Raw genomic sequence first — 115,343 nt, 5'->3', positions numbered from 1 at the left:
ACGGCAACATTCAGAGCCGTAGGTTCGAAGGTTTCATTCCCAGGGTTCATGAAGGTTTATGTGGAAGGCAACGATGATGGGACTACAGATGAAGATAAGTATTTACCGCCTCTTCAAGCGGGAGATGCTTTAAATAAGCAAGAGATCGAGCCGAAGCAGCATTTTACACAGCCGCCGCCGCGTTATACAGAAGCAAGGCTTGTAAAGACTCTTGAGGAATTAGGAATAGGACGCCCAAGTACGTATGCACCAACACTTGAAACTATTCAGAAGCGTGGTTATGTAGCTATTGAAGAGAAAAAATTCATGCCTACAGAGCTTGGAGAACTAGTCATCGAGCAGATGGAACAATTTTTTCCGGAAATATTGAACGTAGAGTTTACGGCGAATATGGAAGGGGATCTTGACCATGTGGAAGAAGGATCAGAAGATTGGGTAAAGGTTCTTTCCGAATTCTATGAGTCTTTCGAGAAGCGCTTAGTGTTTGCCGAAGAAGAGATGAAAGAAATTGAGATTGAAGATGAAGTCTCTGATGAGATCTGCGAGAAATGTGGTAAACCACTAGTATATAAATTAGGGCGTTTCGGGAAATTTCTAGCATGCTCTGGCTTTCCAGATTGCCGGAATACGAAGCCGATCATCAAAGATATCGGTGTAACTTGTCCTAAGTGTCATGAAGGTAAAGTTGTAGAGCGTCGTAGCAAAAAAGGACGTGTCTTCTATGGCTGCGATCAATATCCCGGCTGTGATTTCGTCTCTTGGGATAGACCTTCCACTAAGCCATGTCCATCTTGCGGGGCTTGGATGATTGAGAAACGCAATAAGCAAGGCACCAAGCTGCAATGTACGTCTTGTGATCATACAGAGGCAGTTTTAGACAACGAAGAAGAGTTAGCAGAATAATAGTCTCCACAGGAGGAAAGAAGACAGTGACAGATACAGCAAAGGTAACAGTAATTGGAGCAGGTCTAGCAGGAAGTGAAGCGGCCTGGCAAATAGCTTCTCAAGGCGTACCGGTAAGATTGTATGAAATGAGACCAGTGGTGAAGACACCGGCACACCACACGAATCAATTCGCAGAGCTAGTGTGCAGTAACTCTTTGCGTGCAAATGGTCTAGGCAATGCGGTAGGTGTATTAAAGGAAGAAATGCGACGTTTGAATTCCCTTGTATTAGGTGCAGCTGATCGCCACGCTGTACCTGCTGGCGGCGCACTTGCCGTAGATAGGGACGGTTTTTCGGGAGAAATTACGAGTACATTGCATAATCATCCGCTCGTGGAAGTCATAAATGAAGAACTTACGCATATACCGGAGGAAGGGATTGTTGTTATTGCAACAGGTCCGCTTACCTCACCCGCTTTATCTGCAGAAATTAAGGGACTGTTAGGTGAAGAGTATTTCTATTTTTATGATGCTGCTGCACCGATTGTTGAGAAAGACAGTATTGATATGAATAAAGTATATCTGGCTTCCCGTTATGACAAAGGAGAAGCGGCATATCTGAACTGTCCAATGACTGAAGAGGAGTTTGACGTGTTTTATGATGCGTTGATTTCTGCGGAGACGGCAGCGCTCAAGGATTTTGAGAAAGAGATATACTTCGAGGGCTGTATGCCTATTGAAATCATGATGAAGCGCGGTAAGCAAACAGCATTATTTGGACCGATGAAACCTGTAGGACTTATTAATCCGCACACAGGTAAGCTTCCATATGCGGTAGTTCAGCTTCGCCAGGATAACGCTGCTGGAACGCTTTACAATCTTGTTGGCTTTCAAACGCATTTGAAATGGGGCGAACAGAAGCGTGTATTCTCGCTGATTCCGGGTCTTGAGAACGCTGAGTACGTTCGGTATGGCGTAATGCATAGAAATACCTTTATTAATTCCCCTAAACTCTTGCATCCTACTTATCAAATGAAGGGCAAGGAAAGGCTGTACTTTGCTGGACAGATGACAGGTGTAGAAGGTTATGTAGAATCAGCGGCCTCAGGCTTGATTGCCGGCATTAATGCTGCTAGAGCCGCACTCGGTCAAGAAGGACTGATCTTCCCTCAGGACACGGTGCTTGGCAGTATGCCTGCTTATATCACTTCTGCTGATCCGGAGCATTTTCAGCCTATGAATGCCAATTTTGGCCTTTTGCCGAAGGTAGAGAAGAAAATCCGTAATAAAAAAGAAAAGAATGAGATGCTAGCGCATCGTGCACTTGACAGTCTTGCCGAGTATGCTAATCGTACGGGCATCGCTTATACTGAGCCGGAGGCTGTCGATAACGAAAGTCCATCATCTTAAGGAGGTAACTACAATCATGGTACCCAGCTTTCATGCGACTACAATTTGTGCTGTAAGACATAACGGACAGGCAGCTATAGCAGGTGATGGTCAGGTTACATTCGGAGAGAGTGTAATTATGAAGACGACGGCTAGAAAAGTTCGTCGCTTATACCGGGGACAAGTAATAGCGGGGTTTGCAGGTTCTGTGGCGGATGCGATCACCTTGTTCGAAAAATTTGAAGGCAAGCTGGAGGAGCATCATGGAAACCTGCAGCGCGCAGCCGTAGAATTAGCGAAAGACTGGCGTCAAGATCGTATTCTTCGAAAACTTGAGGCATTGATGATTGTTATGGACAAGGAAGGCATGCTATTGATCTCCGGAAACGGTGAAATTATCGAGCCGGATGATGATGTGCTTGCTATTGGTTCAGGTGGTAATTTTGCACTTGCTTCCGGTCGTGCGCTTAAACGTCATGCTCCAGCACTTGCTGCTGCGGATATAGCTCGAGAGGCTCTTCAGATTGCATCTGAAATATGTGTGTACACTAACTCCAATATTATTGTTGAGCAATTATAGGCTCAGTGCCATAGAGACAAGGAGGAATTCACGATGGTGAATCAATCGCTAACACCCCGTCAAATTGTAGCCGAATTGGATAAATATATTGTAGGTCAGAAACAAGCTAAGAAATCGGTAGCTGTCGCGCTTCGTAATCGTTATCGGCGCAGTCTACTCGCTGAGGAACTGCGTGATGAAGTTGTTCCTAAGAACATCTTGATGATCGGACCTACTGGTGTAGGGAAAACCGAGATTGCCCGGCGTCTTGCTAAGCTTGTTAATGCTCCGTTCATCAAGGTGGAGGCAACCAAATTCACAGAGGTGGGTTATGTAGGGCGAGATGTGGAGTCTATGGTACGTGATCTGGTAGAGACCTCTATTCGTATGGTGAAGCTAGAACGTACGGAAAAGGTCAAGGACCGTGCAGAAGAACTGGCTAACGAGCGGATTGTCTCTATTTTAGTGCCTTCGTCTTCAAAAAATAAATCTCAGAAGAATCCTTTTGAGATGATTTTTGGCGGGAACTCTTCGCAAGAGGATTCTAAAGAAGATTCCGAACCGGATGGAAGCTTAAGTGAACGCCGTCGCGGGGTTAGATTTAAGCTGCTAGCTGGTCAATTGGAAGACGATATCATTGAAATAGACGTTGAGGATACAGCGCCATCTATGCTGGATATGTTTGCAGGGCAAGGGAACGACCAGATGGGGATGAATATGCAAGAAATGTTTGGTAGTTTACTTCCGAAGCGGACGAAGAAGCGCAAGCTTCCTATCCGTGAGGCTCGTAAAGTACTGATTCAGGATGAAGCGACCAAACTGATTGATATGGACGATGTTATTCAGGAATCTGTGACACGCGCTGAACAATCGGGTATTATTTTTATCGATGAGATTGATAAGGTTGCAAGTCAAGGCAAGGGTTCCGGTCCCGATGTATCACGTGAGGGTGTGCAAAGAGATATTCTTCCAATTGTAGAGGGTTCTACAATCATGACAAAATACGGTCCTGTAAAGACGGATTATGTGCTCTTCATGGCTGCCGGGGCATTTCATGTTGCTAAACCTTCTGATTTGATTCCTGAGCTTCAGGGTCGTTTTCCGATCCGCGTAGAACTGAGCAGTCTGACGCTGGAGGATTTTGTATCCATTTTAACAGAGCCAGAGAATGCTTTGACAAAACAATATGTTAATTTGTTAAAGACTGAGGACATTGAAGTGGAGTTCCAGAAGGATGCTATTTATGAAATCGCCAAAATAGCGGCTTCAGTGAACCAAAATATGGAGAACATAGGTGCTCGGCGACTTCATACCATTTTGGAGAAGTTATTAGAGGATTTATCGTTTGAAGCACCAGAGTTGACTTTGGACACAATGGTAATTACACCTGAGTATGTGCGTGAGAAATTGGCAAGTATTGCACAGGATCGTGATTTAAGTCAGTATATTCTCTAAAGCGACAAAATTTATTCATTGGAATTTGGGCATAAGGAATTAGAAAATTACAATATAGTGTCAGTTATAGGGAAAAAAATGTAAAAATATGCAATTAAAAAGATATTATTGAATGAAAAAAGGAATAAAATAGCAATAAAGTGCTTAAAGCCCTGTCTTTTTTTAAAAGATAGGGCTTATTTCTTATTGTAATAATATACAAATTAAATGAAAATCAATGTATGTGAAAATACTAATAAGTTATACTTTGCGACAAGGTTCGACGTGAAAGCTGATAAATAGAGGACTTTTATACTTTATTTGTCGAAATTAAGCAGGTTTTTTGAGGAAAGTTGTGGAATTCATTTCATTATGATAGCTTTGAAAGGAGGAATTATCTTGGGATTGCTGAATAGTGTCAGTTTTCAACGATTGCAGGGAGGCATTGATGCTGCCTATAAACGACAAAATGTTCTAGCAAATAACGTGGCTAACGAAGATACGCCAAATTTCAAACGTTCTGATGTTTCATTCGAAAGTTTCCTTCAGCAACAGGAAAGTGGAATAAAACCTACACTTAACGCGAAGGTAACGGACTCCCGACATTTTCAATTTGGTACCAACACCATTGTACCGGCTGCTGTCGTTAGTACGGATGAGACTACCTCTATGAATAATAACGAGAACAATGTGGATGTAGAACGAGAAATGGCGTTAAGCGCTGAGAACCAACTCAGGTATAGTTCTTATGTCGAACAGATTAACAGTCAGATTTCGATGATGCGAGCTGTAATTCAAGGAGGATAAGATTGCATGAACTTTGGGAGTAGTTTTGGAATAAGTGCATCAGCGTTAACAGCTCAACGATTACGGATGGACGTAATCTCCTCCAACGTGGCCAATGCGGAAACTACCAGAGCATCGGTGGTTGATGGCAAAGCCGTTCCTTACCGGCGTAAGCTTGTTGTTATGGAGGCTACAGAAAGTAATAAGTTCTCGAATATACTAAATTCGAAAATGAACGGTAGTAGCAGTGAAGGCGTAAAGGTTCAATCCATTATAGAAGATGATTCTCCGTTAAAGCCGGTATACAATCCAAGTCATCCTGATGCGGATGCCGAAGGTTATGTTTATATGCCAAATGTGGATATTACCAAAGAAATGGTAGATATGTTATCTGCATCACGTTCATATGAAGCCAATGTAACGATGCTGAATGCATCTAAAGCTATGGTAAGTAAAGCGCTAGAAATTGGTCGCTAAACGTAATTCACAAGGAACGCTTCCAAAGTGAGTTTTGTACGAAGTGAATTTAGGAAGCATAGGCTTACAAAACTTTTAGGAGGGAAACAGTTGATACAGAATATCACTAATGGAGTTCAAGCTGTACAGCAGCTTGCCATGAAACCAACATCTACCGAAGCTTCGTCCACTCCTGCTAATTCTATGGAGAGCTTTGGTTCTTATCTTGAGAATGCACTCAATCAAGTAGCAGATCAGGAACAACAAGCAAAGGATATGAGTAATAAATTTGTATTGGGAGAAGTGAATATAGACGAAGTAATGATTTCTTCCCAACAGGCTTTACTGAGTTTGCAGTTGACTACACAAGTCCGGAACAAAGTGATTGAAGCCTATCAAGAAATTATGAGAACTCAAATTTAATTAAATCCTAGCTTAGTTCCGGATGGGGTGACACTGTGAATGAAAGATTTGCCCAATATCGGGAGAAGGTTACCCTGTATTGGAACAGATTTAGTGGTAAACAGAAGATTTTATTCTTTTCAACATTGTTTATCATTCTAATAATAATCGTAGTATTAACCATGCAGCTTTCAAAGACAGAATATGAAGTGGCGTTTCAAGATTTGGACAGCACAGATTCAGCGGGAGTAATGAACTACTTGGATACAGCAGGTGTTTCATACCGATTAAGCCAAGATGGAAAGAGCATCTCAGTGCCAAGCACAGAAGCGGCTCGAATAAAGGTGGATATCGGTTCTCAGGGGATTGTTCAGGGGGGCTCTATCGGTTATAAGGTCTTTAATGAAAATTCGTCAATGATAGGAACGACAGATAGTGAGTTTAATGTGAAGTATAATAATGCATTAAACGGTGAAGTAGAACAGCTAATGAGACGCATGCAAGGAATTAAGGATGCTAAAGTACTGATTAATCTGCCTAAAGAGACAGTATTTGCATCTCAGGCGGATCAAGAACAAGCATCTGCATCCGTTGTGCTTTCATTTAATCCGGGATTCAGACCCAGTCAAGATAATATCGATGGGTATTTCAACCTTGTAAAGACTGCGGTTCCAAATCTACCAATTGATAACATTACGATTGCTAATAATGAAGTTGAGTTAATGCCAACGGCCAAAGGTGGACAAGCAGGAGTTTCTAACCAGGTCGAAGAGAACTTCGCTCTACAGAAGAAATTCGAAGAAGAAGTCAAGAAAGATGTGAAACAATTCCTTAGCACTCTTACGGGTCCAGATAAAGTTGATGTACTTGTATTTTCGAAGCTGAACTTTGACAAGGAAAACCGGAAGGAAAATCTTGTAACCCCTGTGGATACAGAGAACATGAAGGGGATTGAGATCAGTTCACAAATTATCAGTAATTCGTATTCGGGTCAGGGAAATACAACTGGCGGAGTGGCAGGCACTGGTTCACAAGATGTAACGGGCTACCCTTCACAAGCCGGCACGGATACTTCTACTTCAGAGGAATCTTCTGAGACGAGGAACTATGAAGTTAACCGAATTACAAAGGATGTTATTGCTAGTCCCTTTACTGTAAAAGATTTAACCATAAATGTTGCGGTTGAACCACCTACAGGACAAAATACTTTGGATGCTGCTACATCGGCAGCGATTCAAAACATTTTGGTAAATATTGTTCGTGCTTCTCTTGCAGATTCAGGTACTACATATACAGACGCTGATTTAACCAAAAAGGTTTCGGTGTATTCTCAACAATTTGGTGGTAATGCTGCTAATACCGCACCAGGTGGTCTTGCCACATGGATGTTATGGGCTATCGGAGCAGCTGCATTACTGGTTGGAGCAGGTGGAGGATATCTAATCTATCGGAGTCGTAAGAAGACTGTGGAAGAGGAAGATGAAGACATTCCATTGCAGGTTCCTACCGAATTTCCATCTATTAATTTGGAAAGTGTGACGAATGACAGTCAAGTTCGTAAGCAATTGGAAAGTTTGGCGAAGAAGAAGCCAGACGAATTCGTGAATTTGCTGCGTACATGGCTTGCAGACGAACAGAGGTGAACTAATGGCAAAGGCTAGTCAGCAGGGGCTTAGTGGTCGTCAAAAGGCCGCGATCCTGCTTATCACACTAGGGCCCGAGGTATCGGCGCAAATATTCAAACATTTAAGAGACGAGGAGATTGAACAACTCACTCTTGAAATCGCCAATGTCCGTAAAGTGGACAGCAGTGAGAAAGAGTCAATCATGTCTGAGTTTCATCAGATATGCCTCGCTCAGGAATATATTTCACAAGGCGGTATTAACTACGCCAAAGAGATTTTGGAGAAAGCACTTGGCTCAGCAAAAGCGATGGAGGTCATTAACCGTCTAACTGCAACTTTACAGGTAAGACCCTTCGATTTTGCACGCAAAGCTGATCCAAATCAGATCTTGAACTTTATCCAGAATGAGAATGTTCAGACTATCGCACTTGTATTGTCTTATCTGCAATTCGAACAAGCAGCAGCCATTCTCTCCTCGTTACCTCAAGAGAAGCAGGCAGAGGTAGCTAGAAGAATTGCTGTAATGGACAGCACCTCTCCAGAGGTCATTACACAAATTGAACGAGTGCTGGAGCAGAAGCTTTCTGCTACTGTAACTCAGGATTATACAAATGCTGGCGGTATCGAATCAATCGTACAAATCTTGAATGGAGTTGACCGGGGGACAGAGCGCACAATTCTGGATTCTCTCGAAATTCAAGATCCAGAGCTCGCCGAGGAAATCAAGAAGCGGATGTTCGTATTCGAGGATATCGTCAATGTGGACAATCGTTCGATTCAGCGTATTATTCGTGATATTGATAATGCGGACCTGCAGCTTGCCCTTAAGGTTGCAAGCGAAGAAGTACGAGATGTCATTTTCCGGAATATGTCCAAACGTATGGCAGAGACATTCCGAGAAGAAATGGAGTACATGGGCCCGGTGCGGTTGCGTGATGTAGAAGAAGCACAAACGCGCATTGTAGGTACGATTCGCAGACTCGAAGAGTCTGGAGAAATTATCATCGCTCGTGGCGGAGGAGATGACATCATTGTCTAAGCTGATTAAGCATTCTCAGTATGTTCCAGTTGATGTACTGAAAAGATTGGAGCAGGCCCGGCACTATGCGGGCCTAACTGAGGAGCCCGTTCCAGAGGAGGCTGTAAGCGAGACTCACTATCATGATCCCGCTCGTGAAGAGGCAGAAGTAGCACGTAAGCAAATGCTTAAAGACGCCCAAGAATTTGCTGAAGAGCAGGTTCGAAATGCCTCTCTAGAAGCGGAACAGATTGTTGAATCCTCAAAAGCGGAGGCTGAAGAGTGGTGGAAGAAGCGGCGTGAGCAGGATGAACATCTGGTAGAGGCTGTCAAAGCCGAGGCTTATCAGCTAGGGTATCAGGAGGGTGTCTCTCAAGCTGAACAAGAGATGAAGCTCAAGGTTGCAGCGATGATGGATGAAGCACGTGCTGTTTTAGCTGAGGCATATAAGGCAAGAGATGTCATTATTCAGGAAGCTGAACCTTTCTTAGTAGAGTTAAGCTGTGATATTGCCGAGAAAATTGTGGACAAGCAGTTAACGGTAGAGCCGCAGTTTGCAATGGATTTGATTCGGAAGAATCTGGCTCGTAAACGTGAACAGGGGTTGATCTCGCTGTGCGTATCACCTGCGCAGTTCGCTTTCGTAAACGCAGCAAGGGAAGAACTGTCATTAGCGGTTGACTCACAGGCTGAATTACAGATCTTGCCTGACTCGACTGTGAAAGATCAAGGTTGTGTAATCCGCTCTTCCTTTGGCAGCATAGATGCCCGAATTGATACTCAGCTTACAGAAATCAAGAAAGAGCTGGTTAGAATCGCGCTGGACACCGATGAGCAGAGAAATGGGGAAGAAGATGCTTGATAGTAACCGTTATAAGGAGCAACTTCGTAATCTCGATCCGGTGAGGATCAATGGGAAAGTGACGCAGGTTATCGGTCTTATGGTTGAATCGGAAGGACCTGATGCTAGCATTGGAGATGTCTGCTACATCTATCCTTCTAAAGGAAATAAGCCGCTGCAAGCTGAAGTCGTTGGTTTCCGTGACAACAAGGTGCTATTAATGCCACTTGGAGAACTGCAAGCTATTGGACCTGGCTGTGATGTAGTGGGTACTGGCAAGCCGCTTAGTGTGCAAGTGGGTTCAGAATTGTTGGGCAAGGTACTGGATGGACTTGGACAACCGCTTGATGGTTCTCTAATCCCAGCTCGAATGCCACATAGTTCTACCTTTAACATTCCGTCCAATCCACTCAATAGACCACGAGTCCAAGAACCTATTAGCATCGGAGTAAGAGCGATAGATGGCTTGCTAACGATCGGTAAAGGTCAGCGGGTGGGGATTTTCGCTGGTTCAGGGGTCGGCAAAAGTACGCTCATGGGAATGATTGCGCGTAATACATCGGCAGACGTAAATGTTATCGCTTTGATAGGAGAACGTGGCAGGGAAGTGCTGGATTTTATAGAACGCGATCTGGGACCTGAGGGTTTGCAGCGGTCAGTCGTTATCGTTGCTACATCTGATCAGCCTGCATTAATTCGAATTAAGGGAGCTCTTATTGCTACAACGATTGCTGAGTATTTTCGGGATCGAGGACTTAATGTGATGCTGATGATGGATTCGGTGACTAGGTATGCTATGGCTCAACGTGAAGTTGGACTTGCAGTAGGGGAACCGCCAGCTATGAGGGGTTACACACCATCGGTGTTTGCAAGCTTGCCCAAACTACTAGAACGTGCTGGAACTGGACCTACGGGGTCTATAACAGCCTTTTACACTGTACTGGTTGATGGCGATGACATGAATGAACCGATCGCTGATGCTGTTAGAGGGATACTCGATGGTCATATCGTCCTTAATCGAAGTATTGCGAACAAAGGACATTTTCCAGCAATAGATGTGCTTTCCAGCATTAGTCGTGTAATGAAGGATATTGCGCCAGAAGAACAGATCGCTGCAGCAGAGAATGTGAAGCGACTAATGGCTGTATACAAGGATTCAGAGGATTTAATTAATATCGGAGCGTATCAAAGAGGCTCGAATGCTCAAATCGATGAGTCGATGGAGTATATAGACAGTATATGGGAATTCACCAAACAAAGGGTGAATGAAAAAGTTACGCTGGCTGAAGTTCAACAGTCTTTAATTTCACACTTCTCGAGGAGTTGATTCAGTATTATGAGATTTCATTATACTTTTCAAAAAGTCGTTGACTTGAAGGGCAATGAGAAGACACAGGCAGAATGGATGCTCTCAAGCGCGCTTGGAGAATTGCAGGCACAAGAAAGAAGCCTGGATGAACTCACCTTTCAGCGGAGCGCTATCATGTTATCCTTACAAAATGCCGCAGAACAAAAGACACCTATGGCGAAGATTCGTGAAATGCAAGAGTATGTAGAATACCTGGATATATGCATTGCCCGTAAGCATACGGACATTAGAAGTGCACATCAGGAAGTCTTGAAGAAGCAAGACCAGTTAAGCACAAAGGTATTAGACGAAAAAGTATGGTTAAAGGCAAAAGATAAGGCTGAGACACAGTTTCAGCAAAGTATGATTTTACGGGAACAAAACGAACTGGATGAGATGGCAACCGTCCGCTTCGCGATGAAATCCCTCTAACCCGGGAGGTTTCCGCTAGTGGCTAACAATGATATGGAACTTGAAAATGAAGGGTCAGCGGGGAAATTTGAGCGGTTCTTATTTTTAATGATACCGATTATCTTCACGCTAGTACTGCTTGGAGTACTGTTGACGCTTTTTAATATGGACATTCGTAATAATGTGCTTGAGGTTGCGAATAAAATTCCTATCCTGGAAAAATGGGTTCCTGATCCGCCTGGAGATCCTTCTAAACCGAAGGAAGAAAGCAAAAAGCAGGAAGTGAGCTCAGCGACTACGATTAAGGAGCTTAAAGCTCAGCTCGCCCAACAGGAAGAGAACCTGAAGAAGGTTACAGATGAAAAAACAGCCCAGGATACCAAGGTTCAGGCGCTAGAGTCGCAGATCGATGGAATGAAGACAGAAGCTGCTGCAGCAGCTGAGGTAAACGCGGGGGAAACAGAAGACCCATATCAAAAGCAGGTTGCTGATCTGGCAAAGCTCTACGCGGGTATGAAAGCTTCCAAAGCTGCGCCGATTATGGAAAATTTGACTACAGAAGAAATGGTGCAAATATTCAGCGTAATGAATAAAGCAAGTAAGACTGCGATTCTGGAAAAAATGGATCCTCAAAAAGCGGCCGATGTCACGATTAAGTTGAAAGAAACAACCTCTTCGAGTGATATGGCTATTGCCGCTCTTCAATCTAGATTGAAAAAAGAAGCAGGCACTGCTCCAACGACTAAAACTAGTACAAATCTGGATAAGGAAAAGTTGAACCAAACCTTTAGTTCAATGACGCCTGCCAATGCAGCTTCTCTACTAGGAGAAATGTACAAGATTAGTCCTGATAAAGTAGTAACGATTATGAATACCGTAAGTGATAGTGTTCGTTCTTCGATTTTGGGGGAAATGACTAAAAATGATAGTGCACAAACTGCGAAGATTGTTAATCGTTTGATGGGCGCTAAATAAATATTGAAAGGAGGTGAAAATAACATGAGTTTAGTTGTTCAATCGCTTGTGAGTGCAAATACAACTGCTGCAAGTGGTAGCTCATCAACATCTACTGGAACATCAACTGCTGTACCTTTCGCTCAGACATTAGTGCAAACAATGGGAGGAACTACAGCGAACAACACAACGGTGCCCACTGATCCTTTACTGGGAAACATAGCCTCTTTATTGCAAGGTCTTCTAAAGGAAGTTCAAACGACTGGAGAAGATCAAGGGGGACAAGATACTCAGAATTCTGATCTCATCGAGAAGCTTACTGCTGATGTTGAAAATCTGGATGATACCATCCATAGCGATCCTGCTATTTTGGTAGCTTTGCAAGCTTGGCTACTTCAGGTCTCTGCTCTTCTATCAGGAAGTCAAGCGACAGAGGGCGATGCTGCATCAGAGACGGAGTCGGCAGGAAGTTTGTCACCGTTAGCACAGAATGCAGATACGCTGAGGTTTGCTGTTCAAGATGATTTGCAGAGTTTAGTTACTATGATTCAGGAAGCTGCAGTAAGTGGTAACGATGAAGTTGCAAGTAAGGGAGTAAGTCTGTTAAATAACTTCACGGCACTGCTAGAACAGACCTCGGCTAACAGTAATAAGGGTAAGGGGAAGGTCTCCAGTTTGAATGATAGTTCTGGTGTATCTGTACAACAACCTATTGTATCTGAAAGCAACGGTAAAACAGTGGACAAGACCATTCAAAATCTAAGTAACCGTGCTGTAGAAGCTGCTGTAAGTAAGAATGAGGGAGTCCTAACTTCGACTGTGACCTCAGGGACTATTCAAGATTCTGAAGCAGAGCCTGCGAATACTCCAGTGATGAAGAGCAGTACAGCCGGAGAAACGAAGCTGGTCGAATCAGCACAAGACTCCACATCAGGGACTACCACCATTGAAGGGGATCATGAGGTTGTAACTGCCGGTCAACTAGCTCTTCGGGGAGGGATTACAGCTCCACTGAAGGCTGAGGTTCCAGTAGCACCTGTACCCGTTCATCAATTTGCACAGGAAATGACTGGTTTTATTACAGGTAAATTGGAGATTGTGCAAAAAGGCGGAGTAGCTGAGGCTACGATATCACTCTTTCCAGATAATCTCGGACAAGTAGATGTTAAGATTACTATGCAAAACGGCCATCTGGTTGCTCAGTTTATGACTGAACATTCTGGAGCAAAGGATATGTTGGAACAGCAAATGAACCAGCTTCGAGCGGCATTGCAGTCCCAGGGCCTCCAAGTAGAAAAGTTGGAAGTCACACAAAATAATACCCCTCTCAATTCACAATGGGGCCAAGAAGGACGCCAACCGGGTTCTGGAAGTGGCCAGCAGGGAAGACGCTCCAAAGAAAGTCGAGAGGAAGCTAATGATGCCCTTCTAGCCGCAGAGCTAAATGGTGAATGGAAAGATTGGGTTTCAAACGCAGGGCAAGAGAATGAGTCTCAAGGCAATTCATTTTCTGCCAAAGCTTAAAATTATCACAAGTGAAAGAGAGGTGAACGGTTATGACAACAACTCCTCCGGTTTCTACCAAAGACCAGTGGAATTATACAACTCCTGAATCTACTACAACTACAGGGAATTCTGTCTTGGGTAAGGATCAGTTTTTGAAAATATTGATCACCCAGCTGCAGAATCAAGATCCGATGCAGCCGATGCAAGATAAAGAATTTATTGCTCAAATGGCACAGTTTACATCTGTTGAGCAGCTGATGAATATCTCGACACAGCTTACATCCATGAATCAGTCTCTTGGCTCAGTATCCGGCTTGATTGGTAAAGATATCACATGGACGGATACCGCCACAAATCTACCTAAGACAGGGAATGTTGAATCAATCGTTGTCAGCAAGGGGATTCAATATGCGGTTGTGGGGAAAGACAGAATTGCTTTAACCGATATTACACAAATTCAGAATCCCTCAACAACAGAGAATGGTTCTGGCACAGATAGTAATACTCCGGAGAATAACGGAGGAAGCGGGGAGACAGTATGAGTGACAGGCTAACTATTGGCCAAATGTATCCTGCGTCCCTTCATTCCGCCACATTACAGCGATCTTCATTACCGAAGCAGACTGTGACTGGAGAAGCAACCTTTGAGAGTGTTCTGCAACAAAAGCTTCTAAAATTCAGCAATCATGCCGCTAAGCGACTTGAACAAAGAGGAATTGAGCTTGGAAGCAGACAACTGGATGAGATTTCTTCTGCTGTAGATAAAGCTGCTGCCAAAGGCAGTAAAGAATCCTTGATATTAATGAAGGACTTGGCATTTATCGTAAGTGTTCCAAATCGCACGGTTGTAACAGCTATGGATGGAAATTCGATAAAAGATAATGTATTTACACAAATAGACAGTGCCATTGTGATTTCATAAACGGCTGGTCCTAACGGAAAGCCGAGGTGGCCGCTGACCGACTGACGCGGTCCCAATCCACTTAGTAAGTTATTAGGACTCTATAATCTGGGAGGACAACAAACATGTTAAGATCTATGTATTCAGGGGTTTCAGGGATGAGAGGCTTTCAGACTAAGCTCGATGTAATCGGTAATAACATTGCCAATGTCAATACAATTGGCTTTAAATCCGGACGCGTTATGTTTAAGGACATTATGAGTCAAACGGTTTCTGGAGTAACAGCTCCAAGTGATGATGGCGCTGGTGGTGTGAATGCTAAACAAGTCGGACTGGGTGTAAGCATCGCTTCTATTGATACACTCCATTTGGCTGGTAGTGCTCAAACTACTAATAATCCGACAGATTTGCGTATTGACGGCGATGGTTTTTTCCTAGTGAAGCTATCAGAAGACCAAGAAACACCATTCTTGACTCGTGCAGGAGATTTCCACATTGATGCTGCGCGTAACCTTGTTACTTCTGACGGATTACATGTGCTAGATTCCGGAGGTGGACTGATTCAACTGGGTGATGATGTAACAGCATTCTCCATTTCCAATGATGGAACAATTGTTCAGACTATGGCAGATGGAACGACTGAAGCAGGTGTACAGATTGGAGTAGCCAAGGTTACTAATCCATCTGGTCTAGAGAAAATCGGTGGTAATCTGTACCGTATGACGCTTAATGCGAATGCAGAAGGCGAACTTGTACCGACTACAGCGAATAATACAGAAGATGGTACTGGGTCGATCATATCTGGTCAACTCGAAATGTCCAATGTGGATCTTACGAATGAATTTACAGAAATGATCGTATCGCAACGTGGATTCCAGGCGAACTCTCGTATCATTACGACTTCTGATGAAGTGCTGCAGGAAGTAGTTAACCTGAAGCGTTAATTTTATCAATAATTTAATATTTAATTAATGGTTAACGCGAAGTCGTGGGGGAGATACTCCTCCCCCTATTTTTGTTAGGAGGCCTGTTATGATATCGGTAACGAGATTAAATGGAACACCGATGTGGATCAATGCCCTACTGGTAGAAATGGTAGAAGAAAGCCCGGATACATATATTACGCTCGTAACCGGAAAAAGACTGATCGTGCTTGAAAAAGCGGATGAAGTTATTACGAAGATCCGGGATTATAACAGGGACATAGGCACATATGCTGCCACCATTAAAGTCCAGTCAATGGAGGAGCTAACATGAAGAAGATGCTGCCGTGGTTACTTACGATTTTGCTTGCGATTACACTTATTGTGATAGCCGCATTTTTATTAATGGACAAGATCTTTCCGAAAGATACGAATGATGTAAATGCTGCGGTACAAAGTGTGGAAACCAAACATTTAACTGCAGATGAAATCGTCGAACTAACGGCAGAGATCAAAGACATCAAAACAAATCTTGCTGATCCCGATTATATCGTTCAAATAGATTTCGCTTTCCAATTGAATTCTGCGAAATCAAAGGAAGCATTCGAGAAAATAAAAGAGATCAAAATCAAGCCGATTATTATCAAAACGCTTGCAGATACCAAACCTGAGGAGCTTAACGGAGCAAATGGCAAAGATCAGCTTAGCAGCAAGCTTGTTAATTTGATCAATAAGACATTGACCGAAGGCAAAATCACTCAGATCGAAGTCACCAAATACCTTTTGGCTTCTATGTAGCTTCAGGCCTGATAATTCTTTGATGGGGGGGTGATTGAATTGGTTGATGTACTATCACAAAACGAAATAGATGCTCTACTTGCTGCACTTTCTTCAGGTGAGATGGATGCCGATGAACTTAAAAAGGAAGAAACTCAGAAGAAGATCCGATCTTATGACTTTAAACGGGCTGTTCGCTTTTCTAAAGATCATATCCGTAGTCTTACAAGGATTCATGACAATTTCGCCCGCTATCTTACAACGTACTTTTCAGCCCAATTACGCACCTTTGTGCAGATTAATGTCGTTCAAGTAGAGCAGCTCCCTTATGATGAATTCATACGTTCCATTCCAAAAATGACAATACTGAACATTTTTGAAGCTGAACCTTTAGAAGGTCGAATGGTAATGGAGGTTCATCCAAACATTGCTTTCGCTATGCTGGACAGATTGCTGGGAGGTTTTGGGACAGCGCCTTCTAAAATTAATGCTTTAACTGAGATTGAAACAACGATCATGGAGCGTATCTTCAGCAGATGCTTTGAGAGCTTGCAGGAAGCATGGAAGACTGTACTGGATATTCATCCGCGCATGGAAGCGCTCGAAACGAATCCGCAGTTCATGCAAATTGTATCGCCCAATGAGACCATTGCATTAATCTCGTTAAGCACCAAAATTGGAGATACAACAGGCATGATCAATCTTTGCATACCGCACGTCGTCCTGGAACCAATCATGTCTAGACTATCTGTTCACCAATGGTTTGTAACAGAGAAGAAGACGCGGGATGCAGATGAACTTGAAGCCATTAAGGCTAGAGTTCATAAGGCGAAATTGCCGATTGTCGCTGAACTTGGAGAATCACGTTTATCAATATCTGAGTTTCTTGGGCTTAGCGTCGGTGACGTGATCTCTCTTAACAGGAATGTAGATTCCGGACTCTCGATTAAGGTAGGGGAGAAGCTTAAGTTCATCGGAAGTCCTGGAATGGTGAAAGACCGGGTAGCCGTGCAAATAGACGAGATTGTCAGTGAAGGAGTTGAAGAATTTGACGAGTAAAGATTATTTATCCCAAGAAGAAATCGACGCCCTTCTGAGACAATCTGCGGAAGGCTCATTGGCTCCTACAGAGAAAACGGTAAATGACTATTTAACACCGTTTGAACAGGATGCTTTGGGTGAAATCGGTAATATAACATTCGGTAGTGCTGCAACAGCACTTTCCACTTTACTTGGGAAAAAGGTTGATATTACAACCCCTCAAGTTTCCATCATTACACGCGGGGAGTTTGAAGTGGCTTTTCCAAAACCACATGTAGCTGTACACGTGGAATATGTAGACGGATTTCAAGGTATTAATTCACTTGTAATTAAGATTAGAGATGCACAGGTCATCGCCGATTTAATGCTAGGCGGGGAAGGTGAACCCAAGGATGAAGAATTGAATGAAATTCACATTAGTGCTGTGCAGGAAGCTATGAACCAAATGATGGGTTCTTCTGCCACATCAATGTCTACCATTTTCAATCGCTTTGTTAATATTTCACCTCCCGGTATAGACATCCTGAATATGTCCAGCGGTGAAGGCGTAGGAAGCTTGCCGAATGACGAAACCTTAATTCGTATTTCGTTCCGTCTTAAAATAGGAGATTTAATAGACTCTACCATTATGCAGCTCTTACCTGTCCAGTTTGCTAAGGATATGGTAACGATGCTTCTGGGTGATGTAAGCCCTGCAGCACAGGAGGCTGCAGTTACGTCAACAGAGACTCCTGCTAAGCCAGCGCATGAGACGCCACCTGTGGCTCCTCCAGTGCAGCAGGCACCTTCACAGCCCGCAGGAGAAACGCCTCCGCCATATACACCGCAGGGGATGCCTGGTTATCCTGGAATGCCGGAAGGCGGATATTATTATCCTCCAGCAGGCATGCCGGCGTATGGCATGCCGGGGATGCCGCCATACGGAATGCCGCCACAAGGCATGCCTTATGGGCAGACACCACCGCTTAGTCCTGAAGCTAATCGCAATGTAAATGTACAGCCTGTACAATTTGCTAACCTTAACGGTGGAGCTTTTGGTCATATTGATGAAAATAATTTAAATTTATTGATGGACATACCGCTTAGAGTAACCGTAGAATTAGGAAGGACCCAGAAGCAGATAAAAGATATTTTGGAAATGTCTCAAGGCTCGATCATTGAGCTGGACAAGCTCGCCGGTGAGCCTGTAGATATTTTGGTTAACAACAAGCTTATTGCCAAAGGCGAAGTCGTAGTTATCGACGAAAACTTCGGTGTACGCGTTACGGATATCGTCAGCCAGTGGGACCGAATTCAGAAATTACAATAAGCATACTTAGGGAGGATTTTGTAAAAATGGCTAACCGAATTCTAATCGTGGACGATGCAGCATTTATGAGAATGATGATCCGTGACATTTTGTCGAAAAACGGATTTGAAGTAGTGGGCGAAGCTCAGGACGGTTCTCAAGCTATAGAGAAATTTAAAGAACTGCGTCCGGACCTCATCACGATGGATATTACTATGCCTGAGATGGACGGAATCGCCGCCCTGAAAGAAATCAAGAAAGTAGATCCGGCTGCTAAGGTTATCATGTGTTCAGCCATGGGCCAGCAGGCTATGGTTATCGATGCTATTCAAGCGGGAGCAAAAGACTTTATTGTGAAGCCTTTCCAAGCAGACCGTGTTATCGAAGCTATCAACAAAACGTTGGGTGTGTAGGAAAGAGACATGCCCGTCAATTCAGAACCGCTCGGTAGCAATAACACCCTGCTGAATTTGCTTAACGTTATTATTGTCCTTGCGGTAATCATTGTACTTATTGTGCTGCTGATCCGTTTTCTTGGACGTCGTAATCAGACCTTTATGAGCGGGCGTTCCATTCGGACGCTTGGTGCTGTAGGGTTGGGACCTAACAAGTCGATGCAGGTTATTGAACTGGGAAGCAGCCTTTACTTAATCGGGATTGGTGAGAACATATCCATCTTGGATAAAGTCACTGATCCAGATGAGGTGGCTTTGATCATTGCAGCATTTGAGGATCAATCCTCTAACCAGAATAATTTTCTCGCACCGCTTATTGCCAAGGTTAAGGTTAAGCTGCGTGGGGAGGTTCCATCAGAGGAAATCGAGCTTAGTGAAACATCATCTTTTTACGAGACACTGCAATCCAAGCTTCGTTCTGCACCAGAGCGTAAAGAGAAAATGGAAGAGTTGTTCCGGGATGATGCTACTAAGGATGAGTCGAGGAATTTATGAAAAAAAAGCTAATTCTTGCTATTCTGCTGTTCGGGTTCATTAGTATAGTTATGATGCGGCCGATACATGCTGATCCTATACCTAATGTTAATATTCAGGTCGGTAATGATGGTTCAAGTGGTGGTACCAGTTCCATATCAATTCTTCTTCTCGTTACGGTTCTGAGTATTGCTCCGGCGTTTCTAGTTCTTATGACCAGTTTTACTAGAATTGTAATCGTGCTCGGCTTTGTCAGAACCTCACTTGGTACTCAGTCCATGCCTCCGAATCAGGTGCTGGTAGGGCTTGCTCTATTTTTGACCCTGTTCGTTATGTCGCCAACTTTGGCACAAGTCAATGAAACGGCGTTACAGCCGTATTTGAAGGGGACAATTACACAGACTGAGGCTTTTGATAAAGCTGCTGATCCGATGAAAGAGTTTATGTTTAAACAGACCAATTCCAAAGACCTTTTGTTATTTATGAAGTATACCGGTTATACGGGATCGGCTAAACCTGCTACATACAGTGATATTCCACTGACGGTGATGGTGCCTGCTTTCGCAATTGGGGAATTGAAAAAAGCTTTTACAATGGGCTTCTTAATTTTCATTCCATTTTTGATTATTGATATTGTTGTGGCGAGTACGCTGATGGCCATGGGGATGATGATGCTTCCCCCGGTCATGATTTCATTACCTTTTAAAATAATGCTCTTTGTACTGGTAGACGGCTGGTACTTAGTCATTAAATCACTACTTCTTAGTTTTAACACCTGACCTTAAGAGGAGGCATGAGGATTGAGTACGGAGTTTATAATCGGTCTAGCAAGCCAAGCCGTATATTTAGTGCTGGAAGTCAGCGCTCCCATGCTGATTCTTGGTCTGGTGGTAGGGCTAATAATCAGTATTTTTCAAGCTACGACACAGATTCAGGAACAGACGCTAGCGTTTGTTCCCAAAATCGTCGCAGTACTGCTGGCTTTATTGCTATTTGGTCCGTGGATCATCACGAAGCTAATTGACTTTACTAGCCAAATTCTAGGAAATCTTTATATGTATATTGGTTAAGCAATGAACATGGATACCCTATTGCAAAGTTTACCCGTCTTTTTGCTTATTTTTTGTCGAATTACCGCTTTTTTTGTTGTCGTTCCAGTGTTTTCTTCTCAAGGGGTACCGACAACTTTTAAGATTGGCATTTCTTTTTTTGTAGCTTTGGTAGTCTTTAGTGCTAGTGGAACCGGAATTACGATTCCGCAGGATTTTAGTTATATTTTGCTGATTATGAGAGAGGTATTAATAGGTCTTTTACTAGGTTTCATTGGATATTTGATGTTTATGGCGATTCAGACAGCGGGTTCTTTTATTGATATTCAGATTGGCTTCGGTATCGCGAACGTCATTGATCCTATGACTGGAACGTCAGCACCTATTCTCGGTAATTTCAAATATATGATAGCCCTGCTAATGTTTCTGAGTATGAATGGACATCACCATTTGCTAGATGCCATTGTATACAGCTATAAATGGATTCCTATGAATAATGATTTATTTCTACGCATGGTAGATGGTAGTTTATCAGAGTTTCTGGTCCGAACATTTGCGCAGTCGTTTGTATTAGCTTTTCAAATGTCTGCACCATTAGTAACCGCACTGTTTCTGACTGATGTTGGCCTTGCCTTTTTGGCGAGAACGGCTCCGCAATATAATGTATTCGTTATAGGGGTTCCTCTCAAAATCATTATAGGTCTTGCACTTCTTTTAGTGCTGATGCCAGGTCTGGCTGTGCTGTTTCAGAATCTCTTCGAAATCATGTTCGAATCCATGGAGAATTTACTGGGTCTCATGGGGAAGAAGCCGTAGGTGACCGTAAGGGGAGAGTATTATGCCTAAGACGAAGCGTTATAGACTAGATCTTCAACTCTTCGCCGGTGAAAAGACGGAAAAAGCAACCCCGAAGAAACGGCAGGATGCTCGTAAAAAAGGCCAAGTAGCCAAAAGTGCTGAGCTGTCTGGTGCGGTTGTATTGTTAGCTGCGGTAGTTAGCTTGATGATGTTTGGCGGTTTTATGAAAGAGCGTTTTATGAAGCTATACACGGACGTATTTCAGAATCGAATGATGCTGGACGTTACGCCTGAGAATATAACGCTGCTATTTAATCAGTATGGCTTGCAAATCTTGATTTTGCTAGCTCCATTACTTGGAATTACGTTTGTTATGGCGCTTGTCTCCAACTTGGCGCAGGTAGGCTTTATGGCTACGGGAGAGGGGATTACTCCTAAATTCAGTAAGATTAATCCTATAAAAGGTTTCAAAAATATTTTCTCTATGCGTTCTTTTGTAGAATTCCTGAAATCAATATTCAAGCTTCTAATTATTTCTTATCTGGTATATAGCACATTATGGGGAGAAAAGAAGAACTTTGCATCCCTGTCGCATATCAGTGCGGAGGGGATTTTTAAGTTTGCGGCCAAGCTGACGATGAGTCTTGGTTTGAAAATCGGGGTTGCTCTGCTAGTTATGGCTTTTCTTGACTTTATGTATCAGAAGTACGAACACGAAAAGAGTCTGAAAATGTCTAAACAGGATATTAAGGATGAATACAAAAAAATGGAGGGTGACCCTCTAATCAAAGGCAAGATCAGGGAACGCCAACGTAGAATGGCCATGCAGCGCATGATGCAGGAGGTTCCTAACGCGGATGTAATTATTACAAATCCAACGCACTTTGCTGTTGCACTAAAGTATGACGGTTCCAAGATGGAAGCGCCTCAGATTATTGCAAAAGGGCAGGATTATGTAGCACTTCGTATTCGGGAGCTGGCTAAAGAACATGGCGTCGTGACTATGGAAAACAAACCGCTGGCACGGGCATTATTCCAAAGAGCAGAAATTGGAGATGTCGTTCCAAATGATCTGTTTCAGGCTGTGGCTGAAGTGCTGGCATATGTATATAAGCTAAAAGGTAAGAGGAAATAAGGCGGGGGGGTTAGGACATTGAAAGCTAAAGATTTAACAGTTTTGCTAGGCATCATCGGTATCGTGCTTATGATGATTCTGCCTATCCCGTCCTGGCTTTTGGACGTTTTGCTTGTCATTAATATCTCTATAGCATTAATTATCATATTAGTGGCTATGAACACAAAGAATGCACTCGAGTTTTCAATTTTCCCTTCATTATTGCTGGTTACGACATTGTTTCGTCTGTCACTAAACATTTCGACAACAAAACTGATCCTGACCTACGCAGATGCCGGTTCGGTGGTATCGACTTTCGGTAGCTGGATCGCCGGCGGACAAATTGCCGTTGGATTTATCGTGTTTCTAATTTTGGTAGTGGTTCAGTTTATTGTTATTACCAAAGGATCAGAGCGTGTAGCTGAGGTAGGGGCGAGATTTACCTTGGATGCGATGCCCGGCAAGCAGATGAGTATTGATGCCGATCTTAATGCAGGCATGATTAACGAAACTCAGGCACGTGAGCGGCGCCGCAATGTTGAGCGGGAAGCGGATTTTTTCGGAGCCATGGATGGTGCGAGTAAATTCGTTAAAGGAGACGCGATTGCGAGTATCATTATCCTGTTGATCAATCTTATTGGTGGATTTATTATCGGTATGGTTGTACACGGAATGGATTTTTCCACTGCGTTATCTACTTATTCCGTATTGACGATCGGGGACGGTCTAGTCAGCCAAATTCCTGCTTTGCTCATTTCGACTGCAGCGGGTCTTATCGTTACTAGAGCTTCATCGGAAGGAAATCTGGCAGAAGAACTAACTGGGCAATTGCTGTCCTATCCAAAGCTGTTATACATTGTTGCAGTTACTGTTGCTTTTCTAGGTCTCTTCACACCTATACATATGATTACTACGCTCCCTCTAGCAGGTTTGCTGGCTTTTGCAGCCTATAGTATGGGACAAAATTTAAATCGAAAACAGATTGCTGAAGAGCAGCTTGTTGAAGAGAAGCAGATTGAAGAGGTACGAAGTCCGGAAAGTGTAATCAATTTACTCTCTGTGGATCCAATTGAATTCGAGTTCGGTTATGGTCTTATACCTTTGGCAGATACAGGTCAGGGTGGCGATTTGCTAGATCGTATCATCATGATTCGACGGCAATGTGCCCTTGAAATGGGTCTTGTAGTGCCTGTTATTCGCATTCGCGACAATATTCAACTAAAACCGAATGAATATGTCATAAAAATTAAAGGAAATACTGTCGGCGGCGGTGAATTATTACTTAATCACTACTTGGCTATGAGTCCAGGTTATGATGATGAATCTATAAACGGTATTGAGACCATTGAACCATCGTTTGGACTTCCTGCGCTATGGATTGACGAGTCGGTTAAAGAGCGGGCTGAATTGTCCGGGTATACCGTCGTAGATCCACCATCCGTTGTTGCAACACATTTGACGGAGCTCATTAAGCGGCATGGACATGAACTGATAGGACGACAAGAAACTAAGATGCTGGTGGATAACCTAAGAGATAATTATCCAGTGCTTGTTGACGATCTAATTCCTTCCGTATTGGCGATTGGGGATGTGCAGAAGGTACTTGCCAAGTTGCTGCGCGAGAAGATATCGATCAGGGATTTGGTCACTATCTTTGAGACGTTAGCAGACTATGGGACGTACACCAAGGATCCTGATATTCTTACCGAATATGTTCGTCAGTCCTTGTCCAGACAGATTACTCAGCAATTCTCGCAAGTAGGAGAGACTCTGAAAGTTATCACGGTGGGACCTAATCTGGAGAAGAAAATTTCTGAGAGTGTACAGCAATCAGAACAGGGCAGTTATTTGGCACTGGATCCAGCTTCGACTCAAACGATCTATCAGCGGTTAAGCGAACAGATCAATCGACTGCTACAGTCTGGACAACAGCCCATTGTACTCACATCACCAACCATTCGTATGTATTTGCGACAGGTGATTGAACGGACAATGCAGGATATTCCTGTGCTGTCTTATAGCGAACTAGAGCCTAACATTGAAATACAGAGCGTCGGAGTGGTGAATTTATGAGAGTGAAGCGTTATGTTGTCGATACGATGCCTGACGCCATGCATTCCATTCGCAGTGAGCTTGGAAGCGAGGCCGTCATTTTAAGTACGAAAGAAATCAAGATTGGCGGATTTTTAGGATTGTTTAAAAAGAAAAAAATAGAGGTTGTAGCGGCTGTTGAAAAAGCTCAACAGGGGAGTATTCCTGAAAAGCCTGTCAAGCCTGCGATGAACATTCCGCGCAGCGCTGTCCCGCAGGCTTACCAAAAAGCATCATCTACAACATCTACAGCTACTGTTACGTTGGAAAAGCCCGAAGAACCTAGGTCCTTTGCTGAGATCGCCGCAGCCTTGTCCGAAGCAATTGATGTAGAGCAATCGACGATAAAGCATCCAGAGCCCTTACAAGAATCTCGGAATGTTAGCAAGGATCATCTCAAAGTGTCTGAAACAAATCAGGAGGATATGACATCTGTATCTGCACTTTATGAGTCTCTTGGTCTGGAACAGACACCCGCCGTTGCTTCGGCTATTGATAATGATGTCCTTCGTGAGATTAGAGATATGAAGCAGTGGATGGAACGAATCGCTAGACAATCTTCGGGGGCTAGGGAGTTGCCGGACAGTCTTCAGCAGCTTAGAGATCTTTTGATTGAGCAGGAGATGGATACTGTACTTGTTGAAGAATGGATTAGTAATATCTCAGAACGTTGGGCAGATGAAGGACGTACTTGGGGGCCAGAGAAATTTCAGGAGTCCTTGAAAGAACAACTCGATGGATTTCTGTCAGGTCGAATCGCTGATGGAATTGCACAGGATACCCAAATTGTATATATTGCAGGTCCCACCGGAGTAGGGAAAACAACTACTATAGCCAAGCTTGCGGCTGAACAGCTTTTCAAATACGGACGCAAGGTTGGTTTTATCACCTCTGATACGTATCGTATTTCAGCTGTGGAGCAGTTGCGTACATACGCATCTATTCTAAATGTTCCGTTAGAGGTGGTTCAGTCGCCAGGTGATTTACAAAGAGCACTTTTTCGATTAGAGAGTTGTGATCTTGTAATTATGGATACAGCTGGACGGAATTATCGCAATGATATGCTTGTAGCAGAACTGCAAAGCTTGTTAGCGAAGGAATTAAGAAGTGAGACCTATCTTGTGCTCAGCTTGACCTCGAAAAGCCGTGATATGAAATTGATTGCAGAGCATTTCGGCAGGTACAGGCTGGATAAAGTTATTTTTACCAAGCTAGATGAGACGGGAAGTTATGGACCACTCTTTAACGTCCTGAATGATTTCCCTCTCACATTATCTTATATGACCAATGGTCAAAATGTACCCGACGATTTATTGATGGCTTCCAAAGAACAACTTAGTGAAATGCTTCTTGGAACAGGTGAATCATGATGGATCAGGCACAATCCTTGAGACAGCTTGTATCCAGTCAGGAGCCGAAACTAGCTGAAAAAGGGGAAACATCCGCCCGTATCATTACTGTTTGTAGTGGTAAAGGTGGCGTAGGTAAATCGAATTTTACGCTTAATTTCGCTTTAACCTTAAAAGCAATGGGAAAGAGAGTATTGCTGTTCGATGCAGATATTGGCATGGCTAACATAGACGTGTTAATGGGCGTGTCGGCGAAGTATAACTTATATCATCTGTTAAAAAGAGAAGCGGATATTGAGCAGATCATTCAGTTAGGACCGAACGGCCTTCCTTTTATAGCTGGTGGATCGGGCATGGATGAGTTGTTCTCCCTTTCGGAATCGGATCTTAATTATTTCACAGCCCAGATAGCTCATATAGCGGACAGCATGGATTATATTTTGTTTGATACAGGTGCTGGATTATCTAAGGAAACGATGAAATTTATAACCTCTGCGGACGATTGCCTAGTAGTTACTACGCCAGAACCGACTGCTATTACAGACGCCTATGCTTTAATGAAGGTTGTGAATCGGACGCATCCGGAAGTTTCATTTAAACTGATCGTGAATCAAGCAGGTGATGAAAGAGAAGCGTCAGTGACAAGTGATAAGATTCGTATGGCTGCCAGTCGTTTTTTACAATTAGATGTTTCCTATCTTGGTCATATAAGCTCAGATGCCCATGTAGTGCAGGCCGTCAAAAGGCAAACGCCATTCTCATTGGCTTTTCCAAACAGCGTTGCTGCAAGAGATATACATCGGCTAGCCCTAAGTTATTTGACCATAGATGGTAAAAAGGATACAAAAGTTCAAGGTATTAAAGGCTTTATCCATAAATGGTTAAAGCGAAGTAAATAATTGTTCTGAATCTGGAACAGAGGTGGAAATGATATGAAGCCATATAAAGTTTTGGTTGTTGATGATTCTGCATTTATGCGCAAGATCATTTCCGATTTAATTGAAAATGACGCTGACTTTCAGGTGACGGCAACAGCCACAAACGGGCGTGAAGCTATCGAGAAAATTAACAAGCTGCGTCCGGATCTAGTTACCATGGATGTGGAAATGCCGGAGATGAACGGCCTGGAAGCGCTGAAAATAATAATGGCGTCAGATCCGCTGCCAGTGATTATGCTGTCAGGTATCAATGAAGAGGGTATGAAGGAAACCATTCTTGCACTGGAATGGGGCGCTTTTGATTTCATTCGTAAACCTTCGATATCAAACTCTCAGGATATAACGGGAGTAGGGGAATCCCTAAGAGAACAAATGAAAGAAGCTATGTTGGCTCGGGAGCAGCGAGAAGCGCGAGCATCTGCATTTAGGATGCCTGACATTGCACCTTTAGAGCCATTACTGCCGACTGCTACAAGATCGATACCAGACAAACCCAAGGCTACGCTTAAATCTTCTCTCAAAAATGAAGGGGTAAGGAAACCTCGGGGAAAACAGCCATTAGATAGTACTATCCCTAAAGTAGCAACTAAACCAATAATCTCTGCTAAAACACCGATATCTGAAAAGACCAAACCAAAGTCTAAAGTAGAGAATAAACCAACTCCCCGCAAACCGGTGATAGAATCTTTAGTGGAGGTATCCTCTGATCCTCCGGTACTTCCTCCGGATCGAATGGTTGGTAGCAAGAATTTGCAAAAATTAGTTGCTGTCGGTTGTTCTACAGGCGGCCCCCGTGCACTAAAGGTGCTTCTGGAGAAGATTCCCGCAGATTTTCCGGCTCCGATAGTCATTGTGCAGCATATGCCGCCTAACTTCACGAAATCACTGGCCCAGCGACTGAATACATTCAGTCAGCTAGAAGTGTTAGAGGCAGAGCAGGGGATGATATTACGAAAAGGGACTGCTTACATTGCGCCTGGAGGTTATCATTTACAAGTTACCCCATCAGCTAAAGGGCAATATGCAGTTGTACTCACGAAGGAGGAGGCACGAAATGGCCACCGACCTTCAGTGGATGTTTTATTCGAATCATTGCTTCCACTCACATCGCTAGATCGGCATGTGTTGCTGATGACAGGGATGGGCAGTGATGGTGCAAGGATGATGAAATCTCTCTATGACTCAGGCGTAACCTCAACTTCTGCTGAAAGTGAAGAGACCTGTGTCGTATACGGGATGCCGCGATCTGCGGTGGAATTGCAGTGCGTCAAATATGTACTACCTTTGCAAGAAATTGCTCCAAGGCTAGTGCAAGCCGTTAAATAACGGAAAAGCGAACTCGAAGGGGAGGTGCTCTACTATGGACATGAACCAATATTTATCCATGTTTATTGATGAGTCGAATGATCATCTGCAGTCATTGAACGAGAGCATGATGGGGTTAGAAGCGAATCCTGAGGATCTTAGTATCGTACAGGTAATATTCCGCTCTGCGCACACCTTAAAAGGTATGGCAGCAACTATGGGTTTTGAAGATTTGGCTTCACTTACACACCAAATGGAAAATGTGTTAGATCTTGTACGTAATAACAAGCTGCGCATGCAGGATTTTATTTTTGATACGTTATTCAAAAGTTTGGATGCCTTAGAGTCTATGGTTGAGGACATTACTGGCGGTGGCGAAGGTAAAGCAGATGTATCAGCCATTGTTTCATCCCTACAGGCTATTGTTCGAGGAGAGATTCCTGTTGAAGGCGGCGGAGCATCTGCTGCTGCAACTCCTACTGCACAAGCAGGTGAAACTCCGATTCATTTGGACGAGTTCCAATTTTCTGTTCTAGAGCAATCGATTCAGGAAGGGCATCATGCATTGTATGTGGACGTAACAATCCGTAAGGATTGTCAACTTAAGGCTGTCCGTGCATACATGGTGTTCGATCTACTCGAACGTTCGGGTGAAGTGGTTAAATCCTTCCCATCCGTTCAAGATATAGAACAAGAGAAATTTGACCAAAGCTTCTCACTCTATTACATAACCCAAAAAACCGCGGATCAAATTCAGGCGATGATTATGAATTTGTCTGAAATTGATAAAGTAACGGCAGTAGCACTAGATCAAGAATCCTTGAAAATGCTTGGTCAAGAATCTGCATCCGCTGTGTCAGAGGTGGCCGCAACAGCCGTCGAGGTGGAAGCAGCTCCTGCTCCAGTAGCATCGGCTAAACCATCACCTACCAAAGATGAAAGTAATAAGCCGGTAGCAGCCAAAACAGGAGGGGCACCTTCCCGTACAATTCGTGTAGATATCGAACGTTTAGACGTGCTCATGAATCTATTTAGTGAGCTTCTGATTGACCGAGTTCGTTTGGAGCAGCTGGCTTCAGAGGTCCAGAATAGTGATCTTACGGAAACCGTAGAGCATATGGGCAGAGTAAGTGGTGATCTACAGAATATCGTAATGAAGCTTCGAATGGTTCCAGTAGATACCGTATTTAACCGGTTCCCACGTATGGTTCGTGATCTAGCTAAGTCGCTGGACAAGAAAGTAGATCTAATCGTAACGGGTGCCGAAACTGAGCTTGACCGGACGGTAATCGATGAAATTGGTGATCCGCTAGTGCATTTATTGCGTAACGCGGTGGATCACGGGATTGAATCCATTGCTGACCGCATTGCTGCAGGTAAACCGGAGACTGGAACCGTTCATCTTCGAGCTTTCCACAGTGGAAATCATGTTTTCATTGAAATCGAGGAAGATGGAACAGGTATTTATCCAGAGAAGGTCCTGAAGTCTGCTGTGAAAAAAGGCGTGATTACGCAAGAGCAAGCAGCGAATATGACGGATGAGGAAGCTTATCAATTGTTATTTGCACCAGGTTTCAGTACAGCAGAAGTTATTTCTGATGTCTCTGGTCGTGGCGTAGGGCTGGATGTTGTAAAAGCTAAGATTTCTTCTCTGGGTGGTAATGTAACCATCTATTCTTCTCCAGGAAAAGGAACGAATTTCTCAGTTCAGCTGCCACTTACTTTATCCATTATTGCGGCCATGCTTATTCGATTAGGCTCTGAGAAGTATGCCATTCCATTATCCTCTATTGTGGAAACTGGAATCGTGAAGAACACTCAGATTCGTACGATTCATGGCAACAAAATGTTAGAATTCCGGAATTCTCATATTCCACTGGTTTCGCTTAGTCGTCTATTTTCGGTACCTGATTACGACGAAAGTACTGAAGAAGAGACAGAGATCGTAGTTGTTCGTAAGGGAGAACGTCTTGTGGCTTTAGCTGTACAGGATTTTATTGGTCAGAACGAAATAGTTATCAAGAATTTGGGTAAATATTTACCTGAAATTCAAGGGATATCTGGTGCAACGATACTTGGAGATGGTCAAGTAGCACTTATTATCGATCCGAACGCTTTTATTAAATAACTAGGATAGAACAGGGAGGTTCATTCCATGGCTGAAGATATTAAAGTGATAGTGTTCAAATTAGGCTCAGAGGAATACGGTATCGAAGTTGAGAAGGTACAGACTATTGAGCGTATGATGCCAATTACACGCGTACCTAAAACGTATTCTTTTATCAAAGGTGTAATTAATTTACGTGGAGTTGTTATTCCCGTGATTGACCTTCGGGGCCGCTTTGGGATTGAAGAGGCGGAGCACACGGATCAGACTCGTGTAATTATCGTATCTGTTAATGAAATGGAAGTAGGTTTCATTGTAGATTCAGCAAATGATGTAATAGATTTGAACAGAGATTCTATCGATACACCTCCAGATGTTGTTGGCGGCATCAAAGCAAAGTATTTAGATGGGGTGGCCAAGATAGGCGAAGAGCGCTTGCTGATCATGCTTAATTTGTCAGAAGTGCTTAACAAAGGCGAAATCGTTCAATTAGAAAGCCTAGAGGGCTAACCTGTGGAATTATTTAAGCACTATAAGGATTTCAAAATGGATGTGCTTAAGGAAGTCGGGAATATTGGAGCTGGAAATGCAGCCACCGCATTATCACAGCTTTTGAATAAGCCGATTGATATGGCAGTTCCCAAGGTACAGCTTCTCAACTTTGAAGAGATTACGGACAAAGTTGGTGGAGCTGAAGAATTTGTATATGCAGTTTTCTTACGTGTAGAGGGTGAAGCTCCGGGCAACCTGTTTTTTATTCTTTCACCGGAAGCGGCTTTGAACTTACTTAGTCGCATCGCAGGTATCGAGATTTTGAGTGACCAAGAGCTTGGAGAAATGGAGCTTTCTGCGCTGAGTGAAATTGGAAATATTTTGGCCGGGTCGTACCTATCTTCTCTTGCAGACTTCACCTCACTTTCTATGTATCCAACAGTTCCTGCACTTGCCATGGATATGGCTGGAGCCATCCTAAGCTACGGTTTGCTGCAATTTGGGCAAATGGGCGACGATGCATTGTTGATCGATACTACCTTTTTTGAGGGGAAAAACGAAATTGAAGGGCAATTTTTCCTTATTCCCGATCCGGAATCATTCCCGAAAATCTTCAAATCGCTAGGAGTCCCGTTTGAAAATGATTGAAGAACAAAGCATCATTAAAGTAGGGATGGCAGATCTTAACATTGGAAGCCAGGATAGTTTGATTCGTACAACGGGTCTTGGCTCCTGCGTAGGATTGACATTGTTTGACCCTGGTAAAAAACTCGCAGGTATGGCGCATGTAATGCTCCCTACTTCTGAGATTGCTAGGGAAGGGCAATTAAACATCGCTAAGTTTGCAGATACTGCAGTGCCGGAGCTCTTATCCCGTTTGTTGGAACTTGGTGCGGTTCGAAGTCGGATCGTGGCCAAGATGGCAGGAGGATCACAAATGTTTGCCTTTGCCGGGGGGAGCGACACCATGAGGATCGGGCCTCGTAATGTTGAATCTTGTAAACTTGCTCTTGAGCTCTTGAAAATTCCGTTAATTGCGGAAGATACGGGCGGTAATTATGGCCGTACGATAGAAATTGCCTGCAACACTGGTGTATTGTTCATCCGCAGTGTGCAAAAAGGCGCTAAGGAAATATAAATATGAAGATGATAGGAAACATTTTAATAAACTTGCTGTTTGGTTTGATAGGTTTTGTATTCACATTTTTTGTAACCTATAGTAATAATGTTCTCGGCACTAGTTTATTACGAAGCCTATTAGGATTTATCATATGGTTTCTGCTTGCATTCCTCCTAAGATGGGTATTGGGTTTTATTATGTATCAATCTTCGCCTCCAGTTGAACAGGATGTGGACGGAGAAGAACTTGGTGCGAAACTAGACATCAGTACCCCTGATGAGGATGAAGAGTTAATCAACCTGCTCAAACCGAAGCCAGGACAAGGAAGCGGGAACAGTGAGGGGTTCAAGCCTCTTACACCCCCAAAACTAGTCTCTATGAAAGATCCTGAAGAATTGGCCAAGGCCGTTCGTCACCTGAAAGAAGAATAAGCGAGCGCTGTGGCGGAATCGGTTATCTTAAAATATAAGGATATATAAGCTTCCACTATACATTATCCTTACATTTCTCGCTTAAACGCTGCCGTCCATACGAGGACACCGAAGGCGTTTATGCTTGTGACAAGGCAGGTTTCGCCGCGACAAGCTCTCTGACTAAACTTTGGGAAGGGTGAAAGCTATTGAACGAGCGTAAAGCTTCTCAATTGGAAACTGACGAGCTATGGGAACAGTGGAAAGAACACAATAACCCTGAAGCCAAAAAGAAGCTGATAGAGAGTTACCTCCATATTGTTGATTATGTATCCAGCCGTTTGGCTGTGGGATTACCCAAGAATGTTTCTAAAGATGATCTAGCGAGCAATGGAGTAATGGGACTAATTGATGCGATTGAAAAATTCGACTACAAACGAGGATTACAGTTTCAGACATATGCTTCCTGGCGAGTACGCGGTGCAATTTTAGATTCCTTACGCCAAAGTGATTGGGTTCCTAGATCTGTGCGAGAAAAAGCTAAAAAAATCGAGGACGCTTATCAGCAACTGGAACAGAAGTATCTAAGATCCGTTAGTGATGAGGAAATGAGTCTATACCTGGATATAAGTGTAACAGAATTTCAAAATATGTTGCAGGATGTGGCTGTTATGTCACTATGTTCACTAGAAGACCCGATCCGTGAAGAGGAATCAGAGACCCGAATGTCCATACTGGTGGACGATAAAGCTAAGAATCCGGATAGCAAGGTAAATGAGTTCTACTTACGCGAAGCGCTCACCAAAGGTATTGAGAAATTAACGGTGAAAGAACGGACCGTCGTGTCCCTTTTATATTATGAAGATTTATCATTGAGCGAAATCGCAGAGGTCATGTCATTATCTCCTTCACGGATTTCGCAGCTTCATTCCAAGGCCATTTTACGGCTGAGGGGAACGCTTGAGAAAAATCGCGATCTACTTATGCAGAACGATTAACCGTTAGCGGTGACAAGGGGGAGCAAAATTGATCGGTCAAAATGCTTTGGATCAGTACTTAAGTATTACTTTTTCGGATGACAAAGGGATCGCGTATTTGCAGTTCTCCAAAAAAGATGAGAAATTTTCCTGCTCACCTACAGAATTGGAAAGCTTCCTGAACAGTCACAATATTCGCTACGGGATCCAGCGAGATGTTGTTGAACGTATTTGTAGTCATCCGGAGGAGTTTTTTTGGAGCAAAGTCGCTATTGCTACGGGTGAACCAGCAGTTAATGGAGTCGACGGAAGTATAATGCTCACTGTTGATCTGGAAGAGGATCGCAAGCCGCTTGAAAAAGCGGATGGTAAGGTAGATTATAAGGATTTAGTTCGGCTTCGTAACGTGCTCAAAGGAAAATTGATCGCTAGAATTATCCCTGCTCAGCCTGGTAAACATGGAAAGACTGTAACTGGGGATCAGCTTGCTTTCAGAGCTGGAAAGGAAGCTCATTTTAAAGTCGGAAAGAATGTACTTGTTGATAACAATGGAACATCGATGTATGCCGCAATTGACGGTCTTGTTACTTTAACCGATAGCGGTAAAATCAATGTTTTTCCTGTATATGAAGTGAATGGTGATGTGGATTACAGTACTGGGAACATAGATTTTGTAGGTACTGTTGTTATTCGAGGAAACGTACTTTCCGGCTTTTCTGTAAAGTCAGCTGGTGATATTCGTGTAGTTGGTGGAGTAGAGGGAGCAGAATTAATCTCTGGTGGATCCATTGAAATCACGGGTGGAATTATCGGCTATAACAAAGGACATGTAACCGCTGGGAAGAATGTAAAGGTCTCATTCATTCAAGATGGCAATGTTACCGCTGGTGAAGATGTCATTGTATCCCAGAGTATTATGCATTCCAATATACGTGCGGGCAGGGATGTGCTTTGTAACGGTGCTAAGGGTTTAATCGTAGGCGGAACTGTTCAGTCCGGGGAAAGAGTTGTGGCACGCACAATAGGCAATACCATGTCCACAGCGACTGCGATTGAGGTAGGTGTAGTGCCTGAACTCAGAAATGAGATTAACGAACTACGTCAATCGCTACGACAGTTGCTTGAAAATGAGGACAAAACTTCTAAAGCGCTGTATCTCTTAAATCAACTGGCAACTAACGGTCAACTACCTGCGGATAAAGTGGCGCTTCGTGTTAAATTGAATGCTACTAAACAATCTCATCAACGTGAGGAAAAAAGAATTAAAGAACGCGTGCTGGAGATTGAAAGAATGCTAGAAGATACAGGTAGAGCTAGAGTTGAAGTGATCAAGACAATTTATGGTGGATCCAAGATTATGATCGGCAGATATACCCGATTTGTAAAGGACCCTACCGAACGAGTTGTGTTTGCCTATAGTGAAGGTGATATATCCTTAACGCCATACAATTAATTAGGCGGGCAGCATTAGCGGCCGGCCATTCTTGAAATTTAAGAAAGTATAGGTTTCACGTTATACATTATCCTTATATTTTTACGAGAAACGGTTATCGTCTCTAAAAGACGACAACATCGTTTCTTCTTATGAGAAGAGGGTTATGATGAGCCTAAAACCAGTGGAACTGCAAATTGCGCTACCTCGGACTACGGAGGCGGGGAAGATTCAGAATGAATCTCAGCAGCGCCCCGCGATTGATCAGCATCAACTGGCCGGACAAAATGTGAAGCAAAGCCAGGAAATGACCATGCGAAGCTCTGAGGTGGATGAATCCTCTGAACCCGCTTTGCGTGATGGCGGAGATAAAGGCAATCATCATTCCGGAGGGAATCCATCCTCTGAGAAACGTTCGAAGCCAGGAACTCGTGATGCGGAACATCCTTACAAAGGACAACGCATTGATCTGAGTCTTTAATCAGTAATTATAAATTATATTTGATTTGTAAAAGGAGATAAGGCACTTGCAACCATGGGTGTATATTGTGCTAGTAGGTGTCGCCGCTATTCTTTATGCCCTTCTACTTCCAGCACGTATGAAGGAAGGAAAAGCCGAACAGCAGAGCCTCAAAGAAACGGAGGCTGCGCTTGAGCTATATATGGCTGACATAGAGCGCGAGAATGAAGAGCTAGTACAGCTAGTCAGCAGTATTAAACAGCAATCTCAAACTAATCATAATGCAATGCAAGGGCAGATTAGCGATTTGCAGCTTCAATTAAAAGAATTACAGCAAAGCTCTGTACTACTAGAAGGCCGGGTAACTGACGAAGAAAAAAGGTTAAGAGAGTTGGAAGTTTCGGTTGAGAAGGGCTCGTATATTAAGGTTACGGCGAGCGGGGATCCGTCTGTCGGGGCTGAAATGAGTTCAAAACAATCCGAGGTGAAAGCAAAACCTATTAGTTCTATTAAATTGCGATATCCACGATTGTTTGAACTGCATGAGCAGGGGAAATCGATAGACTCCATTGCCAAGACGGCTGGACTTCAGCGGGGAGAAGTGCAACTGATTCTGCAACTCGCCAAACAGGAGGAATCGGTATGATGAAGAACCGTTCTTTTTTGTTTGGACTTGGCACAGGGCTAATAGCAGGAGCATTACTGCTTCAATTAATGATATCCGGCGGGGCAGCTCCACTGACCAAGGAACAAGTATTACAAGGAGCCGAGAAATTGAACTTGAAGGTTATCGACGCAGTTACTGAATCCCCTTCAGATGAGGCTTCTTTGGAAGAGGCTGATCAAGATCAGGAGAATGTCGGACTAACTGATGGAAGTCAGGAGAATGTGACACCTTCTGAGCCTGCAGTAGCGGCTTCTCCCGCTCCTGTAGTAACTCCTACAGTATCTGATAACCCCAATAAGGTTATCCCTCCACAAGAGCCATCTACCCCTAAAGAAGGTACTGTTGAGACGCCAGGGGTCACTACAGCACCGTCTGCTGTTACACCTGTTGAGCCTAAAGTCACTGCGAATACAGGGGTATTTGTTCGTATACCTTCAGGAAGCACACTAACAAAAACAGCAGAAATTTTGGAGAAGGCTGAGGTCATTAAGGATAAGGCTGATTTTCTTAAAGCCGCCAATCAACGCGGGATCAACAAGAAAATACAATCGGGTTCTTACAACTTTAATAAAGACGAGACTCTAGACTCTATATTAGAAAAATTAATTAGTTTTCAATGATCGTTGCATACACTAATAAAATATGGTATAGTAATTGACGGTGTTAAAACACACGCCGGTTGATTTCGACAAGGGGTGCTTTCTTCTGAAGAAAGTCTTGCTGAAAGATGACGCACGGCGGAGGAGACACACAATAAACCAAACTTAGGAGGTGTGTGAAGATGGCAGTAATCTCCATGAAACAGCTTCTAGAAGCTGGGGTACACTTCGGTCACCAGACTCGTCGTTGGAACCCAAAGATGGATCGTTATATCTTCACTGAAAGAAACGGAATTTACATTATTGACTTGCAAAAAACAGTCAAGAAGGTAGAAGAAGCTTACAACTTTGTAAAAAGCGTCGCTGGTGACAACGGCACAATCCTATTCGTAGGAACAAAGAAACAAGCACAAGATTCCGTAAAAGAAGAAGCAGAACGTTCAGGTATGTTCTTCATTAACCAACGTTGGTTGGGCGGAACTCTTACTAACTTCCAAACTATCCAAAAACGTATTGATCGTTTGAAGAAATTGGAATCTTGGGAAGAAGACGGTACTTTCGAAGTTCTACCTAAGAAAGAAGTTATCCTTCTTCGCAAAGAGAAAGATCGTCTTGAGAAATTCTTGGGCGGTATCAAGAACATGAAAGGTCTACCGAGCGCGTTGTTCATCATTGACCCGCGTAAAGAGCGTATCGCAGTTGCAGAAGCTCGCAAATTGGGTATTCCAATCGTAGCTATCGTTGATACTAACTGTGATCCAGACGAAATCGACTACGTAATTCCAGGTAACGACGACGCTATCCGCGCCGTGAAATTGTTGACTGGTAAAATGGCAGACGCTGTTGTTGAAGCTCACCAAGGCGAAGACACAACTACTGCTTAAGTAGCGACTAACACATACAAGAACTTAAATGAAAAGGGTGGTTGGCAGGTGGATAACCTCTCACTGCCCTTTTTTTAGGATAAAGGCCTTAAATAATGTAAGAAAACGACAATTACCTGGAGGGAATAAACAATGGCAGTTGATGCAAAAGCAGTAAAAGAACTTCGTGAAAGAACAGGCGCTGGTATGCTTGATTGTAAAAAAGCGCTTGAAGAAGCTAATAACGATATCACTAAAGCAGCAGAATTGCTTCGTGAAAAAGGTCTGTCCGCAGCAGCAAACAAAGCAGGACGTATTGCTACTGAAGGCGTTGTAGAATCTTACATCCACGCTGGCGGCCGTATTGGTGTACTTGTAGAAATCAACTGCGAAACTGACTTTGTTGGTAAAACAGATTCCTTTAAGGAATTTGCTCGCGATATCGCTATGCAAATCGCTGCAGCAAATCCGCGTTATGTTCGTCGTGAAGAAGTTCCACAAGAAGATGTAGAAAAAGAAAAAGAAATCCTGAAAGCTCAAGCTTTGAACGAAGGTAAGCCTGAGAAAATCATTGAAAAAATGGTTGAAGGACGTATTGGAAAATATTACGAAGAATATTGCTTGCTTGAGCAAACCTTCGTTAAAGACCCTGACAAAACAATCTCCCAATTGCTGAACGAAAAAATCAGCACTATCGGAGAAAACATCTCGATCCGTCGTTTTGCTCGTTTTGAACTAGGCGAAGGTTTGGAAAAGAAAGTTGATAACTTTGTTGAAGAAGTTATGGCACAAGTTAATAATTAATAACAGCTTCATCATAAATGTGAAGAATTGAATAAAGGCAAGCATCAGAAGAGCGGAACACGTACACGTAGTGTTCCGTCTTTTGCAGAAAGTGAGGGTATACATTTGGAACAGCCGGTATTTAAGAGAGTAGTCCTTAAGGTAAGTGGAGAGTCTTTGGCAGGACAAAACGGATATGGTATTGATGCCGACATGATTATTTCCATCGCTGAACAGATCAAGGAAGTTGTAGAGCTTGGCGTTCAGGTTGCGATTGTTTGTGGCGGAGGTAACATTTGGCGTGGGATCGCCGGCAGCGCAAGCGGCATCGATCGCGCTACTGCAGATTATATGGGCATGCTGGCAACAGTAATGAATTCACTTGCTCTGCAGGATGCATTAGAGCAAATCGATGTACCTACTAGAGTGCAGACTTCGATCTCGATGCAGCAAATTGCTGAGCCGTACATTCGTCGTCGTGCGATTCGCCACTTGGAGAAGGGTCGCGTCGTTATTTTTGCAGCAGGCACAGGTAACCCGTTCTTCTCTACAGATACTACTGCAGCACTTAGAGCGGCAGAGATCGAAGCAGAAGTGATTCTGATGGCGAAGAATAAGGTTGATGGTGTATATTCAGCAGATCCGTTTAAAGACAGCACAGCCGAGAAATTTGAACAGCTCACTTACATGGATGTTCTGAACAAAAACCTTGGTGTTATGGATTCAACAGCATCATCTCTTTGCATGGATAATAATATACCGCTCATTGTATTTGCCATTACTGAACAAGGCAATATCAAACGTGTCGTTCTCGGTGAGAAGATCGGGACGATTGTTAAAGGGAGTGTAGATTAATGCCACAATCGGTCAAAAAAAATGCCGAAGAACGTATGGAAAAAGCGATTTCATCGCTGAAACGTGATTTGGCAACATTGCGTGCAGGACGCGCTACAACATCACTGCTGGATCGCATTCAAGTTGAATATTACGGTTCTCCTACCCCAATCAATCAGTTGGCGAATATTAGTACTCCGGATACCCGGACACTGTTAATCCAACCTTGGGACAAAACATCGATGTCTGACATAGAACGGGCGATCATGAAATCGGATATCGGTTTAACGCCAGCCAATGACGGTACAATTATTCGTCTTTCTATCCCACCGCTGACTGAAGAACGTCGGACGGATTTGGTGAAACTGACGAAGAAATTTGGTGAAGAAGCGAAAGTAGCGATCCGCAACATTCGCCGCGATGCTAACGATGATATCAAGAAGATGGAGAAAAACGGTATCTCAGAAGATGAGTCCCGTGGCCATCAGGAAGACATTCAAAAGACAACGGATAAGTTCATAGCCGAAGTCGACAAAGTGCTTGTATCCAAAGAAAAAGAGATTATGGAAGTATAAAGATATTCTAGAGACTTAAGGCCCCTCCGTTAATGGTGGGGTTTGTCTCTTTCTGATAAGAGCTTGGAGGAAACGGAAATGATCAAACGGGTTCAAGCGTGGCTGAGCCGTAAAGACAGGCAACAGCCAGTCGAGATTTCACCGGATAACATTCCCCGGCATGTGGCTGTTATTATGGACGGCAATGGGCGTTGGGCTAAGCGACGCGGGTTGCCGCGCGTTGTGGGTCATCAGAATGGCATGAAGGCTGTTAAACGTGCTACAATCGCTGCAGACGAACTGGGTGTTGAGTTTTTGACGATGTATGCGTTCTCGACAGAAAATTGGAAACGACCAAAGGAAGAAGTCGATTATCTGATGCGCTTGCCAGTGGAGTTTCTAGCCATTGAGCTTGATGAGCTGATTGAGAAGAATGTCCAAGTACGTATGATGGGGGATACTGATGCATTGCCTTCATACACCCGTAAAGCTATGGAAGAAGCGATTTCCCGGACACAGGGCAATACTGGACTTATATTGAATTTTGCTCTTAATTATGGGGGACGCAAAGAAATTGAGGACTGCATGCGCAGCATTGGTAAGGACATCCAATCAGGGGCCTTATCACCGGACGATATTACGACTGATCTAATCGATAGCCGGATGTTATCAGGTGGGTTACCAGATCCGGATTTGCTTATACGTACAAGCGGAGAAATACGACTTAGCAATTTCATGCTATGGCAACTTGCTTATTCTGAGCTGTGGTTTACTGATGTGTATTGGCCTGAATTTGATAAGGAGCATTTGCATCAGGCAGTTGCTGAATATCAACGCCGTACACGCCGTTATGGTGGACTGAAGTAGCTTGATAGGAGATGGAAACCTTTGAAGCAGCGATTGATTACCGGAATTGTTGCCGGAGCACTATTTTTAGGCTTATGCGTATTAGGAAATTGGCCATATCAGTTGTTACTTACTGCCATGGCTTTTATCGGGTTGTATGAATTTGTGAAAATGATAGGGATACCTGCGCTTTCCGGTTCTACCGTTCTTGGTTATGCAGCCATCCTAAGTTTCATGATCCCTTGGAATTTACTAGGAGTCTCTGCGCCGTTTTCGTGGGAACAAGGAATTTGGATTCTGCTGCTGTTGTTCCTTTTAGTTACAGTTTTTACTAAAAATAAATTAGATATTCGAGTAACAGCCTTGCTGTTTACTGGTATAGTATACATTGGAATGGGTTTTTCTTATATGGCCATGGCTCGTGCATCGGATGACGGACATGGTTTGTTCTGGACTTTTTTGCTACTTTTCTGCATTTGGGGTAGTGATGCCGGGGCTTACTTTGTTGGTAAAAGCATGGGGAAAAACAAGCTTTGGCCTGCCATCAGTCCTAACAAAACGGTGGAAGGTGCAGTAGGTGGAGTGCTGATCTCGATGCTGATCGCTATCATTTTTGCAATATTTGCTCCTGAGCATTTAGCGATAGGACGAGCGCTTCTTATAGGGCTTTCTTGTGCAGTAATGGGTCAGCTTGGTGATCTTGTGCAATCAGCCTATAAACGTGCGTATGGTATCAAAGATTCTGGCACACTTCTACCTGGTCACGGCGGTATTCTTGATCGATGTGACAGCTGGATTATCGTATTTCCATTCGTACATATCGTAACGCTAATGCCTTACTATTAACGGGAGGAGAGGGTATAACTATGAAAAAAATAAGTGTTCTTGGTTCCACCGGCTCTATCGGCACTCAGACTCTAGATGTCATCGCTATGCACCCGGACTCTTTTCAAGTAGATGGCTTGGCGGCTGGAACGAATACAGCATTATTGCTGGAACAAGTTCGTCTTTTTAAGCCACGTCGAGTTTCTGTTGCGACAAAAGAACTGGCAGATGAGATTAGATCCAGTCTGCCTACTGGCATACAGCTATTCAGCGGAAATGAAGGCCTAGTTGAGGTAGCAGCGGGTGGAGACGCCGAAATGGTCGTAACGGCTGTTATGGGTAGTGTAGGCCTCCAATCCACATTAGCTGCTATCGAAGCAGGAAAACATATTGGACTAGCCAATAAAGAGACTTTGGTTACCGCAGGACATCTCGTCACTGAACTGGCTAATCGTAAGGGCGTTAAGTTGCTACCTATTGATAGTGAGCATTCCGCTATTTTTCAGTGCTTAAATGGTGAGAATCTTTCTGATATTGCGTGTATCACTTTAACAGCTTCTGGTGGATCTTTCCGAGATTTCACTCGTGATCAACTCAAAAATGTAACCGTAGAAGATGCACTTCGTCATCCGAATTGGAGCATGGGCGCGAAAATCACGATTGATTCTGCTACAATGGTGAATAAGGGGCTTGAGGTAATTGAAGCGCATTGGCTATTCGGTCTACCTTATGAACAAGTAAATGTACTTTTGCATCCAGAGAGTATCATTCATTCTTATGTGGAGTTCCGCGATAGCAGCATTATTGCTCAGCTTGGGAATCCCGATATGCGTGTCCCAATTCAATATGCACTCACGTATCCCGAACGCTGGGAGTCACCGGCCCAGCGTTTATCGTTAGCTGAAATTGGGCGTTTGACTTTCCGAGAAATGGACTTTGAACGGTTCCCTGCACTTAAGCTAGCCATGGATTGTGGAAAAGCTGGAGGGACTGCAACTACTGCTTTTAATGCGGCAAATGAAATCGCTGTTGCTCGTTTCTTGAGCCATGAGATCCCATTTCTGCGCATTGAGGAGATCATTGGGGAAGTGCTGCATCGTCATATTAACGAGGACCATCCGAATTTGGAACAAATTGAATTCTGTGATAAACGTGTTCGTGAGCTGGCAGCATCGCTGTAGAACGTAGGAAACTCTCTTGTTAAAAATATAAGAAAGTATAAGTTTCACTTTATACATTATCCTTATATTTCTCGCGTAAACGCGTACTGTCTCCTTAAGGGACGCCGATGGCGTTATTGCTTGACTGGAAATACTTACTTTGCCCTAAAAATAGGTTGGGACAGTTGATTCTCTTGTGCCTGATCGGAGAATAATGATAAATTAAGAGGACATACTTCGGTCTTACACCTAAAGGGGGATGATACGTTTGGAAATGGTTCAAGTCGTTTTATTAACGGTGCTCATGTTTTTTGTCCTGGTGACTGTACATGAATGGGGTCACTATTATTTTGCCAAACGCGCCGGTATTCTCGTGAGGGAATTTGCTATCGGTTTCGGTCCGAAACTGTTTTCTTATAAACGGAATGAGACACAGTTCACTCTGCGTTTACTGCCTTTTGGCGGTTATGCCCGGATGGCTGGTGAAGATCCAGAGATTATTGAAATTGGCTCAGGACAGACCATTGCGGTAAGACTCGGCCAGGATAACAAAGTAAAAAATATTTATCTGGACGCACTGGATACACGTAAAAATGTTATCCGTGGTGAGGCCCTGCATACCGATCTCGAAAATGATCTGCAAATTCGCTTGGATGTGGATGGCGAAGTTACTACTTATGACGTTCATCCGCAAGCGATGATGATTAAAGGAACGCAACAGACTCAGATTGCACCTAAAGATCGTCAATTCGGCAGCAAAACCGTGGGTCAGCGTGCATTGGCTATTGTTGCGGGTCCTGTAATGAACTTCCTGTTAGCTTTTGTTCTGTTTGCCATCCATTTGCAAATGGTTGGTATTCCGGTCGAGAATCCAACTTATGTTAAGATTGGCGACGTTTCTGCAGGAATGCCAGCTCAAGAGGCGGGATTGCAGAAGGGTGACATTATTGTCTCCATTAACGGTGAGAAGATTGGTGCCGATTACCAAAAAATGATTGATTTAACCTCGGAGTCCAAAGGGAAAGAAATGAAATGGACGCTGCAACGTGGTGATGAGACCCTTAACGTGACTCTCGTTCCTCGCAGCATGGAGGGACAAGAAGGCGGGAAAATAGGGATTACACCTGAGCTGCCTACCCGTAAAGCAGGGGTTGGCGAGACGTTGACAGGTTCAGGTAAAGCGATGGTCGATACGACTGAAGCTATCTTTCTGGGCTTTAAACAATTGATCAATAAATTCAATATGGATGATATTGGAGGTCCGGTACGAACCTTTGAAGTAACCGGTCAAATTGCTCAACAAGGCATTCAGTATCTTACCTATTGGGCTGCTATCCTAAGTCTATATCTGGGGATTTTTAACCTACTACCGATTCCGGCACTTGATGGAAGCCGTTTGGCGTTCCTAGGCGTGGAAGCTTTACGTGGTAAACCTGTAGATCCGAGTCGTGAAGGCATGGTTCACTTTGTTGGATTTGCACTGTTATTCTTATTAATGATTGCTGTTACGTATAATGATATATTACGTTTGATCAGCGGCTAATTTTCTTCGGGAGGCATTCCATTACATGGCAAAAGATAAGCAATTCGTTACGGAAATCACGCCGCAAAGCGAGGATTTCTCACGCTGGTATATTGATGTTATTAAAAAAGGAGACTTGATGGATTACTCTCCTGTCCGTGGCTGTATCGTATTTAAGCCAGAGGGCTATGAAATATGGGAGCATATTCAGGAGGAAATGAACCGTCGCCTCAAGGAAACTGGGCATCGTAATGCTTATTTTCCAGTGTTCATTCCAGAGAGTTTCTTTCAAAAGGAAAAGGATCATATTGAAGGCTTTAATCCCGAGCTGCCATGGGTAACTGAGGCTGGTGGTGACGTGCTTGAGGAACGTTTGGCAGTCCGTCCTACTTCTGAGACCATGTTCGGGCATATGTATTCTAAATGGATCCAGTCCTATCGTGACCTTCCAGTTCTAATCAATCAATGGGCGAATGTGGTTCGTTGGGAGAAGCGTACTTTACCATTTATCCGTACTACTGAGTTTCTTTGGCAAGAAGGGCATACTGCGCATGAGAATGAAGCAGAAGCTCGTGAAGAAACTATGAAGATGCTGGATAACTACCGTGATTTTGCCGAGACTTTTCTTGCCATTCCGGTAATTACTGGACAGAAGACACCTTCCGAACGCTTTGCCGGTGCAGTAGATACGTATTCAATTGAAGCGATGATGAAAGATGGACGTGCTGTTCAGGCTGCTACCTCACATTACTTAGGTACCAAGTTTGCAACAGCTTTTGAAATCCAATATTTGAGTCGCGACAATAATCTGGAATATGTGCATACCACTTCATGGGGATCCACTACACGCTTGATTGGTTCGCTAATTATGGTGCATGGCGATGACCGTGGTCTTGTTCTGCCGCCTAAGGTAGCACCGACTCAAGTGATTATGATTCCTATTGGACCACCTAAAACTCGCGAAGCCGTGATTGGACGGACGGACGAGCTGTTCAAGGAGCTGAAGAACGCCGGCGTTCGTGTACGTGTGGACGACCGTTCAGATGTAACACCAGGCTGGAAGTTCAATGAATATGAAATGCGTGGTGTACCTGTTCGCTTGGAGCTTGGACCACGCGACATGGAGAATGGCGTTTGCGTTATAGTCTCACGTGTCACTGGTGAGAAGAAGATTATTCAGCAGGAGAACCTTGTTGAAGAGGTACAAGCAATGCTTGAGCAGGTTCATAATGAAATGTTCGAACGTGCACTGAAATTCCGCGAGGATCATTTCTATTCTGTTGATTCCTTGGAAGAAATGAAAGCTTCGATGGAAGAAAAACGCGGCTTTGCACTAGCTGGCTGGTGTGGTTCCGAAGAATGCGAGTCCAAAGTTAAGGAAGAGACAGGTGCGGGCAGCCGTAACATTCCTTTCGATCCGGCGGAGAAAAAGCAAGTCTGCATTTGCTGTGGTAAACCAGCTGAGCATACTGTAGTTTTTGCAAAGGCATATTAATCTTTTGGCACCGATTAACAGTCTTGTAGTATTTTAATCTAGCTTCTGGAGAGAGGAGTCAGCGGGCCGAAAGAACCCAATGCTTTTTGAATCCAGAAGCTTTTTAAAATATATGAATTTATAGGCTTACGCTATAAATTATCCTTCTATTTTTTACAGGAACCGTTATTGTCTTTAAAAGACGACAATGTCGTTTCTTCTTAAAATATTGTACTTTCACTGAATATCATTGATAGTGTTTTACGGAGTTATTAAAGGTGGGAGGAAAGCATGGAACAAAACCAGGAGAGAAGAAAAAGATTCGAGCTCTTGATGAAGCAAGGTGAAATTCCACCTGCAATCATGGATCCCTACTTTTTAGATGGATATATAGAACGTGTAGAGATCAGCCGCGGTAACCGAGACTGGCAAGTTGTGATTTCAAAAGAAAGTCTGGTTCCAGCACAGGTATACCGGACATTTTGCCTCAGAATGCGCGAAAAGCTGCAGCATATTGCCAAAGTTAGCTTTTTATTCGTATATGATGAAAAAGTCAGTCGGGCAGAGCTAATTCAAGAATATTGGGGATTGTTTCTGGAGTGGGTGACCCGCGAGATCCCTTCGGTTAACGGCTGGCTGACACGCTCTACCCAAGAGCTTAAAGATGACACTTTAATGTTGACAATGAGTGACTCCACTTCCATGGAGCTTGCTCGTAAAAAGGGCATCGATGGGGCAATTATTAAATTTTATGATAAGTATTTCGGACTCTCCCTAAAAGTTAAAGTGCTAATGGCGGAGAATGAAAATAACAATATTGAAGCTTACGAAGAATTTCAGCAAAAGCTTCAGCAGGAACAACGAGAGATCGTTGAGCAAATGATGACTGCAGTAGAAACAGAAGCACCTCCTGATGATAGTGATCCTAATGAAGTAATTAAGCTTCAGGTGGGGTATGAAATTAAGGAACAGGCTGTACCGATTCTTGAAATTCAAGATGAAGAGAAGAAAATTACGATTCAAGGTACCATTTTTGGTCTGGACCGTAAGGAGCTTCGCAATGGCAGTACCTTGTTCACCTTCAGCTTGACAGATTTCACCGATTCTTTGCAAATGAAGATGTTTGCTAAGACCAAGGAAGATCTTAAGGTGATGAGTCAGCTTGCTAATGGCAAATGGGTAAGAGCACGCGGGAAGGTAGAATATGACCGGTTCATGCAAGTTCCTGAGCTAGTGATGATCCCATCGGACTTAACAGAAGTTAAGGCACCACCTGCAAGGAAAGATACGGCGCCTAAGAAACGGGTGGAGTTCCACCTTCACACTACTATGAGTACGATGGATGCGGTCACTCCGATTACTAGCTATGTCAAAACAGCTGCCCAGTGGGGTCATCCAGCAATTGCTATTTCTGATCATGGCGGGGTTCAGGCTTTTCCAGATGCGAACCATGCAGCTCATAAGCATAAGATAAAAATGATTTATGGTGTGGAAGCCAATGTTGTGAATGACTCTGTGAATATTGTTGAGAATGCTCAGCCTTTGGACTTGAAGACAGCTACTTATGTAGTGTTTGATATAGAGACCACGGGGTTATCGATTACCCGCAATAATATTACGGAGCTCGCGGCCATTAAAATGTGCGAAGGCAAAGAAGTAGATCGTTATTCTACTTTTGTTAACCCGCATGAGAAGATCCCTTATCATATTCAGCAATTGACCAATATTACGGATGAAATGGTTAAGGACGCTCCTGATCTGGAGCCAGTGTTGCGTAAGTTTGTTGAGTTTGTGGGTGACAGTATCCTAGTCGCTCATAACGCCAGATTTGATATGGGTTTTATTCAGGCCTCATTACGTAAAATAGGTGAACCTGTGCTTCCAAATCCGTCTCTTGATACACTTGAGCTCGCACGGTTACTATTTCCAACCATGAAGAATCACAGGCTGAACACATTAGCCGATAAATATAAAGTTCTTCTGGAAAGCCATCACCGCGCGATAGACGATACCATAGCACTCGGTGGTATTTTAACAGGATTGCTTGCGGATGCTGAAAAGATGAAGGGCATGACTCGCCTTGATAGACTGAACGATTATGTGGGTAATGATCTTTCGAATACAAGACCGTTTCACTGTAATATCTATGCACTTAATCAGGTGGGCAAAAAAAATCTTTATAAGCTCATTTCCATGTCTCATACGGAATATTTCAAACGTGTACCTTGTATTCCTAAATCCAAGCTGGAAGAGCATAGAGATGGACTACTCGTAATTTCCGGTTGTGAACGTGGTGAGTTTTTTGAAGCAGTACTCAACAAAACGACTGAGGAAGCCATGGAGGTTGCTCATTTTTATGATGTGCTGGAGATTCAGCCATTGACCATGTACATGCATTTGGTGGACAAGGGCTTTGTAGCAGGTCCTGATGAGCTTCGCGATGTAGTCCTCAAGGTTTGCGAAATAGGTGAACAGTTAAATAAACCTGTTATAGCGACGGGGAATGTGCATTATCTTGAACCCCGGGACAAGCTGTATCGTGATATTACGATTAATGGGATCACAGGCTTTAGTCCGCTTAAAGACCAACGTAAACCGGATGCACACTTCCGCACAACGGATGAAATGCTGTCTGAATTCGAATTTCTCGGTGCTGAAAAAGCGATGGAAGTCGTGGTTACGAATACAGTTGAGCTGGCAGAACGTTTTGAAGAGCTGGAGTTATTTCCAGATAAGCTATTTACACCAATTCTTGAAGGGGCGGACGAAGAAATTCGCGAGACCTGTTATAACACTGCCAAATCCATTTACGGTGAAGAACTGCCTGAGGTAGTCATTGCCCGTTTGGAGAAAGAGCTTGCTCCGATTATTAAATTCGGGTTCTCTGCCAACTATTTGATTTCTGAACGTCTCGTTAAAAAATCAAATCGAGATGGATATCTCGTAGGCTCGCGGGGTTCTGTAGGCTCTTCTGTAGTAGCTACATTTCTTGGGATTTCAGAAGTTAATCCTTTGCCTGCGCATTATATTTGCCTAAACCCCGAGTGTCGCCATAGTGAATGGTTCCTGGACGGTAGTGTGCGAAGCGGGTTCGATTTACCAGACAAAGACTGTCCGGATTGCGGCGAGAAGCTCAAAGGTGAAGGCCAGGATATTCCGTTTGAGACCTTCCTTGGATTTAAAGGGGATAAGGTTCCCGATATCGACTTGAACTTCTCAGGGGAATATCAGCCGAATGCACATAACTTTACCAAAGAAATGTTTGGTGAGAAAAATGTATTCCGTGCTGGAACGATTGGTACGGTAGCTGAGAAGACTGCCTTCGGTTTTGCAAAAAAATACGAAGAATTGCACCAGAAACGTTGGCGCGGAGCTGAAGTTGGGCGTCTAGCGGCTGGCTGTACAGGTGTTAAACGCAGTACGGGACAGCATCCCGGCGGTATAGTCGTTGTTCCAGACTATATGGAGGTAGAAGACATTACACCAGTGCAATTCCCGGCGGATGATGTCAATGCCGAATGGAAGACCACACACTTTGACTATCACGCTTTTGATGCCAATTTGCTGAAGCTTGATATTCTGGGTCATGATGATCCGACGATGATGCGGATGCTGCAGGATTTGACAGGTGTAGATCCAACCTCAATTCCGATGAATGATCCGAAGGTAATGAGCATGTTTAACTCTACAGATGCACTTGGCGTAAGACCTGACGAAATCAGATCGCCGGTTGCGACATACGGAGTGCCCGAAATGGGTACCAAGTTTGTACGACAAATGCTTATTGAGTCAAAACCGTCCAGCTTTGCTGACTTACTACAAATATCTGGTTTGTCACATGGTACTGGGGTTTGGCTTGGGAATGCGCAAGAGCTTATAAAGAATAACACTTGTAACATTAAGACAGTTATCGGTTGTCGTGATGACATCATGCTCTTCTTAATTTATAAAGCGGGAATGGATGCGAGCTTGGCCTTTAAAATTACCGAGAGTGTTCGTAAAGGTAAAGGATTGTCTGACGAATGGATCGAGGAAATGAAAAAGTGCAAGGTTCCGCAATGGTATATTGATTCTTGTCTGAAGATTCAATACATGTTCCCGAAGGCGCATGCGGCTGCATACGTTATTTCTGCAGTACGTACCGCCTACTTCAAGCTGTATCATCCTATTGAGTATTATGCGACCTATTTCTCTGTACGCGCAGCGGATTTTGATATTGAACTGTGCTGTAAGGGATATGAAGCTATCAACCGTCAGATCGTAGAAATTGAGCAAAAAGGATTTCAAGCTTTGCCTAAGGAAAAGGCTATGTTGCCTGTCCTTGAGATGGCTTTGGAGATGACGGCACGTGGATTTACATTCAAAAATATTGATCTTTACCGTTCGGAAGCGAATAAGTTTATTGTGGATGGAACCAGTTTGATTCCTCCGTTTTCCGCATTAGCGGGAATTGGTGAGAATGCCGCTATCAATATAGCCGCTGCGAAAGATGCTGGGGAGTTCCTTTCTATTGAGGATTTCCAGCAGAAATCCAAGGCGAGTAAGACAGTTATTGAGTTGCTGACCAATATGGGCTGCTTCCGCGGCTTACCGGAAAGCAATCAACTTTCCCTATTTTAAAGGCTTTAACAACACTTATTTCATGGCTAGAGAAGAGAGCTCCAAAGGGGGAGTCAAGGGCTAGCACTTGTCAGTCCAGACTCACTATGGTATAATTTCTTTGGTAATAATGAGATAAGTCCGTTGTGTAAAGAGTGGGGAAACCCACTCTTTATCTTTGGTATATAGCAAAAGACAAGTTCGTGGAGGTAATTTTCTTTTGAGCACACCCAAATCTAAAATTAAACAAACGGTAGAGCAGATGCTCGGGCCCTATCTCGACGACAATGGTTTCGAACTGGTGGACGTTGAATACGTGAAGGAAGGCTCCAATTGGTTTCTGCGTATATTCGTAGATAAAGAAGGCGGCATTGATATTGATGACTGCGGCAGCATTAGCGAATATTTCAGTCAGCAGTTGGATGAGAATGATCCTATCCCTGAGGCATATTTCCTTGAGGTTTCCTCACCGGGAGCAGAGCGTCCTCTCAAAAAAGCTGCGGATGTAGCTAAAGCGGTAGGCAAGGACGTGTATGTGACTGTTTATGAGCCGATTCAAGGACTCAAAGAATTTGAAGGTCGTTTGCTCTCGTTCGAGAACGAGGAACTGCTCATCTCCGCGGGCAAAAAAGAACATGTAGTACCGTACGCCAAAGTCGCAAGCGCGAGATTGGCCATTATTTTTTAACGTCTTGAAAGGGGGGCCGGAAATTCATGAGTATGGAGTTTATTGAAGCAATGAATGAGCTGGAAAGGGAGAGAGGCATCAGTAAAGATGTGCTGTTTGAAGCCATCGAAGCGGCGCTGATCTCTAGTTATAAACGTAATTTCAATGCAGCACAGAACGTACGTGTTGACATGAACCGCAACACAGGCGTAATCAAAGTGTTTGCCCGCAAGCTAATTGTTGAGGAGGTCCTGGATACAAGGACTGAAATCTCATTGCCGGCAGCCAGAGAAATTAACCCGCATTTCCAGCTTGAAGATATTGCTGAGCTTGAAGTGACACCACGTGATTTCGGGCGTATTGCTGCACAGACTGCAAAGCAGGTTGTAACACAACGGATTCGCGAAGCAGAGCGTGGACTCATCTATAATGCCTTTATTGACAAAGAAGATGATATCGTAACAGGACTTGTACAACGTCAAGATATGCGGAACATCTACATTGATCTTGGTAAAATCGAAGCGGTCTTGCCGCTTAGTGAATTGATGCCAGGTGAGAAGTTTAAGCAAAGCGAGCGTATCAAGGCTTATATCACTAAAGTTGAGAACACCACTAAAGGACCGCAAATTATGCTGTCCCGCAGTCATCCCGGATTGCTGAAGCGTCTGTTCGAACTCGAAGTTCCGGAAATTTTTGATGGTGTAGTTGAAATTCGTTCCGTAGCTCGTGAAGCTGGCTTCCGTTCGAAGATTGCTGTGTATTCCCGCAATCCAGAAGTAGATCCAGTTGGCTCTTGCGTGGGCCCAAGAGGAACACGCGTTCAGACCATCGTCACTGAGCTTCGTGGCGAGAAGATCGACATCGTACGTTACTCTGATCTGGTGCAGGAATATGTGGCTAATGCACTCAGTCCTTCTAAGGTCCTTGAAGTTCAAGTCTTTGAAGCAGAGAAAATGGCACGGGTGATCGTTCCTGATTATCAATTATCACTGGCTATCGGTATTAAAGGGCAAAATGCACGTCTTGCCGCTAAACTTACCGGCTGGAAAATTGATATCAAGAGTGAAAGTCAAGCGGAGCAGGAATACGGTAGACCGAGATCTTCTATTGATGAAATGCATCAGGATTCCGTCTCTATTGATTAATTAACCTGCTTGACGGGAGGCGTATGTTATGAAACAAAAAAAGGTGCCGCTGCGCAAATGCGTTGCTACCCAAGAGATGATGCCGAAGAAAGAGCTGATTCGAGTGGTTAGGACGCCCGAGGGCGAAGTGCTGATTGATCTGACAGGTAAGAAGTCAGGCCGTGGTGCTTACATATGCGGCAAGCTTGAATGCTTTAAGCTGGCACAGAAGAATAAAGCACTTGATCGCGCTTTGAAATGTCAAGTGAGTCCTGAAATCTATGACCAGCTTGCCCGGCAGTTTACTTCCGTGGAAGAGCAGTTTCTAGCAGCAAAGGATAGTGAGGATAATGAGTAAGGCGCTTTCTTATTTAGGGCTTGCCATGAGAGCAGGCAAGATAGTCACCGGCGATGAGGCTGTACTCAAAGCTGTACGGTCTTCAGAGGCGAAGCTGGTCGTTCTGGCAGGTGACGCTTCAGATAATACCCAAAAAAAGTTCCGTGATAAATGCGGAACCTACGATATTCCACTAGTAATCGCATTTCACCGAGACAGCCTCGGTGCAAGTATTGGTAAAGACCAGCGTGTAGTACTGGCCATTACGGATAAAGGATTCGCGGAAATGATCTCCAAGCAACTCGGAGATACTGTCGGAGGTGGATTTATTGACTAAAGAAGAGAACAAAGATAAATTGCGCGTGTACGAATACGCCAAGTCACTAAACATGAGCAGTAAAGAAATTATTACAATTCTGAAGCGTTTGAATGTCCCTGTGAATAATCATATGAGTGTCATGGAGAACGGTTCCGTGAACAAAGTAGAACAATTCTTCAAGGATATCAAGTCGAACGCTGCAGCCAAGCGGGATACCAGCTCTAGCAGCCGTCCGGTGACAACCGGTGCGGTAACTGCCGAACCCCAAAGTGCTCAGAATGCCAACAAAAATCAACAGGAAAAGCAGGTAGGTATGAACAGTAACCAAAACAACAACCAATCGACGACGTCCCCAAGGCCCCAAAGCGGACAAGATTCCCGCAGAACACAAACAGGTTCAACGCAGAATGCACGTCCGCAACAAAGCGGAGCTCCACGTACTAACAGTACAAGCGGAAGCCGTCCGCAAGGAAGCAGCACAGGCGGTAATCGTCCACAAGGTAGCAATACCGGTGGCAGTCGCCCGCAAGGAAGTAATACTGGCAGCCGTCCACAAGGTAGCAGTACCGGTGGTAGCCGTCCGCAAGGAAGTAATACTGGTGGCAGCCGTCCGCAAGGTAGCAATACCGGTGGCAGCCGTCCACAAGGAAGTAATACTGGTAGCCGTCCGCAAGGACAAAGCAGTGCGCCTCGCACTGACAGCCGCCCACAAGGTCAATCTAACACCGGCGGAGGTTTCACACGCGGTGACGACAGAGGCCCTAAGAAGAACACAACGGGTGGTCGACCAAATACGAACAATAGACGTTTTGATGATGGTAAGGGCGGTAACTACCGTGGTCGTGGTGGTAAGAATGGCCGTGGTAAGAATCAGCCAATGGTTCACCGTGAGAAGATTGATAACACACCTAAGAAGATTATCGTTCGTGGCAGCATGACCGTTGGTGAAACAGCGAAATTGCTTCACAAAGACGCTTCTGAAGTAATCAAAAAGCTGATCTCTATGGGTGTTATGGCAACCATCAACCAAGAGCTGGATATCGACACCATCCTGCTGCTCGCTGCTGAATTCGGCGTAGAAGTAGAAGTGAAGATTCCTGTTGATGAGGATAGCTTCGAAACTGTGGAAGAGAATGATACTGAAGATGAACTTCAGTCCCGTCCTCCAGTAGTTACGATCATGGGTCACGTTGACCACGGTAAAACTACTTTGCTGGATGCCATTCGTTCGACAAGTGTGTCGCTAGGCGAAGCTGGCGGAATCACACAGCATATCGGTGCTTATCAAGTTGAAATTAATCAGAAGAAAATCACGTTCCTTGATACACCAGGTCACGAAGCATTTACTGCTATGCGTGCTCGTGGTGCACAGGTTACGGATATGACAATTATCGTAGTTGCTGCGGATGACGGTGTTATGCCTCAGACTGTTGAAGCTATTGCACATGCTAAAGCTGCTGGACTTCCGATCATTGTTGCTGTCAACAAAATCGATAAGCCGGGTGCAGATCCTGATAAGGTGAAGCAAGAGCTTACAAGCTATGAACTCGTTCCTGAAGAGTGGGGCGGAGATACCATCTTCGTTAACCTTTCTGCAAAACAACGTATTAACTTGGAAGAACTGCTGGAAATGATCTTGCTCGTTGCTGAAGTTAATGAGTACAAAGCTAACCCTGACAAACGGGCACGCGGTACAGTTATAGAAGCTGAGCTTGATAAGAACCGTGGTCCAGTTGCACGTGTTCTGGTACAGAACGGTACATTGAAAGTCGGCGATGCTTTTGTAGCAGGTAACTGCTTCGGACGTGTACGTGCGATGGTTAATGATAAAGGACGTAAGATCAAGGAAGCTGGACCTTCCACTCCAGTAGAAATTACTGGTTTGACTGAGGTGCCACAAGCTGGCGATCCGTTTATGGCTTTCGAAGACGAGCGTAAAGCCCGTGCGATTGCTGATAGACGTTCCACATCACAACGTCAATCTGAGCTGAATACGAACACCCGTGTAACATTGGATGATTTGTTCCAGCACATTAAAGATGGCGAGATCAAAGACCTTAACGTTATCATTAAAGCTGACGTACAAGGTTCAGTCGAGGCACTTAAAGGTTCCCTGGCTAAGATCGAAGTGGAAGGCGTCCGCGTGAAGATCATTCACAGCGGTGCTGGTGCCATTACGGAATCCGATATTACACTTGCAGCAGCATCTAATGCTATTGTTATTGGCTTTAACGTTCGTCCGGACGCTCAAACCAAGGCAGCTGCTGAACAAGAAAAAGTAGATGTTCGTCTCCATAACATCATCTACAATGTAATCGAGGAAATCGAAAGTGCAATGAAGGGTATGCTTGATCCTATCTATAAAGAGAACGTTATCGGACACGCTGAAGTACGTAGTGTCTTCAAAATCAGTAAAGTGGGTACCATTGCAGGTTGTATGGTTATTGATGGTAAAATTACCCGTAATGCTGAAATGCGCTTGATCCGTAGCGGAATCGTTGTATTTACAGGTAAAGTTGATACCTTGAAACGCTTTAAAGATGATGCCAAAGAAGTGGCGCAAGGTTATGAATGCGGCATAACTTTGGAACGCTATAATGACGTCCAAGAGGGCGACATTATCGAAGCGTTTCTTATGGAAACTGTAGAGCGCTAAGCGAAGAGGTGAATATAGATGTCTAAAATTAGAGCAGGACGAGTGGGCGAGCAGATCAAGAAAGAGCTTAGTCAACTTATCCAAAGCGGACTGAAAGACCCTCGAATCGGTTTTGTAACTGTAACTGGCGTAGACGTGACTAACGATCTGTCGCAAGCGAAAGTATACCTAAGCGTGTTCGGGGATGAAGAACAGAAGTCAGGCTCACTAAAAGCGATCGAAAAAGCAAATGGTTTTCTTCGCTCTGAGCTTGGCAAGGCGATTCGCCTACGGCACACACCGGAACTGATCTTCAAGATCGATGAATCTGTCGCTTACGGCAGTCACATTGAGAAACTTCTCGGAGAGCTTCACAAGAACGATTAGAAATCGGTACTAAAAGGAGTTCAAAATAGCCTAAGGCTATTTTGAACAACCTTTATAAAGGAGACGGCGAATGCAGAGCTATGAACAAAGTCTCCAGCAGACCCGTGAGTTTCTGCTGGAACACGACGATTACCTTGTAGTGTCGCATGTTCAGCCGGACGGAGATGCAGTCAGCTCCACCCTAGCGGTGGGCTGGCTTCTCTCATGTCTGGGCAAAAAATACACTATGCTGAATGAAGGACCGATACCGAAGCGGATGGAATACTTATGGCATTCGGATGAAATCATCAATATGGCCTCTAGTGAACCGCCCCGTCAATACAGCAATGTGATCTGTGTGGATTGTGCTGATTTTCAGCGAGTAGGGCTGACCCATCGCTATTTTGCGAATGATGCTCTAATCCTGAATATTGACCATCACCCAACTAATAACGGTTATGGACTTGTGAATTTAATCAAACCGGATGCTGCTGCGACTGCGGAAATTTTGTTCGATCTGCTAAAGACGTTCGAGATTACATGGGACATCGATATTGCTACAGCAATATACACAGGTCTCTTGACAGATACTGGTGGATTTCGATATACCAACACATCACCTAAAGTAATGGCGGCCGTATCCGAACTGCTTTCTTATGGTGTTAACGGTCCTGAACTGGCTGAGACCTTACTTGAAGAAATGACATTGCCACAAATTAAAATTCTAAATAAAGCATTAAATACTCTTCAATTATCACCCGAAGGGAATATTGCCTGGCTGTATGTTACACCTGAGGATATGATCGAATGTGCTGCTGCGAATGAAGATTTAGAAGGAATCGTGAACTACCCTCGTAATATTCGAGGTGTGGAAGTAGGAATTCTGTTCAAGGTCATTCATGAACATGCGGTTAAGGTTAGTTTGCGTTCTGCTGGTAAGGTGGACGTGGCTGATCTAGCGCAAACGTTTGGAGGTGGCGGTCATACCCGTGCTGCAGGTGCGCGTATAGAAGCTACACTTGAAGAGGCAATAGCTCAGGTGCTTGAGGAGGTTAGACGTCATTTATGAGTGAATTAGAAGGTGTACTGGCGGTTTACAAGCCGGCAGGCTTCACTTCACATGATGTTGTAGCCAAGGCGCGTCGTATTCTCGGTATGAAACGGATCGGACATACGGGAACGCTTGATCCTCAGGTGACAGGTGTACTGCCGCTTTGTCTGGGTCGTGCTACTCGTGTTGTGGAGTATATTCAGGAGTTGCCTAAAGAATATGTGGCTACACTGAGACTGGGGATGTCCAGTGATACCGAGGACTTAACAGGGACTATTACAGAAACTGTTGATGAGGTGCATGTAACTGAAGAAGAAATTCTATCAGTGCTTGCTTCATTTAAAGGTGTTATTTCTCAGGTTCCTCCGATGTATTCAGCGGTTAAAGTTGACGGGAAACGTCTTTATGAGCTGGCACGAGAAGGCAAAACCGTTGAACGTAAAAGCCGTGAAGTAGAGATTTATGAAATTGAAATGACGGATATGACTTGGGAAGGCAATCATCCAGATATCACCTTCCGGGTGCTGTGCTCAAAGGGCACGTACATTCGTACTCTCTGTGTCGATATCGGACGAGCACTTGGACTGCCGGGTGTGATGGTAAAGCTTGAGAGAACGATGTCGGCAGGGATTTCTGCTAGTCATTGTCTTACGCTAGAGGATATTGCGACTCACAAGGAAGCCGGAACATTGGAAGATCATTTAATCGCTGCAGACGAAGCCATTTCTCATATGCCAAAGCACACTGTAATGGATGAGAAAAAGAAGGCAGCTTTGCAGGGGCAGCGTTTGTCCTCGCGATTTATCGCTCCAGAGGTGAAGACGAACAGTCAATTTCGGCTATACGATCTTCAAGGTGGATTTCTTGGCATTTATGAATTGGAAGATACAGGTGCAATTGCTCCAGTGAAGGTGTTTGCACAAGCTTAAATCAATTTTACCAAGTGAATTGTAGGTGAGAAACAGCGTGAGAACCGTAACGTTAACCTATCCGATGTCTCCGGAGACTGCTGCAGAGTGGGCTCAGCCTCAAGTGGCTGCTCTAGGGCAGTTTGACGGATTGCATCGTGGACATGCCAGCGTCATTACATCCGCTGTGGCCTTAGCCCGTAAACAAGGTGTACCGGCCGCAGTCCTTACATTTCATCCCCATCCTAAAGATGTTATGGGTAAGGGTGATTATGAAGGGTATTTGACGCCACCCGTAGAAAAGCAGGAGATTCTAGCTAGTATGGGTGTCGATATCTTATATGTTATTGAATTTAATGAGCAGCTTTCCCGTGTAAGTCCACAAAATTTTGTCTCTGTTATGCTTTTGCCGCTACATATTGTAACTGCAGTTGTCGGCTTTGACTTTCGTTTTGGTTATCAAGGTGAAGGCGATGTTGAGATGCTTCGCAAGCTGGGTGAAGGTGTTATGAATGTAGAGGTTGCTCCCCCTTTTCTGCTTGAAGGAGAAAAGGTCAGTAGCTCAGGCATTCGCAAAAGTCTCCAAAACGGGGATTTAGAGCTGGCAAACTCCTGGTTCGGACGTTGTTATTATCTTCGTGGTGAAGTGGGTCATGGTGAGAAGAGAGGTCGCACAATTGGTTTTCCAACGGCGAATTTGAAGCTCAGTGCTCATTTTGTAATACCAACTAAAGGTGTTTATGCCGTCCGAGTCTTTTATAAGGATAAAGTTCTTTACGGGGTTATGAATGTGGGCGTTAAACCTACTTTTCATGATGGTGTATTGACTCCAAGCTTTGAGGTTCATCTGTTTGACTTCGAAGGAGACTTGTATGATCAAGAGCTCAAGGTAGAATTAGTATCTTACATTCGTCCTGAACGGAAATTCGAATCTATAGATGCGTTGATCACTCAAATTGGTGAGGATGCAGAAACCGCAAAGAAGATTTTGGGGTATAATCTATAGTCATCCCGGACAAGCCGTTTACTTTTGTTAATGGAGATGCTATACTAATAAACGTTGCTGGCTTACAGCATCATAACCTTAGCTTGGTTGCACGTTCTCACCGACGGTGACGAGGCTAGTGGCGATTATATTGAAGGAGGTGAACAGGATGGCATTGACTCAAGAACGTAAACATCAATTGATCGACGAGCACAAAACTCACGAATCCGATACTGGATCCCCTGAGGTGCAAGTTGCTATCCTAACGGAGAACATCGTTAATTTGACTGACCACTTGCGTACGCACAAGAAAGATCATCACTCCCGTCGCGGATTGTTGAAAATGGTTGGACAACGTCGTAAACTTCTGGCGTATTTGAAAAACAAAGACATCAGACGTTACAGCGCCCTGATCGAAAGACTGGGATTGCGTCGTTAATTTTCCATAAGATAACCCTTAAAGCAGCCTGGTTGTATACCGTATGTCCTTCTCGGAGCGACAGCGGGACAGCTGGGTTGCTTTTTGAAAATTTAGGGAAAACTTTATAGCAAGACTGATGAGATTATTCGTAAAAACGGCGACTGTACTTCATCTGTAAGACTTAGCCGTTTCTTCTTATATGCATACAGAACAGGCTACATACCTTTGGGACAAGCCTTTCCGATTCATTAGATCGATATGTGAACCTGCTATATTTGACTGCGGGTCTACTACTATTCAAGGAGGTATTTATGGAAAAACGTGTAGAAATGCAGCTAGGCGGAAGACGCCTTGTGCTGGAAACGGGCCGCCTAGCTAAACAAGCAAACGCAGCCGTTATGGTGCGTTACGGAGATACAGCAGTTCTGTGTACTGTTACCGCTTCAAGCGAGCCTAAAGATTTGGATTTTTTCCCGCTGACGGTCAACTATGAGGAAAGATTATATGCAGTAGGTAAGATCCCAGGTGGTTTTATTAAACGTGAAGGCAGACCGAGTGAAAAAGCGATTCTGTCCAGCCGTTTGACTGACCGCCCGATTCGCCCACTGTTCCCAGAAGGATTCCGTAATGATGTACAAGTTCTCAATCTGGTAATGAGTGTGGATCAAGATTGCACACCAGAAATTGCCGCTATGATTGGTACTTCTGCAGCACTTAGCATTTCCGATGTACCGTTTGACGGACCTATCGGTGGCGTCAATGTAGGCCGCATCAATGGCGAATTTATCATCAACCCTGATATTGCTCAGCAAGCAATTAGTGATATTTTCTTGACTGTTGCTGGTACGAAGGATGCTATCATGATGGTAGAAGCGGAAGCTAATGAAGTTCCGGAAGAAGTTATGCTCGAAGCGATTATGTTCGGACATGAAGAAATCCGTAATATCGTAGCTACAATTGAAGAATTGGTTGCAATCGCTGGTAAAGAAAAAATGGCAGTGAAGCTGCACGCAGTAAATGCTGAAGTGAACACTGAGGTTCGTGCGTTTGCACAAGCTCGTTTGGTTGATGCAGTTAAAATTGCTGAGAAGCATGCTCGTCAAGAAGCTATTGATGTGGTAAATAATGAAACAGTTACGTATTTCGCTGAGAAATACATAGAGACTCCAGAACTTCTGAAGGATGTTAAGGAAGTATTACATGACATCGTGAAGGAAGAAGTTAGACGTCTGATTACGCATGATAAGGTTCGTCCAGATGGACGTAAGCTGGATGAAATTCGTCCGATTGATTGTGATACTAACCTATTGCCGCGTACTCATGGTTCTGGATTGTTCACCCGTGGGCAAACGCAAGCACTTAGCGTATGTACGCTAGGCGCACTCGGCGATGTGCAAATTCTTGACGGTATTGATCTGACTGAAACTAAACGGTTCATGCACCACTATAATTTCCCTCCGTTCAGCGTAGGGGAAGCACGTCCGCTTAGAGCACCAGGTCGTCGTGAGATTGGTCATGGAGCATTAGGTGAACGCGCATTGTCTAAAGTGATCCCAAGTGAAACTGAATTCCCGTACACGATTCGTCTTGTATCTGAGGTTATCGAGTCTAATGGTTCTACTTCACAAGCTAGTATTTGTGCAAGTACGCTGGCTATGATGGATGCAGGCGTACCGATCAAAGCTCCAGTTGCTGGTGTAGCTATGGGTCTAATCAAGGATGGAGATCATGTGTCTATTTTGACAGATATTCAAGGTATGGAAGATCATCTTGGAGATATGGACTTTAAGGTAGCGGGTACTGCAGCAGGTGTAACTGCGATCCAAATGGACATTAAGATCGATGGTATTGACCGTCAAATTCTTCATGAAGCACTGCAACAGGCTAAGGAAGGCCGGATGCACATCTTAGGTAAAATGATGGAAGCCATCTCTGAGCCTAGAGCTAACCTGTCCAAATATGCTCCAAAAATCATTATCATCAACATTAATCCGGATAAAATCCGTGATGTTATTGGTGCGGGTGGTAAAATCATCAACAAAATTATCGAAGAAACCGGCGTGAAAATCGACATCGAACAAGATGGACGTGTCTTTATCGGATCTTCTGATGAAGAAATGATTCAAAAAGCCCGTTCGATCATCGAAGGTATTGTACGTGAAGTACAAGTCGGTGAAATTTATGTGGGTACAGTTAGACGTATTGAGAAATTCGGCGCATTTGTTGAACTCATTCCGGGTAAAGACGGATTGGTGCATATTTCCCAATTGTCTACTGAGCGTGTAGCGAAGGTAGAAGATGTTGTTGCTGTTGGCGACACCATTACAGTTAAAGTTACTGAAATCGATCAACAAGGCCGGGTTAACTTGTCTCGTAAAGCGGTATTGACTTCAGAAACTAGCGCTAAAGCATAAGTTTGATCTCAGTAATAGCCTTTACTAAAGGGATCTAATTTCATTATTAAAAGAGACAGAAGCGATTTGCGCTCTGGCTCTTTTTTTATATGACTGAAATTGGAAAGCGGGAACCAGTAATTCTATCTATTAGTCTTGTATCTGTTCATGACATAAATTCCTCCCTTGTCTCATAGATTGGGACAAAGTGTCTTTGTAATCGTGTGGAACGAACCTGAAATTCGTTTCTATCGGGGAGGAAGTCGTCATGAAGACGGAAAAGGTGGCATTAGTGGTTGCTTGTGTAGCAATCGTGATAGGAATTGGCAGCACACAGGGGCCGGTCAAGGACATGCTTGCACAATTGAAACCGCAGGATGATCTTGCAGTGTGGAAGGATATCCCTAAGGCGGCGAACAATGATCTTCGTCTGAGGATTGAAACCGCAGCGGCTAAGCTAAATGCGCCACCAGTGGATGCCGTGGTTGATCGGGTCTGGAAAGCCATTCCGGGCTATAACGGACTTGAGGTTGATGTAGAGAGTACCTATCGGAATGCTCTTTTGGCGCCAAAAGAACCCATTAAGTTTGTATATCGACAGATCGAACCAAAAGTATCGCTTAATGAACTGGGAGCAGAACCTATATATCGCGGAAACCCGGCGAAACCGATGGTTTCACTGATGATTAATGTGGCATGGGGAAATCAGTACATTGTGCCAATGCTGGATATTCTGGATGAAGAGAACGTAAAAGTTACGTTTTTTCTGGATGGAAGCTGGTTGAGTAAAAATCCGGAGCTTGCTGCAGAAATGCTAAAGCGTGGTCATGAGATGGAGAATCACGCGTATACCCACCCCAATATGAGTACCTTAAGTCGAGCGCGGGCTACCGTAGAAATTGAGAAGACACAAAAGCTGTTAAAGGAATCGCTTGGAGTCACTAATAAATGGTTCGCGCCTCCATCAGGTGATTTCGATCAAGAGACAGTAGACATTGCTAGCAGTTTGGGCTTAAAGACCGTGCTCTGGACTGTGGATACAGTGGATTGGCGCAATCCTGCTCCTGAATCCATTGTTGCCAAAATCACAAGTAAAGCTGAACCTGGCACACTTGTTCTAATGCATCCGACTGCCTCATCCTCCAAGGCGCTGAAGGCCATGATACGCGGGATAAAGGCAAAAGGGTTACAGCTAGGTACAGTTAGCCAAACACTCTCAGCGGAGCGTCTAATCCCCTCTGATGTTGAGTGAGTGATCTATTTCTGGTAGGATTATAGGCACGTGTATTAATTTAGATAGAACATGGCTATTGCCAGGAGGACTTGAAGTGGAAAAAATAGTATTATCCAATGGATTGCGAGTAGTAATGGAAAAAATTCCGACAGGCCGATCCGTTTCATTCGGCATCTGGGTAAAGACAGGTTCGCGGAATGAAAACCCTGGAAACAACGGGATATCCCATTTTGTAGAACATATGCTTTTTAAAGGTACAGACCGATATAGTGCTAAGGACATCGCCGAGCAGTTCGATGCTATTGGCGGCAATGTAAATGCATTTACCTCTAAGGAATACACTTGCTATTATGCAAAAGTACTGGATGAGCATCTGCCCATCGCAGTAGATGTGTTAGCAGATATGTTCTTCCGTTCACGTATGGATGCTGAAGAGCTGGAGAAAGAAAAGAATGTCATCCTTGAAGAAATTTCAATGTGCGAGGACACACCAGACGATCTTGTACATGATTTGATGTGTACTGCTGCTTACAAGGATCATCCGCTTGCGTATTCTATCCTTGGCTTAAAAGAACGGCTAATGGAGATGAAGCCAGATGATCTTCGTGCATACATGAAAGAGCAGTATACGATTGAGAATACGGTAATAAGTGTAGCGGGCAACATCAGCGATGGACTGATTGAGCTGCTGGAGAAGCATTTTGGTTCTTTTGCTAATCATGGCACATCTGCGCCGCTGACTCCACCGGATTATTATGGGGAAATGTTGTTCCACCGCAAGAAAACAGAACAGAATCATATTTGTCTTTCCTTACCAGGGGTCCGCTCTGGCGATCCATTACAATATGCTATGGTGCTTATTAATAATGCCATTGGTGGTGGGATGAGCTCACGGATGTTCCAAGAGATTCGTGAAAAACGAGGCCTAGCCTATTCCGTATATTCATACCATAGTTCTCAAGCGGATTCTGGATTGTTCACGGTCTATGCTGGAACTGCACCAAAGCAAACCAAGGATGTAATGGAGCTTATTAAAGAAATGATGTACGAACTCGCTACTAAGGGTCTCAGTGAAGATGAATTGAGAAAAGGCAAGGAGCAGCTTAAAGGTAGCCTCATTCTTAGCCTTGAAAGTACTAGTAGCCGGATGAATCGTATCGGAAAAAATGAACTTATGCTCGGAAAACATAACACATTAGACGATATGATCGCTAAGATTCAGTTAGTTACGATGGACAATATCAACAGTGTGCTTGATAATATGTTTGCTGAGCCGCTTTCTTTAGCGATGGTAGGCTCAACAGATAAAGCTATTGCAAATGTTAGGAGAGATGATCTTGTCTTATTACGTACAAATCAATAAACTAGCTGGAAACGAGGATGTTAATCTTCCTTGTAAAATGTCAGAACAGGCTTCCGGGTATGACCTTTATGCCGCTGTTGAAAACGAAGTTGTTCTTGCACCTGGAGAACGTGCATTAATTCCAACTGGCATATCATTAGCTATGCCAGATGGATTAGAAGCTCAGATTCGTCCAAGAAGTGGACTAGCCTTGAAGCATGGGATTACATGTTTGAACACACCAGGAACGATTGATGCTGATTATCGTGGAGAGATCAAAGTGTTGTTGATCAATCTAGGCCAGGAGCCGTTTGCGATTGCTCGTAATGAGCGTATTGCCCAAATGGTATTTCAAGCGGTACCAGTGGTAAATTTGGTTGAAGTTGATACTCTATCCGAAACTGAACGCGGCGCTGGAGGCTTCGGTCACACTGGAAAATAATACAAAACATTAAAAAGCTTGCGAATCTATGCCTAATCGGCGTGATTTGCGAGCTTTTTTTTGTTCAAATATGACAAATTATAAGTTTCACATTTAAGCCTGCATAGTAATTCTTCTCCGCTTTTCACCCATTAAGAATGCCCAGCATAAGATGCTCTATAGTCGATAGTGTATGTTGAAAGGAGCGTCATCCCTATGCTTACTGGCGTCAGGATCGTGTTCCTGGGCGGGGACGCGAGACAGCTTGAAGTGATTCGGAAATGTGTGGAATTGGATGCGACGGTAAGCGCTGCCGGGTTCGATAAGTGGGAAGCCCCTTGCCCGGGGGTTAGCCTGGAACAGATGTCGGTAGAGCTGCTTAGTAATGCAGATGTATTAGTGTTGCCTACAGTTGGTTGTGATGACGAAGGGAATATCAGTGCTCTATTTTCATCTGATCGCTTGATGCTCTTGGAGGAACATTTTACTGCTCTGCCACCCCATTGTTTGGTGTATAGCGGTATGGCCAAAAGCTACTTGCGCAGCATGTGCGCTAAGCATTCATTAAAGTTAATTGAATTGCTTAATCGTGATGATGTAGCCATTTATAACTCCATCCCAACAGCGGAAGGAGCACTGGTTATGGCCATACAGAACACGGATTTTACTATTCACAGTTCCAAATCGATGGTACTGGGCTTAGGCAGAACAGGTTTTACGATGGCAAGAAGTCTGCAAGGACTGGGTGCTAGTGTTAAAGCCGGAGTTAGAAAACAGGAACATTATGCACGAGCAGAGGAAATGGGCTGGAAGCCTTTTATGACCAGTGAACTGTTGCTTCATGTGCCGGATGTTGATCTGATATTTAATACAATTCCAAGTATGATCATCACCGCACAAGTACTCTCACGAATCTCACCGCATTGCTTAATTGTCGACCTGGCTTCCGCTCCAGGTGGATGTGACTTTCGTTATTCTGAGAAAAGAGGAATTAAAGCGATGCTGGCACCTGGACTCCCTGGCATTGTAGCTCCTAAAAGCGCTGGGATTATTATGGCAAATGCGCTGGTTCAGTCGATATCGGACGAGGCTTTAATCAAGGGGGACGAATAAAATGGATTGGCACGGAAAAACAGTAGGGTATGCGATTACCGGATCTCACTGCACGTTTGCTGAGGTAATGCCGCAAATTCAACGCTTCGTGGACGGGGGAGCAAATGTAGTGCCCATAGTTTCAGCATCCGTACTAGGGACCGACACCCGCTTTGGAACATCGCAAAATTGGCTAAAACAGTTGAAAGATATAACAGGTAATGATATCATTTCTACAATTGTTGAAGCGGAACCGCTGGGTCCTTCCAAGCTGCTGGATGTGCTTACAATAGCACCTTGCACTGGAAATACAACGAGTAAATTAGCAAATGCTATGACCGATAGTCCAGTGCTCATGGCTGCAAAATCGCAGATGCGCAATGGACGTCCACTTGTTCTGGCGATATCTACCAATGATGGCTTAGGTCTTAATGCAGCAAATATTGCTAAGCTTCTAGTGGCCAAACATATTTATTTTGTGCCATTCGGACAGGATAACCCTGAGGGCAAACCTAACTCGTTAGTAGCGCGTATGGATCTTATCCCAGAAGCTTGCTATGCCGCTTTGCAAGGGAAACAACTACAGCCGATGATTGTTGAAAAGTTTCACTCTGTCTAGATTAGGGCGGAATCGGTAGAATTAGTTGCGGTCAATAAAAGGGGAGATGTACCAAATGAGCAATGAGAAGTTACATGCCGCCGTGGTCAGAGTTACCTCTTAATCAAGAGACACGGCCGTTAACGCTCAAAGCCAAGATCTGCCATACCCATTGCTGAGATCATTGCTACCAAAACAATATAAGCACTACTGCTACCGTCCTCATTTCGAGGGCGGTACAACCATTTTTCAAAATATTAGAACTTTACTTAAGAAATAAGCTTACGTACTGTAATGGAATTTCTCGTTTAGAAACGATATTAGTTCTGTTTACGAATGATTAGTGTGTTTGCTTTAACAATAATGGAGGAATTATACATGGGTATTCTGGTACAAAAATTCGGAGGAACATCACTTTCAACACCACAAGCTAGAGAGCACGTAATTCGTAACGTCAAACGGGAGCTCGCAAGCGGCTATAGTTTGGTCATCGTAGTTTCGGCTATGGGCCGACGGGGAGAACCTTATGCAACAGACACTCTATTGGATTGGGCTGTGCAGAATGGAGATGCATTACCTGAGCGTGAGAAGGATCTCTTGATGTGCTGTGGTGAGATTATCTCTGCGACTACACTTTGTGGACTGCTGGAGAATGAAGGGATTGCTTCTACCGTATTAACGGGAGCTCAGGCTGGGTTTATGACAGATAGTAACTATGGCAATGCAAGAATCCTAGATGTGCGTCCTGAACGAATTCTCCGCGAACTGCGTGAAGACAAAGTGGTTATAGTGACGGGGTTCCAAGGACAGACTGAAGCTGGTGACTTGACGACTTTGGGCCGTGGAGGAAGTGATACCTCTGCTACTGCTTTGGGCGCTGCTCTTCATGCAGATATGGTTGATATCTATACAGATGTGAACGGAATTCTTACAGCAGATCCGCGGATCGTTGAAGATGCAAAACCGCTAACGTATGTTAGTTATACAGAAATTTGTAACATGGCTCATCAAGGAGCAAAAGTAATCCATCCACGTGCGGTTGAGATTGCTATGCAGGCACAAATTCCAGTGCGAGTTCGTTCAACCTTTTCAGAGGCTGAAGGTACACTGGTTACGAATCCAGAAGGGTTTAACGACATCCAGTCTGGTGGCATTGTAGATCGCTTCGTGACAGGGATTGCTTACGTTAGCAACGTTACCCAAATTTCAGTGGAGTGTCCAGACGGAAATGGTACGGGCGTTCAATTGCAAATTTTTAAAAGTATGGCGGACAACGGAATAAGTGTTGATTTTATTAATGTAACACCTACGGAAGCACTTTATACTGTGTTCGATGACAAATCAGAAAAGGCCATCTCGGTACTCCAGCAATTGGGTTTGCGCCCTAAGAGCTTATCAGGTTGCGCAAAAGTCTCCGTTATCGGGGGCGGAATTAACGGTGTGCCTGGTATTATGGCTCGCATTGTTGAGGCACTTAGCTCACAAAATATTCAGATTCTCCAATCCGCAGATTCGAATACAACGATTTGGGTGCTGGTGAAGAAAGAGGACATGGTGCAGTCCCTGCGTTCGCTGCATGCTATGTTTGAATTGCACCGCTGACAAGGAGGAATTCAAAGTGGATTTCGGAAGATTAATAACAGCCATGGTAACCCCCTTTGACGGGGATGGAGAAATCAACTGGGATGTAACTTCAGAGCTTGTCGATTATTTAATTGAGGAACAGAAAACAGAGGCGTTGGTTGTCTGCGGCACGACCGGAGAATCTCCAACGTTAAGTGATGAGGAGAAATTGCAGCTGTTTTCTTTTGTACTTGAGAAGGCGAATGGTCGCTGCAAAATCATCGCTGGGACAGGTAGCAATAATACGAAACATTCGATTCACCTCACGAAGGAAGCTGAGAAAATTGGTGTGGATGGCGTGTTATTGGTCGTCCCGTATTATAATAAGCCTAATCAGGAAGGGCTTTATCAGCATTTTTCTGCAATTGCTTCGGAGACTTCATTGCCAGTCATATTGTATAACGTTCCAGGTCGCACGGGTGTAAGTATGAGTGTAGACACAACCCTACGACTTGCTGAAATTCCGAATATTGTTGCGACAAAAGAATGTGCATCTGTCGATCAAATTACACTTATTGCTTCTTCGTGTTCCGATGACTTTCGCGTATATACTGGTGATGATTCAGCAGGATTAGCTAGTCTAGCCGTTGGAGGATACGGGATTATCAGTGTAGCTAGTCACGTCGTTGGTGCACAAATGTCAGAAATGATCTACGCATACACTTCAGGAAACGTTCAACGAGCAGGAGAGATTCATCGGCAATTGTTCCCAATTTTCAAAGGATTGTTCGAATGTCCTCAACCTCTACCGAATCCTTCTGCGGTTAAATATGCTTTAGGTCTGAAGGGGCTGCCTGTTGGAGGCGTCAGATTGCCGCTTATTTCACCTACAGAAGCTGAAGCAGCTTTTATTGAGGCATTATTTCAATAAGTGCGGATCAGTGATATTTTAGTATTTACACCGGCTTCTCCTTTGGAGAGCCGGTTTTTATTTTTATAATATTTTGCTGAAATATTGGGTCACATTTAAGGAAAGAATTTGGATACGCGACAGGGTGACTTGTCTTTTGCCAAAAAAATCATGTATAATGATCTTAAGTGACTGGGTGCGGTTAAAATTAAATATGCGGTAATCTTCCGTCAATGGTATACATTGTGAGACAGGATAGGTCCCAAGATGAGTCTGTGTAAATGATTGACATGTCTTCGCGCGAGGGGCGCGACGGTGAATTTTGACGGCATTTGTCCGCTTCAATATGAACTTTACTGCCCGGAATCGGGAGCTTTCGCATTGCGCATTTTACAGATTTCAGGAATATCCTTGTTAATTAAGGAAGCTATCAGCTGTTTGAAGAATGTGTTCAGCGCCGCTGAAATAATCGAAGTTCAATATTTACCAATAAAAGTATGACGTCCAACATCATAGGAGGGTTAGATTCATTTGTCCAAAAAAAACAACAACGATAAATTGATGATTTTCGCATTGGGCGGAGTCGGAGAAATCGGGAAAAACATGTATGTCATTCAATATGGAGCTGACATAGTAGTCGTGGATTCGGGACTGAAGTTCCCGGAAGAAGATATGCTCGGTATTGATATTGTAATTCCTGATATCTCTTATTTGACAGAGAACCGTGACAAGGTAAGAGGGATTGTGCTTACCCACGGACACGAGGATCACATCGGTGGTCTCCCATATGTCCTGAAGAACTTGAATGTTCCGGTTTATGGAACAAGACTTACATTAGGCCTTGTAGAGAACAAATTGAAGGAAGCAAACTTGCTGGGTGACACCAAACGAATTTTGATCAATGAAGATTCAGAAATTCAACTTGGAAGCTCGCTCAAAGTTACGTTCTTCAGAACAAACCACAGTATTCCGGATTCCGTCGGTGTGTGCATAGAAACACCAGAAGGTAACGTAGTTCATACGGGAGATTTCAAATTTGACCACACTCCAGTCAACGGTCAATTTGCAAATCTGCATCGTATGGCTGAAATTGGTCAAAAGGGTGTACTTGCGCTTTTGTCGGATAGTACGAATGCTGAGAAACCAGGCTTTACCCCATCTGAGAAGAATGTCGGTATCGTTCTGGAAGACATTTTCCGCAAGGCTGAACAACGTGTCGTTGTAGCAACTTTTGCTTCCAACGTGCACCGTATTCAACAAGTGGTTAATGCAGCAGAATCCACAGGCCGTAAGATTACAGTAATTGGCCGTAGTATGGTAAACGTTGTATCCATCGCTTCTGAGCTTGGATATTTGAACGTACCAGATGGTATGCTGATTGAGCCTGAAGAAATGAACAGAATGGCAGCGAACCGTGTCGTTGTTCTTTGCACAGGCAGCCAAGGCGAGCCAATGTCTGCATTGACCCGTATGGCACGTTCCAGTCATCGTAAAGTAGATATCTTGCCTGGTGATACTGTTATCATTGCGGCAACACCGGTTCCGGGTAACGAGAAATATGTAGGCCGTACCATTGATGAATTGTTCCGTCTTGGCGCTAACGTTATTTATAGCGGTTCCAATTCCGGGGTTCACGTATCCGGTCACGGTAGCCAGGAAGAGCTTAAACTTATGCTCAACCTGATGAAACCGAAATATTTCATTCCAATTCACGGTGAATATCGTATGCAGCGCAAACATGCCCTTTTGGCAGAATCTGTTGGCGTAGATTCTCAGAACATTTTCATTACTGAAATCGGTGAGATTGTGGAAATTCAAGGCGGTGCCGCTCGTAAAGCTGGTAAAGTAACGGCTGGTAACGTATTGATCGACGGTCTGGGTGTAGGTGATGTAGGTAATATTGTATTGCGTGACCGTAAACTGCTGTCTCAGGATGGTATTTTGGTTGTCGTGGTTACACTTAGCAAACAAAATGGTGCGATTGTCTCCGGACCTGACATCATTTCCCGTGGTTTCGTTTATGTTCGTGAGTCCGAAGGACTGCTCGACGAAGCGAACCGAATTGTTTCCAGTACATTGCAACGCCTGATGAGTGAGAAAGTAAATGAGTGGGCTTCGCTTAAAACAAGCGTAAAAGATTCGCTCGGTCGTTTCTTGTATGAGCAAACGCGTCGTAGACCGATGATTTTGCCAATTATCATGGAAGTGTAAGGAGAATTCTCCTTAAATAAATATATAGCTAGGGCAATGGCCCCTTTTCCCCGGAAATATTGGACGGTTTCTACGGGAAAAGGGGTTTTTGTATTGTTTATATTCACATCATAAGGAGAGGGTTGCATAATGCGGGGCCCTGAAATGTCATACTAATGAAAGTTAGTAAGGCTATAGCAGACCAGAGCTGCATAAGAAAAGGGAGAGCTGCGAAGATGAACTACATGGATGGATCAAATGGAGCAAAGAATGAGGAAGTTATACCACAAGAGGGAAATCCGAGTACAAATGAGAATATGCCGCCCACTACAATGGGTGCAATAAAAGAGCTTGGACAAACAGCGGTTCCTAGCGGTGAACCGGATATCTTTTGCATAACGATTATTGGTCAAATTGAGGGTCATATTGTTATGCCTCCTCAGAACAAAACAACAAAATATGAGCATATCATTCCGCAGCTGGTGGCAGCTGAACAAAATAAGAATATTAAAGGTCTGCTTATTATTTTAAATACTGTAGGTGGAGATGTGGAAGCTGGTCTAGCGATTGCCGAAATGATTTCTTCGCTCTCTAAACCGACAGTAACAGTTGTCATTGGAGGGGGACATAGTATTGGCGTTCCGATCGCTGTATCCTCTACGTATTCGATTATTGCGGAAAGTGCAACGATGACGATTCATCCGATTCGTATGAATGGTTTGGTAATCGGTGTACCACAAACGTTCGAATATATGGAGAAAATGCAGGAGCGCGTAGTAAAATTCGTTACTTCCCATTCTCGGATTTCTGAGGATCAGTTCCGTGACTTGATGTTTAAGACGGGTGAGCTCAATCGTGACATTGGAACCGCCGTTGGGGGACTCGATGCCGTTAAATATGGTCTCATGGATGAGGTGGGCGGGATCGGAGCGGCCTTAGCACATCTTAACCGCATGATCGGTGGAGATTTCTCTGCAGCGCCTACTGCAGCAATTTCGGGAGGGCTTACGCAATGACACTTTATACGATAATGTCGATGGAACAGGTGTGGGAAGGAGCATTTAATAATTACGTTACAACGCGAGAAGTTAGTGTTCAAGGGATGCTAATGCAGGTTGAGCCAATGGAGGAAGGACGTGCTCGCATAGTAAGATTGCTGGATTGTCCTTTGGAGCGTTATTTGGATCCATCGTTCTCTCCTGGAGCGATAATTACGTTAACATAAAGATTCATTTTCTGACAAAAGAGAACATAGGTACGCCACGCCATTATATGGTATAATGTTGTTCCGGGGGTGGCTGGCGTGGCTAAACGAAAAAAGAAGAAGAAAAAAGCGCTGCTCGGCAGCGTTTTAAAATATGAAATTTATGGAATTTTACTAATAACGATATCCGTTATTGCTCTGTCCGGTGAAGCGGCGGTAGGGCGATCACTTTCAAGTATGGCGGGTTATTTATTAGGGAGATTTTATTTTGTGTTGCCGCTTGTCGGTATTTTTTACGGTCTTATGGTTATGATCCACCGAAGATGGCCTTCATCTTGGAACAGTCGGCATACAGGCGTGCTTCTGCTTCTGCTATCCATGTGCCTTATGAGTACGATATCTGCAATGGAGCAGAAGCTTGGCCCGTTGTCACTGCTTCATCCTGGTAACGTGATGACACAAATACATAATGATCTTTCGGGATCTCTTTCGCCCGGTGTTAACAATAGTAATGTTTACATGCTGGGTAAGGATATTAGCGGTGGATATATCGGCGGTTTGGAGTATGCTGCACTCCTGTGGCTCTTTGGTAGTCTGGGAGCTAAGCTGCTAATGATCGTCATGCTTGCCATCAGTTTTATGTTAATTACAAATCTTTCTTATGTGGAGATTATTACTCTTTTGCGAGTGCGTACCGTTAAGTTTGTGGAAGGGATTCGTCTTCATGCGGCAAACCGTCCGAAGGCTGTCCCAGTAGCAGCGAGACCTTCCAAAGCAGCGGCACCCGCTAAGACACGGGCAGTGAAGCAGCCTGTCTATGAAGAGGATGATGAAGAGGAAGAGGATGATCGTTATTTGCCTAATCGCAAACAACCTGTCCTATTGAAAAAAATATCGGGCTGGTTCTCAGGATCAACACGTCCAGAGGTAGATGTAGATCCTGAGGATGATGATCAGGGGCCAATTGTAACAAGTGCTTCGCACGGTCCGATCATTTCGGGGCTTTCAGCAAATAGTCGTGTGACGCCACTTGAAGATATACATCATGATTTTGATGATGCTGATATGGATATGGAACCTGTGACTCCAATTATCCGAGACTTTTTTGAGCATATCCGCTCAGAAGGGCTGAATGAAGAAGATCGGGAGGAATGGAGTGAATTTTCTCCTGCGGCTCGTGGTGTTACCGGCAAAGCTCCTGTTACTGGGGTTAATGCAGTTAATCAACCACCTTCAGATGAGCCTGAGGAAAATGTGAACATAGACTTGGATGGATTGTTAACTGCAACTCCTGAAGGGGAGATCATTCCTGCTCCACCGGCACCGCCTCCACCCAAGCCTTATAAGCTGCCATCTTTCCGTCTTCTAGCCAAACCTAACAACAGTGGTAAAGCGGGGGATCAGAATGATTATATGCAGACTGCCCGTAAGCTAGAAGCTACACTTGAGAGCTTTGGTGTTCGGGCAAAGGTTCTTGAAGTAGTTAGAGGTCCAGCAGTTACACGGTATGAGATTCAGCCGGATATTGGTGTCAAGGTTAGTCGCATTGTTAATCTTACGGATGACATTGCACTTGCTCTTGCAGCCAAAGATATTCGTATGGAGGCGCCAATTCCAGGTAAATCAGCCATTGGGATAGAGGTACCGAATTCCGAAGTGTCTGTTGTAACTATGCGTGAAGTTATGGAAACACAGATTTTTCAGGAAGCTGAATCCAGACTATCTATTGCTTTTGGACGTGATATTTCAGGTCAGACGATTATCGGGAACTTAGCGAAGATGCCCCATCTATTGGTAGCTGGTGCAACGGGTTCGGGTAAATCGGTTTGTATTAATGGGATTATAACGAGTATTTTATATAAAGCTAAACCCAATGAAGTCAAATTCCTGATGGTAGATCCGAAGATGGTAGAGCTGAATGTCTATAATGGGATTCCCCATCTTTTGGCTCCAGTAGTTACTGATCCGAAGCGGGCGAGTTTAGCTTTGAAGAAGATCGTTGTGGAAATGGAGAAAAGGTATGAACTCTTCTCCAAATCAGGAACGCGTAACATGGAAGGTTATAATAAGCTGATGGCAGAGAATCCAGCTGCGATACTTCCGTATATTGTTGTTATTGTGGACGAGCTTGCGGATTTGATGATGGTTGCCGCTAACGATGTAGAGGATGCTATCTGTCGACTCGCACAGATGGCGCGTGCAGCAGGTATTCATCTAATCATCGCTACTCAGCGTCCTTCTGTTGATGTCATTACAGGTCTGATTAAAGCTAATATTCCATCTCGTATCGCTTTTGGTGTATCGTCCAATGTAGACTCGCGTACCATTCTGGATATGCCAGGTGCGGAGAAGCTGTTAGGTCGGGGAGACATGCTGTTCTTACCGATGGGGGCTTCTAAACCGATTCGTGTGCAGGGTGCCTTTATGAGCGATCAAGAGGTTGAGACAATCGTTCAATATGTCAGCAGTCAAGGTGAAGCAGAATATGACGAGTCCATTGTTCCAGAGGTTGATGACACAATTGCTGAAGACCAGGAGCCACAGGATGAATTATATGAGCAGGCCGTAACGATCGTGCTTGAAGCGAAGCAAGCTTCAGTCTCGCTACTACAGCGCCGGATGAGGGTTGGTTACACCCGTGCAGCCCGTTTGATTGACTCTATGGAGGCTCGTGGGGTAATAGGGCCTTACGAAGGCAGTAAGCCGCGTGAGGTGCTTGTATCACTAGAGCAGTATCAGCATAACAAGATCAGTTCTTAAGCTGGACAAGTCAGTTTAAGCCTTTAATAGAAAGTAAAAGGGGGGTCGACTCCAAGTAGTTCATACTACTTGGAGTCGACCCCTTACTCATGCTGAAGAAGTGTAAATGACACTTCAAATAAGTGCTTTAGTGAAGCTTCATTAAAATAATTAGGGAATTTCTCCCTGAAATTCTGAGATTATTAGTTTTCAGACTTACAATTAGGGAAAAGCTCCCTATAATTCATCTAGTTTGGTAAGAAATAAAGGAATTGGCCTTATTTTTAGGGAGGAATTCCCTGATTCCATTCATTATCAGAGAATATCCACTATTTTCAGGGAGTTTTTCCCTAAAAGTACGAACCTATTACTTGGACTATTGTGTATTCATAAAACTAAAATGTTGAGAAGTATGACGTATATCTATAATTTCTATTAATGCTTGGTTCCACAGTAAAATGTGGTCCCTTAAATTCATGATTCATATCAACTCCATTTTTTTCTTATTTTGATTATAGTTGATAATAATTCTCAATTACAATGAAAAGCTATTTCTTCTTTTTTAGTAATGCATAGGATGCACTGACAGTCGTCATAATAACTTTAGCCATCCATGCAGAACTTACAAAAGAAAGGTAGAGCGAACCCTATGAAGAAACAAAAGATGTGGATATTTGCTGCTTTAACTCTTGCACTTGCAGCCGCGCCGTTTGCAGGAACGTTTTTCAAGGGAAATGGCATTGTTCAGACCAAGCAAAGTGCTGCTGCGTCATTTGTCCACGAGTTAAATAATCCTGACGAAGAAGCCTTGCCGGCTTTCAGTACAACACCCATTAAACTTGGTTCAACAGGTCAGGATGTCTATGAATTGCAGGGACGATTAAAGCATTTAGGTTATTATGCCGGAAAAATAGACAGTCATTTTGGGCCGAAAACGAAGAATGCAGTAACCTGGTTTCAATGGAAATTCGGGATGAAGTCTGATGGCATTGTAGGAGCTAAAACTAAGCTGAAGTTGTATAACGCAACTAAGAATTGGAAGCCGACTGAACCTTCTTCAGGAACGGGAAATAAGACAGCACAGAATAACACTGGTAATAAAACAAATACGTCCAATAAAACGAATTCTCCAGGATTGTCTTCAGGTAATACGATGGGCTTATCGGAGAATGATCTCAAGATCATGGCCAATGCCGTGTATGGAGAAGCAAGAGGTGAGCCTTTCGAAGGTCAGGTTGCAGTAGCCGCGGTTATTTTAAACCGTGTGAAATCACCTAGTTTTCCCAATTCGCCGTCGGGAGTTATTTTTCAACCGGGAGCTTTTACAGCTGTAGCCGATGGACAAATCTATCTGGAGCCAAATGAACAAGCACGCAAGGCAGTGCAACAAGCGCTTAATGGTTGGGACCCTTCCGGAGGATGTTTGTATTACTTCAATCCTAAAACAGCGACCTCTAAATGGATTTGGACCCGTCCTCAGGTCAAGACGATTGGTCAGCATATTTTCTGTATGTAGATAAGAAGGATAGAAACTTCAGAGAGCAACCGGGAAGAGGCTTCCGGTTGCTTCCTTACTTTGGAATGGTTTAGAATGGTTAATAATTCATAAACATGATAATGAGCAACTATCCACGCCGTAAAGGAGTTTTGGACTTGACTAATAATGTATTTCAGCATGGCACCGTTGGAGGCTTGCGTATTCACGTTATGCCAACCAAGGCGTTCAAGACCTACGCGATCTCACTTTATGCGGGTATTCCTCTTGACGAGAATACAGTGACCTCTACTGCACTAGCTCCATTCGTGCTTCGCAGAGGTACCGCGACTTATCCGGAGACCACGCAATTCCGCGAGCGTTTGGAGGAACTGTATGGCGCTGGATTTGGGTTTGATATTTATAAAAGAGGCGATTACCAAATCGTTCAGTTCCGCATGGATACCATTAACGACTCTTTCGTACAAAACCAGGAGAACTTGCTTGAACAATCCTTCGCTTTCTTAGGAGAAGTTCTGACTCGTCCATTAGTTGAAGACGGAAGCTTCCGACCTTCGTATGTTGCAACGGAGCGTGAAACCGTTCGCAAAAAGCTGGAGTCCATCGTAAATGACAAGATACGTTACGCTGCTGAACGTTGTATTGAGGAAATGTGCCGCAACGAGCCATACCGTCTTCACCCTCTGGGGCAAAGAGCGGATCTAGATCGAATCACTCCGAAAAGTTTGTATGAATCCTACAATGCATGGCTGGATGAAGCCATCCTTGATCTCTATGTAGTGGGAGACACAACAGTTGACGAAGTTGAAAAACTTGTACAGCGTCATTTCGGTCGGATTCAGTCCGAGGTGGGCTTATATAGCTCTAAGTTCGTCCCTGTATCGGTTAATGAGGTACGGACAGTAGAAGAGAAGCTGGATGTCAGTCAGGGCAAGCTGAACCTGGGACTACGCACCTCTATTACTTATAAGGATGATTCCTACGCCTCCGCGCTTATGTACAATGGTATATTAGGAGGGTATCCACACTCTAAACTTTTCGTTAATGTACGTGAGAAGGCAAGTCTTGCTTACTATGCTTCGTCTCGTTACGACGGACATAAGGGCATTGGAACGATTCAATCCGGTATCGAAACGCAAAATTACGGCAAAGCCGTGGACATTATAGAGAAGCAATTGGAAGAAATGAAAGCTGGCAATATCAGTGATCTGGAGCTTAGCCAGACCAAAGCTATGATCCGCAATCAGCTTTCTGAGATTCCGGATTCAGCTTTTGAAATGATCTCTTACGACTTCAACCGCCAGTTGTCAGGAAAAGATCGAACAGCGGATCAGCTATTACAGCAGGTGGAACAAATCGGCGCAGAAGACGTAAAAGCCGCTGCCGAAACCTTTCAACTGGATACGATTTATTTCTTGACAGGAAAGGAGGAATAACGATGGAACAAATTCATTACGACAGACTACAAGAGACCATTTATCATGAGGTCATGGATAACGGACTTCAGGTATACGTGCTGCCGAAACCAACATTCAAAAAAACCTATGCTACATTTGCTACTAAGTACGGTTCTGTTGACAACCACTTTCATGTCGCAGGCGGAGAAGAGACTACTGTTCCTGATGGTATCGCTCACTTTTTAGAGCACAAGATGTTCGAAGAGCCAGAAGGCGATATTTTTGCTACCTTCGCTTCGAATGGAGCCTCGGCCAATGCTTTTACAAGCTTTGATCAGACAGTTTATCTTTTCTCAGCAACTGAGAATATAGAGACCAATCTTAGTACGCTCGTTGATTTTGTTCAACGACCTTATTTTACAGATGAGAATGTAGAAAAGGAAAAGGGAATTATTGGTCAAGAAATCAATATGTATGCTGATAACCCGGATTGGCGTGTGTATTTTGGCCTTATTGAAGCGATGTATTCAAAGCATCCGGTACGGATTGACATTGCAGGTACGATAGAATCGATTAGTACGATTACGAAAGAAACGCTGTACACTTGTTATAACGCTTTTTATCATCCAAGCAATATGCTGTTGTTTGTGGTTGGAGGCGTGGATCCGGAGAAAGTATTCTCCTTGATTCGCAGTAACCAAAAGGGTAAAACCTACGGCAATCAAGGTGAAATCAAGCGTATTTTTGAAGATGAACCAGTACAAGTGGCTACAAAACGTCTAGAAAGCAAGCTTGCCGTATCGATGCCCAAAATCATGTTTGGTTTCAAGGAAAAAGTAGACGGTCTAACGGGTGAAGCTTCTCTAAAACGTGATCTAATAACCAAGCTAATGCTTGATTTGTTGGTTGGTAGCAGCACAGCATTGTATCAAAAGCTATATGATGAGGAACTGATCTCGGACAGCTTTGGACATGAATTTAATAGTTCTCCGCAGTATGCTTTTTCTGCAATGGGTGGGGATACGAAGGATCCGGATTTGCTTTTAAAACGAATAAAAGAAGAAATTGATCTAATCTTAAAAACTGGCTTTGCGGAGAAGGATTTCGAGCGGGCACGGAAAAAGAAAATAGGCGGATATTTGCGCATGCTGAACTCCCCTGAAAATATTGCACATGAATTTACACGCTACCAGTTCCGCGGTGGTGACCTGTTTGAAGTTCTGCCTATTTACGAATCAATTACTTTGGCAGAAGTTAATAAGCGTCTGCAAGCCCATGTAAACTGGGATCAACTTGCCGTATCATTGGTGGTGAGTCCTTAGGTGAGCGTTTTGGGAGAGAGCAGCAAACCACTAGGGGAAATGACAGTGCTCGTTACAGGGGGCAGCGGAGGGATCGGCGGCGCCATTGCAGAACGGTTTGCTTCTGTCGGCATGAATATAGTTATTCATTACAAGCACTCACATGAGGCTGCGAATGATGTCGCTCGGCGTTGTATGGCCCTTGGAGCAAAGGTAATGACAGTAAACGCGGATATGAAGGACCGTAGTCAGATTGTACGTATGGCTGAAAAGCTGGAGAGTAATGGGATGCAGCCGGATATCCTCGTCAATAATGCCGGTAAATCGCATTACGGAATGCTAGCTGATGTGACCGAAGAAGAATGGGATGATATTATGTCCATTAACTTGAAGGGAACCTTTATGTGCAGTCAGATCTTTATGCCGTACATGGTGTCTCAGCGTTATGGTCGTATCATCAACGTTTCTTCCGTATGGGGAATCACTGGAGCTTCTTGTGAAGTAGCTTATTCGGCTAGCAAAGGTGGAGTGAATGCCTTTACAAAAGCTTTAGCTAAAGAGCTGGCTCCATCTGGTGTAACGGTTAACGCGGTAGCTCCAGGAGCGGTTAATACGAACATGTTATCCAATTTACAGGAGGATGAAGTCCGTATGTTGGAGGATGAGATTCCGGCAGGACGTTTGGCTACTCCTAATGAAATATCATCACTGATTTATTTTTTGGCTTTGCCTGAGTCCGGGTATATCACGGGTCAGATTATTAGTCCAAACGGTGGATGGATTACCTGATGCTTATGTTGGAGAAAACCACCAGCATAAGAACTTAGCGTCTGAGACATATTATAAGTGTTGTTTTTAAATCTCACGTAAGACGGCTTACAGCCTGTATGCAGGTGTTTGACCGTAAATATGAAGGAGGATTTAAGATGACACAAGGCGATAGCGTAATCAAAAATTTTGACACCTGGAAAAAATTTCTGGGAAAACGAGTTGTACAGGCGGAGAAACTTGGGATGAGTGAAGACACAATCTCAAAGCTGGCTTTTGAAATCGGGGAATTCCTCGATGAAAAAGTGGATCCAGCAAACACTCAAAACCGTGCAATCAAAGAGCTATGGGACGTCGGTAACGATGAAGAAAAGCAGACGATTGCAAAACTCATGGTCAAATTGGCGAAAAATCACGCCTAAGTTTGCGGAAAAGCTCCCCTTGTGGGAGCTTTTCTGCAATTATTACAGGACTGACCTTGCCTTTCATTTTTATTTTATATATCATTAACATGACCCGTGTTTCAGATCGCTTTGTCTGAACGGCATTTTTTTGATGGATATCAAAGTGCAGGGAAAAGGAATCTATGAGGTGTACAAGTGGAATATAAACAATGGTATATGGAGTACAAGATACACAAGAACAGACCCGGTCTGCTTGGTGATATCGCTTCAATGTTAGGGATGCTAGAAGTCAACATTCTAACGATTAATGGCGTTGAAGGAAAGACACGCGGAATGTTGCTGGAGACTAATGACGATGACAAAATAATGCTGATGGGCGAAATGCTCAAGAAAGTTGATAATATTACAGTTTCAGCTCTGCGGTCTCCAAGACTCGTAGACAAGCTGGCTGTGCGCCATGGGCGATATATTGAACGGGATTCAGATGATCGAAAGACGTTTCGTTTTACCCGCGATGAGCTCGGTCTTTTGGTCGATTTTCTCGGGGAGCTGTTTAAAAAAGATGGAAATCAGGTAATAGGACTTCGAGGTATGCCCCGTGTAGGAAAGACTGAATCGATTATTGCCGGCAGTGTCTGCGCGATGAAGCGGTGGACATTTGTCTCTTCGACACTTTTACGTCAGACGGTTCGAAGTCAATTAGCAGAAGATGAGATGAACCCACATAATGTATTTATTATTGATGGTATTGTTAGTACGATCCGCTCTAATGAGAAGCATTATAATTTATTACAAAATGTTATGAGTATGCCAAGTACGAAAGTGATCGAGCATCCAGATATTTTTGTGCGGGAATCTGAGTACACCTTTGATGATTTTGATATTATTATTGAGCTTCGCAATAATCCAAATGAAGAAATATTGTACGAGTCGTTCACGACGAGCTACAGTGATGATCTATAAAACACCAATGATGATTCATTGAAACTTACAGGAGGTGATGGTATGTCGGAACTGGGCCGGCAATTGAAAGAGGCGCGTCTGCAAAAAGGGATGAGTCTTGACGATGTCCAGGAAGTAACGAAAATTCGCAAAAAGTATTTGGAAGCCATCGAGTCTGGAGACTATAAGGTGCTTCCAGGAAGTTTTTATGTTAGGGCGTTTATCAAAACATACGCAGAGGCAGTAGGTATGAGCCCAGACGAGCTGCTAGAGGAGCATGGGAATGTACCTGCCCCTCCTGAAGACACAGCTATGGAAACGGTGATTCAAAAACGCAGTCGTAGACCAGAAACCGAACGGAATGCAAAATGGCTGCCAACAGTGCTAATGTGGACATTTCCAATATTGATTATTGTTGTGATTTACATTTATGCTTCCAGTTTGAACAAGCCGGACCCCGCTCAAATTGATCAGACGAATCTGACGAATGAACAGCAGGATCCTACGACAGCACAGACATCTCCACCGGCTTCAGGAGGAGGTGTTGTAGCGCCAACGGCTTCAGCAGGTACAGAAGCAACAACTGAACCTACGGCAGAGCCTACGCCAACACCTACGCCTTCCCCGCAATCCATTACAGTTACACCGGATGGGAAATCAGGAAAAACTACCAAGTTCAAGGTTTCAGCTCCGGCTGGAAGTGAAGTGAAGGTTGAGATTTCTGCTACTGGAGTAAGCTGGCTTGAGGTGTATAAAGGTGAGAACTCTAAAGGTGAGAAGCTCTCATTTGGTAACACAGCGGCAGGAGATCATATGAGCTTTGTTCTCGGAAGTGAAGGAATGTATATTAAATCTGGTTATTCACCAGCTACTGAGATTACTGTCAATGGACAAGTAATTACAGATGAAAAGACCTCATCTCGTCTGTTAATTAATCTGGATGATGGTACTGGAAGTCAAACGACCCAGAATGAAGGTACCACTGATACTACTGACCAGACTAATGAAACAGGCCAATAACAAAAACGATGCATAGACTTTGGCTGCGCGGGGAACATAAGATTGTTTCCAGTTCTTAGCCAAAGTGAGGTGACATTCTTATGATCGTTAGCTGGATTGTAGCTGGACTTGGGGTTATTGTCAGTCTCATCGGATACTATATGACGCCAAGTGCTTGGGGCTATGGAATTCTCGGTTTCGGTATTGCACATATTGTGCTTGGAATTCTGGATATGTTTCGAAGCCCGCTCCGAAGCAGATAGAAAACTTAGAAATGAGCGTCTCCGAGGGGATACTCCCCTGTGGAGACGTATTTCTACCATTGAACAGAACTCATTTCGAAGGAAAAGCTCCACTCTGTGGGGCTGTTTTCTGTGTCGGGTGGGGTACATATTATCCAAAATTAGACTTAAGGGTATCATTCTTTTATAATAGTAGCAGACTAAAAAGTACAAAGGACGTGGAGTTATGAGTTCAGAAAGTTCATTTGATATCGTATCTAAAATGGATATGCAGGAATTAACTAATGCGATCCACCAAACAGAGAAAGAAATTGATAACCGATTTGACTTTAAGAACAGTAAAAGCAGTCTGAAGCTTGAGAAAGACGCACTTATTATCGCCTCTGAGGACGAATATAAGTTAAATGCTGTTATCGATATTTTACAATCGAAGATGGTGAAGAGAGGTATCACGCTGAAGAACTTGGATTTTGGCAAAGTGGAGCCTGCTTCCCTGGGAAGTGTTCGTCAGCGCTTAGGTCTTAAGCAAGGGATAGATCAGGAGAACGCAAAAAAAATTAACATCCTGATTCGTGATTCGAAATTGAAGGTGAAGAGCCAGATTCAAGGAGATCAGATCCGCGTAACCGGTAAGAGTCGCGATGATTTACAGCAAATTATCCAGATTTTGCGTAAAGCTGATTTGCCACTGGACCTGCAGTTCAACAACTTAAAATAGAATTTTGTACCCCGCAGTGCTTATCAGCACCATGATGCGGGGTGCTTTGTATTTTTTTTGACACCTATATATAGCTATAATATACTTGCTTAAGTAGAAATAGATGAGCCTGACTCAGGTCATTTGTATGAACGATTTAGGGGAGGAACTTCAGTGAATTTGCCCAACCGCATCACGCTAGCACGTATTTGCCTGATCCCGATTATGATGTTTTTCTTACTGGTGGATTTTAGCTTTTACCCAGAACCAATACATTGGGGCTCTTTCCAGCTATCTGTTAATCATTTGGTAGCCGCTGTAATCTTTTTGCTTGCAGCCAGCACAGATGGAATAGACGGCTACATAGCTAGGAAATATAATATGGTGACCAACCTCGGTAAGCTCCTTGATCCGTTAGCGGACAAGCTGTTAGTTTCCGCTGTTCTGATTTCACTTGTCGAACTGGGCAGATGTGATTCATGGATTGCAATTGTTATCATAAGTCGTGAGTTTGCAGTAACCGGGCTTCGCCAGATCGCATTGTTAGAGGGGAAAGTGGTTGCCGCCAGCAAATGGGGCAAGATAAAGACGGTTGTACAAATTGTAGCGATCTCACTGCTGTTGTTGAACAATTTTCCATTTCAATTCGTCAGCATTCCTGTAGACGATATTGCCATTTGGGCTGCAGCTTTGATCACTATTTACTCTGGAATTGATTATTTTGTGAAGAATAAAGAGCTGCTACAGCTGCATAATGCTTAAGCATTTTAGGTAGCTACATATAGGAGAGGTAATAGGTAAAGTACCTATTACCTTTTTTAAACCCTAAAGGCAGTGTGTCTACATTATAACTAGGAGGCGAAAGCCAGGGATGAAAGCGGAGATTATTGCAGTAGGCACGGAGCTTTTGCTCGGTCAAATCGTAAATAGTAATGCCCAGTTTCTATCTATAGAGTTAGCTGCTATTGGGATTGATGTATATTTTCAAACCGTAGTTGGCGATAACAGCAGTCGCTTGCAGCAAGCTATTGAAATCGCTCAAAACAGAGCTGATGTTATCATTTTTACAGGTGGTATTGGTCCGACAGAAGATGATCTTACAAAAGATGCATTGGCTGCTTCTTTAGGTCGAACACTCCATATAGATCGTTTGGCAATGGATCATGTACAACGTTTCTTTGATGATCGTAAGATTGTAATGACAGAGAATAATCGTAAACAGGCACTTATAATTGAAGGAACCACACCTTTGCCAAATGAGATTGGTCTTGCTGTGGGTATTGCTTTTGAGCATGAAAAGAAATATTATATTGTGCTTCCTGGTCCGCCTCGCGAGATGAAACCAATGTTCGTAGATAAAGCAGTACCGTGGCTTCAGCAGCATGCTCTGACGTCAGAAATGCCACTTTATTCTAAAATGCTAAAATTTGCAGGTATCGGAGAATCACTGCTTGAGGATAAGCTCATAGATCTGATTCACAGCCAGACAGACCCAACCATAGCTCCATATGCAAAAGAGGGAGAAGTAACCGTTCGTATTTCGACAAAGGCGCCTTCCGAGCATGAAGCTTTCAAGAAGCTGGAGATTCTGGAGAAGCAGATCAAAGAGATTTTGCCAGAGCATTTATATGCGAATATTGATGTACCACTAGAACAGCTAATTGTAGATTGGATGGCGGATGCAGGTCTGACTTTAAGTGCGGCGGAGAGCTGTACCGGAGGCTTGCTGATGGAGAGTATAACCAACATACCAGGTAGCGCTTCGATGTTTGCGGGAGGAATCGTCTGTTACTCGAACGATCTAAAGAAAAAACTTCTGAATGTGCCAAGTGCTTATTTGGAGGGGCCTGATGCTCCAGGGGCGGTAAGTCGTGAAGTTGCCGAGGTGTTGGCCGATCAGGTGAGAATGATTGCGGACAGTGATTTCGGTTTATCTGTAACAGGCGTAGCAGGACCAGGCTATTCTGAACGTAAACCAGTCGGACTTGTATTTATTGGTTTAGCTGAACGCGGGCGTAAGACAGAGGTATATGAGCTTAATCTTAAAGGGACACGTGAGAATATACGACTGCGTACTGTTAAAGCTCTACTGTATCGACTATGGCGTAGACTTGAGGAACGCAAGGTGGAGACACCACTTGAGGGTTCAGACTTGTAATGGGAGATTAGCCCAGTTATAATTGGAACATACGGAAGAACCGTGGCACTGAGATTTCTTTGCTGCGGTTTTTTGTATATTTGCAGAGATTTTGATCAATGTTTTTGGTTATGATCATAAGTCGTTGATGTCCGGTGAAGTAGAGAAATCAGTTAACTTCTATATCCGGAAGGAGGCTTACAATAAAAGGGATAATTAACGCTTGAGACAAAAAAAACGAATGTATGTTCGAAAAAAAGCTTGGCAAGACCTCAAAAACACGTTATTATATTATTATAAACAGTGAAGGAAGTGGTCTGATTGTCAGATCGTCGTGCAGCGCTTGATATGGCGCTTCGTCAAATAGAAAAACAATTTGGTAAAGGTTCGATCATGAAACTGGGAGAATCCACTCATATGCAAGTGGAAGTTGTACCTAGCGGATCTTTGGCACTTGATATTGCGTTAGGTATAGGCGGACTTCCAAAGGGACGTATTATTGAAGTATACGGACCTGAATCCTCCGGTAAAACAACTGTTGCTCTTCATGCTATTGCAGAAGTGCAAAAACAAGGAGGACAAGCTGCATTTATCGATGCTGAGCATGCGCTCGATCCGAAGTATGCACGTAACTTGGGCGTAAACATTGATGAATTGTTACTATCTCAGCCAGATACGGGTGAACAGGCACTTGAGATTGCTGAAGCACTTGTACGAAGTGGCGCAGTAGACATTATTGTCGTTGACTCCGTAGCTGCTTTGGTTCCTAAAGCGGAAATTGAAGGCGATATGGGTGATTCACACGTCGGCCTACAGGCTCGTTTGATGTCTCAAGCGCTTCGGAAGCTTTCTGGTGCCATTAGTAAATCAAATACAATTGCTATCTTTATTAACCAGCTTCGTGAGAAAATTGGTGTTATGTTCGGTAACCCTGAGACAACTCCGGGTGGACGAGCACTGAAATTCTACTCTTCCGTACGGTTGGATGTTCGTCGTGTGGAAAGTATCAAAATGGGTAACGACGTTGTAGGTAACCGCACCAAGATCAAGATTGTGAAGAATAAGGTAGCACCTCCATTTAAACAAGCTGATGTTGATATCATGTATGGTGAAGGGATTTCCAGAGAAGGAAGTCTTGTAGACATCGGTACTGAAATGGACATCGTGAATAAGAGTGGTGCATGGTATTCCTATGAAGGCGAGCGTCTCGGCCAAGGACGTGAGAATGCCAAACAGTTCTTGAAGGAACATCAAGATATTTCGCTCATCATTGAGAACAAGATTCGTGAAGCAAGTAATCTCTCCACTATTGTTGCTGCACCAAATGAAGCGGAAATCATTGCAGAGCAAGAGGAAGAAGAAAAGCTACTTCTCGAAATCGAACAATAGAATTTATTAAGGAATAGGACGCCCTGTGATTCATTGTTGCAGGGTGTCTTTTCTTAACGCATCAGAAATATTTATTTGGGGGGTCCTCGCAAAGTACCTGAGTACGCATCGAATTTAAGCTACACTTTGTGGGGGATATTTTATTGCTATGAGGTGACAAGCAACTATGGTAATACAGCTGGATATGGATTTTGAATCGGATGAGCAGGACTTACAAGTTCTTGCAGATTTTCCTGATGGAGAACTTTTAGAAATCACTAAGGTAGAACGTCAGAAGAAATCGGATCACCGCTATATCATACATTTCGGAGCTTATAACATGACTGTACACGAAGACGTCATGATTAAATATCGGATGATTACTGGGAATTCTTTTATGAAAGCCGATTTGGAGGAAATTGTTGTTGCTGATGAGCGACAACGAGCTTATGTAGAAGGACTTCGTTATCTAGAACGAAAGCCACGAACCGCTATGGAAATGACTCGCCGTTTACGGCAGAAGGAAATAGGGGAGACTATTATTGCGGAAGTGGTGCAACGGCTACAGCAGGAAAGACTTCTTGATGACCCTTTGTATGCAAAGCAATGGGCAGAGCAACGCATTACGAACCAACGCAAAGGAAAGATGTGGATTCGCCAAGAGCTACGTGAGAAAGGAATCGACAAATCTTTAATCTCGGAGGCCTTGGAGAATATCAGCCCAGAACAAGAACTTGAGAGTGCACTTCAGACCGGACGTAAGAAATGGAATCTCATCCGAGGTGAAGCTGCAGATAAGAGAAGAAAGACTGGCGCCTTCTTAATGCGGCGTGGATTCTCAGGCGATATGGTGCGTCAAGTGATCAATACTTTACTTGAAGAAGACAATTATGAGGGTGAAGATGAGGAATTTTACTAGACTCACTGATTCTCTTGACATTAATGCGCATATCGACTCTCTTGACAATGTCTTTTTATAAATAATAAAATATAACATGAATCGGCATAAAGTAAGAATCCTTTTTCCTTCCCAAAAAGGGGACTTTTTAAAACGGTTCGCGTACAACTCATATGAAATGTAATCGCCGGATAAGGCGGGCAGTGTGCATGTGCAGCATGTGCAGTATGGCAATCGGTTGTTTACCGGTTTTTTGTATGGTGATGAACGGATAGTTTAACAACTGCACAATTCCCAGGGGGATACCTTGGAGAGGAACCAACGAGGAGGTGAACAGATGCAAGCATGGATCTGGGTCATTATCGTTCTCGTTGTAGCTGCATTATTCTTTGGGTTCGGTTATTTTATTCGTAAATCCCTTGCAGAAGCTAAAATTCAAAGCGCAGAAAGAGAAGCCGTAGTCATCGTGGAGAACGCGAAGAAGGACGCAGAGGCGCTGAAGAAAGAAACGGTATTGGAAGCTAAGGACGAAGTCCATAGAATCCGTACTGAAGCTGAGAAAGAAACTCGTGAACGTCGGAATGAAATCCAACGGCAAGAGAGACGTTTGCTGCAAAAGGAAGAATCTCTGGATAAAAAAATGGAATCGCTTGAAAGAAAAGAAGAACAAGTAGCTAACAAAGAGAAACGAATTGATGAAACCCAACAGCAAATTGATGTTATTTACAAAAACCAAGTCACTGAATTGGAGCGCATTTCCAATTTAAGCATCGAAGATGCAAGAAGTATTATTCTTAGCAATGTTGAGCAAGAAGTTCGCCATGAAACGGCTCAAATGATCAAAGAAATTGAACAGCAGGCGAAAGAGGAAGCGGATAAGAAATCCCGCGAAATCATCACACTCGCTATCCAACGCTGTGCAGCTGATCACGTAGCCGAGACAACAGTTTCAGTTGTTACCCTGCCGAACGAAGAGATGAAAGGTCGGATTATCGGTCGTGAAGGCCGTAACATTCGTGCACTCGAAACTCTTACAGGTATCGACCTCATTATTGATGATACTCCGGAAGCAGTTATTTTGTCGGGATTTGATCCAATCCGTCGCGAAGTGGCCCGTACGGCACTTGAGAAACTAGTGGCAGATGGACGTATCCACCCCGCTCGTATTGAAGAGATGGTGGAAAAATCCCGCAAAGAAGTGGACGAAAGAATTCGCGAATATGGTGAACAAGCTACTTTCGAAGTGGGTGTTCATGGATTGCATCCAGACTTGATCAAGATTCTGGGTCGTCTGAAATTCCGTACAAGCTATGGTCAAAATGTATTGAAGCACTCTATGGAGGTTGCTTATTTGACTGGACTGATGGCCGGTGAGCTTGGGGAAGACATCGTGCTTGCAAAACGTGCAGGATTGCTTCATGATATCGGCAAAGCGCTGGATCATGAAGTAGAAGGATCGCATGTTGAGATCGGCGTTGAACTAGCGAAGAAATATAAGGAACATCCGGTTGTTATCAACAGTATCGCGTCTCATCATGGAGATTGCGAAGCTACCTCGGTTATTGCTATGTTGGTTGGTGCCGCTGATGCATTGTCAGCAGCAAGACCTGGCGCTCGCCGTGAAACACTGGAAACGTATATTAAACGTCTAGAAAAACTGGAAGAAATCTCAGAGTCGTTCGAAGGCGTTGAGAAATCATTTGCTATTCAGGCGGGCCGTGAGGTACGCGTGATGGTACAGCCAGAGAAGATTGACGATGCAGAGGCATTCCGTCTTGCTCGCGATATTACGAAGATGATTGAAAGTGAACTGGATTATCCAGGACATATCAAAGTTACCGTTATTCGTGAGACACGGGCTGTTGAATACGCTAAATAGGTGGAATATAAGGTTAAGGGATAAGATGTAACTTATACTTTCTTATATTTGTTGAGAATTGGCCCCTAAGCGGGGCCTTTTTTCTTTTGAATATGAGCTCTTATCCATTAGATATAGCGTTTAAGATTAGGAGGAGAGAATCATTAAAGTACTATTCATTGGAGATATCGTTGGAAATGTTGGCAGAAAGGCTCTTCGTGAGATGTTACCCTCACTAAAAAGCAAATATCAGCCACATATCATTATTGTTAATGGCGAAAATTCTGCTGCCGGTAGAGGGATCACTAAGGCGATCGCTAATGAGTTTTTTAACTGGGGCGTTCACGGAATAACTATGGGGAATCACACATGGGACAACAAAGATATTTTTGAGTTCATCGATGATGAGGCTCGGATTATTCGTCCTGCTAATTTTCCGCCAGGAACACCGGGAAGAGGTTATACCGTTGTTAAAGGTAATGGTAAAGAACTGGCTATAGTAAATTTACAAGGCCGGACGTTTTTACCTGCTATTGATTGTCCTTTCCGTGTTGGGGAAGAAATTGTTGAAGAGCTTCGTAGAGATCATAAATGTATTCTCGTTGATTTCCATGCAGAGGTAACCTCTGAGAAAATCGCTATGGGGTATTTCATGGATGGCCGCGCATCGATTGTTGTTGGGACACATACGCATGTTCAGACTAACGATGATGTGATTTTGCCAGGAGGAACTGCGTATTTAACCGATGCGGGTATGGTTGGTTCAAGCGAAGGTATTCTGGGTATGGAAAGAGATGCAGTACTTTACAAGTTCACAACTCAGCTTCCAGCACGATTTGTTGTCGATGAAGGTAAGTGGCAGCTTCACGGTTTATTTGCAGAATTAGATGAAACTACTGGTGCGGCAACTCGTCTGGAGAAGATACGGTTGCGTGAAGATGAATGGGTTATGAGCTAAACGTAGAACAGAGTATCGTTTAATCCGGGGAATTTCGCTGAGTAAGGGTAAAGTGTGATATTTTTTATATCGTAAAAGAGTATCTTTTATACCGTTTTTGGAAGACGTGGTCCGTAAAAAGAAGGAATTATTTCTTCTCTCGCGAATAACATCTAAAGTAGTGGAAGAACACCATTATTTTCCCAGGGGAGGTACTTACTATGGATGTATTAAAAGTATCAGCTAAATCCAATCCAAATTCCGTCGCCGGCGCATTAGCGGGTGTTCTTCGTGAACGTGGATCGGCAGAATTACAAGCTATTGGAGCTGGAGCACTGAATCAAGCAGTCAAAGCAGTTGCCATTGCCCGGGGATTTGTTGCACCAAGCGGAGTTGATTTGATCTGCATTCCTGCCTTCACTGATATAGTGATTGATGGAGAAGATCGAACCGCGATTAAACTGATTGTTGAACCCAGATAATAGACCTATAGAATGAATGAACCTGTTTACTATTGTAAACAGGTTTTTTGCTTTTGATTTATAGTCAGGAGTTTTTCTGCATAATATCTGAAATAGGCACTTAGAAGTAAAATGTACGGCTGGAACTGTGAGGAGGTGGGGGTGCTAAATGAGAGCTGAAAAGTTTAAGGTAGCAGATTTTCATTGTGATGTGCTAAGCAAAATGCAAGCCTCTCCGGATATTAATTTCGACAATGACCCTCGATTAGATGTTACTGCAGAACGGTTGGCATCTGGCGGAGTGGAGTTGCAATGTTTTGCGATATATCTTTCAGCTACGAGAGGTAAACCTAGCTTTGAACATGTTTTAGGACAAATTGATCTCTTTAGGCAAAAGATAGTGAGCACAGATGGGCTTCAGTGGTTACGCTGGAAGGAGGAAGTGGAGAATCGATTAGTTGGAGCACCTCCTCAAGCAATGCTCTCTCTGGAGGGCGTAGACGGCTTAGAAGGGAACTTGTTTTATGCTCAGCTCTGTTTCGAACTTGGAGTGCGGTTTCTAGGTGTCACTTGGAATTATGCGAATTGGGCAGCAGATGGTGTGCTAGAGAAGCGTAATGGTGGATTTACGGAGAAAGGGAGAAAGCTGGTAGAATGGTGCAACCACAGTGGAATGCTGCTGGATGTGTCGCATTTGTCGCAAGCAGGGTTTTGGGAACTGGCAGATTTAAGCTCTCGTCCGTTTATAGCTTCTCATTCGAATGCCGCAGCCATTTGCGGTCACGTTAGAAATTTGAAAGATGAACAGATAAAAGCTCTAATTGCGATGGACGGGAGAATGGGGCTGACCTTTTATCCGTGGTTTGTATGTGATCATGGAAAGGCTCGTATGGATGATTTGTTAAAGCATATTGAACAGGTATGCAGTCTCGGCGGAGAGAAGCATCTGATGTTTGGCTCAGATTTTGATGGCATTGATACTTGGGTTGAGAAGTTGGAACATCCGGGAAAATACCCTGATCTTATAGAACAACTGCTTCGTTATTATCCTGAGGATACTGTAAAAGGCTGGATGTATGAGAATGCGACATCTTTTTTAAGCGTAAACTTGCCCTCTCAGGTGTCTAAACCATGACAATCTTGTCCAAAAAACATAAATTGTCGAAAAAAGGGCCTTCGTTATGATGCAGCCCTTTTTATTTTGGTGAAATAAGATGTATAATGGTTAATGGCTTGTACAGATACTAGAGAAAATACAAGGAGTGACTTTACAATGAGTAAGACTGTACCCGTAGGTGTGTCGGCTAGACATATTCACCTTACGCAAGAGCACGTGGAGGCTCTGTTTGGCCCAGGATATCAATTAACTGAGTTCAAACCACTTTCCCAACCAGGACAATTTGCAGCAAATGAACAAGTAGCAGTTATCGGTAGCAAAGGTAAATTTGAAAAAGTAAGAATCTTGGGACCTGCTCGTCCGGCTTCCCAATTGGAAATTTCCCGTACTGACTCCTTCGCACTTGGCGTGAAAGCTCCAGTTCGCGAATCTGGAAATATTGAAGGAACACCTGGTATTACGCTTAAAGGACCTGCTGGTGAAGTTGAATTAGAACAAGGCGTTATTATCGCAGCTCGTCACATTCACTTCCACACTTCCGAAGCTGAAGCTTGGGGCATTGCGGATAAGCAATTGCTTAAAGTTCGTCTCGGTGGCGACCGCGGTCTTGTATTGGAGAACGTAATTGCTCGTGTATCCGACAGCTTCAAACTTGATATGCATATTGATACTGACGAAGCTAATGCTGCTGGTGCCAACAATGGCGACACTGCTGAAATCGTAGACTAGTCTTCATAACAATCATAGGAAGCGGGGGAGAAATCCTCCGCTTTTTTTGTTGTGTGCTTAGAACCGTTATGTGGCTGATACGCTAGTTAAACTGGCAGATGTTTAAACTGTTTGAATAGCAAAGTGGATCGTATCCTGAAATGGATTTTTAATGAAAATTGGTGTGATGATAAAGAATATCTATTATTATGTGACTAATTATGTTATGATTATTGTTTATGACGTGAAAAATGGATTTAATGTAAAGAATATATGTATTAGAAATTAAGGAGACCCAATGACATTTAACGAACTGAATATTATGCCTGCGATTTTAAAGGCTTTAACCAAAGAAAACTATACATCACCTACACCTATACAGGAACAATCGATCCCAGCCGTATTAGCTGGCAGAGATTTACTTGGATGTGCTCAAACGGGAACAGGAAAGACAGCTGCATTTTCTGTACCTATTATTCAATTATTAAGCGAACAAACCAATTCCAACAAAACAAACAATGTGCGACGCATTCGCTCGCTGATCTTAACACCAACAAGAGAACTAGCGATCCAAATTGCTGATAACATAAAAGCGTATAGCCAATATACAGATATCCGCTCTGCTGCCATCGTTGGCGGTGTATCACAGAAAGTGCAAGAGCGTGCCCTGAATCAAGGTGCTGATATTCTAATAGCTACACCTGGTAGACTTATCGACCTGATCAATCAAAAACGTGTGGATTTGCAGCATGTCCAAATTCTTGTCTTGGATGAAGCTGACCGTATGCTAGATATGGGCTTTATCCATGATGTGAAACGAATCATCGCTAAAATGCCTACGAAGAAACAAACATTATTCTTCTCTGCAACGATGCCTACTGAGATCTCAAAATTGATCAAAACCTTGCTTGTGAACCCAGTGAAAGTAGAAATCACCCCCGTATCTTCTACTGCGGATAGAATCGAACAATCGATCTATTTATTAGAAAACGGAAATAAACAGAATCAATTGAATCTTTTGTTACAGGATAAATCGATTGTCTCTGCTCTAGTGTTTACTCGGACCAAACGTGGTGCTGACCGTGTTACACGTGACCTAGCGAAGGTGAACATTTCTGCACAAGCCATTCACGGCAATAAATCACAGAATGATCGTCAGAATGCATTGCGGAATTTTAAAAGTGGTGCAACCCGCGTTCTAGTCGCTACGGATATCGCCGCGCGCGGAATTGATATCGATGAGCTGTCTCATGTAATCAACTTCAACTTGCCGAATATTCCAGAAACTTATGTGCACCGAATCGGACGTACGGGCAGAGCGGGGCTGAGTGGAACTGCAATTTCTTTTTGCGAATCTGAAGAGCTTCCGTTCCTTAAAGATATCGAGAAATTGATCGGGAAATCGATTCCAGAAGTGAAGGATCACCCGTATCCGATGTCTCGTAAAACGCAGATGAAGACAGAACGATCTTCGAAACCGTCAGGTTCAAGACCAGCGAATTCCAGACCGTCATCTGGTAAACCGTCATCAGCTAAGCCAGCAGCTTCAAAACCAGCGGCATCTAAACCTGCCAAAGCAAAGCCAAAGTCTAACCCTCCATTAAAGCCAAAGTCCGAGTGGTTCACTAAAGGAAGACAAACGAGCAGCAGATAAGTTGTTTTGAAAGCTGGACGTTTATCATAATAAGATCTCAAAACCGTCAGAGTATATCTGATGGTTTTTTTGTTATTTGATGATAAGGTGAATTCAAGAGAGGGTATAGTTTTTGACACAGATAAAGATGTATTCGTCACCTTTAAAATGGAGAGAGGCAAAAAAACAGCCGCTAAACAGTTCCTCACTGTATAACGGCTGTTATATTCTCTTATGCGGTGGCTTCAATCGCGTTGTCCTGAACATAAGAACCAAGCTCTTGTTGAAGCGCTGTGCTGATGGAAGTCATAGGGAGGCGAAGCGTATCCGAATCGATTAGGCCATTCTGGTTAAGCATCCATTTGATTGGAGCGGGATTCGATTCCTTGAACAAGAGGCGGATGATCGGCAGCAGTTGTTCAAAGTTTTCTTTAGCTAAGTCTAATTGACCGGATTTGAAAGCTTCGTATATACGGATACATTCTGCTGGATAAACGTTCGCAGTAGCAAGCATACCTCCAGTTGCTCCGCAGCTAAGCATTTCGTAAAAGAGTGAATCGTCGCCGCCGAGCACCGGTTTGGTACCCGTACGAACTAGCTCAGTAACCAATTTGGTGCTGCCCGAACAGTCTTTTAATCCGACAACATTATTCATTTCTAGGATTGTACGTGCAGTATCTACGGTCATAGCAGTACCCGTACGACTTGGAATGTCATAAGCCATGATTGGAATGCCTACTTCTGCTGCTTTACGGAAATGGGCAATGATGCCTTCTTGCGAAGGACGACTATAATAAGGGACGACTACTAGCGCGCAATCAGCACCAAGGTTAGCTGCGATCTCTGTACGTGCTACCGTAGAAGCTGTGTCATTGGTTCCTGTACCGACTACTAAGGGGATAGATGTAGATTGTAAAAGCTCACGAGAAGTGTTTACTAGAAGCTGCATTTCATTTACGGTTACAGTTGGCGATTCACCGGTGGTTCCATTAACGACCAGACCTTGTATGCTGTTGTTAATAATGTTCTTTACATAACGCTGATACGAATCCAAATCGACTTCACCAGCAGCATTGAACGGGGTGACCACGGGGACATAAATTCCATAAATCTGTTGTTCTGTAAACATAAATTATCGGCCTCCATAATATTTTAATTCCTCTACATACACTTTACCATGGAATGTTGCATCGTCGTTAGCTATAATAAATGATGTGTATCATCAAAAATATTGATGTTAGGGTGAGGTTATGGATTTAACCTATTTACGAACATTCCGCGAGGTGGCTAAACGTCAGAGCTTTACACGGGCTGCTGAAGAGCTAGGTTACGCGCAGTCGAGTGTTACGATGCAAATACAGAAGATAGAGAAGGAATACGGAGTGCCTTTAATAGAAAGGCATGGTCGAGTGCTGCGTCTAACCCCGCCTGGTGAAGAGCTTTTGAAGCTATTCGTGGAGATTTTGGATCTGTATGACCGTTCAAAAGAAACCATTGCCCAGCAAATAGGAGGTACGCTAACGATTGGTACGATTGATTCTTTAGCTGCATTCTACTTGCCACCCTACTTACAGCAGTTGAGGACGAAATTCCCGAAACTTGATATCCATCTACAAACGATGCAGGAAGCTAACCTTGTGGCCAAAATAAAAGATGGGGAAGTAGACATCGGTCTGATGCTCGATCGTACCACAACGGATTCTTTGCTGGATCGTACGATCATTAGAGATGAACCGCTCGTCTTGATAGCCCCCGTTAATCATCCTCTTGCCCAGATGGAAACGGTAACGCTACAGGATCTAAATAACTGTGAATTAATTGTTTCTGAAGAGAGCTGTATTTACCGGAGTCTGTTCGAGAACTTGTTAAAAGAGCACGGGATTATATTCCGCATTGGTTTTGAGCTTTCGAATCTAGAAGCGATAAAACGATGTGTTATGAATGGTTTAGGGATTGCATTACTCCCGAAAATTGTTGCAGAGGAAGAAATTGAGCGGGGTAACTTGGCCGAGCTGTCCTTCGCGCATCCAGAAATTCACTTCGATCTGCAGCTTTTGATGCATCCTAAGAAGTGGAAGTCTCAGCCATTGCAATTTCTAACGCAAATGTTACTTGCAAATCATTAGTTTATTCCCATCAGGGTCTTTCACCACAAACCATTGTTGATCTTGAATTTCGGTTACTATCTCTACACCGAGCTCCTTCATATAGTTGAAAGAGGCTTGCAAATCATCGGTTATAAGCATAAGAGCAGGTGTTTGAATTGGAGGAGCCCCTTCAGGCTCTAAACCTCCCCACATGGGCATGGTGTCCAGAATGATCCCAGTGCTTCCTTGCATAGTTAACGGGCATAAATGACCGTTCATAATCGGATGATCTGCTTCCTGGAGTCCTAGGACATGGCAATACCAGCTACGGGCTTTTTCAATATCGTTTACGGGAATAAATACACTGCCAATAAGGTTTTTTACGGGGCTTTTTGCTATGGGATTTACAATGGACTGTGCTTGTTTATTCATTCGAATTCCTCCTAGGTCTGATAATGATAACCCTTTATTTGGAATTTATGCGTCTAGTCTATTTAAAACATAGAATCAGCCTACGCGCAAGTGGGTCATTAATGATCAATAAAATCTTAAATTTGTATGTAAAAGATAGCATTCTTTAAAGAAAGTCACTGTAAATATTGACATTCAAAATCAGTTTATGTTATATAAAAAGAAGAATTAGCACTCATCTAACAAGAGTGCTAATCACGAAATGTTGGACAAGATGTTTATTTTGAAAGGAGATCTATTTATTCATGGCCAAAAAAGAGTTTAAAGCCGAATCGAAAAGATTGCTGGAAATGATGATTAACTCCATTTATACACAACGGGAAATTTTCCTGCGCGAGCTAATTTCCAATGCAAGTGATGCGATTGATAAGATCTATTACAAAGCATTATCTGACGAAAGCCTGGTCTTCAATAAAGAAGATTATTATATTAAAGTGACTGCCGATAAGGCGAACAGAACTCTGACGATCTCCGATACTGGTATCGGTATGACGCAAGAGGAACTGGAGAATAACCTGGGAACGATCGCGAAGAGCGGATCTCTTGCTTTTAAGAAAGAGAATGAAGCTAAAGATGGTCATAATATCATCGGACAGTTCGGTGTTGGCTTCTATGCTGCTTTTATGGTGGCAGATGATGTAACGGTGATCAGTAAGGCTCTAGGCAGCGAGGAAGCCTTTAAATGGGAGTCTAAGGGCGCTGACGGCTATACTATCGAGTCTGTCGAGAAGGATTCTGTGGGTACTGATGTAATTTTGAAAATTAAAGACAATACTGAAGAAGATCAATATGATGAATATTTGGAAGAATACCGCCTGAAATCCATCATTAAAAAATACTCCGACTTCATCCGTTTCCCAATCAAAATGGACGTGAAGGAGTCAAAGCCAAAAGAAGGTACGGAGAACGAGTTCGAAGAAGTTATTCAAGAACAAACCGTGAACAGCATGGTGCCAATCTGGCGTAAGAACAAAAGCGAGCTGACTACGGAAGATTACGATAACTTCTATGCAGAGAAGCGTTACGGCTTCGACAAGCCGCTTAAACATATTCATATCAGTGCCGATGGTGCTGTAGTGTACAATGCGATTTTGTTCATCCCAGAAATTACACCGTTTGACTATTACACAAAGGAATATGAAAAAGGTCTTGAGCTGTATTCCAACGGTGTGTTGATCATGAACAAATGTGCGGATCTCTTGCCTGATTACTTCAGCTTTGTAAAAGGTATGGTGGATTCAGAGGATCTTTCCTTGAACATCTCCAGAGAGATGCTCCAGCATGACCGTCAGCTGACTCTGATTGCTAAGAACATTAAGAACAAAGTGAAGAGCCAACTGCAAAGCTTGCTGAAGGATGAAAGAGAGAAGTACGAGCAGTTCTATAATGCTTTTGGCAGACAGCTTAAGTTTGGTGTGTACAACGATTATGGTATGCACAAAGATACTCTTCAAGATCTGCTGATGTTCTACTCCTCCAAGGAGAAAAAGCTGGTAACGCTGGACGAATACGTGTCTAGAATGCCAGAAGATCAGAAGTACATCTACTATGCTTCCGGAGAGTCGATCGACAGAATCGAAAAACTCCCGCAAACTGAGCTTGTTTCGGATAAAGGATATGAAATTCTCTACTTCACTGATGATATTGATGAATTTGCAATCAAGATGATCATGTCTTATAAGGAAAAAGAATTTAAGTCTGTATCCAGCGGAGATCTTGGTATTGAAGCTGACGAAGCGGACAAGCCAACGGAAGCGGAAGAGAACGAAAACAAGGAGCTTTTTGAAGCGATGAAGGACATCCTGTCCGGCAAAGTGAAAAATGTTAAAGCTTCCAAACGTTTGAAGACTCATCCGGTATGTCTCTCTGCTGAAGGCGAACTGACCATCGAGATGGAAAAAATCTTGAAATCGATGCCGAATGGCCAAGAGGTTCAAGCGGACAAGGTACTCGAAATCAACATCCATCACGAAGTATTCCAGTCCTTGAAGGCGGCAGCAGAGAACGACAAAGAAAAGCTCGGTTTATACACGAACCTGCTGTACAACCAAGCCCTGTTGATTGAAGGTCTACAGGTTAGTGATCCTGTTCAATTCACCAATGATATTTGCAAAATCATGAAATAATATGAAGTACAGAGACCATCCAATTGTATTATGATTGGGTGGTCTTTTTTATTTCAGTATTTCATTTTGTTGTGCGAAAAAGGTAGTAATCAATTTCAGAGTCATTATTTGTACAACCGCTGATCGAATAGATAATTTCACCTTGTGTGCTTTTTTTACTCGTCACTTCGGAGCAGGTATCGGTTCTGACACCTGTGTTGCTCCCACCGAATGCATCATTAGAAGTATCATAGCTATAATTAATTATACTGCCATCAAACTTCAAATCCTTAAATATGGGATCACCCTCATCTGTGTAACTTGTAACGCGTATATTGTCTGCTTTTTTCCTGGAGAGATTAGTTATAAATTGCTCGAATTTATCTAGGTTGTACACTTTTTTAAATGAAACAATATCTCCCCTACTGATGGCTTCTTTGGAAGTATAGGGTTCACTTTTGGGAACAGAATTAACTTTATTATCGGAACAACCCCATACTCCTGCTAGTAAAAGAACAGAGAGTACAAGTAAATTTACTTTTTTCACTGAGGGACCTCCTTGTAACTTATTTATATAAAAGACGGAAATTAACTGGAAAAGTTACAGTGAGCTTGATGTTTCGCATTGACAATAAACAACAGATTGAGTATTATTTCCTGTAACTTGAATATGTAAAAGCAAAGAAGAGAAAGAGTACCACGGCAATTCTTTCTACAGAGAGCTCCGTTCGCTGAAAAGGAGTAAAGAAAAACCTTGGGAATATGGTCTCAGAGCTGCGCATCGAAACCTTTTGGGTTGTAGGCTGCGCCGGAACCTGCATCCGTTATAGTGCTAGGGTATAAACGTTTATTAACGTCGTACCTGAAGAGGTAAATGTCATGAGGCATTTATAAAATTAGGTGGTAACACGTGAGTAGAACTCTCGTCCTTTGTGGATGGGAGTTTTTTTGTTGTCTAAAAAAAGGAGGAGAAGGTTAATGAGTAATGTGTTTATAGGCGGAGCTTGGCCGTATGCGAATGGATCTTTACATCTTGGAAGATTATCAAGTGTGTTGCCTGGGGATGTGCTGGCACGCTATTTTCGCAGCAAGGGGGATAACGTTTTATATGTGTCAGGCAGCGATTGTCATGGCACACCTGTAGCGGTTCAGGCTGCTAATGAAGGGATCACACCCGAAGCTTTTGCAAGTCGATACCACGAAGAGTTTCTGAAGTGTTTTGAAGAGCTGGGATTTAGTTATGATCTATATACTCGAACGGATCAACAGCAGCATCATAAGGTCGTGCAAGAGTTGTTTGCGAAGCTGCTAGAGAATGGTCATTTATATAAAAAAACCATTGCGCAATGTTACTGCGAGGTAGACCAGCGATTTTTGCCAGACAGATATGTGGAAGGCACTTGTCCGGTATGTGGACAGCGGGCGCGTGGAGATCAATGCGATTATTGTTCTACGATTCTAGACCCTGCCGATTTATTGGACAGAGTCTGTAAATTATGTGGGAATACACCGACAGAACGGCCGACAGAACATTTTTATCTTAGCTTATCTAAATTTCAATCTGAATTAACTGATTATGTAGACGAAGCAGTACACTGGAGAGAAAATGCAATAAAACTGACCAAACGATATTTAAAGGAGGAGCTTCAGGATCGGGCAGTAACCAGAGACTTATCTTGGGGTGTAGATGTTCCTGTAGCTGGATTTGAAGATAAGAAGATTTATGTCTGGATTGAGGCGGTAAGTGGTTATTTATCAGCCAGCAAGCAGTGGGCCATACAATCTGGGGGGAGCTGGGAGGAATTTTGGTCAGAGAAAAATGAGGATATTACCGCTTATTATGTACATGGTAAAGACAATATTCCTTTTCATACCTTGATATGGCCAGCCGTCTTATTAGGAGCAAAAGAGTTACATTTACCGGACCGGATTATATCTAGCGAATATTTAACCCTTGAAGGGCAGAAGTTCTCCACTAGCCGTAATTGGGCGGTCTGGGTACCTGATATTCTAGAACGGTATCATCCTGACTCTATTCGTTATTTTTTAATTGCCAACGGGCCTGAGAAGCGGGATACGGATTTTTCCTGGAGAGAGTTTATTTATAGTCATAATGGTGAGCTGCTTGGAGCATTTGGTAACTTTGTGAATCGTTCATTGGCTTTTGTGGATAATTTTTATGAAGGGAAAGTGCCGAATGGAGGATTAGATAAGGGGTGGAGTGACAACATTGACCTCTTGTATCTGGAGTCAGGACGCCTAATTGAAGCGGGAGATTTAAAGGATGCGCTGGAGTATATTTTCTCTTATGTGCGTAAGGCAAATCAGTATTTTGATCGGCAAAAGCCTTGGATTCAGGTAAAAGAGGATCGGGAAGCCTGTGATTCTACAATATTTACTTGCGTGCAGATTATCGCTAATTTGGCGAATTTGCTGCATCCGTTTCTACCCTTTTCTTGTGAGAAGATCAGGGGGTTCTTATCGCTTGAACAACCGAATTGGCAGCCCTGCGCAGTTCCCCCGTATCAACAGATAACTGATTTACAATTGTTGTTTGAACGAATTGATATTAGTCGTATTAAAGAAGAAGAGGAAAGACTCATTCAACAACAAGTGAATAAATAGCGAAGATTCTTAAGCATTCTTGAAGCTCTCAATAAACTTAGATGCCAATGATGATAAGTATTTATCCTTGATCCAGACGGCGGCGACCCGTGTGCGAAGCGATTCACTACTGATTTCTTTATAGATCAAATTACGATTACTCGTTAATTCGAAAGCGGATTTGGGGATGATTCCAATGCCAAGACCAGCGTTTGCCCAGAGCAGTGTTGTTCGTGCATCATCATTCATGCAGAAAATTAGCGGATCAAAGCCGTTCTCAAGACAGGTTTCCCGGATAAGCTGCTCAAAACGGCGGTAGATAATGAGCGGCTTATCTTTTAACTCACCGATCTCAACGAAGTTTTCATCTGTTTTCCAGTCATACTCTGGAGTCATTACGGTCATCATAGGCTCAGCCTGTGTGTAAAGACATTCTAAATTTGTAGCATTAAAGGGTGTCCGGACAATGCCAATCTCGACAATACCCTTGTTCAAAAGGTCGATGATTCTGAAGGTATTCCCTTCATGGATTTCAAATTTAACGCCTTTATACGTTTTGTGGAACTCACAAAGTCGATCTTGGAGCAGTGTCGCTCCTGAGGAAGACACCGTACCAATGGCGAGCGTTCCTTTTAAGCCTTTGACAAAATCATTGAGCTCTCGGGCAGTGGAATCTGCCAGCTCCAGAATTTGTTGAGCCCGGTCACGCAAAATGGCTCCTGCTTCGGTAAGCTGCACACTGCGCGGACCTCGATCTACAAGCTTGACGCCTAGTTCTTCCTCAAGCAGCTTAAGCTGCTGACTGAGCGGAGGCTGGGCCATTTGCAGCTTTCTGGCCGCGGAAGTAATCTGCCCTTCCTCAGCGATAGCCATAAAATATTTAAGTTGTCTAATATCCATAAAAGAATCCTCCGAAATTGAGATATGTTTATCGTATGGGAGCGATACGAATCAAATATTATTAATATGTGAGTAGATATGCCATAATCATAACTGTTATTATACATATTTCAAATGCTTAAATACTTCTTATGTTGGGTGTGGATGACGTTGTTCAAAATTGCAGTTTATTTAAAACCGTACAAAAAAGAAGCCATCATCGGTCCAATCTTTAAGCTGATGGAAGCGATTCTGGAGCTGATTCTGCCAACCATTGTCGCATTAATCATCAATAATGGGGTAGGAAATCATGACAGTGCTTATGTATACCGCATGGGTGGCTTGATGGTGCTGATGTCTCTACTTGGCTTCGGCTGCTCTATGGTATGTCAATACTATGCGGCACGAGCATCTCAGGGATTCGGCACGACGCTTCGTAATAAAATGTTCAATCATATTACATCCTTATCGTACGCTGAGCTGGATACGTTCGGTACGCCTACGCTGATTAACCGGATTACTAATGATGTAAACCAGCTGCAGATTGCTGTTGCCATGCTGATTCGCCTGGTTATTCGTGCGCCGTTTATCTGCATCGGAGCTATCATAATGTCGATGATCTTGGATTTTAGGTTATCGCTGATCCTAATAGCGGCAACGCCGATTTTTGGGATTATTTTATATTTCATTATCACTCGAAGCGCTCCTTTGTATCGATTGTATCAACAGAAGCTGGATGCACTTGCACTCGTACTTAGTGAGAATTTGTCAGGAATTCGGGTCATTCGTGCTTTTGCCAAGAGACGTACGGAAAAAGAACGTTTTGATGCCTCGTCTGAGGATTTAACCACTACAGCGATCAGAGTCTCGCGGATTTCCGCTTTACTTGGACCGATGACGACACTTGTAGTAAACGCGGCGATCATAGCTATTTTATGGGTAGGTGGAATTCATATTGACGGGGGCCGGTTGTCACAGGGTGAGATCATTGCCTTCATCAATTATGTCACTCAAATCTTGCTGGCACTTATAGTGGTCTCTAACCTGGTTATTATTTTTACAAAAGCCTCATCCTCTGCCAATCGCGTGAATGAAGTGCTGAGTATCAAAGCATCCGTGTCCGAGGAAGGAAATGTTATGATGGCTGAACCAAATCATACCGCTCCTGCTATTTCATTCGAACGTGTATCGTTTGGTTATAATACAACTGGTGAGTTGGCATTAGAGGATATATCGGTAGTCATTAACCGCGGAGAGACTGTAGGGCTGATTGGCAGTACGGGCTCTGGTAAATCTACTTTTGTGAACCTGATTCCACGTTTTTATGATGCGGTGCAAGGTGAAGTTAAAGTGGATGGAGTGAATGTCAGAGATTATAAGCTGCATCAGCTTCGTGAGAAAATAGGGATTGTCCCGCAAAAAGCAGTGCTGTTCACAGGAACAATCGCTGAGAATATTCGTTGGGGGAAGGAAGACGCCACCGAGGAAGAAATCATGCAAGCTGCCTCTGTTGCTCAAGCAGAAGAGTTTATTCGTAAATTGCCGGAAGAGTTGAATACGCAGGTATCCCGTGGTGGACTTAATTTATCCGGGGGACAGAAGCAGCGTTTGACCATAGCTCGTGCAGTGGTAGGTAAGCCGTCGATTCTTATTCTGGATGACTCCTCCAGCGCGCTGGATTTTGCTACTGATGCGGCACTTCGTAAGGCGCTCAAAAATAGCAGTCAGGAAATGACCGTACTCGTTGTCTCGCAGAGGGTAAGCACTGTAAGGCAAGCAGATAAAATTATGGTATTTGAGGAAGGGCGGATTGCCGGTGTCGGAACCCATGAGGAGCTGATGCGTGGTTGTGAAGAGTATAAAGAAATCTGCCTGTCCCAGCTATCGAGTGAGGAGTCGGGCCAATGAACAAAAACAACATTTGGAAAAGACTAATTGTATATACAGGACATTATAGAAAAATAGCTATAGGGGCGGTTATATGCGCATTACTCAGTGTGATCGCCAGTTTAATCGGACCACTACTTATTGGTAAAGCCATTGATTTTATGATCGGACCTGGAAAGGTTGATTTTGACGCTGTACTTAGATTGCTTTTGATTCTGGCAGCGGTATATATTGTCGGCAGCTTTTTTGGATGGCTTCTTACTTATTTAACGAACCGAATTGCATACCGAACGGTATACGACTTACGGAGAGAGCTTTTTGATAAATTAAATGTTTTGCCTTTAAAGTTTCATGACAACCACCCGCAGGGAGACAGTATCAGCCGGTTTGTTAACGATATGGATGCCGTTTCTGATGGACTGCTGCAAGGTTTCTCCACACTGCTTACAGGGATCATCACCATTGTTGGGGCAATTGTGCTAATGCTGTACATAAGTCCTGTGATGACCTTGGTAGTTCTTCTGTCAGCACCTGTTACCTTTTTTGTAGCAAGATTTATTACGATGCGGTCTCAGAAGATGTTCAAAGAGCAAGCGAAGATTCTGGGTGGTCTCAATGGGTATGTGGAGGAAATGATAGGCGGACAAAAAGTGGTCACTGCTTATCATTATGAAGAACGTGCAATGACACAGTTTGAAAAACAAAACGAGACATTATATCAGACCGGTGTGAAGTCACAATTCTATGGTTCCTTGTCCAACCCGACAACACGGCTGGTCAATAATGTTACGTTCTCAGTCATTGCAATGATCGGTAGTGTTATGGTCATTCGGGGTCATTTCACGGTAGGGGATCTGTCTAGTTTCTTGATTTTCTCCAACTTGTTCGCTAAACCTTTCAATGAAATTACAGGTGTAATTACGCAGCTACAATCGGCAACTGCCTCTGCACAGCGGATCTTCGCCATTCTTGATTTGACTCCAGAACCGGCTGATTTAAAGGATGCCAAAATCATGAATACAAGTCAAGGAACTATTATCTTCGAGAAGGTATTCTTTGCATATAATCCAGAACGGCCTCTGATAAATGATTTCAGCTTGGAAGTGAAGCCAGGGACTCGAGTTGCGATTGTTGGGCAGACCGGAGCGGGGAAGACGACGCTGGTTAATCTGCTCATGCGTTTCTATGACGTAGACAGTGGATCCATTAAGATTGATGGTGTGGACATTAAGACCATTACTCGCGATAGCTTGCGACGTAATTTTGGGATGGTGCTGCAGGATACTTGGCTTTTTGGTGGCACGATTAGAGAAAATATTGCTTACGGCAAGCCTGATGCTACAGATGAAGAGGTCATAGCTGCTGCTAAAGCTGCTAATGCACATAGCTTCATTAAACGTCTGCCTGATGGATATGACACGAAGATCAGTGGTTCAGGAGATAATCTTTCGCAAGGACAAAAGCAGCTTCTTACCATAGCAAGAGTCATGCTCGTAGATCCACCTATGCTCATCTTAGACGAAGCTACGAGCAGTATTGACACGCTAACAGAGGTGCGGATTCAGAAAGCTTTCCTGACTATGATCGCGGGTCGAACCAGCTTTGTGATTGCCCATCGATTGTCGACGATTCGTGAATCGGATCTCATTCTATTCATGAAGGATGGCGATATTGTGGAAAGCGGTACGCATGATCAACTTCTAGCTAGTGGTGGATATTACGCCAGATTGTATAATAGTCAGTTCGCGACAGCGTAGACTTAGTGAGTAAAAAAGAAGCAATCGATCCCATTTTGGGTGAGGATGCTTCTTTTTTTGTTGTCCGTAGCAAGGCATTTACTGTTCCAAAATGAAATCTCAGATTGCTCCCCTCGTTTAAACGAATGATCGCGAGTGCTGGAATTGGAGCGGCCAAGGTAGATCTCATGCTCCATTAAGATGTTGTGAATGCAGATGATACGATCAGTGGTGGCGTCTGAATTCAGGGGGGGGCGTTGTAGATCAGCAGGTTGATGACGTTTATGCATTCGTTAAGACACGTTACTTGAAAAAGAGTTGAACGATATGAAGATGGAAGTGGAAACAACGGAGCACTCTTCGAAGCGGATTTGCAAGCATTTTACCGGACGCTTACAAGCTGTATTCGCTGGCAGCTTGACTGCTTGGTAGGACATACGAACGCTGTTTCTGGTTGAAATGTTTAATTAAGTCAAATGAAAGTGCAAATTATATATGAAAATACCTCTAATTTTACGGGTATCGGGCAAAGACAATCTACATTATAATAAGCCAGAGAAAACGTTTACAAGGAGGTTCTTACATGTCATCTACTAACTATCCATTCCAGAATACACAGCTTCCGCTTGATGAACGGGTCAATGATCTCGTATCTCGCTTCACACTAGAGGAAAAGGTTCAACAAATGGTGCAATATCAGGCAGCCGTTGAACGGCTTGGGGTAAAATCATATAAACATGGCACAGAAGCCGCACATGGTATGGCTTGGCTTGGTGAAGCCACAGGTTATCCGCAGCCAATCGGTCTTGGTTGTACTTGGGACACTGAACTGATGCAGCGAATTGGCGATGCTATTGGCGACGAGGCCAGAGGATTTTATAAACGCAATCCAGAGATAAACGGATTAACGTTATGGGCACCAACCGTTGATATGGAGCGTGATCCACGTTGGGGGCGTACTGAGGAAGCCTATGGCGAAGATCCAGTACTGACGGGCAAACTTTCAGCTGCACTTGTTAAAGGAATCCAAGGTGATCATCCAAAGTATTTGAAAGCGGTTGCTACACTGAAGCATTTTATTGGCAACAACAATGAGGTAGGCCGCGGTGATCAATCGGTCAGTATCGATCCCCGCAATATGCGAGAGTATTATTTGAAAGCATTTGAAATTCCGTTTAAGGAAGGCGGCGCCCAGTCGATGATGACGGCGTATAACGCCATTAACGGCGTACCGGCTAACCTGAGCCCAGATGTTAATGCCATCGTTAAGCAGGAGTGGGGGATGGACGGCTTTGTTGTCAGCGATGCGTTTGACGTATCCGGCACGGTGCGTGATCATGGCTATTTGGAAACACATAAGGAAGCTGTCGCTCGCTCTGTACGTGAGGGCGGAATTGACAGCCTTACCGACGATAATGAGCTGATGAAGCAGTCACTGCGCGAAGCGCTGGAAGAAGGCATGCTAACTGAAAGTGACTTGGATGTGGCACTTTGCAATACGTTCCGTGTCCGTTTTCGTCTTGGCGAGTTCGATCCCGATTCCGAAAATCCATATGCTGCGATTGACGAGTCAGCGATTCTACATCCAGAGCATGCGAAGCTGTCACGTGAAGCGGCGGGTAAAGCTATTGTCCTGCTGAAGAATGAAGACAACATGCTTCCGCTGCAAGCGGACAAGCTGAAGAAGGTTGCTGTTATCGGACCGCTGGGCGGAACGGTATATCGCGACTGGTACAGTGGTTCAATGCCTTATACGATTACACCTCTTCAGGGGATTCAAGAGAAGCTTGATGCACATGGTGGTAAAACTATGTTCGCCGGCGGCACAGACCGGATTAAACTGAAGTCCAAACGCACAGGCCGCTATGTGCAGCTGCTTGAAGGCGAACAAGCTGCGCTGGCTGTAATCGGCGAAGCTGCGGAGGATGCAGCAGTGTTTGAATCAACGGACTGGGGCTGGCACAACAAGACCCTGATCGCCGAAGACAATGGTCGTTACCTGACGACAGATGACCGCGTTGTGAAAGCTTCAGCGGACCAAATTTGGGAATGGTTTACGAAAGAAGTATTCCTAGTTCGCCCATCCGAAGAAGGCGAAGATCAGGTGACTTTCTCGACGTGGAATGATACACCGGTAACAGTGGGAAGCGAAAATGGTGAGCTGCTTGTCGGTACTGGTAGTGCTGAAGAGACGGCCAATGAGATCAATGTGAGTGGGGCTGCATCCGTCACTGGTGGGGAAGCAGAAGCGATTGCTGCCGATGTATTTGAAGTAGAGACGGTTACGGACAAATTCCAGGCTGCGAAGGAAATTGCCAGTGATGCGGATCTGGCGGTTGTCTTCGTCGGTAATCATCCGTTAATCAACGGCAAGGAAACGATGGACCGCCCAGACATCACTTTGCCGGAATCGCAGGAGCAACTAATTAAGGAAGTTATGTCGGTGAATCCGAACACGGTCGTAGTAGTTGTGGGGAGTTATCCTTTTGCCCTGAACTGGACAGATGCACATGTGCCGGCTATCGTGTACACTACGCATGCCGGTCAGGAGCTAGGAAATGCTGTTGCCGATGTATTGTTCGGTGACGTGAATCCAGCAGGACGCCTGAATATGACCTGGTACAAGTCGGTTGATCAATTGCCGGAATTTATGGACTATGACGTGATCCAGAGTGGTAGAACGTATCAGTATTTCACTGGCGAACCGCTCTATCCATTCGGACATGGCCTATCCTATAGCACATTCCGATTTGATGGCCTGACCCTCGACCAGCAGCTGGTTTCTGCAGCGAAGGATAATGAGATCAGCTTGACGGTTCGTGTCACCAATACGAGTCATCTTGCAGGAGATGAAGTGGTACAATTGTACGGACACGCGGAAGAATCACGAGTGAAACGTCCACTGAAGCAACTGCTTGCGTTCCGCCGGGTGCATGTGCAGCCAGGCGAGTCGGTTGACGTAAGCTTCAGATTGCCACTCTCCGAGTTGGCAATCTGGGATGTCACCCGTGAGCGCTTCTGTATTGAAAACGGCGTGTTCACCTTTATGGCAGGGGCTTCATCATCCAATCTGCCAGTAAGAGCAGCAATTGAGGTGCAAGGCGAAGTCATTCCACCTCGTGACCTGAAGCAATTGGTGAAGGCAATCAACTATGACGGATATGAAGGCGTATTGATTGGCGAGTGCCGTGAAGGCGGCAGCGCCGTAGAAGTGAAGGAGCAGTCCGGCTGGATATCCTTCAAGGATGCCGAGTTCGGAGTAGGTGCGCACAGCATCAAACTGCGTGCAGCAGGTCCGGGTGCTGCTACAGCAGAAATCCGACTGCAAAGCCCGGAAGGCCCACTGGCAGCACAGCTTACGCTGGCAGGCACCGGTGCTCATATATGGCATGATTTCACTGCTGAATTGAGCGGCGTTAGCGGATGTCAGGACGTGTACATTGTACTTAACGGTAAGGCTTCGCTTAGCACGCTTCAGTTTATGTAAGCCGGCTGAGGTAAATAGATGAGGAAGGACCTGATTCCCCGCGGGGGGCAGGTCCTTTTTCTCTTGCATCGAATTTAATAATAGATCGCAATGCCTCCTGAAACAAAGGCTTGGCATCGAACATTGTTCGAATAAGCCCGGTGGAGGATGCTAAAGATGATGTTTAAATGGACACAGAATTTTGAAAGAATCAGAGAGTCATTCGAAGTGAAACTGATTTAGATCGGGGCGAGTTTTTTTAAATTGACTAATTTCTATGAAGGAATGAACTAAATGGACAGGATAAACGTACTATAGTAAAACTATCCTAACAACGTATGAATCGGTACGCACGACAAGATGGAAATTACTTATAGGAACGGAAGGGAAGTGCCAAGATGTTGACAATAAAGCATTTTACGAAGAGCTATAAGGGTGGTAAGAAGGCAGTAAATGATTTGAATTTAGTGGTAGAGAAGGGCGATATTTACGGCTTTATCGGACATAACGGTGCGGGAAAAACAACGACGATTCGGGCAGTGGTGGGTGTTCTTGATTTTGAGGAGGGGGACATCGAGATTGGTGGATATTCAATTAAAAAAGATCCATTAGCCTGCAAAGCAATTACTGCGTATATACCGGATAATCCGGATCTATACGATCATCTGACAGGCATTCAGTACTTGAATTTTATTGGTGATCTTTTTAGCGTATCGAAAGCGGATCGTGAATTACTGATTAAGAAATATGGCGATGAATTTGAGATTACCTCTCATTTGGGAGATTTAATCTCCTCGTATTCTCATGGGATGAAACAGAAACTCGCGATCATCTCAGCACTCATACATAAACCGAAGCTGTTAGTGCTGGATGAGCCCTTTGTGGGACTAGATCCAAAAGCGGCACATACGCTTAAAAGAATCATGACGGAGATTTGCAGTCAAGGCAGTGCGATCTTTTTTTCGACGCATGTACTGGATGTAGCCGAGAAACTTTGCAACAAGATTGCCATTATCAAAGCTGGGGAATTGATTACGCATGGGAAAACAGAAGAGGTGAAGGGTGACAGCAGCCTTGAAGATGTGTTTTTGGAGTTGATTAAGCATGATTAATATCTGGAGATTGACAAAGATTCAGCTGATCTCATCCTTTGGGTTAAATAAAGCGTTGCACACACGTGGTGTGAAAGAAAGACGCAAAATGCTTTGGCTTAGCATCGGTATCTTAATAGGCATAGTCATGATGGCAGTCGTTTCATTTGGATATAGCTTTATTATTGCAGAGACCCTTGAACAGATAGGCCGGCCTGAGCTGTTGCTAGCGATTATGATGGCTGTTACTTGCTTAATCGGATTTTTTACAACGATCTATAAGGCAAGTGGTGTATTATTTGGCTCCAAAGACTACGATCTCGTAATGTCCTTACCCATCAAAACGAGTCATATTGTTGCAAGTCGAGTGGCTCAGCTCTATGTGTTAAACCTGTTTTTCTCATTGATGGTGATGGTACCAGCAGGCATAGTTTATGCTATAAAAGTGAATCCGGGAGCATTATATTATTTGTATTTCTTGATCACATTGTTATTTATTCCATTAGTGCCGATCATTGCTGCAACGATTATTGGTGCGCTGATCAGCTGGTTTTCCTCAAGATTTAAAGGAAGCCGTATAATAACTCTCATTCTAACTTTTATTGTGATTATCGGGATAATTGTTGGTTCCGGTCAAATCAATGGGAACAATCCACAATTGCTTGCGGATATGAGCACACAAATCGCTGATCAAATATACAACTTGTATCCTCTGACGCTTATGTATGTAAATGCGGTTTGCTCGTTTCAGATGGATTCCTTAGTATTGTTTGTTGCGATTTCACTGATTTCTTTTGTGCTGTTTACCATGTTGCTTGGGAATAAATATAAAGCGATACACACGGGTCTTACGACCTCTTTTTCCAGTAATAAGTATCAAATGAAGTCGCTTGAAGTATCGTCACCCTTGTATACACTGTATAAAAAAGAGCTTCGCCGCTATTTCAGTTCTACTTTATATGTGCTCAATACGAGTATTGGTATGGTGATGTTACTTGTGATGGCTGTCACCTTGCTATTCGTTAATGCAGAGCAACTAGGACAAATTCTTGAGGTCCCAGAGCTTTCAAATTATTTAAGCCGATTGGCACCGCTGTTTGTTTCTGTTTTTGTAACGTTAAGCTGCACAACATCCAGTTCCATTTCGCTCGAAGGTAATAATATTTGGATTTTAAAAAGCGCACCTGTGCCGACATTAACGATATTGCTAAGTAAAATCGCAGTGAATCTTACGATTACCGTGCCGATTGTAGTTGTCAGTAGTGTGCTCCTCATGATATCTCTTGGCACAGGGGGGATCGAAAGCTTGCTATTACTGGTTATTCCCGTCTTATATGCTTGTCTTACAGCAATGATTGGTGTAATCGTTAATTTGAAGCTACCTAAACTGGAGTGGACAAATGAAGTATCGGTAATCAAACAAAGCGCATCCGTCTTAGTGACGATGTTGATAGGCTTAATAAGCTTACTGATCCCATTTGGTTTGAGTCTGCTGCTATCTGATCTGAATGGTAATCTTGTATTGTTAGGTATTGGGTTACTAATATTAGTGGTATGTGGTGCGATGTATAAATATATTCAGTCCAAAGGTGAGCTTTTATTTAGGGCGCTTTAAATAAGTAAAGTACTATCTTCTGATTCAATCAGAACGTAACTTCATAAATATGAATTTCGAATATCATAACTGTTGTCAGACACTCCTTTAGGGGTGTCTTTTGTTATAAGTGGGGACTTATATTTTGAAAACATCAATATTACAACACCGATGGAAGGATATAAACTGATTGTTAACGAATTCAATTTGATAAAAATACGCTTTGCATGGTCGCCATCATACCGCACAAATTGCTTCGCTTAAAGAACGTACAGTCCGGTATGAGCTCGGGGCTCTTGATCCATACGATTACTAGTTATTCCGAGCGAAAATTGGATGAGATTCACAAAGTACATCTTTTCGCACTCTACCAATATTTTAGCAATGTTTATTGACTCTATCCTTGGTATAATTCGAAGATTATATCCGAGGAGGATCATCTCGTGAACAATAGATTTGGTAGGTTTGTTATTACTATACTTGTAGTATTGCTTGTAGCTGGGGTATTTATTCAACATATATGGGCTGATGATGGAGCCCCATTTAAAGATATAAGTAACAGTTATGCTAAAAAAGAAATCATAGATTTATATCATCGAAACATATTAACTGGCACATCGGAGACAAGCTTTTCACCTACTAAATCGATTACTAGAGCAGAATTCATAACGGTACTTGATCGTCTGCTAAAGCTAGATCCTGCAGTTAGTCCAGTATCTCCTTATACAGATGTAGCTAAAAAAGCTTGGTATTACGGCTGGATACAGGCAGCTGTTCAGCTTGAGCTGGCTAACGGCACATCGGCAACTACTTTCGCGCCAGTAAAAGCAGTTACTAGGCAGGAAGCGGCTGTATGGATGGCCAAAGCTTTAAAGCAAACAAACCATACTTCCGCTCTAACTTCGTTTAATGATCGAAATGAAATTGCTAGTTGGGCAAGATCAGCTGTTGCTACAGTAAATGTTCTAGGTTTAATGAAGGGGGATAAAAGCAGGAATTTCCGGCCTTCTGATCCTATAACTAGACAGGAAACAGCTGTCCTCATTGACCGGGTTCTGCAAAATGACAGCTGGGCAGCAGAGCTTGAGGAGAAGCCAGAGGATCAGATCGTTATAGGCTGGCAATATGGTCAGACGACGGCACAATATGAGAATACGGTTCTGAAGTCCAACGTGAATACCTTATCGCCACGATGGTATTATGTAGGAAAATCAGGTGCAGTAACGGATTCTACGGATGCTTCGCTGATCACATGGGCAAAGAAGAATAATAAGAAAATATGGGCAATGGTTGGCAATCGTTCAGATCAAGAAGCAACGCATCAAATGTTGTCGAGTGTTAGCACAAGGACTACGGCAGTAAATCAATTAGCTGCTGTAGTGAGTAAATATGGATTAGATGGACTAAATATTGATTTTGAAAATGTTGGGCCTGATGATCGTGCGTATTTGACCTCATTTATTACTTTATTAGCGGAGAAAATGCATTCACTTAACGCTAAGCTGTCGATAGACGTTTCTCCTGATCTTGGAACAGATTGGACAGATGCTTTTGACTATGCTGCACTAGGTAAGCAAGTGAACTATATAGTGATGATGGGTTATGACGAGCATTATGATGGGAGTAAGATTCCTGGGCCGAATGCCTCAATTCCTTTTGATCAACAGGCTGTGAATACTGTATTAAAAGTAGTACCCAGCCAGAAAGTTATATTGGCATTGCCTTTATATAATCGGGACTGGACGTTGAATCAGAATGGTACGGTTTCATCATCAAAGTACATGTCGCTTTCGGAGCAAAATCAGATTATTAGTAACTATGGGATGAAGCCCGTATGGAATGAGTCTTTGGGACAATATGTTGCCAATTATACGAAGCAGTCCATAAAGCACACCATCTGGATTGAGGATGGACGTTCACTAATAGCCAAATACAATTTAAGCGTTAAGAACAATTTAGCTGGGGTTGCCTATTGGTATATAGGTGGGGAAAGCTCTGATATATGGACTAGCCTAAGTAATGCAGAGAGATTTTATGATTATACGTTTTAAAAAAGAGACTGGATGCTCATAGCCACGAAGCTATGTTTTTATCCAGTCCTTTTTATTTGGTTATTACCGTACAAAGGGTAGTCCCCTCATTATTGAAAGGTTTTCCTGCTACATCAGCAAACAATTCGATCTGGCCAAAGCCTGCATTTCGTATTTCATTAATTAAGGTATGTTCTGTGAAACAATGCTCCCATATGTTATAGCATTGAGTCGAGTGTTCACTAACAACAATGGTTTGATTTAGAACTGTCAGATCTTCGTCATAACGATAAAAAGAGTTCAGGCATAAATGTGGATTCTCATCCCAAAAACCGCCGGAAATATTATTTTCCCATTCTTTCTGTTCATTCTTCCCTTCATGCTGTCTGGGTGTAAATACATCTAAAATAAGTTTTCCATTCGGTTTCAGCGCTTTATAAATCTTGTCTAATAATAGAGATCTGTCTCTAGTGGATAATACACCATAATCGCAATAAATAAGAGTAACTATATCAAAGCTTTCAGAGTAATTCATATCTAAGTAGTTTTGATAAAGATATTGAATATTGGAACGATTAAGAATAGATTGCTCTTGTGCATAGGCTATTGATCTCTGTGAAAAATCTATTCCTGTTACAGAATATCCAGCACTATGAAATTTCTCTGCGTATAACCCAGGGCCACAGCCTATATCAAGTAGATCTGGATAGCGGTTTGAGGGAAGCATTGTTGAAATCCAGTTCACGGATTCATTAATGAATTCTTCTTTACGACTAGCCGCGTCCCAATTTTTATCCAGATGCGCCTCTAGCATTCCTTTTGATATATGTGGATGATTCCAAAATTCGGTAGTGCTTGGCGTGTAGATGACGGGTCTGATCAGATATTGTAATAGAGTATTTAGCACATTAACACCTCATTTAGAGATTCTGAAGTCCTCACGTTTTACTCTACCCAATACATGTTTCCTGCACAATTTAAAGAATAGATATAATTATAAATTATTACTTCGTTGGATTAATTCAGCTTCGAGTGACGTATTTTTTGAAGTTTTTTACTTTTATAACTTTAACACTTTTGGATAAAAGCTTCTTATCGCTGACAATCCAGGTGTGATCTTTGGAGTTTTTTCTACGAATTGCAGCGAAGTTATACTTGTTTCCTGCGTAAATCTTAAAGCCATGTGCAGCACAATCAGAACAGAACTTGACGCATTCCCCTCGGTTCCGATCTGGAAAAGAAATTTGCTGGAATACATTACGTTTAATGAGCAGGGTCGCACCTTGAAGATTGGTTACATATTTATTTTCCATATGAGAGTAGCGTACCAAGAGTAATTTCTTGTCATTTAGATACATGAAGTGAGCCCGTTTTCCAACGATATCCGCCTTACTCTTATGAAGGGTTTCCATACTATCGGTTAAATAGTTGGTAGCGTAGTAGTCGTCATCATCAAATTTAGCGATATAACTATATTTCGCTAATTGCACACCAAAATTCAAACAAAATCCGAGAGAACGATGTTCCGGTATTTTATAAACCCGCACATTCTTATGTTTTTTTGCAGCAGTTATATAGTCATTGATCTTCAAATCATTATTATTTATGATCACGATAAGTTCTTTAGGATTGAAATTCTGTTGTCGATAGTTATCAAATAGTGTATTTATACAGTCAGCTCGTTTTGTACAG

106 protein-coding genes, 1 pseudogene and 1 other annotated feature (2 of these 108 only partly in view) are annotated in these 115,343 nt (G+C 43.6%); of the genes and pseudogenes, 101 read left to right on the top strand and 6 right to left on the bottom strand.

All coding sequences use genetic code 11. The annotated features are described in order from the left end of the window. The 92 genes and pseudogenes from topA to ACDZ28_RS26935 all read left to right on the top strand — a co-directional run. Positions 1-903 carry the 3' end of a type I DNA topoisomerase gene (gene topA / locus ACDZ28_RS27390; protein WP_042128949.1) on the top strand. 1,197 nt of this gene lie to the left of the window's left edge, so only the last 903 of its 2,100 coding nucleotides appear in the window; the start codon falls outside the window, past its left edge; it ends in the stop codon at positions 901-903. Then, complete coding sequence (gene trmFO, locus ACDZ28_RS27385) at positions 903-2,294, top strand: FADH(2)-oxidizing methylenetetrahydrofolate--tRNA-(uracil(54)-C(5))-methyltransferase TrmFO (protein WP_339291389.1); 1,392 nt, start codon at positions 903-905, stop codon at positions 2,292-2,294. Before topA ends, trmFO begins: the two co-directional genes overlap by 1 nt. 16 nt (positions 2,295-2,310) lie before the next feature. Continuing rightward, positions 2,311-2,853: an ATP-dependent protease subunit HslV gene (gene hslV, locus ACDZ28_RS27380; RefSeq protein ID WP_042128945.1), complete on the top strand. Its 543-nt coding sequence runs from the start codon at positions 2,311-2,313 to the stop codon at positions 2,851-2,853. 33 nt (positions 2,854-2,886) lie between these two features. Next, positions 2,887-4,287 carry an ATP-dependent protease ATPase subunit HslU gene (hslU, locus tag ACDZ28_RS27375; RefSeq protein WP_042128943.1) on the top strand — a complete coding sequence of 467 codons (1,401 nt, stop codon included), beginning with the start codon at positions 2,887-2,889 and terminating at the stop codon, positions 4,285-4,287. Between the two features lie 378 nt (positions 4,288-4,665). Continuing rightward, positions 4,666-5,073 (top strand): flagellar basal body rod protein FlgB, encoded by a 408-nt coding sequence (gene flgB / locus ACDZ28_RS27370; RefSeq protein ID WP_042128942.1) that lies wholly within the window; start codon positions 4,666-4,668, stop codon positions 5,071-5,073. 6 nt (positions 5,074-5,079) lie between these two features. After that, on the top strand, positions 5,080-5,529 hold the full coding sequence (gene flgC, locus ACDZ28_RS27365) for a flagellar basal body rod protein FlgC (protein ID WP_042128940.1): 450 nt from the start codon (positions 5,080-5,082) through the stop codon (positions 5,527-5,529). 90 nt (positions 5,530-5,619) lie between these two features. Further along, positions 5,620-5,931, top strand: a complete 312-nt coding sequence (fliE, locus tag ACDZ28_RS27360; RefSeq protein ID WP_339287152.1) for a flagellar hook-basal body complex protein FliE — start codon at positions 5,620-5,622, stop codon at positions 5,929-5,931. A gap of 35 nt (positions 5,932-5,966) precedes the next feature. Beyond that, entirely contained in the window at positions 5,967-7,553 is a 1,587-nt protein-coding gene (gene fliF, locus ACDZ28_RS27355) for a flagellar basal-body MS-ring/collar protein FliF (protein WP_042128936.1), read from the top strand. Between the two features lie 4 nt (positions 7,554-7,557). After that, positions 7,558-8,574, top strand: a complete 1,017-nt coding sequence (gene fliG / locus ACDZ28_RS27350) for a flagellar motor switch protein FliG (protein ID WP_042128934.1) — start codon at positions 7,558-7,560, stop codon at positions 8,572-8,574. Continuing rightward, positions 8,567-9,415 (top strand): FliH/SctL family protein, encoded by an 849-nt coding sequence (locus ACDZ28_RS27345; RefSeq protein WP_375103299.1) that lies wholly within the window; start codon positions 8,567-8,569, stop codon positions 9,413-9,415. The genes fliG and ACDZ28_RS27345 overlap by 8 nt, the downstream gene beginning before the upstream one ends. After that, entirely contained in the window at positions 9,384-10,721 is a 1,338-nt protein-coding gene (gene fliI, locus ACDZ28_RS27340; protein WP_279306853.1) for a flagellar protein export ATPase FliI, read from the top strand. Before ACDZ28_RS27345 ends, fliI begins: the two co-directional genes overlap by 32 nt. A 9-nt stretch (positions 10,722-10,730) precedes the next feature. After that, entirely contained in the window at positions 10,731-11,174 is a 444-nt protein-coding gene (gene fliJ / locus ACDZ28_RS27335; protein WP_042128929.1) for a flagellar export protein FliJ, read from the top strand. An 18-nt stretch (positions 11,175-11,192) separates the two neighbouring features. Beyond that, positions 11,193-12,128, top strand: a complete 936-nt coding sequence (locus ACDZ28_RS27330; protein ID WP_375103298.1) for a MotE family protein — start codon at positions 11,193-11,195, stop codon at positions 12,126-12,128. Positions 12,129-12,152: 24 nt separating this feature from the next. Continuing rightward, positions 12,153-13,631, top strand: a complete 1,479-nt coding sequence (locus tag ACDZ28_RS27325; protein WP_375103297.1) for a flagellar hook-length control protein FliK — start codon at positions 12,153-12,155, stop codon at positions 13,629-13,631. Positions 13,632-13,663: 32 nt separating this feature from the next. Beyond that, complete coding sequence (locus ACDZ28_RS27320) at positions 13,664-14,155, top strand: flagellar hook capping FlgD N-terminal domain-containing protein (protein WP_375103296.1); 492 nt, start codon at positions 13,664-13,666, stop codon at positions 14,153-14,155. Beyond that, the gene (locus tag ACDZ28_RS27315) at positions 14,152-14,535 is read left to right on the top strand and encodes a TIGR02530 family flagellar biosynthesis protein (RefSeq protein ID WP_375103295.1); all 384 of its coding nucleotides are present in this window, start codon (positions 14,152-14,154) and stop codon (positions 14,533-14,535) included. Before ACDZ28_RS27320 ends, ACDZ28_RS27315 begins: the two co-directional genes overlap by 4 nt. A 104-nt stretch (positions 14,536-14,639) precedes the next feature. Next, complete coding sequence (gene flgG / locus ACDZ28_RS27310) at positions 14,640-15,458, top strand: flagellar basal body rod protein FlgG (protein ID WP_042128925.1); 819 nt, start codon at positions 14,640-14,642, stop codon at positions 15,456-15,458. A gap of 88 nt (positions 15,459-15,546) precedes the next feature. After that, on the top strand, positions 15,547-15,771 hold the full coding sequence (locus ACDZ28_RS27305) for a flagellar FlbD family protein (RefSeq protein WP_042128923.1): 225 nt from the start codon (positions 15,547-15,549) through the stop codon (positions 15,769-15,771). Next, on the top strand, positions 15,768-16,235 hold the full coding sequence (locus ACDZ28_RS27300) for a flagellar basal body-associated FliL family protein (RefSeq protein ID WP_042128920.1): 468 nt from the start codon (positions 15,768-15,770) through the stop codon (positions 16,233-16,235). The genes ACDZ28_RS27305 and ACDZ28_RS27300 overlap by 4 nt, the downstream gene beginning before the upstream one ends. A 39-nt stretch (positions 16,236-16,274) precedes the next feature. Then, positions 16,275-17,273, top strand: a complete 999-nt coding sequence (gene fliM / locus ACDZ28_RS27295) for a flagellar motor switch protein FliM (protein ID WP_042128918.1) — start codon at positions 16,275-16,277, stop codon at positions 17,271-17,273. Further along, complete coding sequence (gene fliY / locus ACDZ28_RS27290) at positions 17,263-18,564, top strand: flagellar motor switch phosphatase FliY (RefSeq protein WP_375103294.1); 1,302 nt, start codon at positions 17,263-17,265, stop codon at positions 18,562-18,564. Before fliM ends, fliY begins: the two co-directional genes overlap by 11 nt. A gap of 26 nt (positions 18,565-18,590) precedes the next feature. Beyond that, on the top strand, positions 18,591-18,956 hold the full coding sequence (locus ACDZ28_RS27285) for a response regulator (protein WP_036688523.1): 366 nt from the start codon (positions 18,591-18,593) through the stop codon (positions 18,954-18,956). A 9-nt stretch (positions 18,957-18,965) separates the two neighbouring features. Then, positions 18,966-19,493, top strand: a complete 528-nt coding sequence (locus tag ACDZ28_RS27280) for a flagellar biosynthetic protein FliO (protein ID WP_042128914.1) — start codon at positions 18,966-18,968, stop codon at positions 19,491-19,493. After that, a complete protein-coding gene (gene fliP, locus ACDZ28_RS27275; protein WP_042128910.1) occupies positions 19,490-20,251 on the top strand; it encodes a flagellar type III secretion system pore protein FliP in 762 nt (253 codons plus the stop codon). The genes ACDZ28_RS27280 and fliP overlap by 4 nt, the downstream gene beginning before the upstream one ends. Before the next feature lie 21 nt (positions 20,252-20,272). Next, positions 20,273-20,542 (top strand): flagellar biosynthesis protein FliQ, encoded by a 270-nt coding sequence (gene fliQ / locus ACDZ28_RS27270; RefSeq protein ID WP_036688516.1) that lies wholly within the window; start codon positions 20,273-20,275, stop codon positions 20,540-20,542. Positions 20,543-20,551: 9 nt separating this feature from the next. Continuing rightward, the gene (gene fliR, locus ACDZ28_RS27265; protein ID WP_042132278.1) at positions 20,552-21,337 is read left to right on the top strand and encodes a flagellar biosynthetic protein FliR; all 786 of its coding nucleotides are present in this window, start codon (positions 20,552-20,554) and stop codon (positions 21,335-21,337) included. Positions 21,338-21,359: 22 nt separating this feature from the next. Next, positions 21,360-22,454 carry a flagellar biosynthesis protein FlhB gene (gene flhB, locus ACDZ28_RS27260; RefSeq protein WP_042128908.1) on the top strand — a complete coding sequence of 365 codons (1,095 nt, stop codon included), beginning with the start codon at positions 21,360-21,362 and terminating at the stop codon, positions 22,452-22,454. 18 nt (positions 22,455-22,472) lie between these two features. Next, positions 22,473-24,506, top strand: a complete 2,034-nt coding sequence (gene flhA, locus ACDZ28_RS27255; protein ID WP_042128906.1) for a flagellar biosynthesis protein FlhA — start codon at positions 22,473-22,475, stop codon at positions 24,504-24,506. Further along, a complete protein-coding gene (flhF, locus tag ACDZ28_RS27250; RefSeq protein WP_339287137.1) occupies positions 24,503-25,894 on the top strand; it encodes a flagellar biosynthesis protein FlhF in 1,392 nt (463 codons plus the stop codon). The genes flhA and flhF overlap by 4 nt, the downstream gene beginning before the upstream one ends. Next, positions 25,891-26,772, top strand: a complete 882-nt coding sequence (locus tag ACDZ28_RS27245) for a MinD/ParA family protein (protein WP_375103293.1) — start codon at positions 25,891-25,893, stop codon at positions 26,770-26,772. Before flhF ends, ACDZ28_RS27245 begins: the two co-directional genes overlap by 4 nt. Positions 26,773-26,805: 33 nt before the next feature. Beyond that, positions 26,806-28,137, top strand: coding sequence for a chemotaxis response regulator protein-glutamate methylesterase (locus tag ACDZ28_RS27240; RefSeq protein ID WP_375103292.1), 1,332 nt, complete (start codon positions 26,806-26,808; stop codon positions 28,135-28,137). 34 nt (positions 28,138-28,171) lie between these two features. Next, positions 28,172-30,244 (top strand): chemotaxis protein CheW, encoded by a 2,073-nt coding sequence (locus ACDZ28_RS27235; protein WP_375103291.1) that lies wholly within the window; start codon positions 28,172-28,174, stop codon positions 30,242-30,244. Positions 30,245-30,271: 27 nt separating this feature from the next. Further along, positions 30,272-30,733, top strand: coding sequence for a chemotaxis protein CheW (locus ACDZ28_RS27230; protein ID WP_042128895.1), 462 nt, complete (start codon positions 30,272-30,274; stop codon positions 30,731-30,733). Positions 30,734-30,769: 36 nt separating this feature from the next. Then, positions 30,770-31,363 (top strand): chemotaxis protein CheC, encoded by a 594-nt coding sequence (locus ACDZ28_RS27225; RefSeq protein ID WP_375105424.1) that lies wholly within the window; start codon positions 30,770-30,772, stop codon positions 31,361-31,363. Continuing rightward, a complete protein-coding gene (locus ACDZ28_RS27220; RefSeq protein WP_042128892.1) occupies positions 31,356-31,853 on the top strand; it encodes a chemotaxis protein CheD in 498 nt (165 codons plus the stop codon). The genes ACDZ28_RS27225 and ACDZ28_RS27220 overlap by 8 nt, the downstream gene beginning before the upstream one ends. A gap of 2 nt (positions 31,854-31,855) precedes the next feature. Continuing rightward, positions 31,856-32,266 (top strand): hypothetical protein, encoded by a 411-nt coding sequence (locus tag ACDZ28_RS27215; RefSeq protein WP_341113671.1) that lies wholly within the window; start codon positions 31,856-31,858, stop codon positions 32,264-32,266. 188 nt (positions 32,267-32,454) lie between these two features. Beyond that, positions 32,455-33,243 carry a FliA/WhiG family RNA polymerase sigma factor gene (locus ACDZ28_RS27210; protein ID WP_042128890.1) on the top strand — a complete coding sequence of 263 codons (789 nt, stop codon included), beginning with the start codon at positions 32,455-32,457 and terminating at the stop codon, positions 33,241-33,243. A 28-nt stretch (positions 33,244-33,271) separates the two neighbouring features. Continuing rightward, the gene (locus ACDZ28_RS27205) at positions 33,272-34,675 is read left to right on the top strand and encodes a DUF342 domain-containing protein (RefSeq protein WP_042128888.1); all 1,404 of its coding nucleotides are present in this window, start codon (positions 33,272-33,274) and stop codon (positions 34,673-34,675) included. Between the two features lie 145 nt (positions 34,676-34,820). After that, positions 34,821-35,135 (top strand): hypothetical protein, encoded by a 315-nt coding sequence (locus ACDZ28_RS27200; RefSeq protein ID WP_249923541.1) that lies wholly within the window; start codon positions 34,821-34,823, stop codon positions 35,133-35,135. Between the two features lie 46 nt (positions 35,136-35,181). Then, complete coding sequence (locus tag ACDZ28_RS27195) at positions 35,182-35,760, top strand: hypothetical protein (protein WP_076119565.1); 579 nt, start codon at positions 35,182-35,184, stop codon at positions 35,758-35,760. Further along, positions 35,757-36,401, top strand: coding sequence for an endolytic transglycosylase MltG (locus ACDZ28_RS27190; RefSeq protein ID WP_375103290.1), 645 nt, complete (start codon positions 35,757-35,759; stop codon positions 36,399-36,401). Before ACDZ28_RS27195 ends, ACDZ28_RS27190 begins: the two co-directional genes overlap by 4 nt. Before the next feature lie 161 nt (positions 36,402-36,562). Beyond that, entirely contained in the window at positions 36,563-37,264 is a 702-nt protein-coding gene (rpsB, locus tag ACDZ28_RS27185) for a 30S ribosomal protein S2 (protein ID WP_036688493.1), read from the top strand. Positions 37,265-37,396: 132 nt separating this feature from the next. Beyond that, positions 37,397-38,047, top strand: a complete 651-nt coding sequence (tsf, locus tag ACDZ28_RS27180; protein WP_042128879.1) for a translation elongation factor Ts — start codon at positions 37,397-37,399, stop codon at positions 38,045-38,047. A 105-nt stretch (positions 38,048-38,152) separates the two neighbouring features. Further along, on the top strand, positions 38,153-38,881 hold the full coding sequence (gene pyrH, locus ACDZ28_RS27175; protein WP_036688491.1) for a UMP kinase: 729 nt from the start codon (positions 38,153-38,155) through the stop codon (positions 38,879-38,881). Then, positions 38,881-39,435 (top strand): ribosome recycling factor, encoded by a 555-nt coding sequence (gene frr / locus ACDZ28_RS27170; protein WP_042128876.1) that lies wholly within the window; start codon positions 38,881-38,883, stop codon positions 39,433-39,435. Before pyrH ends, frr begins: the two co-directional genes overlap by 1 nt. Positions 39,436-39,513: 78 nt before the next feature. Beyond that, complete coding sequence (locus ACDZ28_RS27165; protein ID WP_042128874.1) at positions 39,514-40,281, top strand: isoprenyl transferase; 768 nt, start codon at positions 39,514-39,516, stop codon at positions 40,279-40,281. 21 nt (positions 40,282-40,302) lie between these two features. After that, positions 40,303-41,106: a phosphatidate cytidylyltransferase gene (locus tag ACDZ28_RS27160; RefSeq protein WP_042128872.1), complete on the top strand. Its 804-nt coding sequence runs from the start codon at positions 40,303-40,305 to the stop codon at positions 41,104-41,106. Positions 41,107-41,126: 20 nt separating this feature from the next. Beyond that, positions 41,127-42,266, top strand: coding sequence for a 1-deoxy-D-xylulose-5-phosphate reductoisomerase (locus ACDZ28_RS27155; RefSeq protein ID WP_042128870.1), 1,140 nt, complete (start codon positions 41,127-41,129; stop codon positions 42,264-42,266). Between the two features lie 247 nt (positions 42,267-42,513). Continuing rightward, positions 42,514-43,788 (top strand): RIP metalloprotease RseP, encoded by a 1,275-nt coding sequence (gene rseP, locus ACDZ28_RS27150; RefSeq protein WP_076119569.1) that lies wholly within the window; start codon positions 42,514-42,516, stop codon positions 43,786-43,788. A gap of 25 nt (positions 43,789-43,813) precedes the next feature. Then, on the top strand, positions 43,814-45,262 hold the full coding sequence (gene proS, locus ACDZ28_RS27145; protein WP_042128866.1) for a proline--tRNA ligase: 1,449 nt from the start codon (positions 43,814-43,816) through the stop codon (positions 45,260-45,262). A gap of 270 nt (positions 45,263-45,532) precedes the next feature. Next, positions 45,533-49,861 (top strand): PolC-type DNA polymerase III, encoded by a 4,329-nt coding sequence (locus ACDZ28_RS27140; protein ID WP_375103289.1) that lies wholly within the window; start codon positions 45,533-45,535, stop codon positions 49,859-49,861. Positions 49,862-50,060: 199 nt separating this feature from the next. Next, entirely contained in the window at positions 50,061-50,528 is a 468-nt protein-coding gene (gene rimP, locus ACDZ28_RS27135) for a ribosome maturation factor RimP (RefSeq protein WP_042128863.1), read from the top strand. Positions 50,529-50,554: 26 nt separating this feature from the next. Beyond that, the gene (gene nusA / locus ACDZ28_RS27130) at positions 50,555-51,652 is read left to right on the top strand and encodes a transcription termination factor NusA (RefSeq protein WP_042128862.1); all 1,098 of its coding nucleotides are present in this window, start codon (positions 50,555-50,557) and stop codon (positions 51,650-51,652) included. Between the two features lie 28 nt (positions 51,653-51,680). Further along, on the top strand, positions 51,681-51,989 hold the full coding sequence (rnpM, locus tag ACDZ28_RS27125; RefSeq protein WP_042128861.1) for an RNase P modulator RnpM: 309 nt from the start codon (positions 51,681-51,683) through the stop codon (positions 51,987-51,989). Then, positions 51,982-52,303, top strand: a pseudogene (locus ACDZ28_RS27120) (YlxQ family RNA-binding protein); the annotation flags it as partial. The gene rnpM and the pseudogene ACDZ28_RS27120, both read left to right, overlap by 8 nt. Continuing rightward, a complete protein-coding gene (gene infB, locus ACDZ28_RS27115) occupies positions 52,298-54,943 on the top strand; it encodes a translation initiation factor IF-2 (protein WP_042128858.1) in 2,646 nt (881 codons plus the stop codon). The pseudogene ACDZ28_RS27120 and the gene infB, both read left to right, overlap by 6 nt. 18 nt (positions 54,944-54,961) lie before the next feature. Next, a complete protein-coding gene (gene rbfA, locus ACDZ28_RS27110) occupies positions 54,962-55,309 on the top strand; it encodes a 30S ribosome-binding factor RbfA (protein ID WP_042128856.1) in 348 nt (115 codons plus the stop codon). 70 nt (positions 55,310-55,379) lie between these two features. Further along, positions 55,380-56,357 carry a bifunctional oligoribonuclease/PAP phosphatase NrnA gene (locus tag ACDZ28_RS27105; protein WP_042128854.1) on the top strand — a complete coding sequence of 326 codons (978 nt, stop codon included), beginning with the start codon at positions 55,380-55,382 and terminating at the stop codon, positions 56,355-56,357. Next, positions 56,354-57,268, top strand: a complete 915-nt coding sequence (gene truB, locus ACDZ28_RS27100) for a tRNA pseudouridine(55) synthase TruB (RefSeq protein WP_042128852.1) — start codon at positions 56,354-56,356, stop codon at positions 57,266-57,268. Before ACDZ28_RS27105 ends, truB begins: the two co-directional genes overlap by 4 nt. A 37-nt stretch (positions 57,269-57,305) precedes the next feature. Next, positions 57,306-58,253 (top strand): bifunctional riboflavin kinase/FAD synthetase, encoded by a 948-nt coding sequence (locus tag ACDZ28_RS27095; protein WP_042128851.1) that lies wholly within the window; start codon positions 57,306-57,308, stop codon positions 58,251-58,253. A 148-nt stretch (positions 58,254-58,401) separates the two neighbouring features. Beyond that, positions 58,402-58,671 (top strand): 30S ribosomal protein S15, encoded by a 270-nt coding sequence (rpsO, locus tag ACDZ28_RS27090; RefSeq protein WP_036656390.1) that lies wholly within the window; start codon positions 58,402-58,404, stop codon positions 58,669-58,671. Between the two features lie 293 nt (positions 58,672-58,964). Continuing rightward, positions 58,965-61,067, top strand: coding sequence for a polyribonucleotide nucleotidyltransferase (gene pnp, locus ACDZ28_RS27085; protein ID WP_042128848.1), 2,103 nt, complete (start codon positions 58,965-58,967; stop codon positions 61,065-61,067). A gap of 247 nt (positions 61,068-61,314) precedes the next feature. Beyond that, a complete protein-coding gene (locus ACDZ28_RS27080) occupies positions 61,315-62,298 on the top strand; it encodes a polysaccharide deacetylase family protein (protein ID WP_076119571.1) in 984 nt (327 codons plus the stop codon). Positions 62,299-62,374: 76 nt separating this feature from the next. Next, positions 62,375-63,643, top strand: coding sequence for a M16 family metallopeptidase (locus ACDZ28_RS27075; protein ID WP_375103288.1), 1,269 nt, complete (start codon positions 62,375-62,377; stop codon positions 63,641-63,643). Beyond that, the gene (dut, locus tag ACDZ28_RS27070) at positions 63,618-64,064 is read left to right on the top strand and encodes a dUTP diphosphatase (protein ID WP_170880298.1); all 447 of its coding nucleotides are present in this window, start codon (positions 63,618-63,620) and stop codon (positions 64,062-64,064) included. The genes ACDZ28_RS27075 and dut overlap by 26 nt, the downstream gene beginning before the upstream one ends. A gap of 195 nt (positions 64,065-64,259) precedes the next feature. Beyond that, complete coding sequence (gene dpsA / locus ACDZ28_RS27065) at positions 64,260-65,156, top strand: dipicolinate synthase subunit DpsA (RefSeq protein ID WP_375103287.1); 897 nt, start codon at positions 64,260-64,262, stop codon at positions 65,154-65,156. A gap of 1 nt (position 65,157) precedes the next feature. Continuing rightward, on the top strand, positions 65,158-65,754 hold the full coding sequence (locus ACDZ28_RS27060; RefSeq protein WP_042128837.1) for a dipicolinate synthase subunit B: 597 nt from the start codon (positions 65,158-65,160) through the stop codon (positions 65,752-65,754). A gap of 357 nt (positions 65,755-66,111) precedes the next feature. Then, positions 66,112-67,335 carry an aspartate kinase gene (gene dapG, locus ACDZ28_RS27055; RefSeq protein ID WP_042128835.1) on the top strand — a complete coding sequence of 408 codons (1,224 nt, stop codon included), beginning with the start codon at positions 66,112-66,114 and terminating at the stop codon, positions 67,333-67,335. Positions 67,336-67,351: 16 nt separating this feature from the next. Next, positions 67,352-68,227: a 4-hydroxy-tetrahydrodipicolinate synthase gene (dapA, locus tag ACDZ28_RS27050; protein ID WP_375103286.1), complete on the top strand. Its 876-nt coding sequence runs from the start codon at positions 67,352-67,354 to the stop codon at positions 68,225-68,227. A 510-nt stretch (positions 68,228-68,737) separates the two neighbouring features. Next, on the top strand, positions 68,738-70,417 hold the full coding sequence (locus tag ACDZ28_RS27045) for a ribonuclease J (RefSeq protein WP_042128831.1): 1,680 nt from the start codon (positions 68,738-68,740) through the stop codon (positions 70,415-70,417). A gap of 215 nt (positions 70,418-70,632) precedes the next feature. Continuing rightward, complete coding sequence (locus ACDZ28_RS27040; protein ID WP_375103285.1) at positions 70,633-71,412, top strand: ClpP family protease; 780 nt, start codon at positions 70,633-70,635, stop codon at positions 71,410-71,412. After that, positions 71,409-71,621 carry a YlzJ-like family protein gene (locus ACDZ28_RS27035; protein WP_375103284.1) on the top strand — a complete coding sequence of 71 codons (213 nt, stop codon included), beginning with the start codon at positions 71,409-71,411 and terminating at the stop codon, positions 71,619-71,621. Before ACDZ28_RS27040 ends, ACDZ28_RS27035 begins: the two co-directional genes overlap by 4 nt. 78 nt (positions 71,622-71,699) lie before the next feature. Further along, on the top strand, positions 71,700-74,360 hold the full coding sequence (locus tag ACDZ28_RS27030) for a DNA translocase FtsK 4TM domain-containing protein (protein WP_375103283.1): 2,661 nt from the start codon (positions 71,700-71,702) through the stop codon (positions 74,358-74,360). 628 nt (positions 74,361-74,988) lie between these two features. Continuing rightward, positions 74,989-75,855: a spore cortex-lytic enzyme gene (gene sleB, locus ACDZ28_RS27025; protein ID WP_042132275.1), complete on the top strand. Its 867-nt coding sequence runs from the start codon at positions 74,989-74,991 to the stop codon at positions 75,853-75,855. 137 nt (positions 75,856-75,992) lie between these two features. Then, on the top strand, positions 75,993-77,270 hold the full coding sequence (gene yfmF / locus ACDZ28_RS27020) for an EF-P 5-aminopentanol modification-associated protein YfmF (protein ID WP_375103282.1): 1,278 nt from the start codon (positions 75,993-75,995) through the stop codon (positions 77,268-77,270). Positions 77,271-77,272: 2 nt separating this feature from the next. After that, complete coding sequence (yfmH, locus tag ACDZ28_RS27015) at positions 77,273-78,553, top strand: EF-P 5-aminopentanol modification-associated protein YfmH (protein ID WP_375103281.1); 1,281 nt, start codon at positions 77,273-77,275, stop codon at positions 78,551-78,553. Between the two features lie 39 nt (positions 78,554-78,592). Next, positions 78,593-79,321 (top strand): elongation factor P 5-aminopentanone reductase, encoded by a 729-nt coding sequence (gene ymfI, locus ACDZ28_RS27010; RefSeq protein ID WP_042132274.1) that lies wholly within the window; start codon positions 78,593-78,595, stop codon positions 79,319-79,321. Between the two features lie 137 nt (positions 79,322-79,458). Continuing rightward, complete coding sequence (locus ACDZ28_RS27005; protein ID WP_042128820.1) at positions 79,459-79,722, top strand: DUF3243 domain-containing protein; 264 nt, start codon at positions 79,459-79,461, stop codon at positions 79,720-79,722. A 177-nt stretch (positions 79,723-79,899) separates the two neighbouring features. Beyond that, positions 79,900-80,667 carry a DUF3388 domain-containing protein gene (locus tag ACDZ28_RS27000; protein WP_042128818.1) on the top strand — a complete coding sequence of 256 codons (768 nt, stop codon included), beginning with the start codon at positions 79,900-79,902 and terminating at the stop codon, positions 80,665-80,667. Between the two features lie 42 nt (positions 80,668-80,709). Continuing rightward, positions 80,710-81,666, top strand: a complete 957-nt coding sequence (locus ACDZ28_RS26995; protein WP_341113635.1) for a RodZ domain-containing protein — start codon at positions 80,710-80,712, stop codon at positions 81,664-81,666. An 80-nt stretch (positions 81,667-81,746) separates the two neighbouring features. After that, a complete protein-coding gene (locus ACDZ28_RS26990) occupies positions 81,747-81,908 on the top strand; it encodes a hypothetical protein (RefSeq protein WP_341113634.1) in 162 nt (53 codons plus the stop codon). 205 nt (positions 81,909-82,113) lie between these two features. Continuing rightward, on the top strand, positions 82,114-82,605 hold the full coding sequence (locus ACDZ28_RS26985) for a YajQ family cyclic di-GMP-binding protein (RefSeq protein WP_042128814.1): 492 nt from the start codon (positions 82,114-82,116) through the stop codon (positions 82,603-82,605). Positions 82,606-82,758: 153 nt separating this feature from the next. Continuing rightward, positions 82,759-83,346 (top strand): CDP-diacylglycerol--glycerol-3-phosphate 3-phosphatidyltransferase, encoded by a 588-nt coding sequence (gene pgsA / locus ACDZ28_RS26980; RefSeq protein WP_042128813.1) that lies wholly within the window; start codon positions 82,759-82,761, stop codon positions 83,344-83,346. 109 nt (positions 83,347-83,455) lie between these two features. Then, positions 83,456-84,742, top strand: coding sequence for a competence/damage-inducible protein A (locus ACDZ28_RS26975; protein WP_042128811.1), 1,287 nt, complete (start codon positions 83,456-83,458; stop codon positions 84,740-84,742). A gap of 300 nt (positions 84,743-85,042) precedes the next feature. Next, positions 85,043-86,110: a recombinase RecA gene (recA, locus tag ACDZ28_RS26970; protein ID WP_375103280.1), complete on the top strand. Its 1,068-nt coding sequence runs from the start codon at positions 85,043-85,045 to the stop codon at positions 86,108-86,110. Positions 86,111-86,276: 166 nt separating this feature from the next. Then, positions 86,277-87,008 (top strand): regulatory protein RecX, encoded by a 732-nt coding sequence (locus ACDZ28_RS26965; protein WP_156114826.1) that lies wholly within the window; start codon positions 86,277-86,279, stop codon positions 87,006-87,008. Positions 87,009-87,324: 316 nt separating this feature from the next. Next, positions 87,325-88,866 (top strand): ribonuclease Y, encoded by a 1,542-nt coding sequence (gene rny / locus ACDZ28_RS26960; RefSeq protein ID WP_042128807.1) that lies wholly within the window; start codon positions 87,325-87,327, stop codon positions 88,864-88,866. Between the two features lie 142 nt (positions 88,867-89,008). Further along, entirely contained in the window at positions 89,009-89,803 is a 795-nt protein-coding gene (locus ACDZ28_RS26955) for a TIGR00282 family metallophosphoesterase (protein WP_042128805.1), read from the top strand. 200 nt (positions 89,804-90,003) lie between these two features. Beyond that, the gene (locus ACDZ28_RS26950; RefSeq protein ID WP_019910496.1) at positions 90,004-90,264 is read left to right on the top strand and encodes a stage V sporulation protein S; all 261 of its coding nucleotides are present in this window, start codon (positions 90,004-90,006) and stop codon (positions 90,262-90,264) included. 148 nt (positions 90,265-90,412) lie between these two features. After that, positions 90,413-91,378, top strand: a complete 966-nt coding sequence (locus ACDZ28_RS26945) for a dipeptidase (protein ID WP_375103279.1) — start codon at positions 90,413-90,415, stop codon at positions 91,376-91,378. Positions 91,379-91,516: 138 nt separating this feature from the next. Then, positions 91,517-92,089, top strand: coding sequence for a phosphate propanoyltransferase (gene pduL / locus ACDZ28_RS26940; RefSeq protein WP_375103278.1), 573 nt, complete (start codon positions 91,517-91,519; stop codon positions 92,087-92,089). Between the two features lie 277 nt (positions 92,090-92,366). After that, complete coding sequence (locus tag ACDZ28_RS26935) at positions 92,367-93,722, top strand: DEAD/DEAH box helicase (protein WP_042128795.1); 1,356 nt, start codon at positions 92,367-92,369, stop codon at positions 93,720-93,722. Between the two features lie 211 nt (positions 93,723-93,933). On the opposite strand, the gene dapA (ACDZ28_RS26930) is transcribed toward ACDZ28_RS26935, so the two are convergent. Next, complete coding sequence (dapA, locus tag ACDZ28_RS26930; protein ID WP_375103277.1) at positions 93,934-94,830, bottom strand: 4-hydroxy-tetrahydrodipicolinate synthase; 897 nt, start codon at positions 94,828-94,830, stop codon at positions 93,934-93,936. Between the two features lie 121 nt (positions 94,831-94,951). Here dapA (ACDZ28_RS26930) and ACDZ28_RS26925 point away from each other — a divergent pair, with 121 nt between their 5' ends. After that, a complete protein-coding gene (locus ACDZ28_RS26925; RefSeq protein ID WP_076119582.1) occupies positions 94,952-95,827 on the top strand; it encodes a LysR family transcriptional regulator in 876 nt (291 codons plus the stop codon). On the opposite strand, the gene ACDZ28_RS26920 is transcribed toward ACDZ28_RS26925, so the two are convergent. Further along, a complete protein-coding gene (locus tag ACDZ28_RS26920) occupies positions 95,810-96,220 on the bottom strand; it encodes a VOC family protein (RefSeq protein WP_076119583.1) in 411 nt (136 codons plus the stop codon). The genes ACDZ28_RS26925 and ACDZ28_RS26920 overlap by 18 nt on opposite strands. A 284-nt stretch (positions 96,221-96,504) precedes the next feature. On the opposite strand from ACDZ28_RS26920, the gene htpG reads away from it, so the two are divergent. Further along, on the top strand, positions 96,505-98,385 hold the full coding sequence (gene htpG / locus ACDZ28_RS26915) for a molecular chaperone HtpG (RefSeq protein WP_375103276.1): 1,881 nt from the start codon (positions 96,505-96,507) through the stop codon (positions 98,383-98,385). 61 nt (positions 98,386-98,446) lie between these two features. Here htpG and ACDZ28_RS26910 read toward each other — a convergent pair whose 3' ends face one another. Continuing rightward, on the bottom strand, positions 98,447-98,911 hold the full coding sequence (locus ACDZ28_RS26910; RefSeq protein WP_375103275.1) for a DUF4362 domain-containing protein: 465 nt from the start codon (positions 98,909-98,911) through the stop codon (positions 98,447-98,449). Between the two features lie 125 nt (positions 98,912-99,036). Continuing rightward, positions 99,037-99,298, top strand: a binding site (T-box leader). A gap of 44 nt (positions 99,299-99,342) precedes the next feature. Here ACDZ28_RS26910 and metG point away from each other — a divergent pair. Beyond that, on the top strand, positions 99,343-100,989 hold the full coding sequence (metG, locus tag ACDZ28_RS26905) for a methionine--tRNA ligase (protein WP_375103274.1): 1,647 nt from the start codon (positions 99,343-99,345) through the stop codon (positions 100,987-100,989). Between the two features lie 9 nt (positions 100,990-100,998). Here metG and ACDZ28_RS26900 read toward each other — a convergent pair whose 3' ends face one another. Beyond that, positions 100,999-101,868 carry a LysR family transcriptional regulator gene (locus ACDZ28_RS26900; RefSeq protein WP_375103273.1) on the bottom strand — a complete coding sequence of 290 codons (870 nt, stop codon included), beginning with the start codon at positions 101,866-101,868 and terminating at the stop codon, positions 100,999-101,001. A 150-nt stretch (positions 101,869-102,018) separates the two neighbouring features. Between ACDZ28_RS26900 and ACDZ28_RS26895 the strand changes: the two genes are divergently transcribed. The 6 genes from ACDZ28_RS26895 to ACDZ28_RS26870 all read left to right on the top strand — a co-directional run bounded on the left by ACDZ28_RS26895 (position 102,019) and on the right by ACDZ28_RS26870 (position 113,672). Next, positions 102,019-103,755: an ABC transporter ATP-binding protein gene (locus ACDZ28_RS26895; protein WP_375105423.1), complete on the top strand. Its 1,737-nt coding sequence runs from the start codon at positions 102,019-102,021 to the stop codon at positions 103,753-103,755. After that, a complete protein-coding gene (locus ACDZ28_RS26890; RefSeq protein WP_042128781.1) occupies positions 103,752-105,491 on the top strand; it encodes an ABC transporter ATP-binding protein in 1,740 nt (579 codons plus the stop codon). Before ACDZ28_RS26895 ends, ACDZ28_RS26890 begins: the two co-directional genes overlap by 4 nt. Positions 105,492-106,053: 562 nt before the next feature. Continuing rightward, a complete protein-coding gene (locus ACDZ28_RS26885) occupies positions 106,054-108,957 on the top strand; it encodes a glycoside hydrolase family 3 C-terminal domain-containing protein (protein ID WP_375103272.1) in 2,904 nt (967 codons plus the stop codon). A gap of 377 nt (positions 108,958-109,334) precedes the next feature. Further along, positions 109,335-110,048, top strand: coding sequence for an ABC transporter ATP-binding protein (locus tag ACDZ28_RS26880; protein WP_313642038.1), 714 nt, complete (start codon positions 109,335-109,337; stop codon positions 110,046-110,048). Next, positions 110,041-111,642, top strand: coding sequence for a hypothetical protein (locus tag ACDZ28_RS26875; protein ID WP_375103271.1), 1,602 nt, complete (start codon positions 110,041-110,043; stop codon positions 111,640-111,642). The genes ACDZ28_RS26880 and ACDZ28_RS26875 overlap by 8 nt, the downstream gene beginning before the upstream one ends. A gap of 422 nt (positions 111,643-112,064) precedes the next feature. Then, positions 112,065-113,672: an S-layer homology domain-containing protein gene (locus ACDZ28_RS26870; RefSeq protein ID WP_375103270.1), complete on the top strand. Its 1,608-nt coding sequence runs from the start codon at positions 112,065-112,067 to the stop codon at positions 113,670-113,672. A 52-nt stretch (positions 113,673-113,724) separates the two neighbouring features. Here the strand turns inward: ACDZ28_RS26870 and ACDZ28_RS26865 are convergent, their stop codons facing one another. Both ACDZ28_RS26865 and ACDZ28_RS26860 read right to left on the bottom strand, forming a co-directional pair. After that, positions 113,725-114,558 (bottom strand): methyltransferase domain-containing protein, encoded by an 834-nt coding sequence (locus ACDZ28_RS26865; protein ID WP_339287075.1) that lies wholly within the window; start codon positions 114,556-114,558, stop codon positions 113,725-113,727. A 115-nt stretch (positions 114,559-114,673) separates the two neighbouring features. Then, positions 114,674-115,343: the 3' portion of a glycosyltransferase family 2 protein gene (locus ACDZ28_RS26860; RefSeq protein ID WP_375103269.1), read on the bottom strand. It continues 47 nt past the right edge of the window; the window shows 670 of its 717 coding nt (coding positions 48-717); its start codon lies off the right edge, out of view; it ends in the stop codon at positions 114,674-114,676.

Source organism: Paenibacillus sp. RS8, assembly GCF_041956825.1.
GTDB lineage: Bacteria > Bacillota > Bacilli > Paenibacillales > Paenibacillaceae > Paenibacillus_AQ.
The sequence above is the reverse complement of the archived record's forward strand: the minus strand, read 5'-3'. Positions and strand labels throughout refer to the sequence as shown.

What these genes read in the sequence shown, in the direction of transcription:
- hslV (WP_042128945.1), top strand. Translation starts at nt 2,311, where the DNA reads ATGGTACCCAGCTTTCATGCGACTACAATTTGTGCTGTAAGACATAAC.
- hslU (WP_042128943.1), top strand. Translation starts at nt 2,887, where the DNA reads ATGGTGAATCAATCGCTAACACCCCGTCAAATTGTAGCCGAATTGGAT.
- flgC (WP_042128940.1), top strand. Translation starts at nt 5,080, where the DNA reads ATGAACTTTGGGAGTAGTTTTGGAATAAGTGCATCAGCGTTAACAGCT.
- fliG (WP_042128934.1), top strand. Translation starts at nt 7,558, where the DNA reads ATGGCAAAGGCTAGTCAGCAGGGGCTTAGTGGTCGTCAAAAGGCCGCG.
- fliI (WP_279306853.1), top strand. Translation starts at nt 9,384, where the DNA reads ATGAGCAGAGAAATGGGGAAGAAGATGCTTGATAGTAACCGTTATAAG.
- fliJ (WP_042128929.1), top strand. Translation starts at nt 10,731, where the DNA reads ATGAGATTTCATTATACTTTTCAAAAAGTCGTTGACTTGAAGGGCAAT.
- ACDZ28_RS27325 (WP_375103297.1), top strand. Translation starts at nt 12,153, where the DNA reads ATGAGTTTAGTTGTTCAATCGCTTGTGAGTGCAAATACAACTGCTGCA.
- ACDZ28_RS27320 (WP_375103296.1), top strand. Translation starts at nt 13,664, where the DNA reads ATGACAACAACTCCTCCGGTTTCTACCAAAGACCAGTGGAATTATACA.
- ACDZ28_RS27315 (WP_375103295.1), top strand. Translation starts at nt 14,152, where the DNA reads ATGAGTGACAGGCTAACTATTGGCCAAATGTATCCTGCGTCCCTTCAT.
- flgG (WP_042128925.1), top strand. Translation starts at nt 14,640, where the DNA reads ATGTTAAGATCTATGTATTCAGGGGTTTCAGGGATGAGAGGCTTTCAG.
- ACDZ28_RS27305 (WP_042128923.1), top strand. Translation starts at nt 15,547, where the DNA reads ATGATATCGGTAACGAGATTAAATGGAACACCGATGTGGATCAATGCC.
- ACDZ28_RS27300 (WP_042128920.1), top strand. Translation starts at nt 15,768, where the DNA reads ATGAAGAAGATGCTGCCGTGGTTACTTACGATTTTGCTTGCGATTACA.
- ACDZ28_RS27285 (WP_036688523.1), top strand. Translation starts at nt 18,591, where the DNA reads ATGGCTAACCGAATTCTAATCGTGGACGATGCAGCATTTATGAGAATG.
- ACDZ28_RS27280 (WP_042128914.1), top strand. Translation starts at nt 18,966, where the DNA reads ATGCCCGTCAATTCAGAACCGCTCGGTAGCAATAACACCCTGCTGAAT.
- fliP (WP_042128910.1), top strand. Translation starts at nt 19,490, where the DNA reads ATGAAAAAAAAGCTAATTCTTGCTATTCTGCTGTTCGGGTTCATTAGT.
- fliR (WP_042132278.1), top strand. Translation starts at nt 20,552, where the DNA reads ATGGATACCCTATTGCAAAGTTTACCCGTCTTTTTGCTTATTTTTTGT.
- flhB (WP_042128908.1), top strand. Translation starts at nt 21,360, where the DNA reads ATGCCTAAGACGAAGCGTTATAGACTAGATCTTCAACTCTTCGCCGGT.
- flhF (WP_339287137.1), top strand. Translation starts at nt 24,503, where the DNA reads ATGAGAGTGAAGCGTTATGTTGTCGATACGATGCCTGACGCCATGCAT.
- ACDZ28_RS27245 (WP_375103293.1), top strand. Translation starts at nt 25,891, where the DNA reads ATGATGGATCAGGCACAATCCTTGAGACAGCTTGTATCCAGTCAGGAG.
- ACDZ28_RS27240 (WP_375103292.1), top strand. Translation starts at nt 26,806, where the DNA reads ATGAAGCCATATAAAGTTTTGGTTGTTGATGATTCTGCATTTATGCGC.
- ACDZ28_RS27235 (WP_375103291.1), top strand. Translation starts at nt 28,172, where the DNA reads ATGGACATGAACCAATATTTATCCATGTTTATTGATGAGTCGAATGAT.
- ACDZ28_RS27230 (WP_042128895.1), top strand. Translation starts at nt 30,272, where the DNA reads ATGGCTGAAGATATTAAAGTGATAGTGTTCAAATTAGGCTCAGAGGAA.
- ACDZ28_RS27225 (WP_375105424.1), top strand. Translation starts at nt 30,770, where the DNA reads ATGGATGTGCTTAAGGAAGTCGGGAATATTGGAGCTGGAAATGCAGCC.
- ACDZ28_RS27220 (WP_042128892.1), top strand. Translation starts at nt 31,356, where the DNA reads ATGATTGAAGAACAAAGCATCATTAAAGTAGGGATGGCAGATCTTAAC.
- ACDZ28_RS27215 (WP_341113671.1), top strand. Translation starts at nt 31,856, where the DNA reads ATGAAGATGATAGGAAACATTTTAATAAACTTGCTGTTTGGTTTGATA.
- ACDZ28_RS27200 (WP_249923541.1), top strand. Translation starts at nt 34,821, where the DNA reads ATGATGAGCCTAAAACCAGTGGAACTGCAAATTGCGCTACCTCGGACT.
- ACDZ28_RS27190 (WP_375103290.1), top strand. Translation starts at nt 35,757, where the DNA reads ATGATGAAGAACCGTTCTTTTTTGTTTGGACTTGGCACAGGGCTAATA.
- rpsB (WP_036688493.1), top strand. Translation starts at nt 36,563, where the DNA reads ATGGCAGTAATCTCCATGAAACAGCTTCTAGAAGCTGGGGTACACTTC.
- tsf (WP_042128879.1), top strand. Translation starts at nt 37,397, where the DNA reads ATGGCAGTTGATGCAAAAGCAGTAAAAGAACTTCGTGAAAGAACAGGC.
- frr (WP_042128876.1), top strand. Translation starts at nt 38,881, where the DNA reads ATGCCACAATCGGTCAAAAAAAATGCCGAAGAACGTATGGAAAAAGCG.
- ACDZ28_RS27165 (WP_042128874.1), top strand. Translation starts at nt 39,514, where the DNA reads ATGATCAAACGGGTTCAAGCGTGGCTGAGCCGTAAAGACAGGCAACAG.
- ACDZ28_RS27155 (WP_042128870.1), top strand. Translation starts at nt 41,127, where the DNA reads ATGAAAAAAATAAGTGTTCTTGGTTCCACCGGCTCTATCGGCACTCAG.
- proS (WP_042128866.1), top strand. Translation starts at nt 43,814, where the DNA reads ATGGCAAAAGATAAGCAATTCGTTACGGAAATCACGCCGCAAAGCGAG.
- ACDZ28_RS27140 (WP_375103289.1), top strand. Translation starts at nt 45,533, where the DNA reads ATGGAACAAAACCAGGAGAGAAGAAAAAGATTCGAGCTCTTGATGAAG.
- nusA (WP_042128862.1), top strand. Translation starts at nt 50,555, where the DNA reads ATGAGTATGGAGTTTATTGAAGCAATGAATGAGCTGGAAAGGGAGAGA.
- rnpM (WP_042128861.1), top strand. Translation starts at nt 51,681, where the DNA reads ATGAAACAAAAAAAGGTGCCGCTGCGCAAATGCGTTGCTACCCAAGAG.
- rbfA (WP_042128856.1), top strand. Translation starts at nt 54,962, where the DNA reads ATGTCTAAAATTAGAGCAGGACGAGTGGGCGAGCAGATCAAGAAAGAG.
- ACDZ28_RS27105 (WP_042128854.1), top strand. Translation starts at nt 55,380, where the DNA reads ATGCAGAGCTATGAACAAAGTCTCCAGCAGACCCGTGAGTTTCTGCTG.
- truB (WP_042128852.1), top strand. Translation starts at nt 56,354, where the DNA reads ATGAGTGAATTAGAAGGTGTACTGGCGGTTTACAAGCCGGCAGGCTTC.
- rpsO (WP_036656390.1), top strand. Translation starts at nt 58,402, where the DNA reads ATGGCATTGACTCAAGAACGTAAACATCAATTGATCGACGAGCACAAA.
- pnp (WP_042128848.1), top strand. Translation starts at nt 58,965, where the DNA reads ATGGAAAAACGTGTAGAAATGCAGCTAGGCGGAAGACGCCTTGTGCTG.
- ACDZ28_RS27080 (WP_076119571.1), top strand. Translation starts at nt 61,315, where the DNA reads ATGAAGACGGAAAAGGTGGCATTAGTGGTTGCTTGTGTAGCAATCGTG.
- dpsA (WP_375103287.1), top strand. Translation starts at nt 64,260, where the DNA reads ATGCTTACTGGCGTCAGGATCGTGTTCCTGGGCGGGGACGCGAGACAG.
- ACDZ28_RS27060 (WP_042128837.1), top strand. Translation starts at nt 65,158, where the DNA reads ATGGATTGGCACGGAAAAACAGTAGGGTATGCGATTACCGGATCTCAC.
- dapG (WP_042128835.1), top strand. Translation starts at nt 66,112, where the DNA reads ATGGGTATTCTGGTACAAAAATTCGGAGGAACATCACTTTCAACACCA.
- ACDZ28_RS27040 (WP_375103285.1), top strand. Translation starts at nt 70,633, where the DNA reads ATGAACTACATGGATGGATCAAATGGAGCAAAGAATGAGGAAGTTATA.
- ACDZ28_RS27035 (WP_375103284.1), top strand. Translation starts at nt 71,409, where the DNA reads ATGACACTTTATACGATAATGTCGATGGAACAGGTGTGGGAAGGAGCA.
- sleB (WP_042132275.1), top strand. Translation starts at nt 74,989, where the DNA reads ATGAAGAAACAAAAGATGTGGATATTTGCTGCTTTAACTCTTGCACTT.
- yfmH (WP_375103281.1), top strand. Translation starts at nt 77,273, where the DNA reads ATGGAACAAATTCATTACGACAGACTACAAGAGACCATTTATCATGAG.
- ymfI (WP_042132274.1), top strand. Translation starts at nt 78,593, where the DNA reads ATGACAGTGCTCGTTACAGGGGGCAGCGGAGGGATCGGCGGCGCCATT.
- ACDZ28_RS27005 (WP_042128820.1), top strand. Translation starts at nt 79,459, where the DNA reads ATGACACAAGGCGATAGCGTAATCAAAAATTTTGACACCTGGAAAAAA.
- ACDZ28_RS26995 (WP_341113635.1), top strand. Translation starts at nt 80,710, where the DNA reads ATGTCGGAACTGGGCCGGCAATTGAAAGAGGCGCGTCTGCAAAAAGGG.
- ACDZ28_RS26990 (WP_341113634.1), top strand. Translation starts at nt 81,747, where the DNA reads ATGATCGTTAGCTGGATTGTAGCTGGACTTGGGGTTATTGTCAGTCTC.
- ACDZ28_RS26985 (WP_042128814.1), top strand. Translation starts at nt 82,114, where the DNA reads ATGAGTTCAGAAAGTTCATTTGATATCGTATCTAAAATGGATATGCAG.
- ACDZ28_RS26975 (WP_042128811.1), top strand. Translation starts at nt 83,456, where the DNA reads ATGAAAGCGGAGATTATTGCAGTAGGCACGGAGCTTTTGCTCGGTCAA.
- ACDZ28_RS26965 (WP_156114826.1), top strand. Translation starts at nt 86,277, where the DNA reads ATGGTAATACAGCTGGATATGGATTTTGAATCGGATGAGCAGGACTTA.
- rny (WP_042128807.1), top strand. Translation starts at nt 87,325, where the DNA reads ATGCAAGCATGGATCTGGGTCATTATCGTTCTCGTTGTAGCTGCATTA.
- ACDZ28_RS26950 (WP_019910496.1), top strand. Translation starts at nt 90,004, where the DNA reads ATGGATGTATTAAAAGTATCAGCTAAATCCAATCCAAATTCCGTCGCC.
- ACDZ28_RS26945 (WP_375103279.1), top strand. Translation starts at nt 90,413, where the DNA reads ATGAGAGCTGAAAAGTTTAAGGTAGCAGATTTTCATTGTGATGTGCTA.
- pduL (WP_375103278.1), top strand. Translation starts at nt 91,517, where the DNA reads ATGAGTAAGACTGTACCCGTAGGTGTGTCGGCTAGACATATTCACCTT.
- ACDZ28_RS26935 (WP_042128795.1), top strand. Translation starts at nt 92,367, where the DNA reads ATGACATTTAACGAACTGAATATTATGCCTGCGATTTTAAAGGCTTTA.
- dapA (WP_375103277.1), bottom strand. Translation starts at nt 94,830, where the DNA reads ATGTTTACAGAACAACAGATTTATGGAATTTATGTCCCCGTGGTCACC.
- ACDZ28_RS26925 (WP_076119582.1), top strand. Translation starts at nt 94,952, where the DNA reads ATGGATTTAACCTATTTACGAACATTCCGCGAGGTGGCTAAACGTCAG.
- ACDZ28_RS26920 (WP_076119583.1), bottom strand. Translation starts at nt 96,220, where the DNA reads ATGAATAAACAAGCACAGTCCATTGTAAATCCCATAGCAAAAAGCCCC.
- htpG (WP_375103276.1), top strand. Translation starts at nt 96,505, where the DNA reads ATGGCCAAAAAAGAGTTTAAAGCCGAATCGAAAAGATTGCTGGAAATG.
- metG (WP_375103274.1), top strand. Translation starts at nt 99,343, where the DNA reads ATGAGTAATGTGTTTATAGGCGGAGCTTGGCCGTATGCGAATGGATCT.
- ACDZ28_RS26900 (WP_375103273.1), bottom strand. Translation starts at nt 101,868, where the DNA reads ATGGATATTAGACAACTTAAATATTTTATGGCTATCGCTGAGGAAGGG.
- ACDZ28_RS26890 (WP_042128781.1), top strand. Translation starts at nt 103,752, where the DNA reads ATGAACAAAAACAACATTTGGAAAAGACTAATTGTATATACAGGACAT.
- ACDZ28_RS26885 (WP_375103272.1), top strand. Translation starts at nt 106,054, where the DNA reads ATGTCATCTACTAACTATCCATTCCAGAATACACAGCTTCCGCTTGAT.
- ACDZ28_RS26880 (WP_313642038.1), top strand. Translation starts at nt 109,335, where the DNA reads ATGTTGACAATAAAGCATTTTACGAAGAGCTATAAGGGTGGTAAGAAG.
- ACDZ28_RS26875 (WP_375103271.1), top strand. Translation starts at nt 110,041, where the DNA reads ATGATTAATATCTGGAGATTGACAAAGATTCAGCTGATCTCATCCTTT.